We start from the raw sequence: 107,348 nt of genomic DNA on the forward strand, positions 1-107,348 counted from the left end.
GGAGCCTGGGCGTGCTGGCAGCTCCGCTTTTGCCTCTCAACCTCGGCTTTGGCCTGGGTGAAATCATCGATGAATTCGGCCGCAGCCTGTTCGAGGAAATCGACTACTGCTGCGAAGCCGACAATGCGGACCGTTTCGCGGCCCTGTTTGCCGACAACCCCGCTGTCACGATCCCCACGGTGGAGCGTGCGCTGTCGAGCAGGCGAGTGCTAACCACCAGTTGGATTCATGGAACCAAGCTGCGCGACCGCCAGGAACTCAAATCCCAGCGGCTTGATCCGGCTGCTCTCATCCGCACCGGCGTGATCAGTGGCTTGCAACAGCTTCTTGAATTTGGATATTTCCACGCCGACCCCCACCCGGGCAATCTGTTCGCGCTGAGCGGCCGAAGCGGAGACCTCGGCCATGTGGCCTACGTCGATTTCGGAATGATGGATTCCATCAGCGATAGCGACCGGCTCACCCTGACAGGCGCTGTGGTGCACTTGATCAACAAGGATTTCGAGGCTGTCGCCCGCGACTTTCAGCAGCTGGGATTTCTGGCTCCCAATGCCGATCTGACCCCGATCATTCCGGCTTTGGAGGAGGTTTTAGGGGGAAGTTTGGGTGATTCTGTGGGGTCGTTCAATTTCAAAGCGATCACCGATCGCTTTTCGGAACTGATGTACGACTATCCCTTCAGAGTGCCCGCCCGTTTTGCTCTGATCATCCGGGCGGTGGTGAGCCAAGAGGGCTTGGCTCTGCGTCTCGACCCACAGTTCAAGATCATTGCTGTGGCTTACCCCTATGTGGCCAAGCGATTGCTGGCTGGTGACACCAAGGAGATGAGGGAGAAATTGATGGAGGTGATCTTCGACGGTGATGGCAGCTTGAGGCTTGAACGCCTGCAAAGCCTCCTGGACGTTGTAGGGAAGGAGCAGACACAAGTGGGGACGGAATTGCTCCCCGTCGCAGGGGCAGGCCTGAAGCTGCTGCTGGGGCGCGATGGAGGCGACCTGCGACGGCGGCTTCTGCTCACCCTGATCAAGGACGATCGACTGGACACAACCGATCTGAAAAATCTCACAGGTCTGATGCGCAGGACCTTCGGACCCGCTCGCATCGCCAAGGGCATGCTCCAGAGCCTCAATCCCCTCGCGGCCTGAGTCCGCCTCGGACCCTCCGGCACCAGGTTCCAGCGGTGATAATGCCAACTTGATTCAGTCGTACGGCCCCCATGTCGATCGCACCAGACTTCGCACCGATCGATCTTGACCAAGCCGAGCTCGACGTTCTGACCGGCGCCTTCGGTGATCTGAGCGCTGATGAGATTCTCCTGGAATTCGCCCCACTCCAGCAACCTCCCTACCTCGTTGCCGGCCTTGGCTTGGCCATCGGTGTGCTCTGCGGTCTGACTTTCGCCAAGCTGGTGCAAAATCGCCTGGACGGCTGGAAAAACGACAGGCTGGCGATGCTTCCCCTGGGAACAGCGGAGACCAGCATCAGTTTTGCCGGAACCTTGATCGGCATCAGCCTGTTCATCGGCGGGTCCCTTCAGGTGTTCGGCTTCGCATCCGGCGCTGCTTATCTGATTGCCTTCTCGCTCTCGGTTCTCACCGGCGGAGCGTTGTGGGTGCAGCTGGAGAGGCTGATGACCCAGGTGGAATCCGGCAATTTTAAAGCTGTTGATTTCGACAACTTCGACGAATTCTTCTGATTAGCAGCACTCAGTCAGGCAGCCACGGTGTAGTCCCTGAGCTCAAGGGGTGCCTGACGCAGTGATTCCAGCCCCTCCCTTTCCAATCGGCGGGTGCGGTCGCGGCTCATCTTGAGCGTTTTGGCAATGCCGGTGAGGCTCATCGGGTCCTCACCGTCCATCCCGTAACGCATCCGCAGCACACGCTCCTGCAATTCCGGCAGCTGGCCCAGCAGATCGCGCAGATCACCCTTCAGGCACTCCCCTTCCACCTGCTCACTGGGCAGCTCGCCATCACCGGCCAATAAATCCAGCAGCTCCGTGTCATCGCCATCGCCCACCTTCATCTCCAGGCTCACCGGCTGACGCGCACGGCACATCAGCTCCTTCACCTCATCTTCCGGCAGCTCCACAAATGCCGCCAGCTCCGTTACCGAAGGCGTCCGCCCCAGATCCTGGCTCAGTTCACGCTGCCCTTTCTTGAGCTTGTTCAGCATCTCGGTGATGTGGATCGGCAGCCGGATCGTCCGGCTCTTCTCCGCGATTGCCCGCGTGATTCCCTGGCGAATCCACCAGTACGCATAGGTGCTGAATTTGTAGCCCCGTGTGGGGTCGAACTTCTCCACACCACGCACCAGGCCGATCGTTCCCTCCTGGATCAGGTCCAGAAGCTCCATGTTCCGCTTGGTGTATTTCTTGGCCACGCTCACCACCAGGCGCAGATTCGCCGCCACCATCCGCTCTTTGGCGCGACGGCCCGCCTGCAGCTTGCGCTTGAGCTGCACCGCACTTAATCCAGTTGCTTTGGCCAGCTCCGCTGCTGGCACCGCCTCACCACCACGCTTCTCCTGCAGCTCCGCCTCTGTGGCCTCCAGATCCATCAGCTCCTGCACCTGACGACCCAGGGTGATCTCCTGCTGATGGCTCAGCAGCGGCACCCGGCCGATGTCACGCAAGTAGGACCGCACCAGGTCTGCGTCTGGGAGCAGGGCCACGGGCGCCATTAGTTACGAAACCAGAATGTTTCTTAACCTAGCACCAATCATTGGATTCCTAGAGCTAAAAAGCCGTTCGAAGTCCAGAATGGTGAAGAACGGACTGATTTCTTGTGGTTGCTTCTGCAATGAGCACGGTGAGCACGGCGAAGCTGCTCGTGGTGGAAGACGATGATTCGATCAGAGAAACCGTGGAAGAAGCCCTTCGCGCCGAAGGCTTCGAGGTGAAGTCTTGCGGCAATGGTGCCGACGCCATGGCTTTGCTTTCCGCTCCAAACACTAAGCAAGTTGACCTGCTGGTGCTCGACCTGATGCTTCCTGGTCTGGGCGGGCTCGATCTCTGCCGACAACTGCGCAAACTCAACAACCACACCCCTGTGCTGGTGATCAGTGCGCGAGACAGCGAAACCGACAGGGTGCTCGGCCTTGAAGTGGGCGCTGACGACTATCTGGTCAAGCCCTTTGGCCTGCGAGAACTGGTCGCGCGCTGCCGGGCCTTGCTGCGACGCTCCCAACAGATCGCATCCGTCCCCAGTGAGGATCGCCAAGTGGTCCAGACGGGCAATCTCTGCCTTTACGCCCAGGAGTGCCGCGTCACCCGCGATGGGGAAGACCTCACGCTTTCACCGAAGGAGTACAAAATCCTCGAACTGCTGATCCGCAATCCCAAGAGGGTCTGGAGCAGAGACCAGTTGCTGGAGCGAATCTGGGGAATCGATTTTGTTGGAGACACCAAAACAGTGGATGTCCACATCCGTTGGTTGAGAGAAAAGATTGAGGAGGAGCCTTCCTCGCCGCAACACATCCGCACCGTCAGGGGATTCGGCTACCGCTTCGGCTAACAATCGTGAGTGCAGGAACTGGCGTTGTTCTCGGACTCCTCATCGGCCTCGTTGGAGGTTGGTTTCTCGCTGGCAGGCAACACGGCTCCACCACGAGAAGGTCCAAAGCCAATCTGACGCCATCGGTGCTGTCAGGCCATGCGCTGGCCACCCCGCAACTGCTGGCTTGGATCGATGCGGCCACCCAAGGATGGTTGATCCTCACGCCTGATCTGACGATCGGCTACATCAATTCCAAGGCTGAGCGTCTCCTTCAGGTCTCGAACAACCTGCTCGTCCGCGGCCAGGCGCTTGATGAGGTGCTCGCAGTGCCTGAGCTGGAAGAGGCAATCGTGAGTGTTCGCCATCAACAGCGACCACAACGCTGCGAATGGGAGCAGCAGCGCATTCCGCTCGAAGCAATCGTGCTGCCCGGATCAGATGAATGGCTGTTGGTCCTGCTTCAGAACAGGCAGTCCCTCGAAGCCCAGCAGCAGCAGCAGGAGCGATGGGTCAGCGACGTCGCCCACGAACTCAAAACGCCGCTGACGGCGTTAATGCTGGTGAGTGATCGGCTCGAAGGCGCTGTCAGCGAAGACGATGGCGTCCTCGTGGAACGCCTGCAGAGAGAGCTGCGCCGTTTGCAGTTAATGGTGGAAGATCTTCTCGAGCTTTCTCGCCTGGAGAACATCCTCCCTCGCGACAAAGTTGATTATTCGGCCCTGAATCTGGAGCAGCTTGTTGAAGGAGCTTGGAACAGCATTCGCCCGCTTGCTGATCAACGGGATGTGTCTCTAACGATCAACACCAACGAGCCGGGTCTGCTTCTCGGCGATCAACGCCGACTGCATCGAGCTGTTCTCAATCTTCTCGACAACGCACTGCGTTATTCACCCAATCACGGCTGCGTTGAAGTCGAGATTCTTCCAAGCGGCGGATGGTGGTTGCTTTGTGTCAGAGATCACGGGCCCGGACTGAGCGAAAGCGATCTCAGCAATATGTTCCAGCGGTTTTATCGGGGCGATCCCTCCAGGGCCCGATCGAATCGCAGTGGCAGTGGTCTCGGTCTGGCCATCGTTCAACAGATCGCGGTGAACCATGGCGGCCGCATCCAAGCCAGAAATCATCCCAATGGAGGGACATCCATGGAACTTCTACTTCCGAGAGGACAGGCATGAGCGGAGCGCAACGGTGACGCGCCAACGACTGCAGAAACTGATCGCTTCTGCGGGAGTCTGCTCCCGTCGCAAGGCCGAGGATCTGTTGCGAGACCGTCGCGTACGTGTGAATGGCCAGCTGGCAACCCTCGGAGACCAGGCCGATCTGGATATCGACACCATTGAGGTGGACGGCCGCCCGCTGCAAACAGCCCCTCAAGCACGCGTTCTTCTCTTGAACAAACCACCGGGAGTGATCTGTAGCTGCAGAGACCCGCAGCGACGGCGGACCGTGCTCGAGCTCCTGCCACCGGATCTGAGAGAAGGCCTCCACCCCGTTGGCAGGCTGGATGCCGAGAGCCGAGGTGCCCTGCTGCTAAGCAACCAGGGAGAGCTCACATTGCAACTCACCCACCCTCGATACAACCACCGCAAGACCTACCGGGTCACGGTGGCTGGCTTGCCGAGTGAGAAGCAGCTCGATCAATGGAGACGTGGCGTGGTCCTCGACGGAACGGTCACGCGCCCAGCCGAGGTCAACCTTGTCAAAAAAAGCCCTCAGGCCAGTGTGCTGGAGGTCATCCTGCGCGAAGGCCGCAACCGTCAGATTCGCAGAGTCGCCCTCTCCCTGGGCCATCGCGTTCTCGATCTCCAGCGCATCGCCATCGGCAGGCTCACCCTCGGATCGATGCGAGAAGGCTGCTGGAGAGAACTTTCCAGGCAAGAATGGTCAGGTCTGATCAGCACCGAAGGAGAGCGGTCGTAACCGAAGCATGGCTCTGATCAAACGCTTGCTCCCATGGGGCCGCCGCCAGTCCAGTGGAGACAGGCTCGATCGTTCGCCTGCGACCGCTGAAGCAGACCCCGCAGAAGCCGCCGGGCAGCTGTTGCGAGAGCAGCGAGAGCAACGTGGCCTGAGCCTGCGAGACCTGTCCAGACAAGTGCGCATCACCACTCCCGTTTTGGAGGCCCTGGAGCGGAACTGGCCAGAGCGCCTGCCGGAGCCTGCCTATCTGGTGGCGATGTTGCATCGCCTGGAAGAGAATCTCGACCTTGAGCCAGGCAGTCTCAGGGGCGCCCTACCGGAGCAGGCCCTGCCATTTCAGGGCTCGCAACACCCTCGGCGCACGCGCTTCACGGTGGGCAGCATCGACATCTTCACCACCTGGCAGGGGAGTGTTCTCTACGGCTTGGCGATTGTTGGATCGCTGTTTGCCCTCAATCAGCAACAGCGGCAGCTGGCCATCAACAACGCGATCACCCTCACGCCCATTCCCCTGGATCTCACAAGCGAGTCCGATGCCTTAGTGCAAGGGCTTCGCCCTCTCCAAGAGTTGCGCAAAGCGAGTGCTGCGCAAGCGATTCCCGACCTGTCGACCCCCCAACCGCTGCCTGGGGTGCTCGAGATCCAACTCAATCAGCCAAGCAGCATTGAACTGAGCAGCAAGGGAGGAGACCGAACCAAACTGCAAGGCGCAACCGGTTCATTCACACTCCAGCTCTTGCCGCCTGTGCAGATCAAGATCCAGCCAGCTCCGCAGGCAGGATCCGTCCTTTGGGACGGTGCCGCTCTCACGTCTGTGAAAGACAAACCCGGCCTTTACCGCCTCGACCAGACCTCAGCACGCACTCCATAACCTTCCAGTGCCCCATTGAGGGCGCCATCCAGAGCCGGCAATCTCCACATCCAGTTTCCACCCACGGTGCCGGGTGTGTTGAAACGGGCCGCATCATCCAGATGCAACAGATCCTGCAGAGGGGCCACGACCAAAGCAGCCGATGTCGATAGACCCAGCTCAAGAAGCTGCCATCCAGGAGCCTCAACGCTGCGCTCAAGCGTTGCTGCGACCTGATCTCTTGACGACTGTTCCAACCGCTCCCACCAACCGAGGCTCGTTGGATTGTCATGGGTTCCTGTGTACACAACCCAACCACTGCCTTTGATGTTGGCTGGCAGATAGGGATTGTCTGCATTCCCATCAAAAGCGAACTGCAGCACCTTCATGCCAGGGAGATGGAAGCGATCGCGCAGTCGCTCCACATCAGGGGTGATGACCCCGAGATCCTCAGCCACAATCGGCAGATACCCACCGGCATCACGCTTCAGACAAGCCAGAAGTTCGCCGCCGGGAGAGCGTTGCCAGCGGCCGTTCATGGCCGTGTCATCAGAGCCGGGAACCGACCAATAGGCGGCCAAAGCACGGAAATGATCAAGGCGAAGCCTGTCAGCAAGATCCCATTGACGCCGCAGGCGATCACGCCACCAGCGGAATCCTGTGCGGCGATGGCGCCCCCAGGTGTAGACGGGTGTTCCCCAGAGCTGGCCGGTGGCGGAAAAGTAATCCGGTGGAACACCACTCTGCTGATGGAGGCGTCCATCTCCGGCAATCGAAAACAGCGAGCGGTTGCTCCAAACATCAGCGCTGTCGCGGGCGACATAGAAAGGAAGATCACCAAGGATCTCCACGCCTAAGTCGCTTGCCAGAGCGCGGAGCCGGCGCCACTGACGATCCAGATGCCATTGAAGAAGATCCTGCTCCAGCAGATCACTCCGGTGCGTGCAACGCCAGTGCTCCAGTGCCGTCTCGCGGTGGACCGCCAGCTCATGCGCCCAATCCCACCAGGGCAAACCCGCATGCTCACGACGCAGCACCATGAAGGCGGCGTGATCACGCAACCAACGTGACTGGCCGATGCACCATCGCTGGAAGGCCTCGTGGCGATCAGCAGGCTGCCCCGCCCAACGCAGACGCATCGATCTGCCCAATGCATCGGCCCGTTGAGCGGCCAAAGCGAAATCAAGCTGTTCGCCTCCCGCTGCGTCCGCCGGAGCTGCCAGAGGAAGAGCCTGCAGATCATCGGGGGTGATGAACCCCTCATCGCTCAGATCCTGGGCATCGAGCAACCAGGGATTAATGGCGAAACTCGACGGCGAGCTGTAAGGAGATCCCGTTCCATCCGGTGGAGCGAGGGGCAGCACTTGCCACACCCTGATGCCCTGGCGAGCGAGCGCATGCAGCCAGTCTCGAGCCGCAGCACCGAACGTGCCGCACACCGGCGATCCTGGAAGCGCTGTGGGGTGCAGGAGCACACCAACCCTGCGACGCGATGCAGTCCCTCTTGGATGGGGCATAGACGCAATGGATTAGCGGGCGGGCAGGCGGTAACGCTCAACGATGCGCCGCGCGAAAGCGGGCAGATGACGCTCCACCACCTCAGGATGATGCCGGCGGAGCCAGAGCGCATTGCGGGTGAAGTGGGAATCGATCGAGAAGCGGCCGTATTCCAATCCTTTCGGCCCAACCCGCTGCACGATCCAGCCCACAACCTCCGCGAGCCACATGGGCAGTCGCAGGGCTTTGTCGTAGGCATCGATGCCCTGCTGAACAGCCTGGCGACGATCGCCTCGGCTCATCACCGGTGCCTGATCGAGCTCCGCTTCCACCAGCTTCAGCAAGTCCTCCCCGCGTGAATTACGCACAACCAACCACTGACGTCCGAATTCAGCACCCATGTAGCCAACGACCAGATCAGCGCCGGCATTGACGTAGTCGAAACAACTCAGACAGCTCGGAGCGAAGACATCCTTGAGAGCCGGCGTGTCAAGACCGAAGAAGGGGACCGTTTCAACACGACCATCGCTGTGTCTGAAATGAATCCTGAAATCCTGCATGAACTCGTAGTGCACCACCGTGTCCGGTGTGGCACTGGCGCTCTCCAGAAAAGTCTGAAGGCCCTCCCGGGAGACATTGTCCACACAGGGGAGCCCCAGCACGTAAAGCGCTTCGAGCGGGAGGGTGTCCTGCACGGCACGCAGCGCCTGAACCTGGCAGCCCACACCGATCGCCAGCAAGCGTTTGATCCCGCTGCCCGGCAGTTGCTCGAGAACGGAAAGGTTGTTGGACAGGGTGGGTTTGTTGACCCTTGCAGCCAGCACCTCCTCCGGCGTGCGTGCCAGAACGGGCATCGGCGTGAAGCGATCGTCTGGGCTTTGCTGAACGCAGAGCACGGCATCAACGAGCCCCGTCTCCAGGGCGCGAACCCCCAGGCGACTGACAATTCCCGTCCACTGGGCTCCAGCGATCGGCGTCTGCAGCCGCGCGGTGAGCATCCGCTGCTGAACCCCGAAATACAGCTCATCCTCTTGATCGAGATCGCGGGCGCGGCCATGGGCCTTGCGTTCCATCCCATCGAAGTCCTGATGAAGGAAGGCACAGGCCTGGCGCACGTAGGCAACCCAGCGCGAATCACAGAGGCCGCAGTCACTGCAGAGATCCTTGGCCGGACGGATCCGGTCGCGGGGAATCGGTCGCGCCTGGTCGTGGGGAAGCGGTGAAGCGGGGGAAGACGTCACAGACGGCTCAAGCCTGGAGAGAAGTCAACGCTAATCAGTGAGAGTTGAGCAAGACTGGGTCGCCTGAAGCAAGCAGAGCGGGTCATGGGGGGGTCGGCACCAGCGGGAGACGCAGCACAGACCCGTGTGAAGCGTTGGCTGGGAACCAAACCAAGCCGCACTGTGCTGCGAATCGTCGCTGCAGTGATCGGTGCCGGGCTGATTGGAGGAGGGCTGGCGTTGATCTGGCCAAAGCCGGATCCAATTGCCGCAGCGCCACCCTCCCCGGATGACCCCGCAAGCCTGGCCCCCTTACCGCAGCGGTCGGTGATGGTGCTGCTGATTGGCGTTGATTCAGACGCGATCAACGATCCCTCAAACCGCGCAGCCCCCAAGGGCCCAGCCAACGCAGACAGCCTGATGCTGATCCAGATCACGGCTGGAGAAGCACTGCAAGTGCTTCAGATGCCCACAGAGCTTGCCGTGCAACTCCCAGGTCTTGAAGGGCTACACCCCCTGGCCAGGGCCTACCGAGAAGGCGGAGTGGCACTCACAGCCGACGTCGTGGCTGAGGTCGTGGGGCTCCCCTCCGGCGAACCCGATCGCTATGTGGTGATGCCCCGTCAGGCCTTGCGCGCGCTTGTGGACAGTCTTGGCGAAGTGGAGGTGAGCCTCAATCAGTCGTACAACCGCCAAGACAAAGCGCAGAACTACAGCGTGAATCTGCAGGCCGGGCGCCAGACGCTCAATGGTCGTCAAGCGGAACAGCTGGCAAGACACCGCCCCAGTCCCAACGACGATGGTGCTCGCAGAGTGCGGCAACAAGCCCTCCTGCACGGTCTTCACGACCAGCTCAGGCAGCCCAATGCCATCGCCCTGCTCCCGGATGTGATCGGCGAGGTGTCAGCGCAGGTTTCAACCGATCTCACCCCGTCCGAAATGCTCAGCCTCACGGCAGCAGCGCTGAGCAGCACCGAGCCCCCCGTGATCAATCAGCTCAAGCTGGCTCCAAGAGCCGGCCAGCAGCAACTGCGGGAACTCAAGCCCGATCAGGCCCTTCCTCTTTGGCCACCTGCGCCCAACGCGACCGCAGGCAACTGATTAAGCCAGAGAGATCCTCATCAGGTCCCTGGAGACATCCACACCAAGGGAGGCCGTCGGCCCTGCGAGCCGAGCGACTCCAGGTTCCGCCCAATTGCACCAAGCCGAGAAGCTCAACCTGAAGCGCTCGCGACAGGGCCACCGCCCCAGGAACGACGCCGGCAAAGCGGCCGTCTTTCCGAGGTTCCGCCAACAGGAGAACGGGGACACGCCAGCAAGCCAGGGCCTCAAGCCAGCTGCCCTCCCCACATTCATCCACGGCCACATCTCCACTCACGCGCAGGAGCGTGGGCTGCGATGACCCACCAGCGGATGGGCTGGTGATTTGTTGCAAACAGGCGTGGGGTGAGGCCCCCGAGCCCCGTTCGATCAAGGTGGCGCCAAACGCGTCCGCCAGGCTGCGGCAGGCGGGAGCCATGGCCCCTTCGCCCAGCCGTCCGGCTCCGATCACCACAAGGAGGTTGTTCGCCATGGCGGCACCCTAGAAGCCATCGATGGGTGGAAGGGTGTGGTTGGGGTGTCCCATGCACCACTACCATCGGGATACCAAGTTTCTCGTTCGCGGGCATCGTGACCGGATTCCTGACTGCAGCCCGCGCCGAACAGGAGAAGATCCAGCACGACACGCGGCGACTCCGCTTGTTCAGCGGCACGTCCAATCCGGGCTTGGCTCGGGAAATTGCGGCGTATTTGGGCGTGCCTGACGGTCCGAGGGTCTGCAAACGCTTTGCCGACGGTGAGCTCTATGTGCAGATCCAGGAGTCCATTCGCGGCTGCGACGTCTTTCTGATCCAGCCCACCTGCGCTCCGGTGAACGATCACCTGATGGAGCTGCTGATCATGGTGGATGCCTGCCGTCGAGCTTCAGCGAGGCAGATCACTGCCGTTGTGCCTTACTACGGATACGCACGGGCCGATCGTAAGACCGCAGGCCGGGAGTCGATCACAGCCAAGCTCACCGCCAACCTGCTGGTCAAGTCTGGGGTGGACAGAGTTCTCGCCATGGATCTTCACTCGGCGCAGATCCAGGGTTACTTCGACATTCCCTGCGATCACATTTACGGCTCCCCAGTGCTCGTGGATTACCTCTCCGCCCAGGAGCTCGGCGAAGTTGTGGTTGTGTCGCCCGATGTGGGTGGTGTGGCACGGGCCAGAGCCTTTGCCAAACAGATGAACGATGCTCCGCTGGCCATCATTGATAAACGCCGCACGGGTCACAACATGGCCGAGAGCCTCACCGTGATCGGGGATGTCAACCAGCGCACCGCAATCCTCATCGACGACATGATCGATACCGGCGGCACCATTTGTGCCGGGGCCAGGCTGTTGCGCCAACAGGGAGCCAGCCGGGTGATCGCCTGTGCGACCCACGCTGTGTTCTCGCCACCGGCATCTGAACGCTTGTCCACGGATGGCCTGTTCGAGCAGGTTGTGGTGACCAACAGCATTCCGATCCCCTCGGATCGCATGTTCCCCCAACTCCAGGTGCTGTCGGTCGCCAACATGCTCGGAGAAGCGATCTGGCGCATTCATGAGGAGAGTTCAGTCAGCTCGATGTTCCGCTGAACTCGCGTGGTGATGCTTTCAGCGCAACTGTTGCGTCGCAGCGGCGCTGCTGCCATTGCTGCGATGGCCATGGTCATGCCCCCCTCAAGTGCTCTGGCCGGGCTTCCCTCCGTTCAGCCCAAACGCACCCTGGGTGTCTGGCTCACCAACAGCCCGAGCCCTCTGTACTACGACCGAACCACGCTGTTGAAGGCGATGGACGAACTTCAGCAGGCAGGGTTCACAGCGTTGTATCCGAATGTGTGGAGCCGAGGCACCACCTTCCATCGCAGTCGGTATGCACCGGTGGAGCCGGCTCTGCGCAAGGCGGGATTGAATCTTGACCCGATCTGCACCATCAGCAAGGAAGGCCGCAAGCGCGGCATGAAGGTGATCCCGTGGTTTGAATATGGCCTGATGGAGCCTGCGAGTGCCGCGGTGGTCACGCAACACCCTGAGTGGGTGTTGTCACGCCGGAACGGCGATCCCGTGATGACGATGCACGGAAAAGAGATGGTTTGGCTCAACCCCGCCCACCCTGAAGTGCGCGAGCGTTTTATCGGTCTGGTGGTGGAGGTGATGAAGCGCTGCAAGATGGACGGACTGCAGCTCGATGATCATTTCGCCTGGCCTGTGGAACTGGGCTATGACCCCTACACCGCGGCGCTCTATCAACAGGACACCGGCGTTCAACCGCCGAAGGACCACACCAATCGCTACTGGATGACCTGGCGACGGCGTCAGCTGACAGGACTGCTCCGCGAATTGCGCCAGCGCTTGGATGACGAATCGCTTCCGCAGAAAATCAGCCTTTCACCAGGCCCCTTTCGCTTCGCTTACAACCATTGGCTTCAGGACTGGGAGCTCTGGGCTGTCGGGGAATTGATCGATGATCTCGTCGTTCAGAATTACGCCTATTCCCTGAAAGGGTTTGCCAAAGACCTCAATCAGCCGGCACTGCGCAAAGCGCGGCAATGGGGATTGCCGGTGCAGATTGGCATCCTCGCGGGATTTGGAAAACGCACCACACCCATGGCTGTGCTGGCTGAGAAAAAACGGCTCAGCAACGAACAGGGCTACGGCGTGATCTATTTCTACTGGGAAGGCTTATGGGGGGCCTACAGCGGCAAGGAAGGGTCTGCGTATCGCTTTGATGCCTTCAAAAGCCTCGGCGTTCAGGATTGAGCGCCGAGGCGTTGGCCCTCTCAGGCCTGCATCAATGTGACCACTTCACGGGTGTTGGTTGAGAGATCAGCCTCCGCCAGCACAGCCAAGGCCTGTTGCACAGCAGCTTTGCGCTGTGGTCCGTAGGTCTGCCAACGGCTGAAGACCTTGGCCATCCTTGACGCGGTGATCGGATTTCTGCCGTCCACCGCGATGATCTGGCGGGCCATGAACAGATAGCCGCTGCCATCCAGCGCATGAAACACGCTGGGATTGCCCACAAGCCCGCCCAGCACGGCCCGCACGGAATTGGGCGCCATCGGATCGAATCGGGGGTGCTGCAGAAGAGCCTCGACACGCGCGAGGGCATCCGGTCGGGGGGTGGATGCTTCCAGGGCAAACCAGGTGTCGAAAATCACCGGGCGGTCCTGCCAGCGGTCATGGAACACCTGAAGTGCTTGCAGCCTCTGAGCGCAATCAATCGGCTGGAGGGCTCGCAGAGCCGCACGGGCGAGGGTCATCGATGGACCACTCACGGCCGCCAAGGCGGCATCGCGCACCTCTTCGTCGCCCGCCGCTGCCAGCCAACTCCAGATCAGGGCCGTGAGCTGACGCTCCCCCTGCCCCGCAGGCCAGGGCGCTTGCAGCGATCCGGCACTGGATGCCAGGCGCTGCCGCAGCGCATCGGCGAGTTGGGATCCAAACAGCTCCCGCAGCGCACAGGCGGCCTCGAACAGGGCCGGTGGATCGGCCTCATCCTGCAGAGCCTCCAACTCCGCCAATCCAGGAAAGGCCAACAGGGTGGCGAGAACGGCGGGGTCCTGCTCCCCAGCAGGAGACAACAACTGGCTCACGGCATCCAGCATCCGCGTTTCCAGAGAGGAAGCGTCAGCACCCGATGCCCGGGCGAGCAAAAGACGCTTCCAAAGCTGTTGCCCAGCATCCCAGCGGGCAAACGCATCGGTGTCCTCAGCGAACAGGGCAAAGAGGTCATCGTCGCCTTGATCAGCCGTCCAGGTCACCGGAGCTGAGAAGTTCCGAAACAGCGACAGCACTGGCGGTTGGGGCGTGCTGGCCAATCCCTCCAGAACGACGCTCTGCTGGGCTTGATCGAGAACCAGCAAACGCTCATCGCCAGCGCGGCCTTCTGCGTTCAGAACGCTCCAAAGAACGGGAATCACAACCGGCAGCTTGTCGGGCTGGCCAGGAGTGGGTGCTGTGGACTGGCGAAACGTGAGCGTTAACCGCCCCTCCGTTGGCTCCCACTGCCGTTCCACCGACACGTGGGGAGTACCAGCCTGGTGATACCAACGCTTGAACTGCTCCGGCTGGAAATTGAGCGAAGATCCATCCTCCGTGGCGCCCTCAAGAATCGCCGCGACGAAATCCTCCGTTGTGGCCGCTTCTCCGTCATGCCGCTGGAAATACAGACGCATCCCCCGCATGAAGCGCGCATCCCCAAGGAGGGTTTGCAGCATGCGGATCAGCTCAGCGCCTTTCTCATAGATCGTCGTTGTGTAGAAATTATCAATGGCCTGGTAGGCATCAGGTTTCACCGGGTGAGCTGTCGGCCCGGCATCCTCACGAAACTGGGTGTTGCGCAGCATCGCAGCATCCTCAATGCGCTTGAGCGCAGCGCAGTGCAGATCAGCGGTAAAGCACTGGTCGCGAAACACCGTGAGACCTTCTTTAAGCGACAGTTGGAACCAGTCGCGGCAGGTGATCCGATTGCCAGACCAGTTATGGAAATATTCATGGGCGACCACGCTTTCGATGCGTTCCAGTTCGCCGTCCGTGGCGGTTTCGGCATCGGCGAGAACCAGTTTTGAATTGAAAATATTCAGACTCTTGTTTTCCATGGCGCCCATGTTGAAGTGGCGCACCGCAACCGTATTGAACTCGTCGAGGTCGTACTCGAGCCCGTAAATCTGTTCATCCCAGGCCATCGAGCGCTTGAGGGACTCCATGGCATGAGCGGTGTAGGACTCATCCCCCGCCTCCACATGCAGCCGCAGGGTCACCCGACGCCCCGATGTGGTGGTGAAATGATCCCTGATTTCCTTGAGGTCTCCAGCCACCAACGCGAAGAGATAGGACGGCTTCGGAAACGGGTCTTCCCAGACCACAGCATGGCGAGTTGGGGACTCTGGTACGGGTCCTGCCGCGACGGCATTGCCGTTGGAGAGAAGCACCGGATAACGCTCACGATCCGCCTCGATGCGCACGCGGAAGCAACTGAGCACATCCGGACGATCGGGATGAAAGGTGATGCGCCGGAATCCCTCGGCCTCGCATTGCGTGGTGAGCATGCCCCCACTGGCGTACAGCCCCTCCAGCGAACCGTTCGCTGCCGGATCGAGCTTGCACACCGTGGTCACGGTGAAGGGTTGATGGGGTGTTGCGTGAATCTGGAGTGCATCGCCGCTCAGGCTGTAAGCATCAGCAGCAAGGGGCTGGCCATCCACAGCAAGGGAGATCAACGCCAGATCCACACCCTGAAGTCTGAGCGGTTCAGAAGAGTCCTGAACCGGTTCGAGGTGGAGATCAGCCGTCACCAGAACAGCATCGTCGTGAATCACGACATCCAGCTCGGTCTTGGGAATCCTGAAGGGAAACGGCCGGTAATCCTCAAGACGAACACTTTGCTGGGGGGAGGGGCTGGTGACCATGAACGTCTCACGCTCCTCAAATCCTGACGCCCCCAACACGGAGCTGACGAGGGTGAAAACCTCACCCCCGCATCCGTTTCTGACGCCTCGGTTGGCTACTAGCCGCCGGCCTGCTGCTTCTTGATCGCTTCCTCCACCTTGGTCTTCACATCGGCAGGCACCTTGTCGGGGCAGAACTGGAGCGCGCCAGTGATGATCTGGAACTCAGCACCTGCAAACAGCTGCTCATTGGTGAGCTTCTTGTTGCCGGTGGACGCCACCAGACCACCGTGACGGCCGTTGAGAAGTTGCACATAGGTCGCTGCAGCGATGCCGACCGCCTTTGGGAACTCAACGCCGGCAGTTCTGGCATTGCAGACATAGGAGGAGCCCATACCGCGGTACAGGAAGATATCGCTATCGGACGCGGGCTTGGTCTGGGGCTTGGCAGCACCCTGGGCCAAGACGGCAGGACCGGCCAAGAGGAGAGACAACGTGGCCAGTGGAGCGGCCATCACGGAACGGAATTGACGGAGTGAAGCCAAGAATCCTGACCAATTAACGCAGCCATGCTGCACCATTCAGCAGGATTCGCACCACACGGTGAGGCACTGAAGCTGAACCGTCCCTGATGACTTATCCAGGAATGGGGGCAGAGGCATCTTCCACCCGCGTTTCGTGATGATGTTCCACGATTTCCAGATCTCCCTTCTGCCAGCTGTAGATCGCTCTTGAGCGGAAACGATCCTGATCAATCAGGCGTGTGTATTCCTGCACATCCCAGTCGAGGTAATGGGACTCAAACACAACCTCATGTTCGTCAACCTGACGGATGCGCGTTTTGGATTCCACCTCTTCGAGATAGGCGCGGCTGCGTTGCAGCTGGTGACCCAGCAAGGTGGCCTCCATGACCCCTTCCCGCTGATAACGAGGTTTTTTATCAAAAAAGTCGGTGTCGTGCTCAGGCCACCAACTCATGCGATAACGCGGCTTACCGACGCGGGATTCCGCGAAGATTTCCACACGGATCATCATGTCGAGGAACATCACTTCCTCGTTCTTGAAAACGTATTGACGGCGCGAGCGCCAAAGTCCCAGGTTGCGAGCAAACCAACGACGCAGATTGCCGTCGAGGGGGACCCGCGGAGAGGCGGGGGGATCCCCGTCTGGCGGCTGGGCGCCGCGACGTTCGACAGGCAGAAGGGGCATGCTGTGTCCTGGGTGACAACAGTCTGTACAAAAAAGTCTTAGCGGGTCTGCCGCTTTTTGCAAAAACCCATAAGGTGAGGCTCAACTTTGGGAGCCTCGCCTGGTGGTCGGGATGGATCCCACGCCACGACAGCAACTCAGCCTTCTTCTTGTTGCCAGTCGTCACCACCTATCCAGCGGTGATCTGCGTTCCCTGATCCAGTTTCTGGAGAAAGAGGACTGCGGCTTCGACGTAACGCTTCAGGTCGCCGATCCCCTTCAGCAGCCTGAGTTGTTGGAACTCCATCGCTTGGTAGTGACACCAGCGTTGGTGAAGCTTCAGCCTGTTCCGAAGCAGGTGTTTGCCGGCAGCAGCATCTTTCAGCAGCTGCGGGGATGGTTGCCGCGGTGGCAACAAGACGAAGTCGTGAGTGGGCTGGGGCTCAGCCTTAAACCCACAGAACTGGATGGCAGCCGTACGCAGCGCGAGCTCCAACTCGAGGATCAACTGCTGGTTTTACGTCAGGAAAACGAAACACTGATCGACCGTCTGCAGTCGCAGGAACGCTTGCTGCGCATGGTGGCTCATGAGCTGCGCACGCCACTCACAGCCGCCACCCTCGCCCTGCAAAGTCAACAACGAGGTCAGATCGATCTCAATCGCTTCCGAGATGTTCTGAAGCGGCGCCTGGAAGAGATCGCATTGCTGTCGAAGGATCTGCTGGAGGTGGGAAGCACGCGCTGGGAAGCCCTGTTCAATCCCCAACGCCTTGATCTGGCCAGTGTGGCGGCAGAGGCAATCCTCGAGCTCGAAAAGCTTTGGTTCGGCAGAGATGTGACCATTCACACTGATATACCTGCCGACCTTCCCCTGGCTTACGCCGATCAACGGCGCATGCGTCAGGTGCTTCTCAACCTCCTGGAGAACGCCCTGAAATACACCCAGGACGGCGGAACCATTGCCGTGAGCATGCTTCACCGCACCAATCAGTGGATTCAGGTCAGCGTCAGCGACAGCGGCCCAGGTATTCCCGAACAAGAGCAGCAACGCATCTTTCTCGACAGGGTTCGACTGCCGCAAACGTCGGGGGGAACATCGGGATTCGGCGTCGGCCTATCGGTCTGTCGGCGCATCGTGGAGGTGCATGGCGGACGCATCTGGGTGATCTCTGAACCGGGCAAGGGAGCCTGTTTCACCTTCACTGTTCCGGTCTGGCAAGGACAGGGCCAGGAGAAGATGTCCACCGCCTTGACGGAGGGTCAGTCGGCCCCGTAATTTCATTTGGTGATCGGGAGCACACCCACGATCACGGCCTCGCCCCCATCGTCTAGAGGCCTAGGACACCTCCCTTTCACGGAGGCGACAGGGGTTCGAATCCCCTTGGGGGTATGAAGATCAATTATTCATCTGAATGAATGATTCGTGGTGACTTGATGGCGATCAATTCACTCATGGATGCGTCACACCAAACCACGTCGCAAGGCTTCCTTTTCAACAGCGAGCAAGTTTTCGCTGAGGTCATGGCGCAAACGCTGTTCAATCAAGGCCACTGGCATTCCCAGACAGCCCTGAACTGTGAGGTCATACAGAAGAAGGGTGGCGTCAGGAACAGCCTGAAGTCTCCAGCATCCTTCGAAACGACGGAAATCCCCTTTCAGCATGCGGAACTGGAGGAGACCTTCCGGACGGTGTTCGCTCAGTTCCAGCTGCACTGACGCGGAAAACCTCAGTCCAAGCAACTGCTGACTGCCGATCTGGGAGAGCCTCACCACATGGCCCTGCCTGCCCAGAAGCGTGCTGCGTGAAAGGTTCGGAATGAAATCACTCAGCGCCTCGTAATCGGTCAAGACCGACCAAAGGTCAGGGACCGGCACTGAAGTCCGCAACTGCACAGCCAAGCGACGCACGCCCTGGGGAAGGCGCTCCATGGTCTGCTCGATCGGCTGGTGCTGGCCCTGAGAGGCACGCTGGAGAGTCTTCAAGGAGACTTCGATGCTCAACCTGAGAAAGATAACAACGGAATCTTAATGAAAGTCAGCCCAGCGACCAGAGCGTTGCGTTCAGCCCAAACGAGTGCATCAAAACCCACGGTCACGCCTATGATCGCGCCGTCTTCAAAGGGAAGCGGGATCTCATGCGCGTCAGTTCTGCAGCGAACAACACTTACAACGAACGGGTCTTCACCCTGGTTGTTGTCGGTCTGCAGTCATCCAATCAGCGCCGGTCAGAGCAAACCTTCACAGTGTCTTACGACCGTCTGCAGTCCACTGTTCAGCGCATTAATGCTTGTGGTGGAAGAATTCTGTCGGTGACAGCCGGCAACGCTTCGGCCCCAGCGCACTCCCCTGGCTCCACAGCCTCCAACGTTTCCAAAGCCCCCGCCACCTCCACCGTGACCGACACCCCAAGCAAACCGGCACACAAAACTGTGCCTGTGAACCTTTACAAGCCGAAAGCTCCCTTCATCGGCACTGTCACGGAGAACTACAGCCTGCTGAAAGAGGGGGCCATCGGACGGGTGCAGCACATCACCTTCGACCTCAGCGGTGGCGATCCCCATCTCGACTACGTCGAAGGTCAATCCATCGGCATCATTCCCGAAGGCGAGGATGCCAAGGGAAAGCCTCACAAGCTGCGCTTGTACTCCATCGCCAGCACGCGCCATGGCGACAACATGGAAGGCAACACGGTGTCGCTCTGTGTTCGCCAACTGGAATACAAGAACGAAGCTGGCGAAGAGATCAAAGGGGTCTGCTCGACCTACCTCTGCGATATCGAGCCAGGCAGCAAAGTGAAGATCACCGGTCCTGTGGGCAAGGAGATGCTCCTTCCTGACGACGAGGACGCCAACGTGATCATGTTGGCTACAGGCACAGGGATCGCACCGATGCGCACCTACCTCCGCCGCATGTTCGAGCCGACAGAGCAGGAGAAGAACGGTTGGAACTTCCGCGGCAAAGCCTGGCTGTTTATGGGTGCGCCGAAGACTCCAAACCTTCTTTACGACGAAGACTTCGAGCATTACGAGCGTCAGTACCCCGACAATTTCCGCTACACGAAGGCCATCAGCCGCGAGCAGCAGAACACCAAGGGCGGACGCATGTACATCCAGGACCGTGTCCTCGAACATGCTGATGAAATCTTCTCCATGATCGAGAACCCCAAAACCCACGTCTACATGTGCGGATTGCGCGGTATGGAACCAGGTATTGATGAGGCCATGAGCGCTGCTGCTGCTGCCAAGGGTCTGGATTGGTCGGAGTTGCGCCCGCAGCTCAAGAAAGCTGAACGTTGGCATGTGGAAACCTATTGAGGTCGGCTAAACCGTCCCCAACCAAGGGAAGCCCGCCTGATGGCGGGCTTTTTTGTTGCCTTGCCACCTCAGACGGTCAGCAACAAAAAACATGGCGGGTTGTTCTAGAGCACTGTCAGGACGGAAATTCCTGGTTAAACCAGCGTCAGAACGAGCTGTGCCATGAGCGCAACGATGACGAACCCGCTGAGGGTCGGACTGCGTCAAGAGCGAGTGATCGCACCCCAGTGCCTGGTGATCTTCGGAGCGAGCGGTGACCTCACCCATCGCAAGCTCGTCCCAGCGTTGTTTGAGCTCTTCCTGCAGCGACGCTTGCCGAGCGAATTCGCTCTTCTTGGCTGCGCCCGTCGCCCCTGGAGCGACGAAGAGTTTCGCCAGAAAATGGCCGAGGCCATGACCAAGACGGTGAACGAGAACCGCGTGGCCTGGGACCAGTTCGCAGCTGGGATGTTCTACGAGCCTGTGGATCTGCAGCAGCCTGAGGATCTTGTGAAGCTGGGACACCGGCTCGACAGCATCGACCGCCTCCGGGCAACACGCAGCAACCGCACGTTTTATTTGTCGGTTTCGCCGAAGTTCTATGGCAGTGGTTGCCGGGCACTCGCCGATGCGGGCCTGCTGAAGGATCCCCAACGCAGTCGCGTGGTGATTGAAAAGCCCTTTGGACGGGACTACGGAAGCGCCCAGGCCCTCAACCGCATCGTTCAAAGCTGTGGCCAGGAGAATCAGATCTTCCGCATCGACCACTACCTCGGCAAGGAAACGGTGCAGAACATCATGGTTCTGCGCTTCGCTAACACCATTTTCGAACCGATCTGGAACCGGAATTACATCTCCAGCGTTCAGATCACAGCGGCAGAAACCGTTGGCGTTGAGGAGCGTGCCGGGTACTACGAAACCTCTGGTGCACTGCGCGACATGGTGCAAAATCACCTCACGCAGATGCTGGCGATCACGGCCATGGAGACGCCGGGGCGTTTCGACCCCGAAGCGATTCGCAGCGAAAAAGCCAAGGTGCTGCAGGCGGCCCGTCTGGCTGATGAAAACGAACCCTGGAATTGCTGCATCCGCGGTCAGTACGGCCCAGGTGGAACCCAGGAGACCCCCCTGGCCGGATACCGGCAGGAGCCTGGGGTCGATCCCAACAGCACCACGGAGACCTACGTGGCCATGAAGCTGTTCATCGACAATTGGCGATGGCAAGGGGTGCCGTTCTATGTGCGCACCGGCAAGCGCTTGCCGAAACGTCTCAGCGAAGTGGTCCTCACCTTCAGGGAAGCGCCGGTGCACTTGTTCGACGCCGCAGGCGGCGGCCCCACAGCAAACCAGCTGATCCTGCGCATCCAACCCGACGAAGGCGCTGAATTCCGTTTCGAGGTGAAATCCCCTGGATCCGGCATGCGCAGCCGTCCGGTGGAGATGGAGTTCTCTTACGACGAATCCTTCGGGGAACCCTCCGACGAGGGCTATGTGCGTCTGCTGGCGGACGCGATGCTCGGCGATCCCACCCTGTTCACCCGCAGCGATGAGGTGGAGGCCGCCTGGCGCCTCTACACCCCCTTGCTGGAGCTCATTGAAGACAGCCCATGGCAGCTGCCGATCCATCCCTATGAGTCACGAACCTGGGGGCCCGCAGCCTCTGACGCTCTGATGGCCCGCGATGGCCTGCTCTGGCGCCGTCCCTGATTGTTCTCGACAGACACCCACAGACACCCATCCCTTCCCCACCAGCTGAACCATGTCACCCCAGCTCACGCTTCAGACCCCCCTGGAACTCCCCCCTGCGGAAGTCCCCAGCTACCTGGAACAGCTCTGGTCACGCGACCAGCAGGGGGGCGTTGGCTCCCACACGTTCTGTCTGCTGATCTGGCAGCCGTCCTGGGTGGAACAGCAGCTGGTGCGGACCGGTCGCCTTGAGGGACCGATCACCGGGGTGCAGCGCGCCGAGCTGGTTCAGGCCGGTCGCCAGGTCGTGGTGGATGGAGATCTGCCTTTGAGCACTTCACCGCTCACTGCGCCGGTGGCAGCGTGCCTGAGCAGCATGGGCGGATCCCAGCAAGCTGATGACCTCAGGGGCCAGCATATCGATGCAGCCCTCAGCGCCCTCAGGCCCCGTCGGCTGATCACCCTGGCTCCAAGCCTGGATGATCACCAGGCCTTGGAAACCCTGGTTGCGGCCTACTGCCCACTGCCTGAGGAGGGGGGTGGAACCGTTGCTTGCGGTGATGTGGTGGTTCTGCGCGGAGGGCAACCTGCACTGAACGACGGTCTTTCCATCCTGCAGCCGCTCCTGCCTGAGGATCTGCCCTCCTGGGTGTGGTGGAACGGTGCCCTCGATGAGGCGCCCGAACTTCTGATGCAGCTCGCAGGATCTCCCCGACGGCTGATCATCGATTCAGCCCTGGGTGACCCTGGGTTCTGCCTGAATCTCCTCGCGACGAGGATCGAAAGCGGCCAGGCCGTCAACGACCTCAATTGGCTGAGACTCGGAAGCTGGCATCAAACCCTGGCCATGGTGTTTGATCCACCGAACCGCAGAAACGCCCTCAGCCATGTGGTGCAGCTGGACATCGACGTGGAAGGAGACCATCCGGTTCAAGGACTCCTGCTGGCCAGCTGGATCGCCGATCGCTTGGGCTGGCATCTGCAACGCACCCAGCATCACGACGACCACAGCATCAGTGCTGAATTCGCGCGCGCGGACGGAACGGCTGTGCAGATGCGTGTTTCACCAGTGCCCATGGGGCAACCGAGCATTCACCCCGGCCAGATCGTGGGATTGCGCCTGATCTGCAAGCCCGAGGACAAACCTGCGATCTGCGTGATCCTCTGTGCGGAGTCCGGGGGCTGCATGCGCCTGGAAGCCGGTGGGATGGCCAGCATGGAACTGATCGAGGAAGTGGTTGCCGTGCAGCCAATGCCCGTGGAGGCCGATGTGGCCAAGCTGCTGGAGGGTGGTCACGACTCCACCAATCCGCTGCTGGCCGCCGCGGCCCCCCTGGCTGCCAAGCTGATCAAGTGATGTCCCGCTGAGCGGGGCCCACGGTTCCACTGTCCCGCTCAGTTCATGGCCTGTGTGATCGCTGCTCCGGCCAGCGGCAGTGGCAAAACTCTGCTCACCCTCTGCCTGATTGCCTGGGCGCGGCATCAGGGGAAGAGCATTCAGCCCTTCAAGGTGGGGCCTGACTATCTCGATCCCCAGCTCCTCAGCCTCAGTGCTGGCAACGTCTGCCGGAATCTCGACCTCTCCCTCTGCGGCCAGGAGTGGGTGGATCTCAGCTTCCGCGGATTTGGCGGTCGGTGCGACATGGCCATAGTCGAAGGCGTGATGGGCCTGTACGACGGCATCGGAGCCAGCTCCGAAGGCAGCACGGCTGCTGTTGCCAGACATCTGAATCTGCCGGTGGTGCTGGTGGTGGATGCCGGCAGACAGGCCCGATCCCTGGCGGCCGTGGTGCGCGGGTTCCAAACCCTGGAGCCGCGCGTGAACCTGGCGGGGGTGGTGCTCAATCGCGTGTCCAGCCCGCGCCATCGCGAGCTGCTGGGCACCGTGCTCGAAGAGATCAACGTTCCCTGTCTGGGAAGTCTGCCGCGGGACGCGAGCCTGAATCTTCCCAGCCGACACCTTGGCCTGGCGCCAGCCCATGAGCTCGGAGCGATGCAGGAACGGATCACTCGCTGGGCCGCACTGGCCTCCTCCCATCTGGATCTGCAGAGGTTCGAACCGTTGCTGAAGGCACCTGCCGCCGGTCCGGATCCGATCCAAACCGTGCTGGCCCCGGTCTTGGAGCAGCAGCCCAAACCCATGGTCATGCCTGTGGCCGTCGCTCAGGACGAGGCCTTTCATTTTCGTTACCCGGAAATGCAGGAATGCCTGGAAGCCATGGCCATGCCCGTCATTCCCTGGAGCCCGCTCGCCGATGAACCGCCACCAGCGCAGGCTTCGGGACTGATCCTGCCGGGTGGCTTTCCCGAACTGCATGCAGAAGCGCTCAGCCACTGCCGCCGCAGCCTTTCGGCCCTTCAGCAGTGGATCACCCAGAAACCCCTCTACGCCGAGTGCGGCGGCATGCTGATGCTGGGTGAGTCACTTAGTGACGCTGAGGGAACGCACCATCCCATGGCAGGCGTGCTGCCCTTCCGCGCCGAGCGCGGAGCCCTGCAGGTGGGCTATCGCTCGCTGCGCGCGGCAGATGATGGATTACTGCTGCGCGCAGGGGAGTGCTTGAGAGGGCATGAATTCCACCGCTGGCAATTGAGCAAAGAATCCGGTGATTTCGTTGAAGGAGTGAAACCCCTGTGGCAGGTTGAGGGGTGGAAAATCTCGCGGAGACACGAGGGATGGAGCCTTCCGAGCCTGCACGCCAGCTGGGTACACCTCCACTGGGCCGGCTCCTCGACGATCTCATGCCGATGGCGCGCCGCTCTCGAAACCGCGGCAACGCGGAACGCGGCCGTTTCTTGAGCCGAGGCAAACACAAGCCCACCATCACGACGGAACGCTGGCGGTTTTTTGTGGAAGGAAAGGTTCAAGGTGTTGGGTTCAGGCAGGGGTGTTGCCGTCGCGCCATGGATCTCGGCCTGAGCGGTTGGGTTCGCAACCTCCCCGATGGCCGCGTGGAGGTGCAAGCGGAGGGAACACCCATGGCGCTGAGTGAATTGCGCCTCTGGTGCGAACGCGGTCCCGCCGATGCGCGCGTGAGCCAGGTGAGGCCCTCGCAGCTGCCCATCACAGGAGCGGACTGGTTCGAAATCCGCAACTAACCAAGCGCTGCGATGGCACCGGCAACACCGCCAGGGATCGCGCTGATGGTCACAATCCGATTACATCGTCACCAGTGACCTATGGCCGAACATCGTCAGCTCTGGCTGTTGCGCCATGGCGCTACGGAATGGGCCAAGAACGGACGGCATACCGGCAGCACCGATCTTCCCCTGCTTCCTGAGGGTGAGGAGGAAGCACGACTGCTGGCACCGGTGCTGACAAGCCAGACCTTTGCCGCCGTGTTCAGCTCCCCTCTGCAACGAGCGCGTCGGACCTGCGAGCTGGGCGGCCTCGGGGAGCAGGCCCAGGTGATGCCGGAATTGCTGGAATGGAATTACGGCGATTACGAAGGAGTGACCACGCCGGAGATCCGCAAGACGGTGCCGGGTTGGACGGTCTGGAGCCATGGTTGCCCCAACGGCGAAGATGCCGAAGCCGTGCAAAAGCGCTGCGAAATCGCCATCCAACGCGCCCTGGAGGTTCCCGAACCAGGGGATGTGGCCCTCTTCGCCCATGGACACTTGCTGCGATCGCTCGCGGGCACCTGGCTTGGTCTGGGTGCTGTGGGCGGCAGCCTGTTGAAGCTCAGTACAGGGAGCATCTGCGTGCTGGGATTCGAGCGCGAAAACCGTGCGATCGTTCGTTGGAACGCTCCGGCCAACGGCCGGTTCTGATGAGCGACACCACTCTCTGGGCCGAACTGCTGGCCTACGGCACGGGCATCGGCCTCTCACCAATTCACATTGCTGTTCTGCTGCTCCTGTTGTTGGGCCCCCAGCCCCTGCGCCGCGGTGGCTGGTTTGTTGCGGGCTGGGTGGTCACCACCCTGCTCACCGCAACCCTGCTGGTGACGGTGGGGCACACCCTTGTTCTCGACATGAGCCACGGCTCTCATCACCGCACGGGCCTTGATCTGCTGGCGGGTGGAGCCTTGGTGGCCATCGGCGGCAGGGAGCTGCTGCGTTCCTTCGCCGATGGAGCCGAGCCACCGGCCTGGACCACCAGCATCGATCGCTTTGTGGCCATGCCGTTGCCACTGCTGCTGCTCCTTGGCGCAGCGGGAGAGGTGATCAGCCCCGACGACCTCGTGCTCTTCGCCAAGTCGGCGGGTGTTGTTCTCGCAGCCCAGCTGCCCACCTGGCAGGAGATCGTGGGATTGGCAGCATTCACAATCGGAGCCAGCCTTTTTCTCTTGGCCCCACTGATCGCCGTGATCATCGGACGCGACAAGGTGATTCCAATCCTCGAGAAAGGCAAGCAAGTGCTGTTTGCCCGAGGCGGACTGGTGGTGGGGGGGGTCAGCCTGGGCCTGGGGGGCTATCTGGGGTGGCAGGGCATCAGCGGTCTCAGCCTGCTTTGAGGGCCTGAGCCCAACGTTGTCTGGCCCCTTCAGAACCGGCACGGCCTGCGATCCAAACCCCCTCACGGGCGCGGCTGACTGCCACATACGCAAGCTGCCGGCGCAGATCAAGGTCCTGGGGCCAGAACACATCGTCGGCGACAAACACCTCGCCAAAACTGCTGCCTTGGCTGCGGTGCACGGTGAGCACAGCCGCAGGTCCCAGCGACGCGAAGGCATCGCGCACCAGGAAATAGCGGCGCCAGAGCGGACGTCCCCCCTGCTTACCGGCGTCACGGGCCTGCGAGCGCAACTGCTGGAGCAGGGCGTCTAGTTGCTGCCTGGCGGAGGTGCCGGCAGGCGGTTGCAGGCGCAGGTTGAGTTCGAGCTCCCCGCTACGCACCCGTGCATTCAGGGTTTCAATCACAGGTGCACCCAAACCAGCCAATGCGAGCTGGGCCTCGCCGGCCACACCGAACTCCGCCAGGTCGCAACGTTCAGGGGACACGTCCTCCACCACAAGTTCACGATTGGAACCGAGCACCAGATCGGGCTCCTCTCCGGTCTCGCCACCATCCCGTGAGGCCGGGGCCATCACCGCGGTGCGGGTGATCAGCACCTCACCCGGCAACACCGCCATCTGATCGGCCATCTCGCCATGAATCGCCCGGCGTGCGTGGGGGACCAGCAGCTCAAGCCTGCGGTTGGTGTAGCAAAGAATCCTGGCTGCATCGGGGTTATCGCAGGCTGCCGCCTGCCGCAGAGCCTCCTGAGCGCGACTGAGCCAATCGGAGCGGTTCATCACCCCCACCTGGCCCAGATCCGTGCGCACCGGAGCCAGAAGCGGTGGCACCTCACAGGGCAGTCGGCCATCACGCAGACAACTGGCCAATTGCAGCACAGGGCCTTGATGGCGCACCACCTGCTTGAGGCAGGCATTCACGGCCCGCGTCATGGCAAAAACAGGGCTGTCGCTCTCTCCCACCGGCGGCAGCTGGGCCGGATCCCCAACAAACACCAGTCGGGTGCTGAAGGTGTGTGCGCACTGCAGGGCGATCGCCAGTAGGGCGCTGTCCACCATGGAGGCTTCATCGATCAGCACCAAACCGAGATGCTCAAGGGCTGCAGCCGTCTGCTCGGTGGATTCACACAGTTCACGATCCCCCTGTCGCTTGAGCTTGAGACGCAGCAGACGGTGGATGGTGGATGGATACCAGGTTGGGCGCAGCCCTTCAAGCGCCAGGGCCTGCCTGAGCACACCCACGGCCTTATGGGTCGGAGCGACGACAGTCCAGCAGAGGCCACTGGCCTCCACCTGCTGGAGAAGACGCATGGAGAGGAACGTCTTGCCGCTGCCAGCGAAGCCACTGAGCACGAACGGGACGGTGGCATCGGCTTGATGAAGCCAGTCGGCAAAGGCATCGGCGGCCTGTTGCTGATCACTGGTGAGAGCCAGCTCGGAATGGGCGGGCGAGCTCACCCGAACGCCTGAGACAGAACCTGGGCCAGATGCAGGGGAGAACCAACAAACACCAACCCTGGAAGAGCGATTGCTGGGCCGAGCAGGCTTCCAACCAGCACCTCGAGCCTGGAGTGACCCAAGCGTTCTTTCAGGGGTTTGTCAGGGGATGGATCCCAGAGATTGCTGGGCAGAGCATTCACTCTCTCGGCAGTGAACCCCGCCGCACGCCGCACGCCACTGGCGTCGTACATCACCACAAAAGCCACTGTGGAGGCCAAAGCGAAAGCGGGGGAGTCAAATCCATCGAGCCAACCCACGGCAGCGGCTGTACCGGTGACCAGTGCCGAATGGCTTGATGGCATTCCTCCGGTTTCGATCAACACCTGCGGGCGCCATCGGCGCTGGGTGACCAATTCGATGAACAGCTTCGAGAGCTGCGCGATCCCGCAGGCCGCGAGCCCCCAGGCCAGAGAGGCGTTATCGAGAAGCTGGAGCGGTGCGCTCAACGAGGCAAACAGCATGGTCAACGGTCCCGGCTCGCGACGTAGTCCGCGAGCGCCAGAAGCGGCTGCGCCTTGGCTTTCCACGGTTCGAGCACCGCTTTGGCCTGAGCCACCAACTCAAGGGCGCGAGCCCGAGACGGTTCGAGACCGAGAAGTTTCGGATAGGTGGTTTTATCAGCGATCAGGTCCTTGCCGGCTGTTTTACCGAGCACGTCGCTGCTGGCGGTGACGTCCAGGATGTCATCCACGATCTGGAAAGCAAGGCCGATGCCATTGGCGTACGTGCGCATGGCATCGACCTGACTGGCGTCGGCGCCGCCGATCAAAGCACCGGTGACGACACAGGCCCGAAGCAGAGCTGCGGTCTTGTGGAGATGGATGTATTCCAGTGTTTCCAGATCAACCTCACGACCCTCACTTTCCAGATCCACCACCTGGCCACCCACCAGTCCCGGGGCTCCAGACACAAGAGACAGCTCGGCCACCACCTTCAGCAAGCGTTCGGGTGGCACCCCCTCACTGCGCACGGCCACCATTTCAAAGGCTCGGCTGAGCAGGGCATCACCGGCGAGAATGGCCATGGCATCGCCGTACACCTTGTGATTGGTGGGGCGACCACGCCGCAGATCGTCGTTGTCCATGGCCGGCAGATCGTCGTGGATCAGCGACATGGTGTGGATCATCTCCAGAGCCACGGCCGTTGGCATCGCCAGGGAGGCATCACCGCCAACCAGCTCACAAGCTGCCAGGCAGAGGATCGGCCTGAGCCGCTTGCCTCCAGCCAGGAGTGAGTAGCGCATCGACTCGCGAAGAGACTCGGGCCGCTCAGGACCGAGAGCCGCATCCAGCGACTGCTCGACCAGCTCCCGGGTCTTGGCCAGATAGGAACTGAAATCGAATTCAGCCTGATCCTCACCCGACGGCGTGACACCTTCAGGGCTGCTCGCCGTGGCGGTCATGAAGAACAGGATGCTCGCCGGATTCTGTCAGGCCGCAGGTCCCACGAGCACGATCACGGCACGAGGTCAGCAAGATCATGATCGAGCTGATGGCGTCGGCTCCAGGCCAGCACTGTGTTCACCAGGAGCATGGTGACGGTCATCGGACCTACGCCGCCCGGAACGGGAGAGAGCGCTGCAGCCAGTGGCTCCAGTTCGGCAGCGTTCACATCACCGCACAATCCACCCTCAGGCCGGCGGTGAATGCCCACATCCACAACCACGGCACCGGGGGCCACATGCTCAGCACCGATCATCTCCGGCCGTCCCGCTGCGACCACAAGAATGTCGGCCTGACGGGTGAGGGCGGCGAGATCGCGGGTGCGGGAGTGCGCCACCGTGACCGTTGCGTTGGCCGCCTGAAGCATCAGGGCCATCGGCTGGCCCACAAGAATGCTGCGTCCCACCACTACAGCGCGTTTGCCGGAGGGATCAATGCCCTGACTGCGCAACATGGCCATCACGCCGGCAGGGGTGCAGCTGCGCGGGCCGGGTTCACCCTTCAAGAGGCGGCCAAGGTTGAGTGTGTGCAGACCATCCGCGTCCTTATCGGGATCGATCGCAGCCAACAGAGGGGTTTCATCAAGACCCGCCGGCAAGGGCAGCTGCAGCAAGATTCCATCCACCCGCTCATCGGCATTGAGCGCTTGGATGGTCTTCAGCAGGGTCTCCGGTTGCGAGGACGCCGGTAGATGGGCCCCGAAGCTCTCCACACCCACCCGGGCGCAGGCTTTCTCCTTGTTGGCCACGTACACCGCGCTGGCGGGATCATCACCCACCCGCAGAACAGCAAGGCCTGGCGGGCGGCCGGCCTTGGCACAGCCGCTGCGCACCTGCTGGGCGAGGCGCTGTTCCAGCTCCTTGGCCAGCGCTTTTCCATCCAATCTGAGGGCCATCGCCGACTGATGCATGTGAATCCAGCATGCCGCTCCAGCAGAGCTAGCGTTTCCTCTGGAAGCATCCACCAATCTTGCGTTCGCATTCCCTAGCAAGGTTCTGGAGATCCTGGCTCAGGAGTGAGTCTCCGCGGCGGCCGGTGCTGCGCTGGACCCGCCTGCAACGCAGCGTTCTCCTGGTGCTGTGCCTTTTGGTGGCGCTGATTTCCAGTTGGCCATGGCTGGTGGAGCCCGATGTGCGGCCGGGCCTGACAGCGCCGTTTGACGCAGTGGCACCGAAGGATGCCCGGGTGGTCGACAGCGAAGCGCTGAAGCAACGGCGATCGAGCTTGGTGCCGAGCACGCTGGTTCAGGTGATCGACAACAAGCAGGATCAGCAACTGCGCATGCGTCTCGAACGCTATCTGGGAGAACTGGAACGGGTCGCCAGCAGCGATGATGCCGATCGGATCGGCCCGGTGAACCTGAGCGCCGCAGAAGAGGACTGGCTTGAAGAGCGCTTACCGGACGAACGCCTGAGCTGGGATATGGCTGTGCGCAGGGCGCTCGAACGCATGCTCAGCCAGGGATTGGTCAACAACCTGGCCGAAGAACAGCTGCGTCAGGCCACATCCCTACAGCTGGAGGAGCTGGGAGCCGCCGACGCGCCAGCACGAACGCTTGGCTCCAAGCTGCTCACCACCACCCTGCAGGGTGCCAGCAATCTCAAAACCGATCCGCAACGCAGCCAAAGGTTGATCGAGAAACTGATCACCCAGCAGGGCATCCCCGTGATCGAAGTCAACCAAGGTGACTTGATCACGCAAAAGGGCGAACCAATCAGCTCCCAGGCCTACGACGTTCTCGATTTCTTCGGCCTGGTGAACCGCAGACCCAAATTGGGAATCTGGCTGATCCGATTTACAGAATCCCTCGCCGCCTGCGGGATTCTCCTGCTCGTGATGCGCCGCGAGCGCCCCTGCCTCGAAGCACCCCATGGACTGCTGGCCCTGGGATTGCTGCTGATCTCTCAAGCCTGCAAGGTTTGGTTTGGCGCGGCCGTCAGCCCGTTGGCGGTGATCGTGCCGCCCACCTTGCTCCTGGCCCAGGGCCTTGGAACCAGCAGCGCCCTGGCATGGATGGCCGTTGCCAGCCTGCTCTGGCCCACACCGGTGACGGGCCTTGGGGAGGGGCGGCTGCTGATTGCTGCGGCAACAGCCACCGTGGCCGCTCTTCAGGCGGGCCGGCTCAGAAGTCGTGCCCAGCTTCTGCAACTGGCGGTGCTGCTGCCGCTCGGAGCGTTGGTTCTGGAGCTGCTTCTCCTCAACAGATCGTCAGGATCCCTTGTGGATCAGGACTGGAGCCGACTGCTTCCCAACTCGGGAGATCTGGCATCGGAAGCCTTGTTGCTGGGCCTGCTGATGATGCTGACGATCCTGGTCATTCCCCTGCTCGAAAGTTCCTTCGGTCTGCTGACCCGGGCAAGGTTGATGGAACTGGCCGACCAGGAACGCCCCCTGCTGCGCCGGCTCTCCTCAGAGGCTCCAGGCACGTTCGAGCACACGCTGATGATCTGCAGCCTGGCCGAGGAGGGCGCGCGCGCCATCGGTGCCGATGTGGATCTGATCCGCACCGGGTCGCTGTATCACGACGTTGGCAAATTGCATGCGCCGGATTGGTTCATCGAGAACCAAACCACCGACCACAACCCGCACACGGCACTCAATGACCCGATCGCCAGCGCGGGGGTGTTACAGGCCCATGTGGATGAAGGTCTGAAATTGGCCAGGCGCCACCGGCTGCCCCGACCGATCGCCGACTTCATTCCCGAGCATCAGGGAACCTTGCGGATGGGGTATTTCCTGCACCAGGCACGGCTGAAGGATCCCGAGATTTCAGAGCAGCGCTTTCGCTATCACGGCCCTACGCCCCGCTCCAAGGAGACGGGAATCATGATGGTGGCGGACGGTTGCGAGGCCGCCCTGCGCTCGTTGCCGCCCGACACGAGCGATGCGGAAGCCCGGGCCACCGTGAAGCGCATTGTGGAAGCGCGGCTGAGCGATGGACAGTTGCGTCAAAGCAGCCTCAGTCGCGCGGAGCTCGAGCTAGTGATGCGGGCATTCGTGAAGGTGTGGCGCCGCATGCGCCATCGCCGCATTCCCTACCCGATTCCGGCCAAACGGCGATTCACGGCTTAGAGGTGAGCCCAGGCGGGCCATGGAGCGCGTACACGCACCTGACTGCCTGGTTGATCAGGGTCAGGGAAACGCAAGGCGATCGCCCTGAGCCGCAGCCCCCCCGCTGCGCAGCCTGGGTTGTAGATCGGGTCGCCGATGATCGGATGGTGAAGGGCCGCCAGATGGGCACGCAGCTGATGGGATCGGCCTGTCCTCGGGCAGAGCCAGAGACGCGTTCTGGTTTCCATCCGCTGCAAACGTCGCCAGAGCGTGAGGCACGCCTTGCCGTCGGGATGCACGCCATAGGTGGGCGGTTGACGATTCAAACGCGCCAGGGGGAGATCGATCCGTCCGCTGACCGCTCCCATCGATCCCTGAACATCAGCGAGATACAGCTTCCCGACCCTTCGCGCTGCAAACAGAGCGCCCAACACCCGTTGCGTGTCGGCATCCTTCGCCAGAAGCACGAGTCCTGAGGTGTCGCGATCGAGACGATGCACGAGGCGCAGATCAGGGCACGCATGCTGGAGGCGGCTGATCAGGGAATCGCGCTGGTGAGCACCCAGACCGGGCTGGCACAGCAGGCCTGCTGGTTTGTCCACCACCAGCAAACGGGGATGATCGAAAACGAGGGGCAGTCCAGCCAGTTGACGGGCGACCTGGCCCCCTGGCCTACAAGCGACCACCGCGCCGATGGGCTGGACGGCACCAGTAAATGAGAGCCAGCACGTTCACGAGCCCGAGCAACACCGAAGCGAAACCCAGGGGGCGCGCCTCAGGACCGAGCACCAGGCGCACGATCCCGTAAGGCAACGCACCTCCAAGGGCCATCGACAGGGCCACGATCGTGAGAATCACTCCCCAACGTCGCTGCGCCAGCAGTCCGGACGCTGCCACGATGCCCACGATCGCCGCAGGCCAGGCCAGAGAAAAAGCCAGGGTGATGTTGGTGATTTTCAGGCCTGCGGATTCATCCAACCCAAAAGCCCCCCAAGCGATCAACGGCAGGGCAAGGAGATTGGCCAGCAGGCCAATCCAGGTCATCAACCAGTACCCGCGCAGCCTGGGACCCATGGAGTCAGCGTGCAAACGTGCTCACCGTAGGGGGCCGCTGCCGTCGCTCTAGTCCTCATCAATGCGCAACGCTGTGTCCAGAGCGCTGAGCAGCATGGCAGCGGCTTCATCGCGATCCATCGCGTCCACAGCCATCCGTTCGATCCAGGCTTGGCAGAGCGCTTCGATTTGATTGAACAGTGGGCCTGAGGCTTGCAGCGCATCACGCACGCGCTGGGACGCTTCTTGATCAATCTCAAGCTGATCCAACAGTCGATAGCGCTGACCGTCGTCGCCGAGATAGGTCAGGTAACCCTCGTCATCCAGTTTCGGAGTGGTGATGGGCGTGACGGATGGATCATCCATGGTGACCTCAGCCTCAGGGAGTTTCAGGCGGTTCAGGGGAGACGCCTGGGGGGACTGGCACGGAGCCCCGAAGCAGACGATCGGCGCAGAAGCTGCGGAACAGTGCCTCAACCTCCTGGGGAGGGAGACCTTGCACCAAGCGCGCTTCAATCTCTTCACGATGCTGCGACTGGTGATAGAGACGCAGCTCCTGGAACGTTGTTCTGGAACGGGCCTCGATCGCTTCCAAGGCCTCGTCGACCTGATGGTCAGCGAGTAGGGCACCGCCGTGGCAGTACTGCATCACATGCGCGGATTCATGGGCAAGCACCACCCAGATCTGCTTGGGGTCGTTGTCCAGATTGTTGGCACAGAGAAGGAGAGCGTTGCGCTGCGAATGAAACGCTCCCAAAAGCGAGGGTGGGCAATCTTTGGCCACCATGGTTTCGGTGCCGGCACGCCGAATCAGCGAGGCATAGCGGCCGATGCGATCCCAGCTCTCCGCGCGCACTGGCCGGGAGGCCAGAGACGCAAGAGAGACCATCGCCAGCACTGCAGCAACGGAACGACCAAGCCGACAACCCATCCATCAATCCCACTCCTGTTCTCATTAGAGACAAAAGAGACATGAACAGGCTGAAGGTGCGGTTCTTCTACTGATTCAACCGCTGAACGCTGGCCACCTTGTCCCGGAAGGACTGCTCGCGATCAATGCGCGTGTTGACGCGCAATGTGGCATGGATCCTCGGAACCCCGCTGTGATGCAAGCGCTCATGACAAGCCTTGACGCAGGCAAAAACGGCATCCCAATCACCCTCAATCGCTGTCCCATCGGGCCCCAGCTGATGCTCAAGACCCGAAGCCTCAATCACCTCCTGGCAAACCGCTACGTAGGGCGCAAGGGACACCCCCACACCGAGTGGCACGAGGCAGAGATCAACGCTCACGCGCATCGGTGGCTCCAGTCATGTCCTGTCATGGTTAGTCAGGAGCTCAGACAGATGCAAGCCCATGCAACAGGCCAGACTTGTCCAAGCGGGGGCGGCAAGGCCGGCGAGAACCCCAGCGCTGCGGAGCTCCTTAGGGAGCTCCAGTTTTTTTCGACCAGTCACCGTGCCCGAGCAGGCAAGCGCTGGGATAGCTAAGCGTGCGCCAGTCACCGGAACTTGTCTGAACTTCAAGCCCGATCCCCTGCTCAAAAGCTGACGGGGAGCGTCCTTGCCCTTCACACCAACGGCTGGCGGCCGCCTCCGCAGCAGCAATCGATTCATACGGCGCATCCAGCACTGGATGGGGAGTGCCGTCCAGTGATACCAATCGATAGAGGGCGTGTTTGGAGTCGGGCACTATTCCACTTTCGCAACTGTCACCAGTGTTCCATGCTTCCGAAGGGTGCGCCATCCCGGGAGCCGAATCCATCCACCCCAACGCCATGACGAGCCACGTTCTCACCAACGCCTACGAGGCCCTGCTGAGCTGCGCCCCAGCCCCTCTCTTTCAGAAGGCCAGAGACCTCTACCTCAAGAAGTACGCCCTGGATGGCCGCGAGAGCGAAAGCCCCTTACGCCTGTTTGTGGCCCGCGAAAACCTCAACGAAACCATCAGCCCCGACCCAGAAGCCCCGCCCCATGGACGCATTGCCCGCCTCGAAGCCAGAACCGAGGAGCTCGCCTTGGTCCACTGGCAGAACCCAGAACCCGCCGATCACAACGCTGTTGAGCACTACCTACGCGAAACATGGGATCTCACCGACATTGCGCTCCACTCCTGCGACGACCCTTGGTTTCGAGATGGCGGCCACCAGCAACGCCTCACACTCCCGACGCCCCTGCTCTGGACGCGGGAAGCCCGTTACCAGGACGTCGAAAAAACTCTGAAGGAGGAAAACCCATAAAAAGCTGAAAGCCAGCGCACGGACGCGCGAGCCTGGCTAACCCGGAATTAAGTCTCAGTGGATCAAAGATGAGAACACCCCTCCAGGAGCGCTACGTTCTGCGCCACAGGGGCAGCGGCCAGTATCTGCGGGTCAATGACCAAAGCCAGCAGATCGAGGCGATCGAAAGCCCCGAATCCGCTTGGAATTTCCACAGCCATGAAGGGGCCATCACCCATGCCCTCTGGATCGGCGAGGTGCATGGACAAACCCCTGATGTGGTGAAGATGCGCTGAGCATCCAACGCGATCAGAGCTCGTCTTCGACCTCAGGCTTGATGGTGCAATCAGCCAGGGGGTAGCTGACGCAGAGCAGGGCGTAACCATTCCCCATCTGCTCATCATCCAGGAAGCTTTGATCCGCTTGATCAACGCTTCCGCTCAACACCTTGCCGGCACAGGTGCTGCAAGCACCGGCACGACAGGAATAGGGAAGATCGACACCCTGCTCTTCGGCAGCATCGAGAATGTATTGATCGTCTGAGCAGGAAAAGCTTTTTCCGCCTTCAAGGGTGATGGTGAAGGAAGCCATGGAATTTCAAGCGATCAGCTCTTTGCTAATCGGCAACCACAAAGCAGGCAGCACCGCGTGCGTAATCGCTGACGGAGCAACAATCAACGCTGGCCGACCAGATCTTCCCAGGTCAAAAACTGACGGCTGTCCACCTGATCCGAGGATGCAGCGCGTTGATCGCGATAGGGCACCAGCTCCTCGTCAAAGCACTCCAAAATCGCCTCGGCGCGGTATTGACCCGTCCACTCTTTCCAGAACGACATTTCGAACAATGAGCTCGAGACCAGCATTGAGTGTCTGCTGCGAAAGATCCGTATTCGGGGCTACCTCAGAGGGTGCACAGGGGCACAGCCTCAACCCTGAATGAAATGGCGCAATCGCCTGGAGTCGTCAGCCATCCTGCGTTGGAGCTCAGCCGAAGGAGCGTCAGCGTCTTCGCGGGCTTGCGCTGAGAACACATCCTCCTCGGTGATCTGGAATCCATGCCCCCGGGCGAGCTCGATCAGAGCCTCAATCGAGAGAGGCTCGGCCAGGCTGGCCGCGAGCGCCGCGTCGGTTTCACGCAAGCGCAGGAAGGCATCAAGATCCTGAAGCGTCATTCGCAGCTGAAGGGGATGGCCACCATTCCATCACCGCACGCTGCTAAGACTGCTTCATCCTCGCGAATGCGATGCATGGCGATCCAACGTCTGACCTCAGTGCTTCTCGGAGCGGCCAGCACTCTGTTGGTTCTCGATTCAAGTTTGGTCGCGAAGGCGGCCTGCACATTTCTGCCTCCCGTGGGCGGCGACGGCAGCAGCAAGATCGTTAAAAAGCGCGTTGGCAAAGGAAAACTTCTCGGGCGAACCAACTGGAATACCGATTTCGCCGTGAACAGGCCCTATCGGAGTTACAAGCTCTTCTTCACCGCCGATTCCACAGCCACAGGAACCTATCCGGTGGAGGCCTTTCTGAAATTCACCGACGGAAGCAATCTGCGCGTGGTGAAGGAATCACTGACGCCGCCGATCGGCCAAGGGCGGATGTTTGGCCCCTTCACGGTGCCCCAGGGCAAGCAGATGAAGCAGGTGAACTTCAAGATTGGTGCGGGCAGTGACCCGAACTCCAAGGGGTTCAGTTATCGAATTTCCGTTCAAGGCTGCAACTGAAGGCGGCTCAATACCGATGCGTGAGCGACTCCTGCTCTTGATTCCAGTTGCCGGATTCAGCTGTTTGCTGGTGTTATTCATGGTGTTCTGGCAAGCCATCCAACACCAGAACAACCGATTGCAGAACCTCACGAATCGCTTGAAAGATCTCGAACAACGCGAAGAAGTGAACAGCCGGCAGCTCCTTGAGCAACAACTCGGCGTGTTGAAGACCCGCCAAGAGAAGCTGCAAATCGAAATCAAAAGCCTGCAAACCCTTCAGAACGACTCCGCCAAACGCGAAGCACGCCTGCTGGACATGCTCAGGAAGAACGCCGCCCTGCCCTCCACGCCAGAGGGGGGCACGGGGGATGCGCCGGCCATCCCCACCCCAGTCACAACCGATCCATCAGCCCTTAACCCTTAACCGCGTCGCCACTGGCGCTTGGAAGGATGAAGCGCTGAAGAAGCACAAACAGGATCAACACCGGCAGGATCGACACCACCGAACCAGCTGCGACAACGCGCCAGTCGTTCGAGAAGCTGCTGGCGAGCTGCTGCAGCCCGAGGGGCAGGGTGAACAGCTGGGGATCGTCAAGGATCACCAGGGGCCAGAGGAAATCGCTCCACGTGCCGATGAACACAAACATCGCCAGGGTGATCAGATCGGCTCGGGCCGCAGGAATCATCACGTTCCACCATTCCCCAAGCTTGCTGCAGCCATCGATGCGAGCGGCTTCCTCCAGTTCCACCGGCACGCCGAGAAAACTTTGACGCAGAAGGTAAAGACCAAAGGCCGTTGCAGCCTGGGGAATCACAAGGGCCAGAAGGGTGTTTCTCAGGCCCAGCTGCACCATTAGCAGGTACAGAGGAATCATCACCACCTGGAAGGGGATCAGGATGGTGGCGACCACCAGGCCCAGCACCAGTCCCCGGCCGGCAAATTGCATGCGCGCCAGGGGGTAGGCCGCCAGGGAGCAGAACAGAAGATTGGCCACCACAGCCACCAGGCTCACGATGGTGCTGTTCAGCAGGTAGAGGCCCAGAGGGTTTGTCTGGAACAACCGCACGTAGGCGGCGAGGCTGGGTTGCGCGGGAAGCAACGCCGGGGGGCTTGTGAAGATGTCTTCAGCAGGGCCTTTGAGCGATGTGCTCACAAGCCAAAGCAGCGGCACCAAAACCACCAAAGCCAACAGGATCAGCAAAAGCAGCTGAAGCACTGAGCGCGGGGTGGTGCGGTCCTTCGCCAGGGCGGGGGGCTGGTGACGGGCCATCGAGTCAGAGGGTCGGGCTGGCGTCCAAAGGCGTGGCATCCCGCTGGGGATGAAGGGTTGGGTTCAAAGACCCGGCCACCAGGCGATTGAGGGCATTCACAAAGGCCTGAGCGGCGGCGACCACCACATCGGTGTCGGCAGCATGGCCGGAAAAGAGCTGACCGTCACGCCGCAGCCGGATCGTGACCTCGCCCATGGCATCGATGCCCTCGGTGACGGACTTCACCGAAAACTCCACCAGTTCGTTGGGCTCCCCGGCCAGGGCATTGAGGGCACGGCACACCGCATCCACAGGGCCTGTGCCGATCGCAGCCTCGCTCTGTTCTTGGCCCTCCTCATCGAGCAGGGTCACGGTGGCTGTGGGCTGCAGACTGCTGCCGCAGCTCACCTGCACCAACTTGAGCTGGTAGCGGGCATCGGGTTGTTGCACCTGCTCGCTCACGATCGCCTCAAGGTCGCGATCGGTGATGTCGCGCTTGCGATCGGCCAACTCCTTGAAGCGGGCGAAGGCATCATCGAGGTCTTCGCGGCTGAGGTCGTAGCCGAGTTCCTCGAGACGGGCACGTACCGCGCTGCGGCCGCTCAGCTTGCCAAGGGAGATGCGGTTATCGGTGAGACCAACCGTGCGGGCATCGACGATCTCGTAGGTGAGGCGGTTTTTGAGAACGCCGTCCTGGTGAATGCCTGATTCGTGGGCAAAGGCATTCGCACCCACAATCGCCTTGTTGGGCTGAACCACCATGCCGGTGAGGTTGGAAACCAGACGCGACGTTTTGGTGATCTCCTCGGTGCGCACACCTGTTAAGGGGGTGGGGGAGTCTTCCGCTCGGCCGAAAAAGGGATTGAAGTAGCGGCGGCGGACGTGCAACGCCATCACCAGCTCTTCGAGCGCTGCGTTACCGGCGCGTTCGCCGATGCCATTGATGGTGCACTCCAACTGGCGGGCCCCGTTCTTCACAGCCTCCAGGAAGTTGGCCACGGCCAGGCCTAGGTCGTTGTGGCCATGCACCGACAGCACCGCCTCGCTGATGTTGGGCACGTGCTGGTCGATCCCAGCGATCAAGGCGCCGAACTCGGCCGGTGTGGTGTACCCCACCGTGTCGGGGATGTTGATCGTGCTGGCACCTGCGTTGATGGCCGCTTCGATCACGGCGTAAAGGAACTCGGGATCACTGCGGCCGGCGTCCTCGCAGGAGAACTCCACGTCGTCGACCAGAGAGCGGGCGTAGGCCACCATCTCGGGCACGATCGCCAACACCTCCTGGCGGCTTTTGCGCAGTTTGTGCTCGAGGTGAATGTCGCTCGTGGCGATGAAGGTGTGAATGCGGCGGCGCGGTGCAGGGGCCACCGCATCAGCGCAGGCCTTGATATCCCCGCGGGAGGCGCGGGCCAGGCCGCAGATGATCGGCCCCTGCTCTCCACCCACCTGCTGGGCGATGCGCTGAACGGCATTGAAGTCGCCAGGGCTGGCAAAAGGAAAGCCCGCTTCGATCACATCGACGCCAAGGCGCGCCAGCTGCTGGGCAATGGCCAGCTTTTCTTCAAGGTTGAGGCTGGCGCCCGGCGACTGCTCACCATCCCTGAGGGTGGTGTCGAAGATCAGAACGCGGCCTGGATCATGGGCCATGGCAACAGCCTCGACGCGATTTAGTCGGAATGACTATGAGTTAGTCCAGTTTAGGGGAGCGGACCAGGGCCAACCCAGGGAAATGGACCAGATGCCGGGTACATTCGACCCACTTCGCAGGGGGATGGTGGCCAACGGTGCTCTAGCGCTCGTTCTCCACGCCCACCTGCCCTACGTGCGCGGAGCTGCACCGCAGTCGCTGGAAGAGGACTGGTTCTTTCAGGCCCTGGTCGAGTGCTACCTACCGCTCCTGGACACCCTGGAGGCAGCGGCTGCCGATCCTCTCCAGGAGGCCCGGCTCACCATGGGCCTGTCGCCCACCTTGCTCTCGCTCCTGGCCGACCGCACCCTGCAATCGCGGTTTCCCGCCTGGGTTGAGGCCCGGCTGACGCTGCTCAAGCAGGCACCTGACGATCGCGAGGAGGCCGCCAGCGACCTCGGACTCTCGTTTCAAAAGCACCTGCAAGCCTGGAAAGACTGCGACGGCGATCTGATCAGCCGCTTCGCGGCTTTGCAGCGGCAGGGAGTGCTGGATCTCCTCACCTGCGGCGCCACCCACGGCTACCTGCCCCTGCTGCGCGAGCATCCGGAAACCGTGCGCGCCCAACTGCGCACAGCCGTGCGCGAGCACCATCGCCTGATCGGCGAGCGACCGCTGGGGATCTGGCTGCCGGAATGCGCGTATTACGAGGGCCTCGACCGCTGGATGCGGGATGCCGGCCTGCGGTATGCGGTGCTGGATGGCCATGGCCTGCTCCATGCAGAGCCCCGTCCGCGTTACGGCGTCTACGCCCCGATCGTGAGCCAACAGGGTGTGGCCTTTTTCGGGCGCGACAGCGATGCCACCCTGCCGGTGTGGTCCGCAAGGGACGGCTATCCCGGTGATCCCCTGTACAGGGAATTCCACCGAGACCTGGGCTGGGATCTGCCCGCAGAACAAATCGAAGCCCATGGCTTGCCCACAGGGCGTCCGCTCGGCCTCAAACTGCATCGGGTGAGTGATCCAAGCGGGGGGCTTGATGGCAAGTGCCCCTATGAACCGGAGAGAGCCCGCCAGCGCACGCAGGACCATGCCAGGCACTTTCTGCAGGGCCGGCGCGAACAGCTCGAGCGCTTGCAGGCGGGCATGGCGATCGAGCCTCTCCTGGTGGCACCGTTCGATGCCGAACTGTTTGGCCACTGGTGGTTTGAGGGTCCGCACTTTCTGCGGGAGCTCTTCCGTCAGGGGCCTGCTGAAGGCGTGCGCTTCACAAGCCTGCGCGGGGTGCTGGCCAGCAGCCCGAACCTGCAGCTGTGCGCTCCCTGCCCGTCCAGCTGGGGACGGGGAGGATTCCACGATTACTGGCTCAATGAAACCAATGCCTGGATCATCCCGGAGTGGAGCCGGGCCGGGCGGGCGATGGTGGAACGCTGCAGCCGCGGCGTGGGCACTGAAGCCGATTTGCGTCTGCTCCATCAGGCGGGCCGAGAGCTGCTGCTGGCCCAGTCATCCGACTGGAGTTTCATCCTGCGGGCCGGCACCACCACCAAACTCGCCAAGGAAAGGATCGAGCGTCACCTCGCGCGCTTCTGGCGGTTGATGGCGGCCATCGACCGGCGCGAAGACCTGCCCGAGCATTGGCTGGAGGACGTGGAAGCCGAAGATGCTCTGTTTCCTCTGATTCAGCCGGCCGACTGGCGGAAGATCGGAGACTGAGCGGAAGAAACGCCCAGCACCAACCCCCGCCGCAACTCCCAGGGGGACAACGCAAACAAGCGCAGCATCACCGCCATCAAGCGCGGCAAAGGAAGCGTGTTGGTGAGGAAGCCAAACCACTCCTCCCGCGGCAGCGAAAAGAAGGTGGCGAAGTGGGTGCGCAACAAGGCTTCGTTGAACCCCATCAAGCGGCCCAAGCCGAATTGATAGAGCTGATGGCGCAGCACCAACTCGATCGGCCAGAGCGCCTGCCAGCCCCGACGCGCCAAGGCCGCTGAGCCCAGGCTTGGATTGGCAAGGGCTTCCGCTAACGCCTGAGCCAGATCAGGCCCGCGCCGCAACAGCGATCCCAGCATGTAGCCCGAAGCGGGGTGCACCATGCTCGACGCACCCCCAAAGGCCAGCACCGGCTGACTGCGATCCGGCAACGGCAGGTTCATCGGGAAGAGGCAGAACTCCTCATGGATCACCTCGGTAATCTCCACGCCGCGCAGATCCAAGCGCTGCTGCAGCCGTTGCTTGAGCACGTCGTAGGGCACACCCGGTGCCAAGGCGAGCGAGGTCTCCTCCACGAAGAACACCCCATCGCCCAGATCCATCGCGTACAAAAACGTGGGTGGTTCGCTGCGCTGCTGCTCACTGAGGTGATCGCAGCGGTAGTCCATCAGCACAAACCGGCCTGCCTCAATCGGATTCTTGGAGAAACGACCCACCACGCCGTAGGCCGCCTGGCCCGCCACCGGTCCCTGATCCGGACGGCGAATGTGAGGCGTGCGTGAACCGGAGGCATCGATCACCAAGCGCGCCTGCAAAGCCGTACCCGAAGCGCAGCTGACGCTGGTGGTGGCACCGGTTGCGTCAACCCGCTGGGCCTTGTCTTGGTGCCAGACCACACCGTCGGCCCGCTCCAGCCAATAGCGCTGCAGAGCCGCCCGATCGAACAAGCCGTAGTCGATTCCGTGGGCATGGCTCTGATCCTGAGCCGTTGAGCCGCCATTGCCGAAATAACTGACGGTGTCGCTCCAGCGGTGCTCCAGCAACTGCTCGAGCCCCACCATTTTCAATTCATCGGCCCAGATGCCGTAGGTGTTCGGCCAGGGATCGTCGACCGGATCAGGCGCGATGCCGGCAACCGCCACACCGCGTTGGTTCAGTTCCGAGGCGATGCAGAGGGCAGCAGGACCGCCCCCCAGCACCAGCACATCCACCGGCTCAGCCAAGGTCAGCTGTCCTGGGGCTCAGAACTGGCCACAGTGTCAGCAGCCTCGCCTTCCGTTTCGGCGTCGGTCACCGCATCCGACTCAGCATCCGATTCGGCTTCCGGCGGCACCAACACCACCTCGGAGAGACGATCGCCCTTGTCGAGCCGCTGCAGACGCACCCCCGTGGCCGCCCGTGACTGCTGGGGAATGGAATCGGCGCTGGTGCGCACAATCACGCCCTTCTCACTCACCAGCAACACCTCTTCGCCAGAGCCAAGCACGCGCAGACCCACCAAGGCATCGGCTTCAGTACGGAACTTCATCGCCCGTAGGCCCATGCCCGCCCGCTTCTGAAGACGGAACTGGGTGACGGGCACGCGCTTGCCCAAACCGGAGGCCGAAGCCACCAGCACCCAGGGACCATCGCTGACGTCCCCGGTTTCATCCTCACCGGAGTCTTCGTCGCTGCTCTGGGCCACCCGATCAGCCAGCTCCACCGGCAACACATCCATGCTCACCAGGGCATCACCGTCGCGCAGATTCATCGAGCGCACGCCGCGGGCCGTGCGCCCGAGGGGCCGGAGCTCATCGTCGCTGAGGCGGAAGTGAATGGTCATGCCAGCGCGAGAGCCGATCAGCACGCTGTCGCCGGGCACCGCCAGGCGCACCCAGGTGAGCGCATCGCCTTCCTCCAGGCCGATGGCGATCAAACCGTTGGAGCGGATGTTGCTGAAGGCCGACAGGCGCGTGCGCTTGATGAAGCCCCCTTGGGTGAGCATCAACAGATCGGTGTCGTCGTTGAACTCCGACACCGCCAGCAGCGAGGTGATCATCTCCTCGCGGGGAATCGGCAGCAGCTGCACCACCGGGGTGCCCTTGGCGGTGCGGCTGCACTGGGGCACCCGATAGGCCGGCAGGGCATAGGACACGCCCCGATCGCTGAACAACAACAAGGTGTCGTGGTCGTTGCAGCCGATGAACAGCTTCACGGCCTCCTCCCCCTGGCTGCGGGTGCCCGCCTTGCCGCGGGTGCCGCGGCTGGTGGCTTCAAATTCGCTCACCGGCATGCGCTTGAGGTAACCGGTTTCGGTGAGCAGCACCACGGAGCGCTCATTGGCGATCAGGTCGATGTCATCCAGACCACCCCCGAGATCAAGAATTTCAGTGCGCCTGGGAATGGCATGGCGATCGCGCAACTGGCCCAGTTCGTCCTGGATGATTCCGAACACCCGTTCGCGCCGGCCAAGGATGTCCTTGTAGTCGGCAATCTTGACGACCAGATCCTCATGCTCCAGCCGGATCTTGTCCGCCTCCAGAGCCGTAAGCCGGCGCAGCTGCATCTGCAGGATGGCGTCCGCCTGCACCTCCGAGAGGCCATGCCGCTCCTGCAGTTGAATGCGCGCCGTGGCTGTATCGGGAGCGGCTCGGATCAAGGCAATAATGGGGTCGAGCTGGTCGAGGGCCAGCAGCAAGCCCAGCAGGATGTGGTCCCGCTCTTCGGCCTTGCGCAGGAAATAGCGGGTGCGCCGTTCGATGGTCTCGACCCGGAAGTCGAGGAACACCTCGAGCATCTTGCGCAAGGTGAGCAGGATCGGCTCTCCGTTCACCAGCGCCAGCATGTGGGCGCTGAAATTGCTCTGCAGTGGGGTGAGTTTGTAGAGGTTGTTCAGCACCACCTGGGGGTAGGCATCCCTGCGCAACTCCACCACGATGCGCATGCCATCGCGGTCGCTCTCATCGCGGATGTCTGAAATCCCCTCGAGCTTCTTGTCGTTCACCATCTCGGCGATGCGCTCAATCATCGCCGCCTTGTTGGTCTGATAAGGCAGCGCTGTGATGATCACGGCGTCACGGTCCGGGCGACCAGGAACCTCAAGGGTCTCGATCGCCGCCACGCCGCGCATGGTCACCGAACCGCGCCCGCTCAGGTAGGTCTCCTTGATGCCTGTGCGGCCAAGAATCTGCCCTCCCGTGGGGAAGTCCGGTCCAGGGATCAGAGCCATCAACTCCTGATCACTGAGTTCGGGGTTCTCGATCAGTGCCAGCAGGCCGGCGATCAACTCACCGAGGTTGTGCGGAGGGATGTTGGTGGCCATCCCCACGGCAATGCCCGCTGAACCATTCAGCAGCAGCTGAGGAATCCGTGACGGCAACACCGTGGGTTCCTGCTGAGAGCCATCGAAGTTGTCGACGTAATCGACCGTCTCCGCTTCGATGTCTTCCAGCAGGCTGTCGGTGGTGAGTGCCTTCAGCCGCGATTCGGTGTAACGCATGGCCGCCGGCGGATCGTTGTCCACCGATCCGAAATTGCCATGGCCGTCGATCAGCGGCATCGACATGGAGAAGTCCTGGGCCATGCGCACCAGGGCGTCGTAAACCGCCGTGTCGCCGTGGGGGTGGTACTTACCGAGCACCTCACCCACCACACGGGCGCACTTCCGGTAAGGCCGGTCGCTGGTCAGACCGAGCTCGTACATCGCGTAAAGAATGCGCCGATGCACGGGTTTGAGGCCATCGCGAGCATCGGGCAACGCCCGGCCCACGATCACGCTCATCGCGTACTCGAGGTACGAGCGCGACATTTCATTGCGCAGATCCGTCTGGATGATCCGATCGTCGGAATCTCCGGGACCACCACTGCCGGGCCCCATTGGATCCGCCATACAAGACCTAAGCGCCGTAGACCACTTTATCGCGCCCTCGGCGAGCCACAACCACGCTGGTTTTCGTTTGCTTGCGCTGGGAAATCAGCGGCCAAGACGCCCTTACCATTTGCCGATCCCATAGATCCCGCAGTCGATGGCGTCTGAGACACCCTCTGAAGCAAAGCCTTCCCAAGCCGACATCACCGTGCTGGGCCAAGAGGAGGTTCAGAACGCCACTCCGGCTCCAGTTCCAGCTCCGGCTCCCGAGCTGACCTCGCCCTCGATCGCCGAACGCGTCAGCGTTCCGGCAACACCACCCAGCGGCGACACCTCCGAAGAAGGCGGTGAATGGGACCTGCTCAGCACCAAGGTTCGCCAGTGGTGGGGTGAGCACGATCTCGCCGACCAGTGGCAGCGGCTGCGCAGACCGCTTCTGCTCACGGCAGCGCTGATCGCCTTCATTCTCGCGCTCAGAATTTATGGAGGGGTCCTCGATGCCATTGCCACCATTCCGCTCGCGCCAAGGCTTTTCGAACTGGTGGGCGTGATTTACGCCACCTGGTTTGCCGCCACCCGTCTGGTTCGAAGCGAGGAGCGCCGCAAAATCAGCAGCGGGCTCGGCGATCTCTGGAGCAGCGTTCGCGGCAAGTCATCCAGCTGACGGCGGCGATCCTCCGCGCCACCGATTGGTAGCTTGATCACACTCTGTGACGACTGCGGTGGACATTCAGCTCGGACGCTCCAAGGTTGTACGTCGGGCCTATGGCATCGATGAGATTGCCCTGGTTCCGGGCGGTCGGACCGTGGATCCCGAGGTCACCGACACCCGCTGGACGCTTGGTGGAATCGAGCGGGAGATCCCGATCATCGCCAGCGCCATGGACGGCGTGGTGGACGTTGAGATGGCAGTGAAGCTCTCCAAACTCGGCGCCCTTGGCGTGCTCAACCTCGAAGGTGTTCAAACCCGTTACGACGACCCCAACGATGCCCTCGATCGCATCGCGTCCGTCGGCAAAGACGCTTTCGTGCCGCTCATGCAGGAGCTCTACAGCGAGCCCGTGCAGGAGCGTCTCATCCGCAAGCGCATCCAAGACATCAAGGCCCAGGGAGGAATCGCCGCCGTCAGCGGCACCCCGGTTGCCGCCATGCGCTTCGGCAAAGCCATTGCCGAGGCCGGTGCCGATCTGTTTTTTGTTCAGGCCACGGTGGTGTCCACGGAGCACATCGGTCCGGAAGGACGCGAAAGCCTGAACCTGGAAGCCCTCTGCCGGGACATGGGCGTGCCGGTTGTGATTGGAAACTGCGTCACCTATGACGTGGCCCTCCAGCTGATGCGTGCTGGTGCTGCAGGCGTGATGGTGGGCATTGGCCCAGGTGCAGCCTGCACATCGCGGGGCGTTCTCGGTGTTGGCATTCCCCAGGCCACCGCTGTTGCCGATTGCGCCGCTGCTCGTGCCGACTACGAACAGGAGAGCGGCCGCTACGTGCCGATCGTTGCCGATGGCGGAATCGTCACCGGAGGCGACATCTGCAAATGCATTGCCTGTGGCGCCGATGCCGTGATGATCGGCTCGCCCATCGCCCGGGCGGAGGAAGCCCCAGGGCGCGGATTCCACTGGGGCATGGCCACACCCAGCCCAGTTCTGCCGCGGGGCACCCGCATCAATGTGGGGAGCACGGGAAGCCTGGAGCGAATCCTGCGGGGGCCAGCCAAGCTCGATGACGGAACCCACAACCTGCTCGGCGCTCTGAAAACCTCCATGGGGACACTTGGTGCCCGCACCATCAAAGAAATGCAATCGGTGGAGGTGGTTGTTGCCCCGTCCCTGCTCACTGAGGGCAAGGTGTACCAGAAAGCCCAGCAACTGGGCATGGGCAAATAGTCACAAGTCTCACCACGAGACACATGACGCAAAAGCAAGACACGCGGTACTCTCGAGGTGTGCGGGCGTATGCCCACACACTCCTCACACCCCCCGGCCCGACGCGTTCGGGCTTTCTGTCTTCTTCAGTCATCCATCACAGTTCAAACGCTGAGAGATGACAATGAGCGGCAACCAAGAAAACGGTTGCTAAATTTCGCCCATCTCGACTGCCACGGAATGTCTAGCGCTGCTGCTGTTACCGACGCTTCATTCGAACAGGACGTCCTCCAAAGCGACGTTCCCGTGCTCGTTGATTTCTGGGCTCCTTGGTGTGGCCCTTGCCGGATGGTGGCTCCCATCGTTGATGAGATCTCCAAGGAATTCGAGGGCAAGATCAAGGTGTTCAAGCTGAACACCGATGAGAATCCCAACGTGGCCAGTCAGTTCGGGATCCGCAGCATCCCCACCCTGATGGTGTTCAAGGGTGGCCAGAAAGTGGACACGGTTGTGGGAGCTGTTCCCAAGGCGACCCTCTCTGGCACGATTGCCAAATATCTCTGAGTTCACCACTGGCTTCAACCACCGTTGGCCTCATCGATTACGGGATGGGGAACCTCCATTCCGTTACCAAGTGCTTTGAGCGGCTCGGACAGTCACTGACGCCAGTTCGCTGCTCAGACGACTTTGCCAACTGTGATGCGCTCATTCTTCCAGGCGTCGGATCTTTCGACCCGGCCATGGAGCAACTGCGCAGCACAGGGTTGATTCCTCACCTCCAAGAATGGGGCCAAGCTGACCGCCCGCTACTGGGTATCTGCCTTGGTTTGCAGCTTCTGTTCGAACGCAGCGAAGAGGGTGAGTCGCCGGGTTTGGGGCTCTTCAAGGGCAGCGTCTGCCGGCTGCCGAGCGGCCAGGGTGAACGCATCCCCCACATGGGCTGGGGGAAATTAGATCACCGCCATCCCTGCCCGCTCCTGCCTGCAGGAGCCGAGAATCCCTGGGTGTATTTCGTGCATTCCTTCGCAGCCCACCCCGCTCTGGAGCAGGATCGGGCCGCTGATGTGGGATTCGGCAACGGCGTTGCCACGGCCATGGTTTGGCATGGGAGGGTCGGCGCCTGTCAGTTCCACCCTGAAAAATCAGGGCGCGCCGGCGCTGAACTGCTGAAACGCTGGCTCCTGTGGCTTCAGGCAGGGGCGCCGTTGTCAGCGTGAGCAGCGCCCAGTTGCGGATGATCGGTGGTCGACGCCTGCGCAGTCCCCAGGGTCAGGGAACACGCCCCACCACAGCGAGGGTGAGGGAAGCCTTGATGAACATGCTCGCTGGTGTGTTGGAGGACGCGCACTGGCTTGATCTCTTCAGCGGCAGCGGCGTGATGGGCTGCGAAGCGATTCAACGGGGGGCCTCCAGAGTTTGGGCCGTTGAAAACAACGCACGCGTCGCAGCGATTTGCCGCCAGAACCTGGAACTGGTCGCAGCATCGAGGGAGGAGCCAATCGAGATTCGCGTGATTCGCAAAGATCTGATGCCCTGGCTCGAGGCTGGTCGCCCTGAGAACGTCGAGCCCTTCTCGCTCGTGTATGTCGATCCACCCTATGCAGCAGGCCAGTATCAAGCCACCCTCGATGGTCTACGCACGAGGAACTGGCTTAGCAACGATGCCCTTGTGATTTGCGAACACGCCAGTCACGACCGCTTGGATCCACCACCCGGCTGGACTGAAGTGGATCGCCGACGCTACGGAACCAGCGCGCTGCTATTGCTTAGCCCCCGAGAGCACTGCCGCGGCGGTACTGATTCCAAGCAGCCACAAACAGGCCCAGAAGGGTGACCGGGATCAGCCCGAGAACAATGCCGCAGAGAAGGGGTTCGATCATCAGGTCGCGCCCGGTTGATTGATTCAGCACAATTGTTCCATGCACTCATGGCCTCTGTGACGGTTCCGTCATCAACTGCTGCACCCGCAGATCGCAAACGCGGCTTGGTTTCGGCACTCGTTGCCGTAGCCGGGGTCACCGCTCTGGTGATGCTGGTGTGGTTGTTCGGGGTCAACCGTCTCGACCCCTACAGCAAGGCAACCCTGTCGCTGAGTGGTGAGGTATCCCATGGAGGTCAACTCTTCCGCATCAACTGCGCCGGTTGTCACGGCATTGCAGGCCAGGGTCTGGTGGGGCCAAACCTTCAGGGTGTCTCGGCGAAGCGATCGGATCGTTCGATCATTCATCAGATCGTGAGCGGAGAAACGCCACCGATGCCTCGCTTCGAGATCGAACCCCAGGGCATGGCCGATCTGCTCAGCTATCTCAAGACCGTTACCTAGAACTCTTGGGTCTCACCGTTGTTTTGGTAGAGCCAGCGGGCCCTCTCAACGTGGGCAGCGTGGCCAGGTTGTGCGCCAATTTCGGAATCAACGACCTAAGGCTTGTCGCCCCGCGCTGCAACCCCAACGATGCGCAGGCCCTGCGCATGGCCGTGCATGGGCAAACGGTGCTGCACCAGGCCAGCACCTTCACAACGCTCCTTGAGGCCCTCAGCGATTGCCAGCGCGTGGTGGCCAGCTGCGGGCGCATCGACCATGGCGACATCCCCCTGCAAACAACGGATCAGGTGATGCCCTGGGTTGGAGAAGGCCTGAGGAGCGGCGCTCAGGTGGCCCTGGTGTTCGGTCGTGAAGATCGCGGCTTGAGCAATGAGGAGTTACTGCTCAGCCATCGCGTGGTGCGCCTGCACACAGGCGATCACTACCCGTCGCTGAATCTCTCCCATGCTGTGGCGATCGTGCTGCACGACCTCCAGCGCAGCAGGATCGGTGCTGCAGCGGACGATCAACAGGCGCTGCAGGCATCAGAAGCAGCGGCACCACCCCAGCTGGAGGCTTGCCTGAGGGACGCCGAGGCGCTGCTTCTGGACGTGGGGTTTCTGCTGCCTCATACCGCCAAAGCGCGCATGGCGAAGATCAAAGGCCTCCTGCGGCGAGCCAGCATTCAGGCCCAGGAACTCGCCATGCTCCGCGGCATGGTGCGTCAACTGCGCTGGGCGATCCGTTGCCACCGCCCGTAATCTCTGGTTTTCCAGCGAAGCCCCTTGTCCTCCAGTCGATCCAGTCGCCAGTCCTCGGGCTGGGGTCGCCCGCTGCGGTTGCTGCTCAGACTCATCCTGATGGGCGTCGGACTCGGCGTGATCACTGGCTCTCTGCTCAAACTGGCGGGCCCGGCGGTGCAGAGGGGGGAGCTCACCCTGCCGAGGTGGATCAGCCTTCCAGGGTCCCCGCGCAGCCCTGAAACGAAAGCCGGATCGCCAACCCCAGCGCCCAAGCAAGCCAAGCGCACCCAATCGCTCGGACGATTTCAGACCAATAATGAGCTAAAGGCCCTGAGTGATCGCTGGAAACAACTGGCGGCAGGCCAGCCGGATCTCACGGTGAGCGCCTTCATGCTGGTGCTCGATGACGGCCGCTATGCCCAGCTGGCTCCTGACACGGCCTTGCCAGCAGCCAGCTCCATCAAGACACCGATCCTGCTGGTGACCCTTGAGGAACTGGATGCCGGAAAGCTCAGCTGGAACGAACCGCTGCAACTCAGCAAAGCCGTGGTGGGCGGCGGTGCGGGATGGATGGCCTCCAAGCCCCTCGGCACCCGCTTCCCAACCCATGAGGTGGCCACGGAAATGATCCGAGTGAGCGACAACACGGCCACCAACCTCCTGATTGAACGGCTTGGGGGCAAAGAGGCCCTCAACGCCCGCTTCAATGCCCTGGGCTTGAGTGCCACTGCAGTGAACAACTGGTTGCCCGACCTCAAGGGAACCAACACCACCAGCGCAAGGGATCTGGCACGCTCCATCGCCCTGGTCGACACCGGCGAAGCCCTGTCGATCCGCAGCCGCGATCTCTTCCGCGAGGTGATGGGCACCTCGGTGACCAACACGCTGCTGCCCAAGGGCCTGCTGCGAGGACTCGGCGGTCAACAGGGTGCACCCGACGACAGCCTGATGATCAAGGGATACCGGGTGCTCAACAAGACCGGCGACATCGGCATCGCCTACGCCGACGCGGGGCTGATTGAACTTCCTGATGGCAGCAGGGCCGTGGCCGCGTTTCTGGTGAAAGGCCCCTTCAATGATCCCCGTTCCACCGAACTGATCCGCAAGCTGGCTGCCGCCATGGCGCCGGTTCTCAAACCCAAACCCGCGGTGACCCGTAACACCGCCGCCGCCGCCAGCATCAACCCATGACCTGTTTTCACTCCCGGCGCGCTCTGACGGCCCTCACCCTGCTGGTGTTGCCCTGGCTCGGCGCACCGGCCGTGGCCGATGCCCCCCAGGCGGTGATCCGCAGCCAGCAGGTGCGGGCCCTGCCTGGCCAGCTGGATGAGGTGCTGGTGGTGAACGACAACAACCCGGAACTGATCACCGGTGAGGGCATCCTGGTGTCCACATTCCGCCAACCACCTGGCCTCGATCTGGCGTTGAACGGTCGCTTCGACCTCTTCAGCCATCACGTGTTTGCAGGCAAAGACGACGAAGAGACGTCCACCCTCTGGCTTGCAGTGCTGGCGCAACCGATCGGTGATGCAGCGGTCACCCTGGAGCTGCTGGGGGGCAGCACCTCCCTGTCGCAGGCCACCCGCAAGGGCCAAACGGCAGCTCCCTTCCTGCCCCTGCCTGCGCTGATGAGCGAAAGCGGAACCCCCATCGCTGCCGGGCCTGGAAGCCGCGTTGCGGGCGACATCCTGCGCGGTGAGAGCGCGCCGGAATTGCCGGAGTCTTGGCGCATCGCCCCTGGGTCGGCCAGTGCCCTCGTGGTGCTGCCGATCCCGGTGGCAGGGCTTGACCCGCTCCTGAACGGCCGCAACCTGCAAATGCGCCTGCAGAGTTCCGGCCCCGTGCATCTGGCCACGGTGGCCGCCTATGGCGAAGGGGAGCGAGCACCAACGCTCAGCCGTTTGCAGAACCTGCTGGCCTCAGGCCAACAGAGCCCGAAGGAGCACAGCCCCACCCCTCGCGGCAGCAAGGGAAAAATCATCTACTCACGGGTGAGCGGCGTTCAGATCGGCTCCACTTGGACGGCCACGCTCACCGATCCAGGATCCACGGATCTGGCCTTGAGCGGCAAGCCAGTGTCCTGGCCGATCAGCAGCCTGGAGAGGGGCGACCTGCAAACGGGCCAGGTGCAAACCGCCGAACTCAAGGTGTTTGATGACGGCACCGCCTGGGCCGCCCATGGCAACTACGGAGTGGAATACGACCTCACCCTTCCCCTGAAGAATCGAGGCGCCACGCCCCGCACGGTGGCTTTAGCCCTGGAATCACCCGATAAGAACGGAAGCAACAGCAAGCAGCTGCGTTTTGGTGGCGGCAACAGCAGCCCAGTGATGTTCCGCGGACCGATTGAAGTGCGCGGCCTGGACGATGCGCAGGGGCAGGCGCAAGGCAGGCGGCGATTCCACCTGGTGTTGCGCCGCGGTCAGCAGGGCCCGGAACTCGGTCGGGTCACCCTGGCGCCTGGCGAACGACGCAAGGTGCGAATCCGGCTGGTGTACCCAGCGGATGCAACCCCACCACAGGTCTTGACCCTCCTGCCTGTGAAACAATCCTCAACAGCTTTAAACAGTCGTCCGTGAGTTCACCGCGCAAGCGCAGAGTCTTCCCGTTCACCGCCGTGATCGGCCAGGAGGAGATGAAGCTTGCTCTGCTCCTCAATGTGATCGATCCCCGCATCGGCGGCGTGATGATCATGGGCGACCGTGGCACGGGAAAATCCACCACGATCCGTGCCCTGGCCGATCTTTTGCCGGGCATCGAGGTGGTCGCCGGCGACCCTTACAACAGCTCCCCCAGCGATCCCGATTTGCAAAGCAGTGATGTGCGCCAGCGCCTGGAGCATGGTGAAGCCCTCAGCACCGAGGAGCGTCAGGTGCCCATGGTGGATCTGCCTTTGGGCGCCACCGAAGACAGGCTCTGCGGCACGATCGACATTGAGAAAGCGCTCAGTGAAGGGGTTCGCGCTTTTGAACCCGGTCTGCTGGCCAAAGCGAACCGAGGCCTGCTGTACGTCGATGAGGTGAATCTCCTCGATGATCATCTGGTAGACGTGCTGCTCGATTCAGCGGCCTCGGGCTGGAACACCGTGGAACGGGAAGGTGTTTCGGTACGTCACCCGGCCCGCTTTGTTCTGATCGGATCCGGCAACCCGGAAGAAGGTGAACTGCGTCCCCAGCTGCTCGACCGCTTCGGCATGAGCGTGGAGGTGCGCACCGTTCGCGATCCTGAGCTGCGTGTTCAGGTGGTCGACCAACGAACGGCCTTCGACACGGATCCCGACGGGTTCTCCACCGCCGTCGAGGAAGGACAGCAAGCCCTGCAGCAACGCGTTATCGAGGCGCAGCAGCGCCTCGACCAGGTTGAGATCGACGACGACCTGCGGCTGCGGATCTCCGCCGTTTGCGGCGAGCTGGATGTGGATGGCCTGCGCGGCGACATTGTCACCAACCGCGCCGCCCGAGCCCTTGCAGCCTTCGAAGGCCGCACGGAAGTCAGCGAAGACGATGTGGCCCGCGTGGCGTCCTGCTGCCTGCGTCACCGTTTGCGCAAGGACCCCCTCGAGCAGATCGATTCTGGCGATCGGGTGGTGAAGGTGTTCTGCAAGGTGTTCGAGCGCAGCGAAAGCGACGATCGCAACGCGTTCGAGCTGGCTCTAGCAGCCTGAGCGCACCGGAGAGCTGTCCCCGTGCGCATTCTCGGCATCGACCCCGGGCTCGCACGGGTGGGCTACGGCGTGATCGAGACCGCAGGGAGGGAGCAAACCATGCTCGATTGCGGAATCATCCGAACCGATTCAGGGCGTCCGGAGGGTGAGCGCATGGTGGAAATCGCCCGGGATCTGCGCCAGCTCATCCGAGCCTGGAAGCCGGAGCTGGCCGCTGTCGAAAAATTCTTCTTCTACCGCTCCAGCAACACGATTGCCGTTGTTCAGGCCCGCGGCGTGGTGATCATGACCCTCAGCCGATTCGGGCTGCCGATCGTGGAATTTCCGCCGATGCAGATCAAGCAAGCCCTGACGGGCCACGGGCATGCAGACAAAGATGAGGTGCTCGAGGCGGTGATGCGCGAACTGTCGCTGGAGACCCCGCCAAGACCGGATGATGCGGCTGACGCCCTGGCCGTTGCCCTCACGGGTTGGTTTCAACGCTGACCGGTGATGCCGATGAACACCTGCAAGCGGGAGTTGCGCCGCCTGTACCGGCAGCGGCGCTCGCAGGCTCTGCGCGACAACCCCAATCTGCAGGCAGGGGTCGCCCAACAGGTTCTTGGAGCAATCCGCGCCCGGCATGCCCTCAGTTCACTCCAGGGATACATCGGTCTGTACTGGCCTCTGCCGGGGGAGGTGGACTTAACGGTGCTGCGGCCCTGCTTGGTGGAGGAGCTGAGGCTGACCCTGGCCCTGCCGGCTGCCGATGGCCAGGGGCATCTCAGTTACCACCCCTGGGGTACTGAACCGTTGATCGACGACGGATGTGGCATTCCGGCTCCTCTGAATCAGCCTCCTTTGACGGCGGATCAACTGGATCTGCTGCTGGTTCCGGCCCTGGCTGTGGATCGCGATGGTGTTCGTCTCGGCTACGGCGGGGGGTACTACGACCGCCTCAGAGCCCAACCTCTCTGGTGCGAGGTGCCAGCCCTGGTGGTGCTTCCCGACGCCTGCATCAGCCCAGAGCGGTTGCCACGCGATCCCTGGGATCGCCCATTCGATGGATGGGCGACTGAACAGGGCGTTTGTAAGGTCGAAGAGTGAGATCCCAAGGCAATCCGGTGAATCCAAACCCTTCGGTCAGCCCGGCATTGCGCCAGCAGAACTGCTCGGATCCGCATCAGCTCACCCTTGCCCAGAGAGTGATTGCCCGTGAACTGAGCGAGCGAGGCCAGAGTCAGCCGCAGGCGGTAGAACTGATGCTGAATGCCATGGGGCGCATGTTCCGCGCCGTGGCGCGCCAATCCTGAGGCCCCCTCTGGCCTGAGGCCCTGATCAGCCGCAGGATGGGGACTCCAGACCCGGATGCCCATGCCCCTGTGGCCCCGCCTTTGCGCCCTGTCTGCCGTTGCCGTGATCTCCGGCCTGATTCAGCCGCCATCGGCTGATGCCCACGGCGTGGAAAGCAGTTTGCGCTACCTCGATGGACAGCTCGAGCTGACCAGCAGCTTCTCAACAGGTGAGCCCGTGGAAGGGGCAGTTGTGAGGCTGCTTCAAGCGGACGGCAGTGCTGGCGAAGAGCTCGGCACGATCGACGCCGACGGACGCCTCCAGCTGCAGCTCCCGGCCGTGGAGGATGGGCTGGTGGACCTTCAGGTGGACGGGGGCCCTGGCCACCGCGACTACCTCACGCTTCCATTGCAGCGAGGGGTGGTGAACCTCGACGAGGTGGTGGAGGGCCCACAGCCTCTGCCCTGGATCGCCTGGCTGTCCGCGCCGGCCTTGGTCGGCTTGGTGTGCACGATCGCTAAGGTTCGAGGCCACGACCGCCACCACTGAATCGGCTATGGCAGACCAAGGCAACGCGTCGACCCGCTATGGCAGCGCTGCCCTGGATCAGCTCACCGATCGCCTAAGTGGCACGCCAGACCCACGCAAACGTTACGAATACGTGCTGTGGCTGGCCAAAAAACTGCCGGCGATGCCCGTTGAACTTCAAACCGAAGAGCGCAAGGTGAAGGGATGTGTGTCCCAGGTGTTCATCGCCTCCGACCTGGTGGATGGACGCCTGCGCTGGCAGGGAGACTCGGACGCCCTGATCACCAAAGGACTGCTGGCGCTTCTGATCAAAGGATTGACAGATCTCACTCCAACGGAGGTGATGGCTGTGGACCCAGGGGTGATCGCTGCGACCGGCCTGCAGGCCAGCCTGACGCCGTCACGCGCCAACGGTTTCCTGAACATCCTGCGCACCATGCAGGCCCAGGCCGAAGCGCTCACGTCCAATTCTGGATCCACCGCTGCCTAAAGTAGGGAGTTCACCGCAGTTAACGGACCCGCCCCATGGCGACAAGGATCGGCATTGGCCTGCTCGGCCTCGGAACCGTCGGCGCCGGTGTCGCCACCATTCTCACGAGTCCTGAGGGTCGTCACCCCCTGATCGCCGAGCTGGACCTCGTGCGTGTCGCCGTGCGCGACCTCAACCGTTCCCGTCCGGTCGCCATCCCCCAGGAAAAGCTCACCACCGACCCGGAGGCCGTGGTGGACGACCCCGAGGTTCAGGTGGTGGTCGAGGTGATGGGCGGGATTGAGCCGGCTCGCACCCTGATCATGCGCGCGATCGCTGCCGGCAAGTCGGTGGTGACCGCCAATAAAGCAGTGATCGCCCGCCATGGCGAGGAGATCGCATCGGCCGCCGCTGCCGCCGGGGTGTATGTGCTGATCGAAGCCGCCGTTGGCGGCGGCATTCCCATCATCGAACCGCTCAAGCAGTCTCTGGGCAGCAACAGGATCAACCGGGTGAGCGGGATCATCAACGGCACGACCAACTACATCCTCAGCCGCATGGCTGATGAGGGGGCTGATTACTACGCCGTTCTCAAGGACGCTAAGGATCTCGGCTACGCCGAAGCCGATCCTGCCGCGGACGTCGAAGGCCACGATGCCGCAGACAAGATTGCCATTCTCTCGGGCCTGGCCTTCGGTGGACCGATCGATCGCGACGCCATCCCAACCAGCGGGATCAGCAACCTGCAGAGCAAGGATGTGGATTACGCCACGCAGCTCGGATACGGCGTCAAGCTCCTGGCCATTGCTGAGCGGATTGAAACCACGAGCGATGCTTCACCGGCGCTGCCTCTAGCCGTACGCGTGCAACCCACTCTGGTCCCGAAAGACCATCCCCTGGCAGGGGTTCACGGGGTCAACAACGCCATTCTCGTCGAGGGAGACCCGGTGGGTCGGGTGATGTTCTACGGACCTGGCGCCGGATCAGGGCCAACCGCATCGGCGGTGGTGGCCGACATTCTCAACATCGCTGGAATCCGCCAACTCAATGCCGCGCCTGGCGGCCTCGACCCGCTTCTGGCAGCCAGCAGTTGGCGTGCATGCCGCCTGGTGCAGGGAGGCGAGATCCGCCAGCGGAATTATGTGCGATTCAACACGGATGACGCCCCCGGGGTGATCGGCCGAATCGGCAGCTGCTTTGGAGACCAGGAGGTCTCCATCCAGTCGATCGTGCAGTTCGATGCCTGCGATGAAGGCGCTGAGATCGTTGTCATCACCCATGAAGTGAGCAGCGGTGCAATGCAGAAGGCATTGAGCGCGATCACGGCCCTGCCGGAAGTTCGCCTCCTGGCCTCCCACCTGGGTTGCCTCTGAGCCCTGGCGAACACCCCCCGGCATAGGGCAGAGTCGTAAGAACCATCACAGAGCAGGTCTGCATTCGCAGATCTGTGCTGCAAACCGTTCATGCCGAACGAAACCTCCGTCCTGCTCGGGCAACGCTGCGACCAGCTCGTATCAAGATCCGTCATGAGCCTTCACCAGGGCGATTGCATCCGGCTTCACAGCAATAACGGGTTGTTTCAGGTGATTGGCATCGATGGCGATCACGATCGCTGCTGGGTGCGCCAATGGCCTCTGGAACCAAAAGGGTCGCCCGTGTTCGAGGTGCCTCTCGATCAGATTCACAGTGAATCCCGTGCCGATTGAGGCCTCAGGGCTTTTGAATGGCTGGGTCTGAACACCCAGGCGTGAGCGAATCGAGCACGACAGGCCGCGGCCCCACCGCGTTTCCTTGGATCAAGGGCTCTCTGACCCTCCTTGGGACCCTGGCGCTCTGTTTCGGTCAGACGGCCTGTCAGCCCAGCCGCACCAGCGACCGCCTCATCGTGGCCAGCGCGGGGCGGATCAGTGCCCTGGATCCAGCTCGTGCCAACACCTTCGGAGCTCTGCAGCTGCTGAGTGCCATCGGAGACACCCTCTACAAGCGCTCAGCCAGCGGTGATCTGCAACCATCCCTGGCCTCAGCCCTGCCTGACATCAGCGCTGACGGACGCACCATCACGATTCCGCTGCGTGAGGATGTTCTCTTCCACGACGGCACCCGCTTCGACGCTGAAGCGATGGCCTTCAGCCTGCGCCGGTTTCTGCGCATCGGACGTCTGAATTACATCGTGGGCGGACGCATCACCGCAGTCGAGACCCCGAAACCCTTCCAACTCCGCCTTCAGCTCAGCCGCCCGTCCACCTCCCTGGTGAACCTGCTGACCTCCACAAATCTCACGCCGGTGTCCCCCACCGCCTACAGGGATTACGAGAATCGCGCTCTCAACGACCGCTTTATCGGCACCGGGCCGTACCGCCTGACCCATTTCAGAGCGGTTGAGCAGCGCCTGGAGCCCTTCGACCAGTACTGGGGAGAGCCACCGCGCAATGCGGGGCTCGAAATGATCTACCTGAGCAATTCCACGGCACTGTTCGGCGCCATGAGCAGCGGTGAGGTCGATGTGCTTCTCTCCGATGCCATCGACGAAGATCAGCGCCTGGCCTTGAATCGCCTGGCCGACAAGGGGATGCTGCGCGAGGGCAAAGGTCCGGCCTTGGTGATCGGATACGTCACCCTGCTGAGCAACGCCCCACCGTTCCAGGATCCTCGGGTGCGTAGGGCCATGGCCCTCAGCCTCGACCGCGACCTCATCAGCCAAAGGGTGAGCCACGGCCTGCGACCACCTTTGCGCTCGCTCGTTCCGCCCGGTCTGGAAGGGGGGGAGGGTGATCCTTGGCCCAGCCTCAACATCGCCAAGGCTCGAACCTTGCTGCAGAACGCCGGCTACTGCAACGGACGGGTGCTCTCAGTTCCCTTCACCTATCGCTCCAATGTGCCGGCGGACCGCCTGATGGCCCTGATCTGGCAAGCGCAGCTGCAGCGCGACCTCCCCGACTGCCTGACTCTGGACCTCAACGGCATGGAATCAACCACCGTGTATCGCCAACTGGGGGATGGAACCTTTGCAGCAGTGATGCTCGATTGGCGAGGGCCTTATCCGGATCCTGAGGCCTACCTATCCCCGCTGCTGAGCTGCAAGGCCTCGAAAGGATTCATCTGCGAACGCGGTGAAGCGGCGAAGAGCGGCAGTTTCTGGACCACACCGGGACTCAATCGCGCCTTGCAGCAGTCCGATCGCAACCGGGGCCGCAAGCGTTTGGATGAGCTCGAAGCCATCGAAGCGATGGCCGCTCAAGGCTCGGCCTACATCCCCGTTTGGCTGGTCACAGCCCGGGCCTGGAGCCAGACCAGCCTCGCCACCCCGGAATTCGACGGCAACGGTCAGGTCAAGCTGGCCCAACTCAAGGAGGTGCGCCGATGAGTCGCGGACGCGAACTGCTGCGTTACGTCAGCACGCGCCTGGCCCTGGCGCCAGTAATGCTTTGGCTGATCTCCACCCTCGTGTTCCTGCTCCTGAGGGTCGCCCCTGGCGATCCTGTGGATGCGGTTCTGGGCAGCCGCGCACCTGAGGAGGTCAAAGCTGAACTGCGCGCCCAACTCGGCCTCGATCAATCCCTGGGCAAGCAGTACCTCAATTTCCTCTGGGACCTTGTGCATGGCGATCTGGGCTTGTCGCTGATCGATGAAAACCCAGTCACCGGGATCATCGGCCGGGCCCTCCCCGCCAGCTTGGAGCTCAGTGTCACCGCCTTGGTGGTGGCGGCGGTGGTCGGACTCGCCGTGGGATTCACCGCCATCGCCCGATCGGAAGGACGCCTGGATCTTGCTGGCCGTTTTTACGGGATCGGCACCTACGCCCTGCCGCCGTTTTGGGTGGCGATGCTGGCCCAGCTTCTGTTTGCCGTGATGCTCGGCTGGTTACCGGTGGGTGGGCGTTTTCCACCGGGGATGGTTCCGCCAGAAGGAAGCGGCTTTTTGATTGCCGACAGCCTGCTCAGCGGTGATTGGCGAGCTCTGCAAGGAAGCTTGCGCCACCTGGTGCTTCCCGCCTGCACGTTGGGGCTGCTCTTGAGCGGTGTGTTCACCAATGCCTTGCGCCTGAATCTCAATCGCAGCCTGCGTTCCGATTACGTGGAAGCGGCTCGCAGCCGCGGACTGAATGAGACGCAGGTGGTGCTGCGGCACGCGCTGCCCAATGCCCTACTCCCCGTGCTCACCATCGCTGGCATCACCGTGGCGTCGTTGATCGGTGGAGCGCTGTTGATCGAAGTGACGTTCTCCTGGCCAGGGATCGCCTTGCGTCTTCAGGAAAGCATCAACCAACGCGACTACCCCGTTGTGCAAGGAATCGTGGTGGTGGTGGCCTCCTTGGTGGTGTTGGTGAGTGTGGCGGTGGATCTGTTGGTGGCCCTTCTGGATCCTCGGGTGCGGTACTGACTCAATCAGCTTTGGTTCAATCCAGCAAGCGTGCTGCTCCCGCTTGATTCAGGCGATAGAGATGCAGGGCCCCCACCTGAAGATGTTCGGCGTCTGCTTCTGCACGCTTCACCCGACGACCGCTTTCCAAAGCTTCGAGAAAGCGCAGAATTTCCTGTTTCAGCAGAGCCTGAACCTGAAGCGGCTGCACGCCAACGAACTCCTCGCCGAGCTGGAAGAGATCCTCCCCCTCGCCACCGCGTTGTCCCTCGACACGCACCGGTGAAAAATGACTAGCACCCTCCACCAGCACAGCGCGCGTGCCCGGATTGGACGGCAATGCCCGCAGCAGACCCAGCTGTTCGCTGAGTGGAGGTGTGATCAAATCCAAAGAGCCACCGCTGAGCAACACGGGAATATCGCTGGCAACAGGCAAGCGCCGCGGCCAGAGCAGGCTGCCGAAGCTGTTGAGGCCCACCACCCCCGCCAGTGACGCTGGCGGCGGAAAGCCTGGCAGCGCCACATCCTGGATCTGGCACTGCAACAGCCGGGAGAGATTGCTGAGCGGCAGGTCATCCATCACCGTTCGGCAGCGTCGTCCCAGCCCTTGCTCAGGCTGGGCTCCACTGGCGAGAAAAGCCGTCAATGCACCGAGGGAGTGCCCCACAAGCACCAGTTGATCCCCCGAAAGCGGCAGATCTCCCCTCCCCTGCGCCGACAGCACCTCCTGCAAATCGCGCAAACGCTCTGGAAGCACTTCCGCTCCCGGCGGCGGACGCCTGCCCTCCAGAAGGGCCTGCACAGCCACCGCATCACTGCCCGGGTGTTCCAGCACAACCACAGGCCAGCCGTTGCGGCTGAGCGCTCGCCCCAACCAAGCGAAGTGGTCAGGGCTTCCGCCCAGCCCCGGCATCAGCACCAGCCAGGAGCGGCGTTGGCCTTCCAGCGCTGCATCGGGAAGCCAGAGCTGCAGTTGAAGATCACGCTCGCGATGGGGCACCGGCAGAGCCAAGCGTTCGAGCCGGCCATCAGCGGCCGCAGGCCATTCCCTGGCTTGCGGCAGGGATTGCGGGGACAGCGGCTGGCGTCCCAGACGCTCCACCAACAGCTGCTGACGCTCGAGCTGCAGCCGCCAACTGGCCGCCACCTCCAGCAGCGCATCAAGATCGAGGCGCACCTTCTTGGCTGGGAGTGCCTCCAGCAACTCGAGCGTGGTCACCTCCGGACGCTGCGCAAGAAGCTCTTCGAGCGTGGTCTGAACCGTCAGGCCCGTGGTTTCATCATCCACCTGCACCAGATCACCCACCTGATCCAACAACTGCCGCCCCGCCCAGCTGTTGAGGATCTGCCTGGCCATGCTGCTGTCGTTGATCAAGGGCGCCTGCAGCAGATCGATCACCCCTTTCCTGCTTTCGGCCTCAAACAGGTTGAACCAAACGCCCAACTCAGACGAACGGGCCCCACCACTGCGCACCCAGGCACCGAGATCGTCGATGGAAATCGGCAACGCCATTCCGTCCAGCCGAACCTCCAGCTCACCAGCTGCCTGGACGAGTCGCGGAGAGGCAGCCCAGAGCAGCAGACTGCTGAACAGTCCAACAGCCATCCTTCGTCCTGTTAAGCGTCCTCCCAAGGCCAAGGCCAGTGCACTGGTGGAACCAGTTTCCCGCATCTCTGCAGGAAGTGGCATCCATCCGTTTGCTGGCATCCCTCGGCGCAGGGGGAGTCATCTACATGACGCCGATGGTTTTTCATCAGGCCAGCTTCACCGCCATTCAAGTCGGCCAGGGACTTGCGGCTTCTGCGCTGATCGGTACTGCGGCAAGGCTGATGAGTGGGGTGCTGCTCGATCGGGGCCTGTCTTGTTCCTGGCCAGTGCGCGCCGCCGCCATTCTCGCGTTTCTGGCTGATCTGGTGCTGTTCCAAGCCCAGGGTTTCAACGGCTACCTCGCGGGCCAGTTGCTGATTGGCGTTGCCGCTGGGTTGTATTTCCCAGCGATTGAACTGGCCGTTCCCCTCAGCTGCACAGGGTTCAACTCCAGCCGCGGCTATGCCCTTGCACGCAGTGCCGACGCCCTCGGCGTCGCCGTCGGAGCCTTGATTGGTGCGCTGGTCACCGCCTTGGGGCTCATCCGTGCGGTGTATCTGGTGGAGGCGGCAGCTGTGGTTCTGATGTTGGTGGTGCTCAGCCTGCGCCCCCTTCCAGATGGCCGTGCCGCTCTGCTGCATCCCGCCGAAGACGACCCAGCCGACAGGGATTCCGCTTCAGATGGCTGGCAATGGCTGCCTCCTTTGATGCCGGTGCTTGCGGTGAGCATTGTGGCTACCGGGATCATTGCGCTCATGCAGAGCGCCCTCCCCCTCGATCTGGTGCGCGGCGGCATGGCCAGAGCACCCCTGAGCGAAGCCTGGAGCGGCGCACTGATCGCGCTGCAGCTGGCACTGCTCGTGACGCTGCAATGGCCCGTTGGCAACTGGGTGGCCCGTCGCAGCCTGCGTTTTGGGCTTGGAATGGGGCTTGGTGGGTTTGTGCTGGGGTGCCTCTTGTTGGCCGCTTCCGCTCTCTGGAGTGGCGGCATCGCCCTCATTGCATTGGCGATGCTGCCGATTGCCTTCGGGGAAGCTGCCTTCCTTCCCACCGCCGCCGAAGCGATGGTGGAAGAAACGCCCCTTCAACATCGCGGGCTGGCCATGGCGCTGTTTTCCCAGTGTTTTGCCATTAGTGCCACTGGAGCTCCACTGATGGCAGGGTTCCTGCTCGATCGCCAGGGCCATGGCTTGCTGCTCTGGGTCCTGATGGCGTCGGTGTGCCTGCTAATGGTGCCGCTGCTCAAAGCCGTGAGGCCCCGCTATACACCAGGGTTGAGCGCCATCCCCCTGGAGAAGTCCAACGATGTCTCGAGCCCGAGAACTGCTTCGCTCCGTTAGGAATCTTTCAATCATCCGTGAGATGGCCGCCAGTGAAGGTGGCCTTCAGAGCGTCGGCGATTTGGTCGACAACTTCATCGACAGCGAGGCGATGGTGGTGTGCGTGGAGCGCTTCAAGGCTTTGCCGGGAGGTGCGGAGATGATCGAGCAGCGCTATCCACCCTTCCAGCCCGATCTTGCTGCGCTGGAAGCGCTCCCAGAGGGAAGCCTGGGCCGGGCCTACGCGGGCATGATCCGCAAGCTCAACTACGACCCCGACTTTTTCCGCCCTCGGGACACCAGCAGTGAAGCGCTCTGGCTGACCCAGCGCATCGCCACCACCCACGACCTCCATCACGTGATCGGCGGCTTCAACACGCAAAGCGCTGGTGAGTCGGGCGTGTTGGCGATCACAGCGACGCAGATCGGCTTTCCCGCCTACGTGCTCATCAATACCCTGGCGTGCTTCCGCGCCTTCCGCTTCGCCCCAGCCAACCTGGCCGGCGTGAGCCGGAGCATTGCCTTCGGCAACCGCATCGGACTGGAAGCCAAGCCCCTGGTGCTGCAGCGCTGGGAAGAAGCCTGGGAGAAGCCTCTGCACCAGTGGCGGCAGGAACTGGGTGTTCACAGCGCAGAAGGGGAAGCCTTCGGGGCGGTGTACTAACGCTCGCCGCGCAGGAGGCGATGGCGGATCTTCTTCTGCAGCACGAAGGCTGCCGGAATGAAGGTGAGGCCATTGGCCACGATCAAAGGACCATTCCCCGTGAGGCAGCCGAACACCCCCCAGATCGCCACACTGGTGGTGAACAGGCCGTACATCGAGAGCGAAATCGAGCGCGTGTCATCCAGTCGCAGGGTTTTGATCGCCTGAGGGAAGAAACTGATGGTGGTGAGGGCTGCAGCGGTGTAACCGATCGCATCCACGTCCATGACCTGAGGGATCGGCGAGATCCATAAACTGCCGCCAGTCTTGCCGCAGCCATGGCGTTCTCTCGCTCAACAGTGCAAATCCTGGCGGGGGCTTCGAGCGCACTCGCGCTGCTGGCCAGCAGCATCGGGGAGCTTGCTCAACCCGTTCAGGCTGCCGACAGCGACACCCGCCAGGCTCTGGTGGGACTGGCTGCCTATGCCGAATGCAAGGTGCTGCACGCTGGCTACAGCCGGGAGAGGGCGCAGGCGATCGTGCAGAGCGGCATCCAAAGCAACGGTTGGCAGCAGCAGGCTGACTGGTTGAAATCGCCGCAAGCGATCCGAGTGGTGGCCCTCACCAGCGAAGCGATGAACAAAACCTGCGACGACTTCGATCAGAACAGCCCTGACTTCATCCCAGCGATGAAAGCCCTCGATGCGCTGCGACGGAAGGATTGAACGTGATCACACGTTGAAGAGGAATTCCATCACATCCCCCTCCTCCACCACGTACTCCTTCCCTTCACTGCGCAGCCAACCCTTATTTCGCGCCTCAACGAGAGAACCGGCCTCCAGCAGTTTGTCGGTGCTGATCGTCTGCGCTCGGATGAAGCCCCTTTCAAAATCGGTATGAATCACACCTGCAGCCTGCGGTGCGGTCATGCCGGCCTTGAAGGTCCAGGCGCGGGTTTCCTTCTCCCCGGTGGTGAAGTAGGTGCGCAGCCCCAGAAGCTGATAGGTCGCCCGGATCAGGCTTTGCAATCCCCCCTCGTTCACCCCCAGGCCATCGAGGTAGTCCTGACGCTCCTCATCCCCGAGCTCGATCAGTTCTGCTTCCACCTGGGCTGAGATGCGCACGGTTTCGGCGCCTTCCTTGGCCGCCAGCGCCACGATCTCCTCACAGAACCCATTGCCGCCCGCCAGATCGTCTTCGCTCACGTTGGTGGCATAGATGATCGGCTTGGCCGTGAGCAAGCCCAGGGGTTTCAGCATCAGCGCCTCCTCCTCGCTGAGTTCCACACTGCGGGCGGCACCACCTTGTTCAAGCACCGCTTGGATGCGTTCGAGAGCCGCATCTTCAACCTGGGCTTCCTTGCTGGTGCGCATCTGTTTCTTGAGGCGCTCCCGCCGCTTCTCAAGCTGCGCCAGGTCGGCCAGGCCCAATTCAAGGTTGATCACTTCCGCATCCCGGGCTGGGCCAACCGCCCCGGACACATGAATGACGTCGTCGTCTTCAAAACAGCGGATCACGTGCACGATCGCGTCCACCTCGCGGATGTTGGCGAGGAATTTGTTACCGAGTCCCTCGCCCTGGCTGGCGCCCTTCACGAGCCCAGCGATGTCCACGAACTCCATCCGCGTGGGGATGGTCTCCGCACTGCTGCTGAGATCAGACAGCAACTCCAACCTGGAATCCGGGACGGCCACCGTGCCGACATTGGGCTCGATGGTGCAGAACGGAAAGTTGGCCGCCTGCGCCTGCGCGTTGGCCACCAAGGCATTGAACAGAGTGGATTTGCCCACGTTGGGCAGTCCGACGATTCCGGCTTTAAGCATGCCGGCGAATCTATCGGCAGGGCCGCGGCTTACACGGTTGCGCCGCCTACGCGCGAGACTGCGTAACGAAACATGTTCAGGGGCCATGGGCAGCCAGAAGAGCGAGACCTCCGCCGGGGCCACGCACGCAGCCCTCAGGCCGCTCACCCGCCTCAGCGGCATCAAACGGCGACGACAACGCCTGATCGCTGCTGCAGCTGTGGTTCTGGTGGTGGGTGGCGGGGCCCTGATCTGGAGCCGTGGAGCCGGCACTGGACGGGGACGCCAACTGGCCGATTACACCGCCACCGCTGAACGGGGGACCCTTCCGGGCGTGATTACTGCCAGTGGTGAATTGGAGCCCATCCGGCGCGTGAATGTGAGCCCCAAGCGTCAAGGCCTACTGGATGCCCTGTATGTGGATGAAGGCGATGCGGTCACCAAGGGGCAGGTGCTGGCCCGCATGGACAGCGGAGACTTCACCGATCGCATGGATGAGCTCTCGGCCCTTGAACGTCAAGCCCGGGCGGACTTCGAGGCGAAACGGGCCGACTACATCCGTTATCAAAAACTCGAAAACAGCGGGGCCATCAGTGCCTCGGATCTGGATGGCTACCGCGCAGCCTTCCTGAGCAGCAAGGAAGCGCTCACGGCAGCCAGAGAACGCATTCAGCAGCGCGATGTGGAAGGGAACGAACTCCTGATCAGAGCACCCTTCAGCGGTGTGATCACCGAACGGTTCGCTGAACCGGGTGCTTTCGTGACTCCCACCACCACCGCTTCAGCGAATGCCGGAGCCACCAGTTCCTCCATCGTTGAGCTCTCCGAAGGTTTGGAAGTGGCAGCGAAAGTGCCTGAAAGCGACATCGGCCGCATCCGGATCGGCCAAGACGCCACGGTGCGTGTGGATGCCTTCCCCGATCAACGCTTCCCTGCCCGGGTGAGGGATATCGCTCCGCGGGCCGAGAAAACCGACAACGTGATTTCCTTCGAGGTGGAGCTCACCCTGATCGATCCACCCCCAACCCTGCGCATCGGCATGACGGTGGACGTGGATTTCCAGACGGGTCGGACCGCTGAGAGCACCCTGGTTCCCAACGTGGCGATCGTGACCGAAAACGGCCAACCCGGCGTTCTGCTCGTTGGCAAGGATGACCAGCCCCGCTTCCAAGCGGTGGAACTGGGCTCCAGCAGCGGCGGCCAGAGTGCGATTCTCTCGGGGGTGAAACCTGGCTCCAAGGTGTTCATCGACCTTCCGCCCTGGGCGAAGAAGCGCGACTGATCGAGATCCGACCTGCCCAAATCCATGCCTGAAACCCTCGAGAAACCCCTGCTGTTGCTTGTGGATGGCCACTCCTTGGCCTTTCGCAGTTTCTATGCCTTCAGCAAAGGCGGTGAGGGTGGACTGGCCACAAAAGATGGCCGGCCCACCAGCGTGACCTACGGCTTTCTCAAAGCCCTGCTCGACAACAGCAAGGGACTGAAACCGGAAGGGGTGGCGATCGCCTTCGACACCGCTGAACCCACCTTTCGCCACCAAGCCGATGCCAACTACAAAGCCCATCGGGATGTGGCCCCCGAGGTGTTCTTCCAAGACTTGGATCAACTGCAGACGATCCTGCGCGAACGTCTGAAACTTCCCCTCTGCCTGGCGCCTGGCTACGAAGCCGATGACGTGCTGGGAACCCTGGCCAACCGGGCTGCCGGCTCAGGCTGGCGCGTGCGCATTCTCAGCGGAGATCGGGATCTGTTCCAGCTGGTGGATGACCAGCGGGACATTGCCGTGCTCTACATGGGCGGCGGTCCGTATGCCAAGAGCAGCGGGCCCACCCTGATCAACGAAGCCGGCGTGGTGGCCAAGCTGGGCGTGATGCCCAACAAGGTGGTGGACCTCAAAGCCCTCACCGGCGACAGCTCCGACAACATCCCTGGCGTGAAGGGGGTGGGCCCCAAGACCGCCATCAATCTGCTTAAGGAAAACAACGACCTCGACGGCGTGTATCGCGTGCTGGAGGAAGTGGAAGCCGAGGGGCCCAAGGCCAGCCGCGGTGCCGTGAAAGGTGCACTCAAGGGAAAGCTCAGCGCCGACCGCGACAACGCCTATCTCTCCCGCAATCTCGCTGAAATCCTCGTCGACATCCCCCTGCCTGAGGAGCCTGTCCTGGAGCTGGGACCGGTGGATGGTGAAGGTCTTAAGGAGCAGCTTCAAGACCTGGAGCTCAACAGCCTGGTCCGTCAGATCCCGAGCTTCGTGGCCACCTTCTCCAGCGGCGGACTGACGGCGAACGCCCATCTGCTGGAGGAAGCAACCGCCAAAAAAGCAAAAGGAGCACCATCCAAGGCTGGCGTTGCGGAATCTGGAGAAGCGGGCACGGATCCAGCCGCAACTGTGGTGACCAGCCCCTCCACCCGACCCGAGCTCGCGCCGCAGGTGGTGAGCACCCAGGAGCAACTGCAGAGCTTGATGCAGCAGCTGATGGGATGCACCAACCCCTCGGAGCCGGTGGCTGTGGACACCGAAACCACGGATCTGAACCCCTTCAAAGCCCAACTGGTGGGCATCGGCGTGTGCTGGGGGGCCGGCCTCAACGATCTGGCCTACATCCCCGTGGGACACACAGATCCCGCGCTAACCCAGCTGCCGCTGGAGGTGGTGTTGGAGCAACTCGCCCCCTGGTTGAGCAGCCCCAGCCATCCCAAAGCGCTGCAGAACGCCAAATACGACCGCCTGATCCTGCTGCGTCACGGCCTGGTTCTCGGCGGCGTGGTGATGGACACGCTGCTGGCGGATTACCTGCGCGATGCCGCGGCCAAACACAGCCTCGATGGGATGGCCGAGCGGGATTACGGCATCACGCCCACCCTCTTCAGTGACCTGGTGGGCAAGGCCAAAGACGGCAAGGCCAGCTGCTTTGCCGAGGTTCCCAGCGATCAGGCAGCGCTCTACTGCGCCATGGATGTGCACCTCACCCGCAGGCTGGCGATTGATCTGCGCCAGCAGCTCCAGGCCAGCGGCGAGCAGCTCACCAACTTGCTCGATCAGGTGGAACTGCCGTTGGAGCCGGTGTTGGCCTTGATGGAGGCCACCGGCATCCGCATTGATCTCTCCTATCTCGACACCCTCTCCAAGGAGATGGGCGAGACCCTGACGCGGCTTGAGGCCGATGCCAAGCAAGCGGCCGGCGTGGACTTCAACCTGGCATCTCCCAAACAACTGGGAGAGCTGCTCTTCGAGACGCTGGGGCTTGACCGCAAGAAATCACGCCGCACCAAAACGGGCTACAGCACCGATGCCACGGTGCTGGACAAGCTTGCGGACGACCATCCGGTGGTGCCTCTGGTGTTGGAGCACCGGGTGCTGAGCAAGCTGAAAAGCACCTACGTGGATGCGCTGCCCCAATTGGTGGAGGCCGAAACCGGCCGCGTGCATACGGATTTCAACCAGGCCGTGACGGCCACAGGCCGGCTCAGCAGCAGCAATCCCAACCTCCAGAACATTCCCGTTCGCACCGAGTACAGCCGCCGGATCCGCAAAGCCTTCCTGCCCCAGGAGCACTGGACCCTGCTCAGTGCGGACTACTCCCAGATCGAGCTGCGCATCCTCACCCACCTCTCCGGGGAGGATGTGCTGCAGCAGGCCTACCGCGATGGCGACGACGTGCATGCCCTCACTGCACGGCTCCTGCTTGAGAAAGACGACGTGAGCGCCGATGAGCGCCGGCTGGGCAAGACGATCAATTTCGGGGTGATCTACGGCATGGGCGCCCAGCGCTTCGCCCGCGAAACCGGGGTGAGCCAAGCGGAGGCCAAGGAGTTCCTCAGCAAATACCGGGAGCGGTATCCCAAGGTGTTCGCCTTCCTCGAACTGCAGGAACGCCTGGCCTTGAGCCGTGGCTATGTGGAGACAATCATGGGCCGGCGGCGACCCTTCCACTTCGACCGCAACGGTCTTGGCCGTCTTCTTGGCAAGGATCCGTTCGAGATTGATCTCGATGTGGCTCGCCGCGGCGGCATGGAAGCCCAGCAGCTGCGCGCCGCGGCCAACGCACCGATTCAAGGCTCGAGTGCCGACATCATCAAGCTGGCCATGATTCAGCTGCAGGCTGCCCTGCAACAGCACTCCCTACCCGCACGCATGCTGCTGCAGGTGCACGATGAACTGGTGCTGGAGGTAGAGCCCTCTGCTCTCGACACCGTGAAAGCTCTGGTGGTCTCCACCATGGAGAAGGCCGTGGAACTGAGCGTGCCCCTGGTGGCCGAAACCGGCTGCGGCAGCAATTGGATGGAAGCGAAATAGCCGTGAGGCAGCGGTTCATCGGTTAGGCCGTAGCCTCGCCAGAAGTTCCCGTATGCCTGTGTCCCTGCGGTTCACCAACACGCTCACCCGCCGCACGGAACCGTTTCAGCCCTTGAAGGATGGGCAGGTGAGCATCTACTGCTGCGGCGTAACGGTCTACGACCTGTGCCACCTGGGCCATGCCCGCAGCTACATCAATTGGGACGTGCTGCGCCGGTATCTGATCTGGAGTGGCTACGCCGTTACTTTCGTGCAGAACTTCACCGACATCGACGACAAAATCCTCAAGCGTGCTGCGGAGGAGGGTTCGTCGATGGAGGCCGTGAGTGAGCGCAATATCGACGCGTTCCATGCCGACATGGATGCCCTGGGCATCCTGCGTCCCGATCGCATGCCCCGAGCCACCCGCTGCCTTGAGGGGATCCGCACCCTGATCGCTGAGCTCGAGGCCAAGGGTGCGGCCTACTCCGCCGATGGCGATGTGTATTTCGCAGTGATGAAACACGCCGGCTACGGCAAGCTCAGCGGCCGCGACCTCGCCGACCAGCAGACCAACGCGGACGGACGCGTGGCTGATGCTGAAGAAGCACGCAAGCAACACCCCTTCGACTTCGCCCTCTGGAAGGGAGCCAAGGCCGGTGAACCCAGCTTCCCCTCGCCTTGGGGCAATGGCCGGCCTGGCTGGCATATCGAGTGCTCCGCCATGGTGCGCGAGGAGCTCGGCGACACCATTGACATCCACCTCGGGGGTGCCGATCTCGTGTTCCCCCATCACGAAAATGAAATCGCCCAATCCGAGGCCGCAACCGGCCAGGAGCTGGCGCGCGTGTGGCTGCATAACGGCATGGTGAATGTGGGCGGGGAAAAAATGAGCAAATCACTCGGCAACTTCACCACCATCCGTGCCCTGTTGGAGAGTGGCCTGTCGGCCATGACGCTGCGGCTCTTTGTGCTCCAAGCCCACTACCGCAAGCCGCTCGACTTCACCGCCGAGGCCCTGGAGGCCGCAACAACCGGTTGGAAAGGGCTGAACGCAGCACTCAGCCTTGGGGATTTCCATGCTGAAGCGCTGGGATGGACGGCTGCAGAGCCGATGGGCAACGACGCCGTTGTCGCCTCGGAGCCTTCTGCCATCGACACGCTGCTCAGCGCCCGGCAGCGCTTCAGCGCGGCCATGGACGATGACCTCAACAGCTCCGGTGCGCTTGCGGTGCTCTTCGACCTGGCCCGTCCCTTGAGGGCACTGGCCAATCGCCTCGACCGCGGCGACGCTCCGAACCACAACGACGATGACGGCCAGGAGCTTCTGCAGCGCTGGTTGCTGCTCAGGGAGCTTGCAGCTGTTCTAGGGCTAAGGCTGGAGCGCCCCTCAGCCCCCGAAGAAGAGTCCGACCTCGACAGCCAGGCCATCGAAGCCGCGATTGATGCGCGCCGGCTGGCCAAACAGTCGAAGGACTTTGCGGAAGCGGATCGGATCAGAGCGGAGCTCAGCGCCCAGGGCATCGAAGTGATCGACAAACCCGGCGGCATCACCGAATGGCGACGGGGCTGACGGGCCAAACTCAGGGCTTGCGCTGCTGATTGGCCATCATCGCTTCGATCTTGCGGATTCTCGTGAGAGTGGTGGTCCAAACCTCAAGCCGTAAGCGTTGATCGCCAAGCGTGGGATCGGCGGGATCGGCAGCATCGATCCAGGCCTGCAGTGCCTTGATCTTGGCTTCCGGGTTTTCCCTGGCTTCGAAGGCATCCCACAACTCCCGTTCCAGCCGAGCACGCTCGATGAAGTTCCAGCGTTTGAGCCAGAGCATGGGAAAACCTGCATCAGGGCACCTGTCTACCGGATTCAAGCCACGATCAGACTTAGGTTCTGGGGAAAGGAAGGTTGTTGATCGCCCATGCAGCCGGAAAGTCTCTCCAAAGCAATCCAGCTGTCTGTTGCCCCGGTGTTCCTGCTGGCGGGAATTGGAGCACTCATGAATGTTCTCTCCGGACGCTTGGCGAGGATCGTTGATAACGCCAAGCAGTTGCGCCTCACCGCCGATGCCGGAGGTGACGTGGATGAACTGGAGCGACGACTGGCCAGGCGCCGCATGCAACTGGTGATCCGCTCGATCGAGCTGCTCACCGCCGCCACGCTGCTGATCGCCGCGATGGTGGCCGCCATGTTCATGAGTGTGATTTCGAGGGTGAACCTCACCTTGGTGGTGGTGCCTCTGTTCATCGCCTCGATGGGGCTGGTGATGCTTGCAGCGATGTTCTTTCTCAGGGAGGTGCGCCTGGCCTCTGCGCTGCTCAACCGGCTGCTTTAAACTCGCGGATTGCCCACCGCTCAGGCTGCGTAGGACCAGTTGCGCAGCAGATCCACCGTGCTGATCAGCAAGCCGGCGGCGATCACCACCGGTGAGATCCATCGCAAGCAGAACATCAGCACCCGTCTGAGCAGAGGTGAAGCGGCGGCGCTCTGCTGGAGATCCTCCAGAAAGAGATTGGGCACGACCCAGCCCATCAGCACAGCAATCAGCAAGCCACCAGCGATCAACAACACACCGCCGAAGAGGGCATCCATTGTTTCCAGCACCTCCAGGCTCATGCTGGCCGGGATGCCAACGACAAAAATCACAGCGGCACTCACCCAGGTGGCCTTGCCGCGGCTCCAGCTCAAGCGATCCATCAGGGACGACACCGGCACCTCCAGCAGGGACACCGCGGAGGTGATCGCCGCCAGATAGGCCAAGGCAAAAAACAGCACAGCCACCACCCGGCCTGTCTCCCCGATCGATGACAGTCCCGTGGGTAAAGCGATGAAGATGGCTCCAATCGTGGAGTCGCTCACCACTTCGCTGAGGTTGAAGCTGATCACCACAGGGAAGGTGAGCATGCCGGCCAGCAACCCCACGGCTGTGTCCAGACCCACCACAGCCACGGCTTCCTGAGGCAGGGGCGCCTTGCGATTGAGATAAACCGAATAGGCAAGAATCGAACCAATGCCCGTACCGATCGAGAAGAAGGCCTGACTGAAGGCATTGCGAATGGTGCTGATGTTCATCAGCTCCTCCCCATCCCAGCGCAGCAGAAAGGTGCGGTAGCCCTCACCAGCGCCTGGAAGCGTGCTGGCCCAGATCGCCAGACCGATCAGCAGAAGCAACAGCAGCGGCAGGGCCCAACGCGAGAGCCGTTCGATTCCCGCCTGAACACCAGCAGCCACCACAAGGGCCGTGAGCAGGAGGCTGATTCCCTGACCGGCCAGCGCACTGTTGCCCCCGCTGATGGACGCGAAGAACGCATCAGCAGCCTGCTTGTTCTCAGGCAGACCAACCAGAAGGGCGTGCACGAGGGTGTGCCCCGTCCATCCCATCAAGACGGCATAGAAGGCCAGGATTCCGCAGGATGCCGCGATGAACATCCAGCCCATCGGCCACCAAGCCTTGCCAGCCGCTTTGCTGGGAGCCAGCAAAGGACTGCTGCCTGTACTGCGGCCCAACGCCATCTCCGCCACCAACACGGGCAGGCAGATCAGCCCCACGATCAGCAGATAAAGCAGCACGAAACTGCCACCGCCTCCCTGGGATGCGCGGTAAGCGAACCCCCAGAGATTGCCCAGACCCACGGCACTGCCGGCAGCCGCCAGCACGAACCCGAAACCGGACTTCCACTGCTCTTTTCTCACCGCCGCCATGAACGTGCTGTCCAGCCCTCTCGGCGGAAGTTTGCCAGCTTCCGGAATCAAAGTGGGAGGATGGCTCCACTTGCCGGGATCCGTGTGAAAGCCATCAGCGTGCTGGGCTCCACCGGCTCAATCGGTACCCAGACCCTCGACATCGTCGAAGACTTCCCTGAGCAGTTCAGGGTTGTGGCCCTGTCAGCCGGCCGCAATCTCTCCCTGCTCGTGGAGCAGATCCAACGCCACAACCCCGAGCTGGTCGCTCTGGCTGACGAAGCCTTGCTCCCTGAATTGGAGCAGCGCCTCCGGGCCCTGCCAGCTGAACACCAGCCGCGGTGCAAGCCTCAGCTCGTGGGAGGTCCCAGCGGGCTGAACGTGGCGGCCTCCTGGGACACAGCCGACCTTGTGGTGACTGGGATTGTGGGCTGCGCAGGGCTGTTGCCCACCCTGGCCGCCATCCGCGCTGGCAAGGATCTGGCCCTGGCCAACAAGGAAACCCTGATCGCAGCAGGCCCGGTGGTGCTGCCGGAGCTCAAAAAGAGCGGCAGCAGGCTGCTGCCGGCGGATTCCGAACATTCGGCCATCTTCCAGTGCCTGCAGGGAACCCCCTGGGCTGAAAACGCCCGCCTCTCCACCGGTGTGCCCACGCCAGGTCTGCGGCGCATCCAGCTCACGGCCTCCGGTGGTGCCTTCCGCGACTGGGCCGCAGCCGACCTTGAGAACGCCACTGTGGCCGATGCCACCTCCCATCCCAACTGGAGCATGGGCCGCAAGATCACCGTGGACTCCGCCTCCTTGATGAACAAGGGACTGGAGGTGATCGAAGCCCATTACCTCTTCGGGCTGGATTACGACCACATCGAAATCGTGATCCACCCCCAGAGCATCATCCACTCGATGATCGAGCTGGCGGATTCTTCAGTGCTGGCCCAGTTGGGCTGGCCCGATATGAAGCTGCCGATTCTTTACTGCATGAGCTGGCCATCCAGGCTGGAAACCCCGTGGAAACGCCTCGATCTCACCCAGGTGGGACAGCTCACGTTCCGAAGCCCCGATCCCGCCAAATATCCCTGCATGGAACTGGCCTACGCAGCGGGCCGTGCCGGTGGCACCATGCCAGCCGTGCTGAATGCGGCCAATGAGGAGGCTGTGGCTCAGTTCCTCGAGGAACGCATCCATTTCCTCGACATTCCCGATCTGATCGAAGCAGCCTGCGAGCGCCACAAGGTCGATCGCATCGACCACCCCCAGCTCGACGATGTGCTGGCCGTGGATCAATGGGCGCGCCTGGCCGTGCGTGAGCAGGTGGCCCGGGGCACCCAGCGGATGTCGATGGCGGCGGTGGCTGCTTGATCAGCCATCACCTGCTGCTCTGCGCCACAGCCTCCAAAGCGAAATGCTGCGATCCAGCCACAGGACTGGAAACCTGGAATGCGCTGAAGCGCCTCGTGCGGGAGATGGGGCTCGAGGATCAACAGCGCCCAGAAGGAATCGTTCTCCGCAGCAAAGTTGACTGTCTGAGGGTGTGCGAACGCGGGCCAATTCTGGTGGTTTGGCCTGAAGGCATTTGGTACGCAGACGTCACCGCAGACAAGATGGAGGCGATTCTTCATAGGCATATCATTAACAATCAACCCATTGAGGAGTGGATTTATAAAACCACCCCATTCCAAAACCATTCACTCCAATCTGCTTCACAAGTAAGCGCAACAAACATCGCGACCGTCAACACAGAACACTAACGATTAATCCGCCCGGACAATCAATCCGTACCAGCACACGAATCAACGACTCCCAAACCCGAAACCAGAAAACAGCTCGCCCAACCACTAGAGTCTTGAGCGAATCTAAAGCGCCTTCTTCCGGTGCTTTTTGGCAGGCATTCTTTTGGCATTGGCATCCAGCGCGACCTCCACCACGCGCCCATCAACACCTTTTTTCAATCGCAATACCTCAAGAACGGCCTACCCAAGCAAGGCCGAGCTCCTCAATGCCTTGCCAGCAGAGCTGACTCGATTCAACCCCACCAAAGCGTGGGGGAGCCTCATCATGTCGGCAGGCCTGTCTCTCGCTGCTTTGGGGATCGGCAGCCAAATCCCTCTCACCCTCCTGGCCACTCCGCTGTGGGTGCTTTACGGCATTGGTTGCGGCACCATCGCCATGGGCTGTTGGGTTTTAGCGCACGAATGTGGCCACAATGCATTCCACCCAAACCGACGCATTGAGGGAGTCGTTGGTTTCCTGCTTCACAGCGCACTGCTGGTGCCTTATTACAGCTGGGCGCGGAGCCACAGCGTTCACCACGCTCACTGCAATCACCTAGAGCAAGGAGAAACCCACGTCCCTCCGCGGGCCTCATCGGGTCTTGGGCAAATCACAGAACAACTCAAAAAAACGCTGAACCCAACCTTGTTTGGGATCATTTCCCTGTTTAATCATCTGGTGATCGGTTGGCCGCTTTACCTCCTTTTTGGAGCGACAGGTGGAGAGGATTACGGCTTTCCCACGTCTCATTTCTGGACCGGTCATCCATTCGCGAACGGCCAACGAAACCTGTTCCCCGAAGCATTTCGCAAGTTGATGGTTCGCTCCAACATCGGCTGCCTGGCGATGCTCATCTTTCTGATCATCGCCGCAATGCACTCATCTGCACTACGTGTGATGTGCGTGTATGGGTTACCTTATCTTGTGATCAATCTTTGGCTCACCACATACACCTGGTTGCAGCACACTGACCAGAACATTCCTCACTTTTCCAATACAACATGGTGTTGGGCAATGGGAGCACTGCAAACGATTGACCGCCCCTATGGCCCCGTACTCAATCTGCTGCACCATGGCATCGGTTCAACCCATGTTTGCCACCATGTGAACTCCGCCATTCCTCACTACAACGCCTGGAGGGGTACCGCTTTACTCAGACAACGATTCCCTGAGCTGGTGCTCTACGACGCCACACCAATCCGCGAAGCTCTCTGGAGAATCGCAACGAAATGCGGCGGTGCTGTGCATGAAAACCCTCAGGACAAAGCCTATTACTATTAAAAAAAATTTGATTCGAAATACTTTAAGGAAGCGAATCAAATGGAGCTCATTCAAGCTCTGCGGGATTAATCCCATGCTTGAACCAGGCACAAGCCAAGCGATCAGACCAACAGCCTTTGCGAACACTGTCACCAGGTGCATGAAAACCGTTGTGTCCGCCCTTGGGCGTCAACAACACCTCAAGCTGTCCTCGACGTGACGGCAGGCCATCAGTGGCCAAAGCGGTTTGGAGTTGAATCGCAGCGCTCGCCGGCACCCAAGGATCATCCAGGGCCTGCAAGATCAACGTTGGCGGGAGTGGCACCGACGCCGAGAGAAGACGCGGCAAGGGTGAAGCACCCGCGTAGTAATCATCAACTGACGCGAAGCCCCAACGCGGTGCGGTGACCGCCTCGTCAAAGGCACGGATCGACTGGGGCGGCTCAATGGTGAGTCGCTGCTGCTCCTGGGCACTAACGCCAAAGGGATCCGCCAACGTTTGGCGCACAAGGCGCTTCAGAAGCCAACGCTGATACACCCGATTGCGCGGACGCTCGATTGAGGCACTGCAGGCGGAAAGATCCAGGGGACTGCTGGCGCAGAACAGACCATCCAGCAGCAGGGCATGACCGTCCCAGCCATGGGTGGCTCTCTCCTCCAGGCTGGCCATGCAGGCATTGAGAAGCATGGTGCCCCCCAGGGACACTCCAGCACCCAACAGGGGCAAAGGCCTGGCTGATGGGGCCAGCGCAGCACACAACTGGCGCGCGCATTGAATCACTGGAAGAAGATCACTGTTGCAGCGAGCTGCGTAGGTGCCTCCAGCAAGATGGCGGCCGGGATCGGCTCCGCGCAGATTCAACCTGAGCACCGCGAAGCCGCTGTTCTGCAGCGTGATGCCAAGCCGCCTCAACCCCTCACGGCGACTGGAGCCGCCAAGACCGTGCAACAGCAGCACCAGCCCTCGAGGAGGTGCGCCCTGCAGGTCGACGCTGGGATCAGGGCGATCCAGGAACGCCAGCACTTCACCAGCGGCTGCGGCACCACTGGCCAAAGCAGGGACAGCGATCGCAATCGGTTCCCCACAGTCGGAGGGAAGCGCGACAGGGCGAAGCGTATCGCGCAGGGTCTGAAGGTCTCCACCGATCCAGGGAAAACGCTGCTGATAGGGAACAACCCCCAGCTGCCGCAGCAGCTGGGGGTTGTTTGGATGATTCGCGTGCGCTGCCTTCAAAAGCCGAATGGGTTCGCGCTGATCACTTCTTGCCGACACCGAGCTCCTTGAGCTCGCCCAGCAAATCGCCCAGCACCTTCTTGGCATCACCAAACACCATGGAGGTGTTGCCCAGGTCGAACAGGTCGTTCTTGATGCCGGAGTAACCGGCGCTCATCCCCCGCTTGACAACAAACACGGTGCGGGCCTGCTGCACATCAAGCACGGGCATGCCGTAGAGGGGCGAATTGGGATCGTTCTTCGCCTGGGGATTGACCACATCATTGGCACCCAGCACCAACACCACATCGGTGGCAGGGAACTCGGGATTGATCACATCCATCTCCTTGAGCTGCTCATAGGGCACATCGGCCTCAGCAAGCAACACATTCATGTGACCCGGCATGCGACCAGCCACTGGGTGAATGGCGTAATCCACCTGGATACCGGCAGCCTCCAGTGAGCGCGTGACCTCCCGCAGGGTGTGCTGGGCCTGAGCCACGGCAAGGCCGTAACCGGGCACGATCACCACCCGCTCAGCAGCCTCCAGGGTGAGCGCACATTCCTCCACGCTGCAGCTGGTGATGTTGGTGTATTCACCACCACCGCCACCAGACGCCGCACTGGCACCCAGAGCACCACCGAAGAGCACCGACACGAGCGAGCGGTTCATGCCGTTGCACATCACCTGGGTGAGGATCAGGCCAGCGGCACCAACCATGGCGCCCGCCACGATCAGCAACTGGCTGCCCACCACGAAACCGGCAGCGGCAGCGGCCACACCGGAATAGCTGTTCAGCAGCGAAATCACCACGGGCATATCGGCACCGCCGATGGGCAGGGTGACGCCAATGCCCAGCAAACCGGAGGCCACCACCAGAAGCCACAGCCCCTGGGTGCCATTTCCATCCGTGATCAGCTTGATAGCGGCCACAAGAGAGGCCACAGCAAGAGCGATGTTGACCACGTGACGGGCCTTGCTCTGCATCCAGGCGGGCGTCGACAGCCAGCCCTGGAGCTTGGCCATGGCCACGATCGAGCCCGTGAAGGTGATCGCACCAACGAACACGGAAATCACGATGGACACCACGGCCACCAGTCCCGCGGCCTCGAGCTGCAGCGGGAAGAAGGCGGCGGCGAGGGCCACCAGCAGCGACGACATGCCGCCGCAGCCGTTGAACAGCGCCACGGTTTCCGGCATGGACGTCATCGGAACCCGCTGCGCCGTGATGGCACCGAGAACGCCACCGATCAGCGTGCCGATGATGATCCACGTCCAGGCAGCAGCAGAAATCCCTGATGTGCCCAGGTAGTTGATCAGAAGGCCAAGAACAGCCAGGGCCATCGCCACAGCGGCCAGCTGGTTGGCACTGCGGGCCGAGCGCACTTTCGACAGGCCCTTAATGCCCAGGGCGAGCAGCAAAACGGCAACCAGTTCAACGGCGTACTTGAGAAAATCCATCAGCGGTTCTCCTTGCGGGCGGGCTTACGGCTGAACATGGCCAGCATGCGATCGGTGACCAGGAAGCCCCCGATGACGTTGAAAAGGGCAAAACCCAAGGACACGGCGCCGAGAATCAGCAGCACCAGGTTGTCCCCGGAGCGGATGATCGCCGTGAGGGCGGCCAGCACGGTGATGCCTGAAATGGCATTGGCCCCACTCATCAGCGGGGTGTGCAGGGTGGGTGGCACCTTGCCGATCAGTTCCAATCCCAGAAGGCTGCCGAGCAGCAGCACCCAGAGGAACTCCACAAAGCTTGTTTCCATCAGTTGGCTCCTGGGGTGAGAACGTCGCTGCGGCGGATGGTGCCGTCCTGACTGATCAGGCAGCCGGCAATGAGCTCATCCTCGAGGTCGAGGCTGAGCTGACCATCCTTGAGGGTTGGCTGGAGCAGCGCCAGCAGATTTTTGGAGTAGAGGAAGCTGGCGTGGTTGGGTACAGAGCAGGGGAGGTCATTGGCACCGATCAACTTCACGCCCTTGCGATCCACGGTTTGGGAGGGCAGGGTGTCGGCGCAGTTGCCGCCCTGGGCAACAGCCAGATCCACCACCACAGCCCCAGGACGCATGCGATCGAGCATGTCTTCACTGATCAGCCGTGGTGCACGCCGACCAGGGACCTGGGCGGTGCAGATGGCCACATCGGCCTCGGAGAGTTGGTCGGACAGCTGCTGACGCTGGGCCGCGAGAAAGGCATCGGAGGCCTGTTTCGCATAACCACCCGACTCGGCAGGTTTGTCCTCCATCTCGGGAGGATCGATAAAGCGGGCGCCGAGAGATTCCACCTGCTCCTTCACCGCAGGACGGATATCGCTGACGTAGACCACAGCGCCCAGCCGGCGCGCTGTGGCGACGGCCTGGAGGCCGGCCACCCCTGCACCAAGCACGACAACGCGGGCGGGCTGAACCGTGCCCGCTGCGGTCATCAGCATCGGGAAATAGCGATCCAGCGCTGCAGACGCGAGCAACACCGACTTGTAACCAGCGATGTTGGCCTGTGACGACAAGGCATCGGCAGACTGAGCACGGCTGATGCGCGGCAACAGCTCAAGGGCCATGGCCGAGAGACCACAACGCTTCAGCGCTGCGTCGAGCTCGATATTGGCGTAAGGAGCCAGCAAGCCCACCACCAGCGCGCCGCGGCGCAAGCGGCCGAGATCGACAGGGGAAGGGGACTGGACGCACAGCAGCACATCGGCTTCTCCCCAGGCCTGACTGTCTCCTGGAGTCACCAACTGTGCGCCGGCCTCGGCGTAGGCCTCATCGAGAAAGCCGGACGTCTGTCCAGCTCCTCGCTCGAGCACCACCCGACAACCGAGAGCGATGAACTTCTTGACGGTTTCCGGTGAGGCCGCGACGCGGGTTTCCCCCACCGCTGTCTCCACCGGGATCAAAAGTATGGGCAAGATCGTGATGCCGCCGACCCAGGCGAGGTTAGGCCGTCGCCGGATTCCGCCTGGATCTTTTCTGAAGATGCTGATCAGCAGGGGCTGAGGATGGCTATGGAGAGGATCCTGCTTGCAACACCATGGGACTCACCGCGATCGAATGCCCAGACGGCGTCTGTCACAGCCATCACGGCGGGCATGCTGTTGAGCGCAACACCATGGAGAGGCTGCTGGCCGAGCATGGCCGTGAATGGTGCGAACGGCTGGCTGAACGCATCTACGAGATGTCTGTGGACACCTTTTCCCAGACCGTGATGCCCAGCCTGCATGCCGCCGGCTGGCAGCGACGCCACCTGGACTGGGAATTCAAGCTGAGCGAGCAGGATTCAGAACCTGACCGCACCCTCGTGGACGGGATCATCAACGCCACGGAAAGCTTTTTGCGCAGCAGTGAGGTGCACCGCCTGTTCATCCAGGAGCTGGTTCAGGGCACGTTTGATGAAGCCTCCGACGACCACCTGCGCAGCCAGGCCGTGCGCCAGCTGATCGATGAAGAGATTCTTGGCCTGCTGGAATCGCAACGAGAGCAGCTTCTTCAACGGCTGACCAGCCGTTTGCTGGAGCCCGCAGGAGGACGGACAGACCGTGCCCAACAAGCCGCAGAAGAAGGGCTTATGGAAGTGGAGCGGCTGCTCTGCAACCACACCGAATCGCTCTGAATCCAGAGGAATCGCACGAACGAGCGACAACGCAGGATCAGGAACTGAATGCCGTCAGAACAATGGCATCAGTTCCTGCTCAACCGACTGCGCCATGGGACGGCGGCCCTGTTGATGCAGCAGCCGGGCGCGAAGGATCAGTGGATCCAGATCGCAATCAAGGGGCCAGCAGCGCTCGAGAGTGCGCCTGGATTCAGGACCGGACATGGGCTTGTAGCGACGTCGGGCCATAGCGGAGAAGGGCGAAAACCCGAGGGCTGATGGTCGGAAGGTAAGGGTGGCGAAAGCGATTGGAATGGTTAGAAAGACCTATCTTTCAAATCCGCCATCACGACGCCGTCCTTTGCTCTCGGTGGCCTTGCACCCGGCCCCACGATCCGGCCCCGCCAGTGGCAGCAGCAACTGATCCAGCTGCTGCGCCGACGCCTGGATCCGGTTGCTTCAGGATCGCGGGATGTCCTGATCCATGCGGGGCCGGGTGCGGGGAAGACCCTCGGCGCCCTGCTGGCCTTCCAGGCGATGCAGGGGGAGGAACGTCTGCGCCGGGTGCTCGTGTTCTGTCACCGCACCTCAATCCTTGAGCAGTGGCAACGGGCCGCGCAACGCCTGGGACTGCGTCTGGAGCCCTGGAACGGCCCTGGCAGCGCCCCGCTCGAGGCCGATGGTTGGCTGGTGAGCTATCAGGGCGCTGGGCGGCAGGCTGAAGCGCTCAAGGCCGAGCTGGCCCTTTGGAGCGAAGGCGCCTATCTGGCAATCGCCGACGAAGCCCACCATCTCGGTGTGGAGCCGGAAGAACCGGATGGGCCGGTGTGGGGGCGCACATTTCTGGACCTGAGCCAGAGCGCACGGCTGCGGCTGGGGCTGACTGGAACCCCCTTCCGGGCCGACAACCTGGCGTTCTGCGCCGCCCGGAAAGTGCCAGTGGAAGAAGCCGGTGAGCGGATGGAGCAGATCCAACCGGATCTGAGTGTGGAGCCGCGGGAACTGATCGCTGCCGGCGATGTGCGACCGCTTGAATTTCGCTTCCAGGACGGATGGGTGGAACACAGCCAGGAGGGCCAACCCGATCGCGAGGTGTCGCCCTTGTCGTCTGAGCAGCGGGAGAGCTGGCGGGCACGCAACCTGCGCCGGGCCATCCGCCTGGCAGACAGCAGCAGCATCGCTTTGCAGCTGCTGCTGCGCGCCCGAACCCAGCTCGAGCGGGTTCGCCAGCACCATCCCCGGGCAGCGGGCCTTGTGATCGCTCGGGACATCGACCATGCCCGAACCATCACCACCCTTCTCGAGGAGCAGGGTGATCGGGTGGATCTGGTGCATTCCCAGGATCCAAGCGCCTCGGATCGACTCAACGGCTTTGAACGCGGGACTGCGGATTGGCTGGTGAGCATCGACATGTGCGCCGAAGGATTTGATGCTCCCCGCCTGAGGGTCGTGGCCTATCTGACGACCGTGGCCACCCGCAGCCGTTTCATCCAGGGCATCACCCGGGCCGTACGCCTCTGCGGGGAACGGGCCAGCCAAGAAGCGATTCCCCGCGACCCCTCATTCGTCTTCGCGCCTGCTGACCCCCTGTTGATGCAGTACGCACGCAACTGGTCGCTGTCTGAGCCCTATCGCATTGCGGCACCCACCCAATCAGATGCTTCTGAAGAGAGCGCGACCGGAGGGGCGTGGCGAGGGCCGAGCCTGCCCCTGGAAGCCGTTGGCGACGGCGCTGGTGCGGTGATCCGAATGCGAACCCCGGAATTGCCGAAGTTTTTGCAGCGCTGAAAACATCTTCTCGTAAAAAAAAATGCGACGGTCTGCAAATCCAGGCCTGATGGAGCCCCATCAGCATTCAGCCTGGGCACCATCTGGGAGACAGTTATGGACGCAGCTCTTGAACGTCGCGTCAGCGTTGCCACCTGCTGGGCAACAACCCGGATCGCAGTGCTCGACAGCGCTGAGCGCTACGAAGACAGCTATGCATTGACCCAGGAATTCCGGGAATGGATCCTCTGCATCGGCGAGCATCCGGAATTGCTTGAAGACTCGGTGATGAGCCTGAAGCAAACCAATGGAAAGCGTCGACTCCAGCGCGAAGACAACCCAGCAGAAGACACGCTCGAAATCTGAAGAAATCCTTAAATTAATGGCTTGCGTATCAACGGATTCCACCAATTACCGCTCCCATCGTTGAAACCACAGCCCAGGGGCACCCTCCAAGCGCGTACACTTAACTCATAGTCATTCCGCATTAGCCATGGCGGTCGAAAACCTGGTGATCGTGGGGTCAGGCCCTGCTGGGTACACCGCAGCGATTTATGCCGCCCGCGCCAACCTCAATCCGTTGCTGATCACGGGATTCCAGCGCGGTGGCATTCCCGGTGGACAGTTGATGACCACCACCCATGTGGAGAATTTCCCCGGGTTTCCCGATGGTGTGCTGGGCCCCGATCTGATGGATCTGATGAAGGCTCAGGCCGAACGCTGGGGAACGCGCCTGCTTGAGGCTGACGCAGACCAAATCGATCTGAGCCAGAGGCCTTACCGAATCGAAGCCGACGGAGACACGATCGAAACCCAGGCTCTGATCATCGCCACCGGCGCGAGCGCCAACCGCCTGAGTCTCCCCAACGAAGAACGCTTCTGGAGCCAGGGAATCAGCGCCTGCGCCATCTGCGATGGCGCCACCCCCCAGTTCCGCAACGAACAGTTGGCTGTGGTGGGCGGCGGTGATTCCGCCTGTGAAGAAGCTGTCTATCTCACGAAGTACGGCAGCCACGTGCACCTGCTCGTGCGCTCCGACCGTTTGCGCGCCAGCGCGGCCATGGCCGACCGCGTGCAGGCCAACCCCCAGATCACCGTGCACTGGCACACCCAGGTGGCCGACGCTGAGGGCGACGAATGGCTCAGTGGGCTGAGGCTCCATCGCCGGGACAGCGGCCTGGAAGAGCATCTTCCGGTGAGGGGGATGTTCTACGCCATCGGTCACACGCCGAACACCGAGTTGGTGCGTGATCAGCTGCAGTGCGATGGCACCGGTTATTTGATCACCCAACCCGGGCGCCCAGAAACGTCAAAAGAGGGCGTGTTCGCGGCAGGGGATGTGGCGGATGCGGAGTGGCGCCAAGGCATCACCGCTGCCGGCAGCGGTTGCCAGGCGGCCCTGGCTGCCGAGCGCTGGCTCAGCCACAACGACCTCGCCCAATTGGTGAAGCGTGATCAAGCCGAGCCGGCCAAGGCGGACACACCCACAGCCACAGCCGAAACGACGGAATCCAGCTACGACCCCGATGCGCTCTGGCAGAAGGGAAGTTACGCCCTCAGGAAGCTCTACCACGACAGCGAGCGACCGCTTCTGGTGGTTTACACATCCCCGAGCTGCGGCCCCTGCCACGTGCTGAAGCCCCAGCTCAAGCGTGTGCTCAACGAACTGGGAGGCCGCGCCCAAGGCATTGAAATCGACATCGAAGCCGACCAGGCCATTGCCGAGCAAGCCGGCGTCAATGGCACGCCAACCGTGCAGCTCTTCTACAACAAAGAGCTCAAGCAGCAATGGCGGGGAGTGAAACAACGCAGCGAGTTCATGGCCACGATTCGCTCACTGCTGCCTGAGAGCTGAGGCTCAACGGCGGCGAGGGCCCCCGGGGCGATTGCCACCGGGACGACCACCGGGTGCGCCGGCATTGCGTTCCCGGTAAGTGATCCGACCTCGGGTGAGGTCGTAGGGACTGATCTCCACCAACACCTTGTCACCGGCGAGCAGTTTGATTCTGAATTTGGTGAGCTTGCCGGCTGCACGGCAAAGGCATTGGTGACCTGCGGGCTGCTCGAGGGTGACCAGGTAGAACCCGTTGCCCTGCTCTTTTTCAATCACTCCCGAGGTTTCAATCATGCGCCGGACTACATCTGAATCAAGAATGACTTGATTTTAGAAGGCCATCGGCGCTGGCTTCAGTCACAGCAGCACACCCCCGTCCCTAGGGTCAGCCTCTCCGCATCAAGGCCCATGATCCTGCCCCCGCTGTCGATGGACCTGGGCCTGCTGATGATTTCGATCGGAGCTGTCAATCTGTGGCGGGCACGACAAAAATCCACCTAACCTTCGAGAAAAGCGCTCAAGTCCGTGTCCGAGTCAGCCCTGATTGCCTTTGCATCCCTGGTGCAGTCTGATTCCCAGGTGAGAGAGCAGGTGAGACAAGCCCCAAGCCCTCAGCACGTGGTGGATCTGGCCAAGGAGCAGGGTCACGAGTTCACCCAGGCCACCATGATGAAAATGCAGGCTGAAAAGATGAAGCACCTGCACGACGACCATCTGAACGACGCGTCCAGCTGGGGAGAGGCCCTGCTTCTCTGCTTTGGAGGTCATTCCTGACCCTGCTGCTGCACAAGCCGTTCGGGGTTCTCAGCCAATTCACCCGGGAGCCAGGAAGCCGCTGTGGCTGCTTGGCCGACTGGGTTGACGTGCCGAGTGTGTACGCAGCCGGCCGGCTGGATGCCGACAGTGAAGGGTTGCTGATCCTCACCGAGAACGGGCGCCTGCAACAACGGCTGACCGATCCCCGTTTCGGCCACTGGCGAACCTATTGGGTGCAGGTTGAAGGAGTTGCGGACCAAGGTCACCTGGCTGCGCTGGAACAGGGGGTGGTGATCAAAGGCCAACGCACCCGGCCGGCCCGTGCGACCAGCCTTGATTCCAGCTTCTGGTGTGATCTACCGGAGCGGACACCCCCCATCCGCGAGCGACGCACCATCCCCACCTCCTGGCTGAGCATCAGCCTCCGCGAGGGCCGCAACCGTCAAATCAGACGGATGACGGCGGCCGTGGGCCTGCCGACCCTGCGTTTGATACGCCGCAGTATCGATTTAATGGACGGGGGCCCGCCTCTCAGCCTTGAGGGCCTGGCTCCCGGTCAATGGAGACCCGTCAACTCCGCGGAAGAGGAGCGGCTGAAGGCTCTGCTCAAGACCCAGGGAGCACGCCGGTGAGGGTGACCGCCCGGAACTCAATCCCCTCCACCACCCGCCAGGGCGTGTCGGATCGATCGGCGTAGCCAACCTGCTCAAAACCGAGGGCACGGAAGTCGGCCAGGAAAGCTTCTTCCAGCCAGGCACCACTGATGCAACCGCTCCAGAGCTCAGGATCCTGCTGAAGGCTCAGCGGCACAGGGCGATCACACACGATGTCACTGATGGCCACACGCCCCCCCGGACGCAACACCCGGCGAATGTTGTCCATCAGCGTGACCCGGGCCGAGGGGTTCACCAGATTGAGCACACAGTTGCTCAACACCACATCCACACTGGCGGATGCAATCAAAGGTGAGCCTGATGCCGTTGCAGCATCCAAGGCTTCGATCGCACCTTTCACAAAGCGCACGTTCGCGAATCCGATGCGGTTGGCCACCACCGGCGCTGCCGCACGGGAGAGGGCCAGCATGTCGTCGTTGCGATCCACGCCGATCACCGAGCCGTTTTCACCCACCACCTGGGAGCAGATGAACGCGTTCTTGCCGCTGCCGCTTCCAAGATCCAGCACATCGTCGCCGATCTGCACCCATCGGGTGGGGTCGCCGCAGCCATAGTCGCGCTCCACGACATCGGCAGGGATCACCTTCAACAGCGAAGCATCAAAGGCGACCGGGGTGCAGAGGCAGGCTTCCTGTTGATGGGCTGCGGCTCCGTAGCGCGATTCAACAGCCTGGGTCTGATCCAAAGACGGTCCACAACATTGGTCAGCCATCAACCCAGGACCTCCTGCAGCTCTCGTGCGGTCATCCATTGACCGTAGTAGTAATTGGCGCTAGCTCGGCGGTCGCTGTCTTCAAGGCCATCAAAGGCATCGAACCCCAAGGTGCGCCAGAGCTCATGACCGCACGTGCGCGTGAGCTCGGTTTCTGCCTCACGGCAGAGATTGTCGAGCCGTCGCTGCAGATTCTTGACTTGGGCAACCGACATAAACCAAAAACAGAGCGGGCGGGACCCGACATTAACGAAAACCAGTACAAATCAACCACTCGCCAACAACGGTGATCATCAGAACGGCAGCTTTTTCTTGGCGTCTTTGTCAAGATCTGCCTCCATGGCACGCAAACGCTTGAGGATCGTGTCGTAGTACTCCCGGATGTACGCCTCCAAACCGGTGACCTCCGAAGCATCGATGCCGAAATGGGAATAGGTGGACTCCATTGGTGCGTCGAGGGCTCCGCCGCCACCGGTGACTTCAGCAAACGCCAAACGCTCTGCCACGTTCACCGCAGGCTCGAAGAAGGAACAGGCACCTTCGGTCAATCGCATCAACACGGGGGGCACCCGAAACACCCGGGCCGACTTCCCTGAAGCCAGCTCGCAGAGCTGAACCACCTCGCCTGTATTCCAGGCTTTCGGACCAACCACCGGAAAACTGCCGCGCACCGTTTCCGGATGATCCAGAGCAGCAACCGCAAAGCGGGCCATGTCCTGGGTGTTCATGTAGGCAATCGGCGTGGGACTACCGCTCACCCACACGGTCTGGCTTTCCAGCACCGGAATGGCGAACTGGCTGATCACCCCCTGCATGAAGGCAGCACCCTGGAGGATGGTGTAGTCGAGGTCTGATTCCTTCAGCAGCGTCTCGGTGCAGTACTTGATGTCCATCAAGGGAACATCACGATGCTTCTCCGCGCCCAGCAGGGAGAGGAACACAAACCGCTTCACACCTGCACGTTCGCAAGCTCTGAGCAGGTTGAGCTTGCCCTCCCAGTCGGTGACGTAAATGCTCTGGGGATCGTTGGGGCGGCTGGTGGCCGCATCGATCACCGCATCGACGCCTTCGAGGGCGTAATCGAGGCTGGCCGGCTCGAGCAGATCACCGCGGGTGAGCTCACACCCCCACTCCTGCAGAAACGGGGCTTTGCGCGGCGATCGCACCATGCAGCGCACATCGTGCCCTTCATCCAAGGCCCGACGGGCAATCTGCCTGCCCAGAGTTCCCGTTCCACCAACCACCAGAACCTGCATGGGGCTCGCTCTTCCAAGGCAGGAGCCTAAGGGGCGTCCAACCTTGTTTGAGGATCAGTCCTTCTGAAGCTTCAAGAGCAGGGCACCACCGGCCAGTCCTACAGGAATCAGCACCCAGAACACCGCTGCAATACCGAAGATCTCCGAAGCCATGGGGGTGTGTTCACGATCAGCACCCATTAAAAGCTGCTCTCAGGCCAGATCGGCACACCGTTGTAACAACACCTTCCATGGCGCATCGGTGCGCAGCTGCCCGGCCATCACGCCACTGGCAACGGCGCTGTAGCCATCCCCCCGCAACGCCTGCACAAGCCTGCGCAAGGACGGGGGACCGGCGAGACCCAGGCGTTGCGCCAGCTCATCGGTGGACCAGCAACACACCGGTAACCCCGGATCCGCCTGCAAGCGCTCTAGCAGCCGCCGGCCTTGGGGCACCAGGGTTTGCGGCATGGCTTCACTCAGGGTGAGCAGCTCCTGCACGAGCGAGGGCGACTGCAATGGACCCAGCCAGAGTGGCCCCGACACCGCCCAGCGCCCCTCCTGTGGATTGCAGGCACAGGCGCGCCAACCGCTGAGCTTCAGCAGAGGTTGAACCGCTTGATCACCGCACTGCTCACAGCGAGCAAGGAGGCCGAGTTGCGCTTCTGCATCAGCGCGAACGCGCCGCTGCAGGCGCACGGCCAAGCGGAAGGTTCGCCCATCGCTGAAGCAAGCCAGGGGTTCAAGCCCGCGGCCCAACATCCAGGCCTCCCGGGCCAACGCTGCCAGTTGCAGCCGCAACGCCAGCTCCCAGCTGGATGGATGGGCCCGAGCCGCCGCGGCAAACCGGCGCACTGCGGACGCCCGGTCATGACCAGTGGGCGAGCGGCCATCGGTGCTTGCCAGGATCAACACCCCGCCGAAGCGCAGCACCGCCAGCGCCGACTGCAGCAATCCGTTCGGACAACCAAAGGCATCGAGGTCGATCAGATCGAAGCGGCGCTGATCGAGATAGGCCTGTCGCAACAAGCGTTCGGCAGGCTGCTGAGTGAGCGTGAGGTCCACCCCGTCATGGCCAGAGAGCGGATTGAGATTGGCCTGGAGGGAGACCCTGCGCTCGGGATCGGCGTCATTCAGCCAGAGCGCAAGGGGATGCGGCGACTGGGGCGCGCTTTCCAGCCCCCAGCGCAGGCCACGGATGCCGCAACCGGCCATGAGGTCGAGCCAGTGCTGGGGCCCCTGAGCATGGGTGGCCTGATGGGCAGCCAGCAACACGGACAGGTCTCTGGATGGACGGGACTGCGCCCGGAAGAAGCCCGACCCCGTCTGCACACAGGCCGCACCTTCGCGATAGTGAGGATCCAGGGAGTCCAGCCGCGTGCCTGCAACCACCCACCAGCCTGCCTCCACCGGTGCTGACTGGGGCGACGCCGGCACCTGGACATGGCAGGGATTTCGGTGCCACTGGCGCGTTCTTGGTGCCAGCAGCGCCCCTGCGCTGGTGCTGCTGCATGGCTTTGGCGCCAGCAGCAGCCACTGGCGCCACAACGCCGGCCCACTGGCCAACGCTGGGTACCGCGTGTATGGCTTGGATCTGATCGGTTTCGGCCGCTCCGACCAGCCCGGTCTTCAGCGCCGGATGGCCCTCGACAACCGCTTGTGGGGCCGGCAACTGGCCGCTTTTCTCGAACAGGTGGTGCAGTCACCGGCAGTGCTGGTGGGCAACTCCCTGGGCGGCCTGACCGCTCTCACCACCGCCGTGCTGGCCCCCCGACTGGTGGCGGCTGTGGCCGCTGCCCCCCTGCCGGACCCAGCCCTGATCAAGCCGATTGCCCTGCGCCAGAAGCGAAGGACGAGGCAGCTCAGGCGCGCCACCGTGACGGTGCTGTGCAGGTTGCTGCCGCTGGAGCTGGTGGTGCCGCTGATCAGTCGCACGCCATTGCTGAAGGCAGGACTGCAGGGGGCTTACCGGCGGCCCATCGGCATGGACAAGGAACTGCTGCGCCTGATTGCGCAGCCGGCGCGCAGGATCACAGCAGCGCGCGCGCTGCGGGGGATGAGCGTGGGCATGGCCCTGCGCCCGAGAGGCGCCACAGCACCGGCTCTACTGCAGCGGCTGCGCCAGAGCCCGCAACCCCCGCCCATGTTGTTGCTCTGGGGCCGTGACGATCGCTTCGTGCCGTTGCTCATTGGTGAGCGTGTGCAGAGCGAACACCCTTGGATTGAGCTCAAAGTGGTGGAGAACAGCGGCCATTGCCCCCACGACGAAACCCCCGAACGGTTTCATCAGGAGCTGCTGCACTGGCTGGACCGTAATTTGGGACACGAACACGCATCCGGGATCGAGCACCAGGCATGAAGCACACCCTGTCGGTTCTGGTGGAAGACGAATCCGGTGCCCTCAGCCGCATTGCCGGTTTGTTTGCCCGGCGAGGCTTCAATATCGACAGCCTGGCCGTTGGGCCAGCGGAAGCCGATGGTCGTTCACGCTTGACGATGGTGGTGGAGGGTGATCAGCAGACGCTCCAGCAGATGACCAAACAGCTGGACAAGTTGGTGAATGTTTTGCAAGTGCTCGATTTGTCTCAACGCCCCGCAGTGGAACGGGAACTGATGCTGATGAAGGTGTCGGCACCCGCCAGTCAGCGCAGCGCCATTCTCGAGCTGGTGCAGGTCTTCCGGGCCAAGGTGGTGGATGTGGCCGACGACGCCCTCACCCTGGAGGTTGTGGGCGATCCAGGGAAATTGGTGGCGCTTGAACGCTTGATGGCTCCCTATGGCATTCAGGAAATCGCGCGCACAGGCAAGGTCGCCCTGGAGCGGGCCTCAGGTGTGAACACCGAATTGCTCAAAGCCTCGATCTCAGGCGGGCGTGTTCCCGCCTGAGATACCCAGGATTTGGGTCAAAGCCCAGGGGTGAGCAGGGTGGCTTTGATGATCTTGTCGTCCATACGGATGGCATCCACCACGTCCATGCCTTCGCTGACACGGCCGAAGACGGCATAGCGACCATCCAGTTCCGGCAGGGGCTTCAAGGCGATGTAGAACTGCGCGCTGGCGGAATCCGGTGACTGGGATCGGGCCATGGCCAAGGCGCCGCGGGCGTGGCTGAGCTTCAACTGCAGCAATTCGCTGGGATTGCTCACCACGCGCCCGTAACGGGGTTGATCCTCACCTTCAAACGCCACCTCCAGAGGGATGAAGCGGGCCTGGCCGCTCTCAGGATCGATGAAGCTGCCGGTGCCGTATTGGGCCTTGGGCGTTTGGGGATTACTCGAAGCGGGATCGCCTCCCTGCACCACAAAGGGAACAGGCTCCCTCACAACGCGGTGAAACACGGTGCCGTTGTAAGTGCCGCGCTTCACCAGATCCACGAAGTTGCCGGCTGTGACCGGAGCCGCATCGCCATCCAGCTCGAGGGTGATCGTGCCGCGGCTGGTTTCCATAGCAACGCTGGCCTTGCCCTGAAGGCAGGGGCTCGAGGCCTGCTCACAGCCATCCGGAACAGAGGCAGGGGTGGTGGTGGCACAACTCACCAGCAGTGGAACGCAGAGCGCCAGGGTGATCAGAGCGCGAAATGAACGGTGGAGCATGGTGCGATCAGAGTCCCTCGAGATTCACGCCCAGAAACCGGGCGAGTTCGGCTCCATCCTGCTCCAGCTGAGCGAGGGGAAGGGGTTCACCCACGCGGGTGAGCGGCATGTCGCGCCGGCCTTGCACGCGCAGGGACACGCGCCTGCGTGTGTTGAAGCCATCGCGCACTTCCACCTTCACAGCCTGAACATCCTTCAAGGGAATTTCAACGCTGATCGGCTTGCGGAATCCACGGCGGGAGATCGTGATCACCCCGGCCTGCTTGTCGAAGCGGTTGGAGCCCGATCCCACATCGATGGCGATCACCGCCCAGAGGTATGTGGCCAGAAGGGCTGCAGCAATGCTGTAGAGGCCCATCACCAGCCCTTGCGGGACAAACACCAACCCGGCCGGGTGTCCCAGGGGCAGCAGGTCCCGGCCGAGATAACTGGACAGGGAGGCGAACAGGAAACCCACGCCGCCGATGGTGACCATGGCAGCAACCAGGATGTTGGACAGGCGGCGCGATCCCAGCACCGGCTGTTCGAGCAGTTCAGCGGCCATCGAAGCCTGGAAACAGCGCACATTGTGAACGCTGATGCCGTTGCGCGGACGGCACGTGCAAGACCTGCCACAAAAGGGCCCGGAAAAACGAAAGAAAGAGGAAAGAAACGCTCCGATACAACGGATTTCAGCTGTGGGCGATCAGCCCCGCAGACCCCGTTGAGATTGTTAAGGTCGCCAGGTATCCCACAGCCTGCGGGTAACCGCACCGTTCTCCTCTCATGACGATCGCTGTAGGACGCGCGCCACAGCGGGGATGGTTTGACGTCCTCGATGACTGGCTCAAGCGCGACCGCTTCGTATTTGTCGGCTGGTCCGGCATTCTTCTCTTTCCAACGGCCTATCTGGCCATCGGTGGTTGGCTCACTGGCACCACCTTTGTCACCTCCTGGTACACCCACGGCATCGCCTCGTCGTACCTGGAAGGTTGCAACTTCCTCACCGCTGCTGTGTCCACCCCCGCTGATGCGATGGGTCACAGCCTGCTTCTTCTCTGGGGCCCTGAGGCCCAGGGCGACTTCGTTCGATGGTGTCAGCTCGGCGGCCTCTGGGCCTTCGTGGCACTCCACGGCGCTTTCGCTCTGATCGGCTTCATGCTCCGTCAGTTCGAGATTGCTCGTCTGGTGGGCATCCGTCCTTACAACGCCATCGCCTTCTCCGGTCCGATTGCGGTGTTCGTCAGCGTCTTCCTGATGTACCCCCTCGGCCAGAGCAGCTGGTTCTTCGCGCCCTCCTTCGGTGTGGCTGCGATCTTCCGCTTCCTCCTCTTCCTCCAGGGCTTCCATAACTGGACCTTGAACCCCTTCCACATGATGGGCGTGGCCGGCATCCTCGGCGGCGCACTGCTGTGTGCCATTCACGGCGCCACCGTGGAAAACACCCTGTTTGAGGACGGCGAGCAGGCCAACACCTTCAAGGCGTTCGAGCCCACTCAGGAAGAAGAGACCTATTCGATGGTCACCGCCAACCGCTTCTGGAGCCAAATCTTCGGAATTGCGTTCTCTAACAAGCGCTGGCTGCACTTCTTCATGCTGTTCGTGCCTGTGATGGGCCTGTGGACCAGCTCCATCGGCATCATCGGCCTGGCCCTCAACCTGCGCGCCTACGACTTCGTGTCGCAGGAGATCCGCGCTGCAGAAGATCCCGAATTCGAGACCTTCTACACCAAGAACATCCTTCTCAATGAAGGTCTGCGTGCCTGGATGGCACCGGCTGACCAGCCGCACGAAAACTTCGTCTTCCCTGAAGAGGTTCTGCCCCGTGGAAACGCCCTTTAATTCCGGTCTTATCGCCACTGGCGGTAAAGACCTCGACTCCACCGGCTACGCCTGGTGGTCTGGAAATGCCCGCCTGATCAACCTGTCCGGCCGTCTGCTGGGTGCCCACGTGGCCCACGCTGGTCTGATGGTGTTCTGGGCCGGCGCCATGATGCTGTTCGAGGTGAGCCACTTCACCTTCGACAAGCCCATGTATGAGCAGGGTCTGATCCTGTTCCCCCACGTCGCCACCCTCGGGTACGGCGTTGGACCTGGTGGTGAGGTCACCGATCTCTACCCCTTCTTCGTGGTCGGTGTGCTGCACCTGATCAGCTCCGCCGTGCTCGGCCTCGGCGGCCTTTATCACGCCCTGCGTGGTCCTGAAATTCTCGAGAATTACTCCACGTTCTTCTCTCAGGACTGGCGTGACAAGAACCAGATGACCAACATCATTGGTTATCACCTGATCCTTCTGGGCGTCGGCTGCCTGCTGCTGGTCTTCAAGGCCATGTTCTTCGGCGGCGTCTACGACACCTGGGCCCCCGGCGGTGGTGATGTGCGTCTGATCACCAACCCCACCCTGGATCCTGGCGTGATCTTCGGTTATCTGTTCCGCGCCCCCTTCGGCGGCGAGGGCTGGATTATCGGTGTGAACTCCATGGAGGACATCATCGGTGGCCACATCTGGTTGGGTCTGACCCTGATCTTCGGTGGCATCTGGCACGTGATCACCAAACCTTTCGGCTGGGTGCGTCGCGCCTTCATCTGGAACGGTGAGGCCTACCTGAGCTACAGCCTCGGCGCCCTGAGCTTCATGAGCTTCATCGCCTCGGCTTACATCTGGTTCAACAACACCGCCTACCCCTCGGAGTTCTACGGCCCCACCAACGCCGAAGCCTCCCAGGCCCAGAGCTTCACCTTCCTGGTGCGTGACCAGCGTCTCGGCGCCAACATCGGTTCCGCCATGGGCCCCACCGGCCTGGGCAAGTACCTGATGCGTTCACCCACCGGTGAAATCATCTTCGGTGGCGAAACCATGCGCTTCTGGGACTTCCGTGGTCCCTGGCTGGAGCCCCTACGTGGCCCCAATGGTCTGAGCCTCGACAAGCTGCAGAACGACATCCAGCCCTGGCAGGTGCGTCGCGCCGCTGAGTACATGACCCACGCTCCCAACGCGTCGATCAACTCCGTGGGCGGCATCATCACCGAGCCCAACTCAGTGAACTTCGTGAACATCCGCCAATGGCTGGCTGCCACGCAGTTCATCCTGGCCTTCTTCTTCCTGATCGGTCACCTCTGGCATGCGGGCCGCGCCCGTGCTGCTGCTGCCGGTTTTGAAAAAGGCATCGACCGTCAGGCCGAGCCCACTCTGGCCATGCCCGACCTCGACTGATCCACGGATTCATTCCCAACGATCGTCATTTCACCCTCGCCGCAAGGCGGGGGTTTTTTATTGGATTGGCTCATTGCCGACGGGTGGTGTCACCCCCCGTCGCCGGTTGGGCCGGTTCAAAATTCTGAACGGCATGCCGGTAGGCAAGGCTGAGGGCAATAGCGGCGCCGATCACTACAACAGCACCAACCCCTGCGAGCGCCGCCAAGCGGCCAACGATGGTGCGGAGTGTCATCGAATCAAGGAAGAGCGAAACGTTGACTCAACTGTTAGCAAAATTTTGCTAACAGTTGAGTCAACGGCTCTGTCCTGATGACCAAAGCTGAAAAGCATGCCTTGGTGAAAAGTGCTCTACTCGCCTTCGGTTGGCCACTGGCCTTGAATCATTTTTACGAGGGCGATTCGGGCACAGGCATTGTTGCCGTGCTTTTAACGTGGATTGCCTGGGCATCGATTGTGGGCATCATCTTCTGGATGATCCCTTTTTTCACAAAGCTCTTCCAATATCTCAAAGAGTTTGAAGGCAACAATGGATTTTGAGAATCAGTTCTCGAGAGCGGAATCGAGATAGCGATCGGCTGCAAAGACGTCACCGGTGATCACTCCCAGCCCAAAAACGACCTGCACTCAAGAGGACAAACAAAAGAAACACGATGATGAAGAGGATGTGTCACCAATCAAATCCATGCGGATGCAAGTTCTGATCCTTCGGGAAGGCGACCTGTTGGCTCAGCCGGCACGATCACGCCATGCCAGTGGAAACAGGACCTTGCCGTTTCAGCCAACGCCAGGGAAACGTGGATGTGCTTTTCAACCATTGGGCCTTCCATTTCCCGAGTGCAGAACAGGGGAAGACTTACCGACGCACGAACACAGCCAGCGGCATTCGCTTTAACAGGGAAGGCGCCTACACCCTGCAAGTGCTGTGGGCAGCAAAGGATCAATCAAACAATAAAAAACCTGAGAACTGGGTTGCAGACAACATTGACCTGGGCCGCTAGCGAGCGAACAGCACGGCAGAACGCGCCCTCCTTGATGTGCTCACAGTGGGCCCCAATCGTGTGAACTGGGGACGTGCGTTGAATGGAATCTGCGAAAGTGATTACAGCATGGTCAGGCTGACGCTCCAGCTCGGGCATTGCCGCCACGGCACTGGGTGAACGAGCCACTGCTTCGGGCCTTATAGCCATGGCGCTGGGATCAGAGGCCATTGCTTCGGGCGTTGCCGCCACGGCGCTGGGTTTTCGAGCCAATGCTTCGGGCGATTCTTCCGCCATGGCGCTGGGATCAGATGCCACTGCTTCGGGCACTTTTGCCACGGCGCTGGGTCGTAGAGCCAGTGCTTCGGGCACTTTTGCCACGGCGCTGGGTCGTAGAGCCAGTGCTTCGGGCGACTCTTCCACGGCGCTGGGGGCTGCTGCCACTGCTTCGGGCACTTTTGCCACGGCGCTGGGTCGCTTAGCCACGGCTTCGGACACACGCGCAATGGCGTTGGGTGATGGAACACTCAGTTCAAACAAGAATTCCCTGGCAATCGGCACTGACTCCCGATCGGATATCGCTAATGCCACAGCCATTGGCGCCGGTGCCGTAGCCCTACAGAAATCAGGGTCCACCGCCACCAGTTCCATCACCCTTGGCACCGACGGCAATGGAACGACAGACATTTTCTTACCGGGCCTTGCCAACAAACCATCGTCCGGCACTGAATACCTCGTCATCGATCAGCAAGGTCGGGTGACTGCTGGCACGGCCACATTGGCCCCCAGTTACACAATTGCCGTTCAAAACGCCTTCAATTGCACCCATCAAGGCGTTGATTCTGTTTGCTTCGGGAACAATTCAAGAGCTGATGGTGATTACACCTCCGCCTTAGGTGCCAACAGCACGGCCATCGGCTTTGAGGCCACTGCCGTTGGTGCTGATTCCGATGCCACCAACGGATCCGTTGCTGTCGGTGCTTATGCAGAAGCCACGGGTAAGAACAGTGTGGCCATTGGTGTCGCCTCCAATGCCACTGGCGCGGCCACGGTTGCCATTGGCGAAAATTCTCGCGCTGCAGGCAACCGCACCATCGTGATGGGCTTCCAGGCTGTGGCCAACGCCAACGATGCCATCGCCCTCGGTTATCAGGCCAATGCCAGTTACGACAACTCCATTGCCTTCGGTGATGGCGCTGCATCCACACGCAACGATCAAATTGCCATCGGTAAATCCGACAGCGAGGTCACCATTGCCAACCTTTCCGGTACAGGCAATGAGATGGTCTTCGCCAACGGCGATGGAACTCTTAAGCGTGCAGCTGGAATTTCCGTTAACAACGGATCCCTCACAACAGCCAACAACCTGAATGTGGGTGGTGCCACCACCCTCAACACCCTCACCGCCACGGGTGCCGCCAACTTCCAGAGCACACTCGACGTTCAAGGTGTCACCACACTCAATGGCGCCACCACCGTCAACAATTCACTCACGGTCACAGGAACATCCAACCTCAGAGACACCAACGTCGTTGGCACACTCGCTGTCACTGGTAATCAGACCGTATCTGGCAATTCCGCCATCTCTGGCAATCAAACCATTGGTGGAACCCTTGGTGTCACAGGTGCCACCACACTCTCCGGTGGTGCCACCATCAGCAATGGCCTCACTGTCACCGGCGGCACCAACACCGACACCCTCGGCGTCTCCGGTGCCACCACCCTCAACACCCTCACCGCCACGGGTGCCGCCAACTTCCAGAGCACACTCGACGTTCAAGGTGCCACCACACTCAATGGCGCCACCACGGTCAATAACTCGCTCACTGTTAACGGCACACAAACCGTCAACGGCAACCAGACGGTTTCCGGTTCACAAACAATCGCTGGCAATCAGTCCGTCGCAGGCAACTCCGCCATCACCGGTAACCAATCCATCGGCGGAACCCTCGCCGTGACTGGGGCCTCCACCCTCTCCGGCGGCGCCACCATCAACAACGGTCTCGCCGTCTCCGGTGGCACCAGCACCGACAGCCTCAATGTTTCCGGGGCTTCCACTCTCAATGGCGCCACCACGGTGAACAACTCACTCACCGTCAACGGCACACAAACCGTCAACGGCAACCAGTCGATCTCCGGTTCACAAACCATCGGTGGCACCCTCGCCGTCACCGGGGCCACCACACTCTCCGGTGGCGCCACCATCAACAACGGTCTTGCCGTCTCCGGTGGCACCAGTACCGACAGCCTCAAAGTTGAATCACTGTCCGGGAAAGGGACCGCCTTGGTCGCCGCCGAAAGCGATGGAACGTTGCAGCGGTCGTCCTCGGTCTCCCTCCAGCAGGTGGATCAAGCGGTCAATAGCGCCATCCCTCAGCTTCAATCCACCACCAACAGGCTGGAATCCGCCGCTCGCGGACTGGGCCAAGCCGTTGAGTCTTCCGGAGCAGTTGCTGCTGCACTATCGGCGATCCCTGAGGTTTCGCTTCAGGACGATGAACCCGTGCGCTGCGGTGTCGGCACCGGTGGATACGGCAGTCAGTACGCCTTGTCTGCAGGCTGTGCTGTACGTGTCGGCGATCGTCTCCACCTCAATGGAGCACTCGCCTATACCCCCTCGGTCGATTACGAATACGGATCAACGCCCTCGGTGGCCGGCCGACTCGGCTTCTCCTTCCCCCTTGGACGCATCGCCAAAGCATCCACCGCGTCAAATGACATCTCCGAATACCGCTCGGAGGTGAACAGCAACATCGCCAAGCTTCAAAGCGACGTGGCGTCCCGTGATCAGCAGATCGACGAGCTCAAGCAGCAACTGGACCAACTGCTCAACAATCAGACGCTTCCAGAAAACGATGACGCTGCGGCGGAATCGGAGGCCACCACCAACCTGATCGCCCTGCTCAAGTCACGAATCGAGCAACTTGAAACAGAAAAACGTCAATCAGAAGCAGAAAATGCTCGACAGGATCAGAAGATCCAAGACCTGGAGGACAAACTCGAAGCACAGGAGTCGATGTTCAAGCGGATGATGAATCAGCTCAAATCATTGATGCCTGGACAAGCCCCAGCCAACCTCGGCAACACCAGCCAGGCCAGCTCGACCAGCGAGCGCTGATTGCTTCGCTCCCCGCAACTGAAATCACCCAAATGTGCAAAGGTCTCAGGCTCATTCATCCTCTCTAAGGTTCTGATGTCGCTTCGTTTCGTCAAGCCACTGCTCACAGCGACCGCTCTGTTAATCGCAGCATTTTCATGGCCTGTGCATGCGCAACAGAAGCCGAGCAATGCGCAGCTCACCAAGCAGTTTCGCGATGGTTTTCTTAAAGGTTGCTTGCAGGGCAAGACGCCAGGCGTGAAAAACCAAAGCAAATACTGCACCTGCATGGCCAACAGCTATCAATCCCGATACGACGGCCGCACCCTGGCCGCCATCACCCAAGTCGCCGGCAGTCTTGGTGACAAGGGGCCCGCTCTGGTGAATCTGATGGTGGCTCCTGAGGCCAAGACCTGCACCGCACGCAACTGACCCCCCTCACCCGTCGAGCTCTTTCCCCTCCGTTAATCCGAGGTCATGGCAGCCCTCTCCAACAATTTGTCCACTGCGGAGAGAGACGGTGAACGCTGTGCAGCTCCAGTTCTGCTGGCCGGTTTTGTCATCGGTCTAGGCATGGTGGATCTGTCGGTCACTGCCCTGGGACAGACCAGCCGCTTCAGCCTGCAATTGCTGGTGCTCCTCGTCATTCAACTCATCGGCCCGGTGCTGGTGAGTGTGCTCGCGATGGCACTCCTGATGCCACGCTGGCTTGAGCGGGTTGCAAGGGAAGGGCCGAGCGCCTGGCGCGCCTCTGTACCAGCCGCTGCCCTCGTGGGTCTGCTCTTAATGCTGATGTTTGTTCTCAGCGCCATTGTTGGGGGAATCCTGATCACACCACGGGCCGATTCGCTGCGAGAGCTCAGCGATTTGCTCTCTGGGATTCGCCTGCGCGACTTGCTGCAAACATTGGTCCGCAGCAGTCTGTTTCTCGGCTCGATCTGCGCCTGGTGTCAATGGCGTTCCTTGCGCGCTCTGCGCAGCGGCCGCAGCGAAGCCTTGATCGTCAGCAATCTGCTGGTTGAAGGATTGATCGTGGCACTAGCGCTCAAACTGCTGTGGGTTTTGGCATTCGATGGCCTCCTCAGACCCGTTGCTTCGGCATGAACCACCCCGAACCCACCCATCCTCGCGAGCGCTTGCTGTTCCTTGGATCCGGCGTGCTGCTGCTGCTGATGGTGGTCGTTGGTCTCGCCAGAGAACAACGCTGGGGAACCCATTTCATTCACGTTTACCTCGAAGCCAACAACACCAACGGCCTGCACTCAGGGGAAGAGGTTCGAATCTCCGGGGTTCCAGTGGGCCAGGTGAGAGGGCTCAAGCTCATGCCCGACGCCAAAGTGCGCGTGCAACTCAAAGTGGAGCACAGCAAAGCCCAACTGATTGGCCCAGCCAGCACAGCAAGGCTGGGGCAGGAGGGCTTGGTCGGTGAACGCTTCATCGAGATCAGTGCCGATCCTCAGGCCACCGCGCAAACGATCGATGGCACAACCATTCCATTCCGCTCTCCGATCAGCCTGGAGAGCACCTTGGAAGAGCTCAGCAGAACACAACGCGCGCTGCAGGCAACGTTGAACAACACCACAACCCTCACCGGAGAGGACGGAGCCATCAACACCACCCTTACCGATCTGCGCAAGACGCTTCAGAACACCAACACGCTCACGGCCACGATCGAACGCGAGGCAGCTGCCACAGCACCGGTGGTGCGTGACTCTCTCCAAGGCGTGAGTCGCAACGTCAGTGAAGTCAGCGCAGACACGCGAGCCGCTGAGAGAGAAGCCCAGCAGCTCCTCAAAGACTCACGCCCACTGATCACCAGCACCCTCCAGGAGGTTCGTGAGCTGGCTCAGACCAGCCGGACATTGCTCAATAGACTGCTCGGGGTGATGGGCCCGCTTCTTGAGCCCGCCAACCAGAGCAGCAACGAACCGACTGCAGACAAAGGAGAAGACCCCTAAGTTTGGTTTTTAGGGGATTGGCAATGGGTCAGCTCAGTCGACTTGCCGCAGCAGGGTTGGCCTGTTCTTGGCTGACAGCTGTTCCTGCTTTCGCCCAAAACAAGGGAATTTCCTATCCCAAGGCTGGCATCGTCTGCGATCAGGTCGGCCAGGTCTGCTACGACAGCTATGGCCCGTCGATCGGGATCACGAAGATTTACTTCGGCGAGTTCGCCGCTGACCGGCTCAGCCAGAACCGCCGTGGGTCGACCAGCAACGACTTCCGCCTCAGCTCCGGTCAGGCCTGCAGCATCCAGAAACGCAAGTGCTGGGACGACGGCTGGAGCCAGTCGAACGTGGCCAAGGGCCTCACCAAGCAGCTCTTCGGCAACAGCAACAACAACACCAGTGCCAGCAGCGGCAATCGCCAGGTCGCCACAGACACGGGCTACTGCAGCCTCAGCCAGAGAGGTCAGCGGGTGTTCGATGGCCCCTGCCAGCTCAAGCAGGTGTCGAAGGGTGATCGCAACCGCTACAAGATTCAGCTGGAGAACGGCAGCAAGTACGTGTTCAAAGACAACGGCAGCGGCACCTACACCATCACTGATTCCTTTGGTGGGAGCTGGCCGGTGACCTTTGTGGATCACGGCAACACCGGCGTGTTCCGCTTTGCTGATTACAAGCTTGTGGCCACCCAGAACAGCGGCAGCACAAACCAAGAAGCAGCAGGAGCCGCTTTGGGTGCGGCCGTGGGCAGCATGCTGAACAACCTGTTCAAGTAAGCCGCGTCAACTCCAATCCATCGGCGAGCACCACGCCTTCCGCTTCAAAGCGGCGCAGCACGCGCAGCTGGAATTCGCGCTAGCTTACCCATTGGCCACCCGATTTGGTGATCAGCAGCACCTCCAGATGGGTGCCGAGCGGAGTGATCCGGCGCACTCCCCGCAACACGGGTTCACCAAGCAAGCGGTGATTCCAATCGCTGTCATTCACGAACCGATCGATCTCCTCGCGAATGAGAGCAATGGCCTGGTCAATGGAGCTCTGGCGATGCGACACCACAAAGGTGACCAAACTGCCTGATCGCAATTTCGTGTGGTTCCGCAGCTGCCGGATCGTGCTGTTGTCGAGCGTGTCGACCCGCTGATCCAGGCAGCGGATCTGGGTGCTGAACAAGCCCACATCCACCACCTCACCTTCCACGCCATCGATCTCAATCCAGTCGCCGATGGCATAGCGATCCTCAATCAGCACCAGCATGCCGGCGACAAAGTCGCGCAAGAGCCCCTGGAACACAAAGGCCAGGGCACCCAACAACGCACCACCAGCCAGCAGGATCGAAATCGACGCCGTGCGCACGCCGGGAACATCAAGCAACACCCACAGACCAACCACCAGCAGGCAAGACACATCGATCAGGCGATGAATCACACGCAGCAGGCTGCGGTAACGCTGGTCGCGTCGCGCCCGCTCCTGGGCCATCACATCGACGTTGTCGGCCCATTGGTGCAGCAGAAACGTGCTTAGCGCCCGGCCCAGCAAGCCCACCATCGTCACCACCCCCACCTTGATCAAGGCAAACGACGGTTGCAGCAACAGCTCGAGCGCCAGGGGGATCTGCCCGGGAACGGCCATCACGCCGAGGCCAACCATCATCACCAGCAGGAACAGCACCCACACCATCAGCACCCGGGTGATGGTGTGGGTGAGATGCAGGCGCACTTCGAAAGAGCGAGGGCGATGCTCCTCCTTGAAGCGCTGGCGTTGCAGACGCGACACCTTGCGCCGCAAGCGACTCCAGGCCAACAGCGACACCGCAATCAACCCGAGCAGGAGAAGCTCCACCACCAAGGTGATCCGCCAGCGCAGGGCTAGCTGCTGCGGCCGCAGGGTCGAGCGCGCATGGTTGATCCGGCTCTCCAGGATCGTGCGCCAGCGCTTGGCCAACTGCTCGGTGGTGACGCCGTTGATCTCTGCGTCCGCTTCCGTCACCGACAACAGCGGGAAAGCGCGCTGGCGATCAGCAAGGAGTGCCTCGAGCGTCTGGTTGCCTTTGCCGTCGGAGACGATCTCAAGCCTGACCGGACGGTCACTCAAGGCCATGCCAGGGCCGAGACCCGCGGTGCAGACGTTGGTCTCGCCGCCCAACACACTGTCGAGCAGCCATTCACTCAAGCGTTCCCCTTGACTGCACAGCTGGCTGGGGTCGTAGAGGAGGCGCAGGTTGCCTTCGATCACGGCAGCGCGTTGCCGGGCCGCAGGCGATCCACCATCGCTGTTCAGCACCGAACTCGACACGGAGATGGCCGGAACACCGAGGATGTTCACCTTCGCCAGTTCGTACTTGCCAACGGAAAGCCCCCGTTCCGGCTGGGTGCGATTCAGGAGATCGACATTGAAACCAGGAACCCCGAAGCCTGATGGTCCGCTGGAGGGTGCGGCCAGAGAAGGAATGGCCATGGACAACACCACAGCCAGCAACGCCAGCAACGCTGCTCTGAAGGATCGGCGAAAGCAGCGCAACAAGGGTGCGTAATCAGAAACTCATGTCCAGCAGGGTATGGCCGCTCGGCGGCTGATGCTTCTGGTCCCCACCGGCTGGCAGACGGAAGCCCTGCACGGAACGGCTCCAGTCGTCACTGGATTCAGCGAAGTAAGCCTGCTCAGCGCTGAGAACCAGAGACGAGTCGGCCTGATCTGTGGCGCTGATGGCGAGAGGCTCCATGGCGGAAGCACTGAGGGCAAGGGTTCCGGAAAGAAGCAAAGCGCCGAGTCCGGGAAGCAGAAAACGATGCATGGCCAAGGGTGTGAGAAGGGCCTGCTTTCGCTTTAGCTACGGCAAAAGAAAAATGGCATCGCAACCCATTGACGCTCAAGAGTTCTGCGGTAACCAACGGCGCAGCAAGGGCAGGCTGAGCCCGATCACGTTGGAATAACAGCCGTTAAGGCGCTCAACGACGCACCCGCCCCGCCCTTCCAACGCAAATCCTCCGGCGCATTGCAACGGCTCACCACTGCTCACGTAGGCGTCGATCTCCGCATCACTCAGATCAGCAAACAACACCCGCGTGGTGACGCATTGGCATTGGCTGGAGATCGCGGTCGCTGGCGACGTCGCGATCAAACAGTGCCCGGTATGCAAGTCGCCCCAATGGCCCCGCATCCGTTGCCACCGCGCTTTGGCTTCCTCGGCATCAGCGGGTTTGCCGAACACCTCGCCTTCAAACGCCAGCACGGAGTCACACCCCAACACGGCATGGATGGTTGGATCCATGAGCTGAGCATGCACCGCTTTGGCCTTGGCCTCAGCCAGCAGGCACACGAGGTGTGCTGGTTGGGGATGGTGAATGCCGTCTTCATCCACCCCACTCACCTGAACCCGATGGGGGATGCAGGCCTGCTCCAACAGACGACGGCGAGCCGGGGATGCGGAAGCCAGCAGAAGCATGGGGCCTCAGAGAACGCTGCAGACCCCGAGAATGACAGCGTCAGCAGCATGCGCGTGATCGCCCAGGACCCCAGCGAACTCACCCAGCACGCCCTGCGGCGGGCCCGCCAGGCCGTGCGCTGCCTGCCGTTCCGGCGCAGCTTCTACCGGCTCCTGGACGAGAGTGCCCAAAGCAGCAAGGAGCTGGCCAAACGCCCTGACTGGCGCGACAACACCACCCAGCGGCTGGGAGCAGGAGACACCGAAACGTTGCTCATCTGGCTGATCCAACTGGGGGTTCTGCGGCGCGAAGTGGATGGTCAGGGGCTCACCGAGCGGGTGCGAATCACGCCTCTGGGCCGGGATGTTCTGGCTGACTGGCCCGAAGAGATTCCTGCTGCCGGCCTCCTGAGTCGAGTGATGCACTGGTGCCGGCGTCGCCGCCCGCGCTGGTGAACGTCGCTCGATTCCCAGACGCGCTGCGATGCTTCGCTGCAGCACCCTCCGCAAGGCAGCCGTGAGCCAGGCGCGAACCCACACCCCGCTCATGGTGCTCGGCACCAGCAGTGGAGCGGGGAAATCGCTGATGACCGCAGCCCTGTGCCGGGTGCTGAAACGGCGGGGAGAGACCCCCCTCCCCTTCAAGGGCCAGAACATGAGCAACAACGCCTGGGTGGACCCAGGTGGCGGGGAAATGGCCTACTCCCAGGCACTCCAGGCCTGGGCCGCAGGACGGGAACCCGAATGCGCCATGAATCCGGTGTTGCTCAAACCCCAGGGCGACAGCACGAGCGAGGTGATCCACCTGGGCCGTTCGGTGGGCACCTGCCGCGCTGAGCACTATTACCGCGACTGGTTCCGGCCCGGCTGGGCCGCCATCCGCCAGGGCCTGCACACCTTGGAGGTCCAGCACCCCGAGGGGCTGCTCGTGCTCGAGGGAGCGGGCAGTCCCGTGGAAGTGAACCTTCAGGCGCGCGACCTCACCAACCTGCGTCTGGCCCAATACCTGCGGGCCCGTTGCCTTCTGGTGGCCGACATCGAACGCGGCGGTGTGTTCGCCCAGATCGTGGGCACCCTGGCTCTGCTTAGGCCCGTGGAGCGTCCCTTGATTGGCGGTTTGCTGATCAACCGCTTCCGCGGTCGCCGCGAACTGTTCGATGAAGGTCGGCACTGGCTCGAGCAACACACCGGCATCCCCGTGCTGGGGGTGATGCCTTGGCTGGATGAACTGTTTCCACCAGAAGACTCCCTCGACCTGCTCGAGCGCCGCGGCCGTAAACGCGGCGCCGATCTGGAGATCGCTGTGCTGAAGCTGCCATCGCTCAGCAATTTTTCCGACCTCGATCCTCTGGAAGCAGAGCCAACGGTGCAGCTTCGCTGGGTGGAACCTGGCGAACCCCTAGGGACACCCGATGCGGTGGTGATTCCCGGCAGCAAGCAGACCCTGCGCGATCTGGACCGCTTGCACAGCAGTGGATTGGGCAGCGCCGTGCAGCGCTTTGCCCGTTCAGGCGGTGCCGTCTTCGGCGTCTGCGGCGGCCTGCAGATGCTCGGCCAGGAACTGGAGGATCCAGACGGCCTGGAAGGCCAGGCTCCCGCCGGCAGCAACGGCGCCATGGCCGGCCTCGGACTCCTGCCCCTGCGCACACGCTTCGGTGGTGAGAAAGCCCTGCGCCACCGGCAGAGCAGCGTGCACTGGCCTGAACACCAACCCACACTCAGCGTGGAGGGATTCGAGCTTCATCGCGGCCACACGCATGCACTCGAACCCTGCAGCAACCTCTGCGAGGACCCATCGCTGGGTTGGGTGGCCCGCTGCGGAGACCAGGGAGGCATCGCCGCTGGCACCTATCTCCATGGCATTTTCGACAACGGACCCTGGCGGCGCCGCTGGCTCAATCAGCTGCGCGTCCGGCGGGGCCTGGAGCTGCTCAGTGAACAGCAGCCGCATCACAGCCGCCAACGGGATGCCCTGCTCGATCGCCTGGCCGATGCCTTTGAAACCCATGTGAACCTGGAGCCGCTGCTGTGAAACCCGGTATGCCTTCGGAGTCGGTGACGGTGTCCATCCAGTGGCCGGATGGCCGGCGCAGCCGCTGCCCCAAGGGGCAGGACTGGCTGGTCGCCAGCCGGGAGGCGGGAGTACACATTCCCACCGGATGCCTGGGTGGCAGTTGCGGCGCCTGCGAAATCGAGGTGAACGGCACCGTGGTGAGAGCCTGCATCAGCACCGTGCCTGCGCCAGCATCCGGTCAATTGACGGTGGAACTGGCCACCGATCCTCACTGGTGACCGTCCCTCCACCCTCACCCCGCCACTCCCTGCTGCGGGGC

120 protein-coding genes, 1 tRNA gene and 1 pseudogene (2 of these 122 cut by a window edge) are annotated in these 107,348 nt (G+C 61.8%); 74 read left to right on the top strand and 48 right to left on the bottom strand.

Annotated elements, in window-relative coordinates; translation table 11 throughout:
• Window positions 1–1,145, top strand: partial view of an AarF/ABC1/UbiB kinase family protein gene (locus SynBMKMC1_RS08455; RefSeq protein ID WP_186473392.1) — the 3' portion only. The gene continues 502 nt to the left of window position 1, outside the view; 1,145 of the gene's 1,647 nt are visible here — the last part of the coding sequence; its start codon lies off the left edge, out of view; the stop codon is at window positions 1,143–1,145.
• A gap of 71 nt (window positions 1,146–1,216) precedes the next feature.
• Window positions 1,217–1,696: a hypothetical protein gene (locus SynBMKMC1_RS08460; protein ID WP_011933446.1), complete on the top strand. Its 480-nt coding sequence runs from the start codon at window positions 1,217–1,219 to the stop codon at window positions 1,694–1,696.
• A 14-nt stretch (window positions 1,697–1,710) separates the two neighbouring features.
• Here the strand turns inward: SynBMKMC1_RS08460 and SynBMKMC1_RS08465 are convergent, their stop codons facing one another.
• Window positions 1,711–2,679 carry an RpoD/SigA family RNA polymerase sigma factor gene (locus SynBMKMC1_RS08465; RefSeq protein WP_186471410.1) on the bottom strand — a complete coding sequence of 323 codons (969 nt, stop codon included), beginning with the start codon at window positions 2,677–2,679 and terminating at the stop codon, window positions 1,711–1,713.
• A gap of 119 nt (window positions 2,680–2,798) precedes the next feature.
• On the opposite strand from SynBMKMC1_RS08465, the gene SynBMKMC1_RS08470 reads away from it, so the two are divergent.
• Genes SynBMKMC1_RS08470 through SynBMKMC1_RS08485 form a run of 4 tightly spaced genes read left to right on the top strand, consistent with a single transcriptional unit; the run spans window position 2,799 to window position 6,285 of the window.
• Window positions 2,799–3,512: a response regulator transcription factor gene (locus SynBMKMC1_RS08470; RefSeq protein WP_186471411.1), complete on the top strand. Its 714-nt coding sequence runs from the start codon at window positions 2,799–2,801 to the stop codon at window positions 3,510–3,512.
• A gap of 5 nt (window positions 3,513–3,517) precedes the next feature.
• Window positions 3,518–4,669 carry a cell wall metabolism sensor histidine kinase WalK gene (locus SynBMKMC1_RS08475; RefSeq protein ID WP_186471412.1) on the top strand — a complete coding sequence of 384 codons (1,152 nt, stop codon included), beginning with the start codon at window positions 3,518–3,520 and terminating at the stop codon, window positions 4,667–4,669.
• Between the two features lie 13 nt (window positions 4,670–4,682).
• Window positions 4,683–5,414, top strand: a complete 732-nt coding sequence (locus SynBMKMC1_RS08480; RefSeq protein ID WP_186471413.1) for a pseudouridine synthase — start codon at window positions 4,683–4,685, stop codon at window positions 5,412–5,414.
• A 7-nt stretch (window positions 5,415–5,421) separates the two neighbouring features.
• On the top strand, window positions 5,422–6,285 hold the full coding sequence (locus tag SynBMKMC1_RS08485; RefSeq protein ID WP_186471414.1) for a RodZ family helix-turn-helix domain-containing protein: 864 nt from the start codon (window positions 5,422–5,424) through the stop codon (window positions 6,283–6,285).
• On the opposite strand, the gene malQ is transcribed toward SynBMKMC1_RS08485, so the two are convergent.
• Together malQ and SynBMKMC1_RS08495 are read right to left on the bottom strand one after the other, a co-directional pair.
• Window positions 6,249–7,781, bottom strand: a complete 1,533-nt coding sequence (gene malQ, locus SynBMKMC1_RS08490; protein WP_186471415.1) for a 4-alpha-glucanotransferase — start codon at window positions 7,779–7,781, stop codon at window positions 6,249–6,251. The genes SynBMKMC1_RS08485 and malQ overlap by 37 nt on opposite strands.
• Before the next feature lie 12 nt (window positions 7,782–7,793).
• Window positions 7,794–9,002 carry a Coenzyme F420 hydrogenase/dehydrogenase, beta subunit C-terminal domain gene (locus tag SynBMKMC1_RS08495; protein ID WP_011933453.1) on the bottom strand — a complete coding sequence of 403 codons (1,209 nt, stop codon included), beginning with the start codon at window positions 9,000–9,002 and terminating at the stop codon, window positions 7,794–7,796.
• 84 nt (window positions 9,003–9,086) lie between these two features.
• On the opposite strand from SynBMKMC1_RS08495, the gene SynBMKMC1_RS08500 reads away from it, so the two are divergent.
• On the top strand, window positions 9,087–10,082 hold the full coding sequence (locus SynBMKMC1_RS08500; protein ID WP_186471416.1) for an LCP family protein: 996 nt from the start codon (window positions 9,087–9,089) through the stop codon (window positions 10,080–10,082).
• On the opposite strand, the gene SynBMKMC1_RS08505 is transcribed toward SynBMKMC1_RS08500, so the two are convergent.
• On the bottom strand, window positions 10,021–10,554 hold the full coding sequence (locus tag SynBMKMC1_RS08505; protein WP_186471417.1) for a hypothetical protein: 534 nt from the start codon (window positions 10,552–10,554) through the stop codon (window positions 10,021–10,023). The two genes, SynBMKMC1_RS08500 and SynBMKMC1_RS08505, sit on opposite strands and share 62 nt — an antisense overlap.
• A gap of 98 nt (window positions 10,555–10,652) precedes the next feature.
• Here SynBMKMC1_RS08505 and SynBMKMC1_RS08510 point away from each other — a divergent pair, with 98 nt between their 5' ends.
• Window positions 10,653–11,648 carry a ribose-phosphate pyrophosphokinase gene (locus SynBMKMC1_RS08510; RefSeq protein WP_011933456.1) on the top strand — a complete coding sequence of 332 codons (996 nt, stop codon included), beginning with the start codon at window positions 10,653–10,655 and terminating at the stop codon, window positions 11,646–11,648.
• A gap of 63 nt (window positions 11,649–11,711) precedes the next feature.
• A complete protein-coding gene (locus SynBMKMC1_RS08515; RefSeq protein ID WP_186473393.1) occupies window positions 11,712–12,812 on the top strand; it encodes a glycoside hydrolase family 10 protein in 1,101 nt (366 codons plus the stop codon).
• Window positions 12,813–12,832: 20 nt separating this feature from the next.
• Here the strand turns inward: SynBMKMC1_RS08515 and pepN are convergent, their stop codons facing one another.
• The 3 genes from pepN to SynBMKMC1_RS08530 all read right to left on the bottom strand — a co-directional run bounded on the left by pepN (window position 12,833) and on the right by SynBMKMC1_RS08530 (window position 16,648).
• Complete coding sequence (gene pepN / locus SynBMKMC1_RS08520; protein ID WP_186471418.1) at window positions 12,833–15,460, bottom strand: aminopeptidase N; 2,628 nt, start codon at window positions 15,458–15,460, stop codon at window positions 12,833–12,835.
• Window positions 15,461–15,558: 98 nt separating this feature from the next.
• Window positions 15,559–16,020, bottom strand: a complete 462-nt coding sequence (locus SynBMKMC1_RS08525) for a cAMP phosphodiesterase (RefSeq protein WP_186471419.1) — start codon at window positions 16,018–16,020, stop codon at window positions 15,559–15,561.
• 55 nt (window positions 16,021–16,075) lie between these two features.
• Window positions 16,076–16,648, bottom strand: coding sequence for a hypothetical protein (locus tag SynBMKMC1_RS08530; protein WP_011933460.1), 573 nt, complete (start codon window positions 16,646–16,648; stop codon window positions 16,076–16,078).
• Between the two features lie 112 nt (window positions 16,649–16,760).
• Here SynBMKMC1_RS08530 and SynBMKMC1_RS08535 point away from each other — a divergent pair, with 112 nt between their 5' ends.
• A complete protein-coding gene (locus SynBMKMC1_RS08535; RefSeq protein ID WP_186471420.1) occupies window positions 16,761–17,903 on the top strand; it encodes a histidine kinase in 1,143 nt (380 codons plus the stop codon).
• 41 nt (window positions 17,904–17,944) lie between these two features.
• Window positions 17,945–18,017, top strand: a tRNA-Glu gene (locus SynBMKMC1_RS08540).
• 71 nt (window positions 18,018–18,088) lie between these two features.
• Here SynBMKMC1_RS08540 and SynBMKMC1_RS08545 read toward each other — a convergent pair.
• Window positions 18,089–18,556 carry an SRPBCC family protein gene (locus tag SynBMKMC1_RS08545; protein WP_255486389.1) on the bottom strand — a complete coding sequence of 156 codons (468 nt, stop codon included), beginning with the start codon at window positions 18,554–18,556 and terminating at the stop codon, window positions 18,089–18,091.
• Between the two features lie 206 nt (window positions 18,557–18,762).
• On the opposite strand from SynBMKMC1_RS08545, the gene petH reads away from it, so the two are divergent.
• The 7 genes from petH to SynBMKMC1_RS08580 all read left to right on the top strand — a co-directional run bounded on the left by petH (window position 18,763) and on the right by SynBMKMC1_RS08580 (window position 26,066).
• Window positions 18,763–19,941, top strand: a complete 1,179-nt coding sequence (gene petH, locus SynBMKMC1_RS08550; protein WP_186471422.1) for a ferredoxin--NADP reductase — start codon at window positions 18,763–18,765, stop codon at window positions 19,939–19,941.
• Between the two features lie 162 nt (window positions 19,942–20,103).
• Window positions 20,104–21,627 carry a glucose-6-phosphate dehydrogenase gene (gene zwf / locus SynBMKMC1_RS08555; protein ID WP_186471423.1) on the top strand — a complete coding sequence of 508 codons (1,524 nt, stop codon included), beginning with the start codon at window positions 20,104–20,106 and terminating at the stop codon, window positions 21,625–21,627.
• A gap of 52 nt (window positions 21,628–21,679) precedes the next feature.
• Complete coding sequence (locus tag SynBMKMC1_RS08560) at window positions 21,680–22,963, top strand: glucose-6-phosphate dehydrogenase assembly protein OpcA (protein WP_186471424.1); 1,284 nt, start codon at window positions 21,680–21,682, stop codon at window positions 22,961–22,963.
• 45 nt (window positions 22,964–23,008) lie between these two features.
• Window positions 23,009–24,406: a cobyrinate a,c-diamide synthase gene (locus tag SynBMKMC1_RS08565; RefSeq protein WP_186471425.1), complete on the top strand. Its 1,398-nt coding sequence runs from the start codon at window positions 23,009–23,011 to the stop codon at window positions 24,404–24,406.
• The gene (locus tag SynBMKMC1_RS08570; RefSeq protein WP_186471426.1) at window positions 24,355–24,705 is read left to right on the top strand and encodes an acylphosphatase; all 351 of its coding nucleotides are present in this window, start codon (window positions 24,355–24,357) and stop codon (window positions 24,703–24,705) included. The genes SynBMKMC1_RS08565 and SynBMKMC1_RS08570 overlap by 52 nt, the downstream gene beginning before the upstream one ends.
• A gap of 81 nt (window positions 24,706–24,786) precedes the next feature.
• Entirely contained in the window at window positions 24,787–25,380 is a 594-nt protein-coding gene (locus SynBMKMC1_RS08575) for a histidine phosphatase family protein (RefSeq protein ID WP_011933468.1), read from the top strand.
• Window positions 25,380–26,066: a GAP family protein gene (locus SynBMKMC1_RS08580; protein WP_186471427.1), complete on the top strand. Its 687-nt coding sequence runs from the start codon at window positions 25,380–25,382 to the stop codon at window positions 26,064–26,066. Before SynBMKMC1_RS08575 ends, SynBMKMC1_RS08580 begins: the two co-directional genes overlap by 1 nt.
• Here the strand turns inward: SynBMKMC1_RS08580 and SynBMKMC1_RS08585 are convergent.
• The 4 genes from SynBMKMC1_RS08585 to folD are packed head-to-tail and all read right to left on the bottom strand — an operon-like array spanning window position 26,053 to window position 29,904.
• Window positions 26,053–27,525 (bottom strand): AAA family ATPase, encoded by a 1,473-nt coding sequence (locus tag SynBMKMC1_RS08585; protein WP_186471428.1) that lies wholly within the window; start codon window positions 27,523–27,525, stop codon window positions 26,053–26,055. The genes SynBMKMC1_RS08580 and SynBMKMC1_RS08585 overlap by 14 nt on opposite strands.
• Window positions 27,522–28,028: a divergent PAP2 family protein gene (locus SynBMKMC1_RS08590; protein WP_011933471.1), complete on the bottom strand. Its 507-nt coding sequence runs from the start codon at window positions 28,026–28,028 to the stop codon at window positions 27,522–27,524. Before SynBMKMC1_RS08590 ends, SynBMKMC1_RS08585 begins: the two co-directional genes overlap by 4 nt.
• Window positions 28,029–28,030: 2 nt before the next feature.
• On the bottom strand, window positions 28,031–28,969 hold the full coding sequence (crtE, locus tag SynBMKMC1_RS08595; RefSeq protein ID WP_186471429.1) for a geranylgeranyl diphosphate synthase CrtE: 939 nt from the start codon (window positions 28,967–28,969) through the stop codon (window positions 28,031–28,033).
• Between the two features lie 53 nt (window positions 28,970–29,022).
• Complete coding sequence (gene folD / locus SynBMKMC1_RS08600) at window positions 29,023–29,904, bottom strand: bifunctional methylenetetrahydrofolate dehydrogenase/methenyltetrahydrofolate cyclohydrolase FolD (RefSeq protein WP_186471430.1); 882 nt, start codon at window positions 29,902–29,904, stop codon at window positions 29,023–29,025.
• A 71-nt stretch (window positions 29,905–29,975) separates the two neighbouring features.
• Between folD and SynBMKMC1_RS08605 the strand changes: the two genes are divergently transcribed.
• Window positions 29,976–32,081 (top strand): HDIG domain-containing metalloprotein, encoded by a 2,106-nt coding sequence (locus SynBMKMC1_RS08605; RefSeq protein ID WP_186473394.1) that lies wholly within the window; start codon window positions 29,976–29,978, stop codon window positions 32,079–32,081.
• Here SynBMKMC1_RS08605 and SynBMKMC1_RS08610 read toward each other — a convergent pair.
• The 6 genes from SynBMKMC1_RS08610 to SynBMKMC1_RS08635 form a co-directional block, all read right to left on the bottom strand.
• Window positions 32,078–32,671, bottom strand: coding sequence for an RluA family pseudouridine synthase (locus tag SynBMKMC1_RS08610; RefSeq protein ID WP_186473395.1), 594 nt, complete (start codon window positions 32,669–32,671; stop codon window positions 32,078–32,080). The two genes, SynBMKMC1_RS08605 and SynBMKMC1_RS08610, sit on opposite strands and share 4 nt — an antisense overlap.
• A gap of 61 nt (window positions 32,672–32,732) precedes the next feature.
• Complete coding sequence (locus SynBMKMC1_RS08615; protein WP_011933476.1) at window positions 32,733–33,134, bottom strand: hypothetical protein; 402 nt, start codon at window positions 33,132–33,134, stop codon at window positions 32,733–32,735.
• 48 nt (window positions 33,135–33,182) lie between these two features.
• Window positions 33,183–33,479 (bottom strand): hypothetical protein, encoded by a 297-nt coding sequence (locus tag SynBMKMC1_RS08620; RefSeq protein ID WP_041428569.1) that lies wholly within the window; start codon window positions 33,477–33,479, stop codon window positions 33,183–33,185.
• A gap of 13 nt (window positions 33,480–33,492) precedes the next feature.
• Window positions 33,493–34,044, bottom strand: coding sequence for a hypothetical protein (locus SynBMKMC1_RS08625; protein ID WP_186471431.1), 552 nt, complete (start codon window positions 34,042–34,044; stop codon window positions 33,493–33,495).
• Between the two features lie 67 nt (window positions 34,045–34,111).
• Window positions 34,112–34,411 carry an MTH1187 family thiamine-binding protein gene (locus tag SynBMKMC1_RS08630; protein ID WP_186471432.1) on the bottom strand — a complete coding sequence of 100 codons (300 nt, stop codon included), beginning with the start codon at window positions 34,409–34,411 and terminating at the stop codon, window positions 34,112–34,114.
• Window positions 34,412–34,538: 127 nt separating this feature from the next.
• Window positions 34,539–34,805 carry a hypothetical protein gene (locus tag SynBMKMC1_RS08635; RefSeq protein WP_186471433.1) on the bottom strand — a complete coding sequence of 89 codons (267 nt, stop codon included), beginning with the start codon at window positions 34,803–34,805 and terminating at the stop codon, window positions 34,539–34,541.
• An 85-nt stretch (window positions 34,806–34,890) separates the two neighbouring features.
• On the opposite strand from SynBMKMC1_RS08635, the gene SynBMKMC1_RS08640 reads away from it, so the two are divergent.
• Both SynBMKMC1_RS08640 and SynBMKMC1_RS08645 read left to right on the top strand, forming a co-directional pair.
• The gene (locus SynBMKMC1_RS08640; RefSeq protein ID WP_186471434.1) at window positions 34,891–35,352 is read left to right on the top strand and encodes a hypothetical protein; all 462 of its coding nucleotides are present in this window, start codon (window positions 34,891–34,893) and stop codon (window positions 35,350–35,352) included.
• Between the two features lie 68 nt (window positions 35,353–35,420).
• Window positions 35,421–35,627 (top strand): hypothetical protein, encoded by a 207-nt coding sequence (locus SynBMKMC1_RS08645; protein WP_186471435.1) that lies wholly within the window; start codon window positions 35,421–35,423, stop codon window positions 35,625–35,627.
• A 13-nt stretch (window positions 35,628–35,640) separates the two neighbouring features.
• Here SynBMKMC1_RS08645 and SynBMKMC1_RS08650 read toward each other — a convergent pair whose 3' ends face one another.
• The 3 genes from SynBMKMC1_RS08650 to SynBMKMC1_RS08660 form a co-directional block, all read right to left on the bottom strand.
• On the bottom strand, window positions 35,641–35,922 hold the full coding sequence (locus SynBMKMC1_RS08650; RefSeq protein WP_186471436.1) for a 2Fe-2S iron-sulfur cluster-binding protein: 282 nt from the start codon (window positions 35,920–35,922) through the stop codon (window positions 35,641–35,643).
• 83 nt (window positions 35,923–36,005) lie between these two features.
• The gene (locus SynBMKMC1_RS08655; RefSeq protein WP_186471437.1) at window positions 36,006–36,167 is read right to left on the bottom strand and encodes a hypothetical protein; all 162 of its coding nucleotides are present in this window, start codon (window positions 36,165–36,167) and stop codon (window positions 36,006–36,008) included.
• 90 nt (window positions 36,168–36,257) lie between these two features.
• Entirely contained in the window at window positions 36,258–36,503 is a 246-nt protein-coding gene (locus SynBMKMC1_RS08660; RefSeq protein WP_011933485.1) for a Nif11-like leader peptide family natural product precursor, read from the bottom strand.
• A 75-nt stretch (window positions 36,504–36,578) separates the two neighbouring features.
• On the opposite strand from SynBMKMC1_RS08660, the gene SynBMKMC1_RS08665 reads away from it, so the two are divergent.
• The gene (locus tag SynBMKMC1_RS08665; RefSeq protein WP_186471438.1) at window positions 36,579–37,052 is read left to right on the top strand and encodes a hypothetical protein; all 474 of its coding nucleotides are present in this window, start codon (window positions 36,579–36,581) and stop codon (window positions 37,050–37,052) included.
• A 16-nt stretch (window positions 37,053–37,068) separates the two neighbouring features.
• Window positions 37,069–37,458, top strand: a complete 390-nt coding sequence (locus tag SynBMKMC1_RS08670) for a signal protein (protein WP_186471439.1) — start codon at window positions 37,069–37,071, stop codon at window positions 37,456–37,458.
• Here the strand turns inward: SynBMKMC1_RS08670 and SynBMKMC1_RS08675 are convergent.
• Together SynBMKMC1_RS08675 and SynBMKMC1_RS08680 are read right to left on the bottom strand one after the other, a co-directional pair.
• The gene (locus tag SynBMKMC1_RS08675; protein WP_186471440.1) at window positions 37,448–38,305 is read right to left on the bottom strand and encodes a carbohydrate ABC transporter permease; all 858 of its coding nucleotides are present in this window, start codon (window positions 38,303–38,305) and stop codon (window positions 37,448–37,450) included. The genes SynBMKMC1_RS08670 and SynBMKMC1_RS08675 overlap by 11 nt on opposite strands.
• A gap of 4 nt (window positions 38,306–38,309) precedes the next feature.
• Entirely contained in the window at window positions 38,310–39,932 is a 1,623-nt protein-coding gene (locus SynBMKMC1_RS08680) for a 2-isopropylmalate synthase (RefSeq protein WP_011933489.1), read from the bottom strand.
• A 124-nt stretch (window positions 39,933–40,056) separates the two neighbouring features.
• On the opposite strand from SynBMKMC1_RS08680, the gene SynBMKMC1_RS08685 reads away from it, so the two are divergent.
• Window positions 40,057–41,628, top strand: coding sequence for a glycoside hydrolase family 57 protein (locus SynBMKMC1_RS08685; protein ID WP_186473396.1), 1,572 nt, complete (start codon window positions 40,057–40,059; stop codon window positions 41,626–41,628).
• On the opposite strand, the gene crtL is transcribed toward SynBMKMC1_RS08685, so the two are convergent.
• Entirely contained in the window at window positions 41,595–42,848 is a 1,254-nt protein-coding gene (gene crtL, locus SynBMKMC1_RS08690) for a lycopene beta cyclase (RefSeq protein ID WP_186471441.1), read from the bottom strand. The two genes, SynBMKMC1_RS08685 and crtL, sit on opposite strands and share 34 nt — an antisense overlap.
• 2 nt (window positions 42,849–42,850) lie before the next feature.
• Window positions 42,851–45,493 carry a DNA gyrase subunit A gene (gene gyrA, locus SynBMKMC1_RS08695; RefSeq protein WP_186471442.1) on the bottom strand — a complete coding sequence of 881 codons (2,643 nt, stop codon included), beginning with the start codon at window positions 45,491–45,493 and terminating at the stop codon, window positions 42,851–42,853.
• Between the two features lie 136 nt (window positions 45,494–45,629).
• Here gyrA and SynBMKMC1_RS08700 point away from each other — a divergent pair, with 136 nt between their 5' ends.
• From SynBMKMC1_RS08700 to rsmD, 5 genes and pseudogenes are all read left to right on the top strand, one after another.
• Window positions 45,630–46,136 (top strand): CAAD domain-containing protein, encoded by a 507-nt coding sequence (locus SynBMKMC1_RS08700; protein WP_186471443.1) that lies wholly within the window; start codon window positions 45,630–45,632, stop codon window positions 46,134–46,136.
• Window positions 46,137–46,194: 58 nt separating this feature from the next.
• Complete coding sequence (locus SynBMKMC1_RS08705; protein ID WP_011933494.1) at window positions 46,195–47,358, top strand: GuaB3 family IMP dehydrogenase-related protein; 1,164 nt, start codon at window positions 46,195–46,197, stop codon at window positions 47,356–47,358.
• A gap of 219 nt (window positions 47,359–47,577) precedes the next feature.
• Complete coding sequence (gene trxA, locus SynBMKMC1_RS08710) at window positions 47,578–47,901, top strand: thioredoxin (protein ID WP_006041767.1); 324 nt, start codon at window positions 47,578–47,580, stop codon at window positions 47,899–47,901.
• 44 nt (window positions 47,902–47,945) lie between these two features.
• Window positions 47,946–48,554, top strand: coding sequence for an imidazole glycerol phosphate synthase subunit HisH (gene hisH, locus SynBMKMC1_RS08715; RefSeq protein ID WP_370593912.1), 609 nt, complete (start codon window positions 47,946–47,948; stop codon window positions 48,552–48,554).
• Window positions 48,555–48,571: 17 nt separating this feature from the next.
• Window positions 48,572–49,093, top strand: a pseudogene (rsmD, locus tag SynBMKMC1_RS08720) (16S rRNA (guanine(966)-N(2))-methyltransferase RsmD); the annotation flags it as partial.
• A 10-nt stretch (window positions 49,094–49,103) separates the two neighbouring features.
• On the opposite strand, the gene petG reads toward rsmD, so the two are convergent.
• Entirely contained in the window at window positions 49,104–49,217 is a 114-nt protein-coding gene (petG, locus tag SynBMKMC1_RS14700) for a cytochrome b6-f complex subunit V (RefSeq protein WP_006041770.1), read from the bottom strand.
• 47 nt (window positions 49,218–49,264) lie between these two features.
• On the opposite strand from petG, the gene SynBMKMC1_RS08725 reads away from it, so the two are divergent.
• The 14 genes from SynBMKMC1_RS08725 to SynBMKMC1_RS08790 all read left to right on the top strand — a co-directional run bounded on the left by SynBMKMC1_RS08725 (window position 49,265) and on the right by SynBMKMC1_RS08790 (window position 60,695).
• Window positions 49,265–49,660, top strand: a complete 396-nt coding sequence (locus SynBMKMC1_RS08725; protein WP_011933497.1) for a cytochrome c — start codon at window positions 49,265–49,267, stop codon at window positions 49,658–49,660.
• A gap of 5 nt (window positions 49,661–49,665) precedes the next feature.
• Window positions 49,666–50,400: an RNA methyltransferase gene (locus tag SynBMKMC1_RS08730; RefSeq protein WP_186471444.1), complete on the top strand. Its 735-nt coding sequence runs from the start codon at window positions 49,666–49,668 to the stop codon at window positions 50,398–50,400.
• 24 nt (window positions 50,401–50,424) lie between these two features.
• Window positions 50,425–51,573, top strand: coding sequence for a serine hydrolase (locus SynBMKMC1_RS08735; protein WP_186471445.1), 1,149 nt, complete (start codon window positions 50,425–50,427; stop codon window positions 51,571–51,573).
• Window positions 51,570–52,961, top strand: coding sequence for a DUF3370 domain-containing protein (locus SynBMKMC1_RS08740; protein ID WP_186471446.1), 1,392 nt, complete (start codon window positions 51,570–51,572; stop codon window positions 52,959–52,961). Before SynBMKMC1_RS08735 ends, SynBMKMC1_RS08740 begins: the two co-directional genes overlap by 4 nt.
• On the top strand, window positions 52,958–54,046 hold the full coding sequence (gene bchI / locus SynBMKMC1_RS08745; protein WP_186471447.1) for a magnesium chelatase ATPase subunit I: 1,089 nt from the start codon (window positions 52,958–52,960) through the stop codon (window positions 54,044–54,046). The genes SynBMKMC1_RS08740 and bchI overlap by 4 nt, the downstream gene beginning before the upstream one ends.
• Before the next feature lie 21 nt (window positions 54,047–54,067).
• Window positions 54,068–54,532 carry a crossover junction endodeoxyribonuclease RuvC gene (ruvC, locus tag SynBMKMC1_RS08750; RefSeq protein ID WP_011933502.1) on the top strand — a complete coding sequence of 155 codons (465 nt, stop codon included), beginning with the start codon at window positions 54,068–54,070 and terminating at the stop codon, window positions 54,530–54,532.
• A 6-nt stretch (window positions 54,533–54,538) separates the two neighbouring features.
• The gene (locus SynBMKMC1_RS08755; protein WP_186471448.1) at window positions 54,539–55,132 is read left to right on the top strand and encodes a 5-formyltetrahydrofolate cyclo-ligase; all 594 of its coding nucleotides are present in this window, start codon (window positions 54,539–54,541) and stop codon (window positions 55,130–55,132) included.
• 17 nt (window positions 55,133–55,149) lie between these two features.
• Window positions 55,150–55,338, top strand: a complete 189-nt coding sequence (locus SynBMKMC1_RS08760) for a hypothetical protein (protein WP_255486118.1) — start codon at window positions 55,150–55,152, stop codon at window positions 55,336–55,338.
• Window positions 55,339–55,393: 55 nt separating this feature from the next.
• Window positions 55,394–55,867, top strand: coding sequence for a hypothetical protein (locus SynBMKMC1_RS08765; RefSeq protein WP_186471449.1), 474 nt, complete (start codon window positions 55,394–55,396; stop codon window positions 55,865–55,867).
• Between the two features lie 7 nt (window positions 55,868–55,874).
• The gene (locus SynBMKMC1_RS08770; RefSeq protein ID WP_186471450.1) at window positions 55,875–56,336 is read left to right on the top strand and encodes a SufE family protein; all 462 of its coding nucleotides are present in this window, start codon (window positions 55,875–55,877) and stop codon (window positions 56,334–56,336) included.
• 35 nt (window positions 56,337–56,371) lie between these two features.
• A complete protein-coding gene (locus SynBMKMC1_RS08775) occupies window positions 56,372–57,688 on the top strand; it encodes a homoserine dehydrogenase (RefSeq protein ID WP_186471451.1) in 1,317 nt (438 codons plus the stop codon).
• Between the two features lie 90 nt (window positions 57,689–57,778).
• Entirely contained in the window at window positions 57,779–58,021 is a 243-nt protein-coding gene (locus tag SynBMKMC1_RS08780) for a hypothetical protein (RefSeq protein ID WP_186471452.1), read from the top strand.
• A 41-nt stretch (window positions 58,022–58,062) separates the two neighbouring features.
• The gene (locus SynBMKMC1_RS08785) at window positions 58,063–59,679 is read left to right on the top strand and encodes an ABC transporter substrate-binding protein (protein ID WP_186471453.1); all 1,617 of its coding nucleotides are present in this window, start codon (window positions 58,063–58,065) and stop codon (window positions 59,677–59,679) included.
• On the top strand, window positions 59,676–60,695 hold the full coding sequence (locus SynBMKMC1_RS08790) for an ABC transporter permease (protein ID WP_186471454.1): 1,020 nt from the start codon (window positions 59,676–59,678) through the stop codon (window positions 60,693–60,695). Before SynBMKMC1_RS08785 ends, SynBMKMC1_RS08790 begins: the two co-directional genes overlap by 4 nt.
• Window positions 60,696–60,711: 16 nt before the next feature.
• Here the strand turns inward: SynBMKMC1_RS08790 and SynBMKMC1_RS08795 are convergent, their stop codons facing one another.
• Window positions 60,712–62,280 (bottom strand): alpha/beta hydrolase, encoded by a 1,569-nt coding sequence (locus SynBMKMC1_RS08795; RefSeq protein WP_186473399.1) that lies wholly within the window; start codon window positions 62,278–62,280, stop codon window positions 60,712–60,714.
• A gap of 77 nt (window positions 62,281–62,357) precedes the next feature.
• Here SynBMKMC1_RS08795 and SynBMKMC1_RS08800 point away from each other — a divergent pair, with 77 nt between their 5' ends.
• Both SynBMKMC1_RS08800 and SynBMKMC1_RS08805 read left to right on the top strand, forming a co-directional pair.
• Window positions 62,358–63,602, top strand: a complete 1,245-nt coding sequence (locus SynBMKMC1_RS08800; protein WP_186471455.1) for an MFS transporter — start codon at window positions 62,358–62,360, stop codon at window positions 63,600–63,602.
• Window positions 63,603–63,624: 22 nt separating this feature from the next.
• On the top strand, window positions 63,625–64,245 hold the full coding sequence (locus SynBMKMC1_RS08805) for a Coq4 family protein (RefSeq protein ID WP_011933513.1): 621 nt from the start codon (window positions 63,625–63,627) through the stop codon (window positions 64,243–64,245).
• Here the strand turns inward: SynBMKMC1_RS08805 and SynBMKMC1_RS08810 are convergent.
• Window positions 64,242–64,511 carry a SemiSWEET family sugar transporter gene (locus tag SynBMKMC1_RS08810; protein WP_186471456.1) on the bottom strand — a complete coding sequence of 90 codons (270 nt, stop codon included), beginning with the start codon at window positions 64,509–64,511 and terminating at the stop codon, window positions 64,242–64,244. The genes SynBMKMC1_RS08805 and SynBMKMC1_RS08810 overlap by 4 nt on opposite strands.
• A gap of 51 nt (window positions 64,512–64,562) precedes the next feature.
• Here SynBMKMC1_RS08810 and SynBMKMC1_RS08815 point away from each other — a divergent pair, with 51 nt between their 5' ends.
• Window positions 64,563–64,949: a hypothetical protein gene (locus SynBMKMC1_RS08815; protein ID WP_186471457.1), complete on the top strand. Its 387-nt coding sequence runs from the start codon at window positions 64,563–64,565 to the stop codon at window positions 64,947–64,949.
• A gap of 6 nt (window positions 64,950–64,955) precedes the next feature.
• On the opposite strand, the gene ychF is transcribed toward SynBMKMC1_RS08815, so the two are convergent.
• A complete protein-coding gene (gene ychF, locus SynBMKMC1_RS08820; protein ID WP_186471458.1) occupies window positions 64,956–66,047 on the bottom strand; it encodes a redox-regulated ATPase YchF in 1,092 nt (363 codons plus the stop codon).
• Between the two features lie 85 nt (window positions 66,048–66,132).
• Between ychF and SynBMKMC1_RS08825 the strand changes: the two genes are divergently transcribed.
• Genes SynBMKMC1_RS08825 through cysS form a run of 3 tightly spaced genes read left to right on the top strand, consistent with a single transcriptional unit; the run spans window position 66,133 to window position 71,875 of the window.
• Window positions 66,133–67,308, top strand: coding sequence for an efflux RND transporter periplasmic adaptor subunit (locus SynBMKMC1_RS08825; protein WP_186471459.1), 1,176 nt, complete (start codon window positions 66,133–66,135; stop codon window positions 67,306–67,308).
• Window positions 67,309–67,332: 24 nt separating this feature from the next.
• Window positions 67,333–70,323: a DNA polymerase I gene (polA, locus tag SynBMKMC1_RS08830; RefSeq protein ID WP_186471460.1), complete on the top strand. Its 2,991-nt coding sequence runs from the start codon at window positions 67,333–67,335 to the stop codon at window positions 70,321–70,323.
• A 52-nt stretch (window positions 70,324–70,375) separates the two neighbouring features.
• Entirely contained in the window at window positions 70,376–71,875 is a 1,500-nt protein-coding gene (gene cysS / locus SynBMKMC1_RS08835) for a cysteine--tRNA ligase (protein ID WP_186471461.1), read from the top strand.
• Between the two features lie 10 nt (window positions 71,876–71,885).
• On the opposite strand, the gene SynBMKMC1_RS08840 is transcribed toward cysS, so the two are convergent.
• A complete protein-coding gene (locus SynBMKMC1_RS08840; protein WP_186471462.1) occupies window positions 71,886–72,131 on the bottom strand; it encodes a hypothetical protein in 246 nt (81 codons plus the stop codon).
• A gap of 87 nt (window positions 72,132–72,218) precedes the next feature.
• Between SynBMKMC1_RS08840 and SynBMKMC1_RS08845 the strand changes: the two genes are divergently transcribed.
• On the top strand, window positions 72,219–72,632 hold the full coding sequence (locus SynBMKMC1_RS08845) for a DUF2721 domain-containing protein (RefSeq protein ID WP_186471463.1): 414 nt from the start codon (window positions 72,219–72,221) through the stop codon (window positions 72,630–72,632).
• A gap of 20 nt (window positions 72,633–72,652) precedes the next feature.
• On the opposite strand, the gene SynBMKMC1_RS08850 is transcribed toward SynBMKMC1_RS08845, so the two are convergent.
• Window positions 72,653–73,999, bottom strand: coding sequence for a sodium-dependent transporter (locus SynBMKMC1_RS08850; protein WP_186471464.1), 1,347 nt, complete (start codon window positions 73,997–73,999; stop codon window positions 72,653–72,655).
• An 84-nt stretch (window positions 74,000–74,083) separates the two neighbouring features.
• Between SynBMKMC1_RS08850 and SynBMKMC1_RS08855 the strand changes: the two genes are divergently transcribed.
• The 3 genes from SynBMKMC1_RS08855 (at window position 74,084) to SynBMKMC1_RS08865 (ending at window position 77,029) form a co-directional block, all read left to right on the top strand.
• Window positions 74,084–75,337 (top strand): 1-deoxy-D-xylulose-5-phosphate reductoisomerase, encoded by a 1,254-nt coding sequence (locus tag SynBMKMC1_RS08855; protein ID WP_186473400.1) that lies wholly within the window; start codon window positions 74,084–74,086, stop codon window positions 75,335–75,337.
• Between the two features lie 11 nt (window positions 75,338–75,348).
• A complete protein-coding gene (locus SynBMKMC1_RS08860) occupies window positions 75,349–75,726 on the top strand; it encodes a ferredoxin (RefSeq protein WP_186473401.1) in 378 nt (125 codons plus the stop codon).
• A gap of 334 nt (window positions 75,727–76,060) precedes the next feature.
• Entirely contained in the window at window positions 76,061–77,029 is a 969-nt protein-coding gene (locus SynBMKMC1_RS08865) for a fatty acid desaturase (RefSeq protein WP_255486126.1), read from the top strand.
• A 46-nt stretch (window positions 77,030–77,075) separates the two neighbouring features.
• Here SynBMKMC1_RS08865 and SynBMKMC1_RS08870 read toward each other — a convergent pair whose 3' ends face one another.
• From SynBMKMC1_RS08870 to SynBMKMC1_RS08885, 4 genes are read right to left on the bottom strand one after another with little or no spacing between them, the layout of a single operon-like run.
• On the bottom strand, window positions 77,076–78,242 hold the full coding sequence (locus SynBMKMC1_RS08870) for an alpha/beta hydrolase (RefSeq protein ID WP_186473402.1): 1,167 nt from the start codon (window positions 78,240–78,242) through the stop codon (window positions 77,076–77,078).
• A 22-nt stretch (window positions 78,243–78,264) separates the two neighbouring features.
• Entirely contained in the window at window positions 78,265–79,683 is a 1,419-nt protein-coding gene (locus SynBMKMC1_RS08875) for an NAD(P)(+) transhydrogenase (Re/Si-specific) subunit beta (protein ID WP_011933528.1), read from the bottom strand.
• Window positions 79,683–79,988, bottom strand: a complete 306-nt coding sequence (locus SynBMKMC1_RS08880) for an NAD(P) transhydrogenase subunit alpha (RefSeq protein ID WP_006041802.1) — start codon at window positions 79,986–79,988, stop codon at window positions 79,683–79,685. The genes SynBMKMC1_RS08875 and SynBMKMC1_RS08880 overlap by 1 nt, the downstream gene beginning before the upstream one ends.
• Window positions 79,988–81,127, bottom strand: a complete 1,140-nt coding sequence (locus SynBMKMC1_RS08885) for a Re/Si-specific NAD(P)(+) transhydrogenase subunit alpha (RefSeq protein ID WP_186471466.1) — start codon at window positions 81,125–81,127, stop codon at window positions 79,988–79,990. The genes SynBMKMC1_RS08880 and SynBMKMC1_RS08885 overlap by 1 nt, the downstream gene beginning before the upstream one ends.
• A gap of 122 nt (window positions 81,128–81,249) precedes the next feature.
• Between SynBMKMC1_RS08885 and SynBMKMC1_RS08890 the strand changes: the two genes are divergently transcribed.
• Window positions 81,250–81,828, top strand: a complete 579-nt coding sequence (locus SynBMKMC1_RS08890; protein ID WP_186471467.1) for an EF-1 guanine nucleotide exchange domain-containing protein — start codon at window positions 81,250–81,252, stop codon at window positions 81,826–81,828.
• Between the two features lie 54 nt (window positions 81,829–81,882).
• On the opposite strand, the gene SynBMKMC1_RS08895 is transcribed toward SynBMKMC1_RS08890, so the two are convergent.
• Window positions 81,883–82,059, bottom strand: a complete 177-nt coding sequence (locus SynBMKMC1_RS08895; protein ID WP_186471468.1) for a hypothetical protein — start codon at window positions 82,057–82,059, stop codon at window positions 81,883–81,885.
• A 180-nt stretch (window positions 82,060–82,239) separates the two neighbouring features.
• Here SynBMKMC1_RS08895 and SynBMKMC1_RS08900 point away from each other — a divergent pair, with 180 nt between their 5' ends.
• From SynBMKMC1_RS08900 to trxB, 3 genes are all read left to right on the top strand, one after another.
• Window positions 82,240–83,598: a DEAD/DEAH box helicase gene (locus SynBMKMC1_RS08900; protein ID WP_255486392.1), complete on the top strand. Its 1,359-nt coding sequence runs from the start codon at window positions 82,240–82,242 to the stop codon at window positions 83,596–83,598.
• 96 nt (window positions 83,599–83,694) lie between these two features.
• Window positions 83,695–83,943: a hypothetical protein gene (locus tag SynBMKMC1_RS08905; protein ID WP_186471469.1), complete on the top strand. Its 249-nt coding sequence runs from the start codon at window positions 83,695–83,697 to the stop codon at window positions 83,941–83,943.
• A gap of 127 nt (window positions 83,944–84,070) precedes the next feature.
• Window positions 84,071–85,432: a thioredoxin-disulfide reductase gene (trxB, locus tag SynBMKMC1_RS08910; protein ID WP_186471470.1), complete on the top strand. Its 1,362-nt coding sequence runs from the start codon at window positions 84,071–84,073 to the stop codon at window positions 85,430–85,432.
• Window positions 85,433–85,435: 3 nt separating this feature from the next.
• Here trxB and infA read toward each other — a convergent pair whose 3' ends face one another.
• Window positions 85,436–85,705, bottom strand: coding sequence for a translation initiation factor IF-1 (gene infA / locus SynBMKMC1_RS08915; RefSeq protein ID WP_006041809.1), 270 nt, complete (start codon window positions 85,703–85,705; stop codon window positions 85,436–85,438).
• A gap of 231 nt (window positions 85,706–85,936) precedes the next feature.
• Here infA and SynBMKMC1_RS08920 point away from each other — a divergent pair, with 231 nt between their 5' ends.
• Together SynBMKMC1_RS08920 and SynBMKMC1_RS08925 are read left to right on the top strand one after the other, a co-directional pair.
• Window positions 85,937–86,185 (top strand): Nif11-like leader peptide family natural product precursor, encoded by a 249-nt coding sequence (locus tag SynBMKMC1_RS08920; protein WP_011933535.1) that lies wholly within the window; start codon window positions 85,937–85,939, stop codon window positions 86,183–86,185.
• On the top strand, window positions 86,143–86,799 hold the full coding sequence (locus SynBMKMC1_RS08925; protein ID WP_370593954.1) for a pseudouridine synthase: 657 nt from the start codon (window positions 86,143–86,145) through the stop codon (window positions 86,797–86,799). The genes SynBMKMC1_RS08920 and SynBMKMC1_RS08925 overlap by 43 nt, the downstream gene beginning before the upstream one ends.
• Here the strand turns inward: SynBMKMC1_RS08925 and SynBMKMC1_RS08930 are convergent.
• The 5 genes from SynBMKMC1_RS08930 to SynBMKMC1_RS08950 all read right to left on the bottom strand — a co-directional run bounded on the left by SynBMKMC1_RS08930 (window position 86,774) and on the right by SynBMKMC1_RS08950 (window position 90,180).
• A complete protein-coding gene (locus tag SynBMKMC1_RS08930; RefSeq protein ID WP_186471471.1) occupies window positions 86,774–87,553 on the bottom strand; it encodes a methyltransferase domain-containing protein in 780 nt (259 codons plus the stop codon). The two genes, SynBMKMC1_RS08925 and SynBMKMC1_RS08930, sit on opposite strands and share 26 nt — an antisense overlap.
• Window positions 87,553–87,768, bottom strand: coding sequence for a hypothetical protein (locus SynBMKMC1_RS08935; RefSeq protein WP_011933538.1), 216 nt, complete (start codon window positions 87,766–87,768; stop codon window positions 87,553–87,555). Before SynBMKMC1_RS08935 ends, SynBMKMC1_RS08930 begins: the two co-directional genes overlap by 1 nt.
• A gap of 78 nt (window positions 87,769–87,846) precedes the next feature.
• The gene (locus SynBMKMC1_RS08940) at window positions 87,847–88,809 is read right to left on the bottom strand and encodes an NAD(P)H-binding protein (RefSeq protein WP_011933539.1); all 963 of its coding nucleotides are present in this window, start codon (window positions 88,807–88,809) and stop codon (window positions 87,847–87,849) included.
• Window positions 88,810–88,863: 54 nt separating this feature from the next.
• Complete coding sequence (petM, locus tag SynBMKMC1_RS08945) at window positions 88,864–88,962, bottom strand: cytochrome b6-f complex subunit PetM (RefSeq protein WP_011933540.1); 99 nt, start codon at window positions 88,960–88,962, stop codon at window positions 88,864–88,866.
• A 39-nt stretch (window positions 88,963–89,001) separates the two neighbouring features.
• Window positions 89,002–90,180 (bottom strand): N2,N2-dimethylguanosine tRNA methyltransferase, encoded by a 1,179-nt coding sequence (locus SynBMKMC1_RS08950; protein WP_255486127.1) that lies wholly within the window; start codon window positions 90,178–90,180, stop codon window positions 89,002–89,004.
• Between SynBMKMC1_RS08950 and SynBMKMC1_RS08955 the strand changes: the two genes are divergently transcribed.
• Entirely contained in the window at window positions 90,167–91,147 is a 981-nt protein-coding gene (locus SynBMKMC1_RS08955) for an alpha/beta fold hydrolase (protein ID WP_255486129.1), read from the top strand. The genes SynBMKMC1_RS08950 and SynBMKMC1_RS08955 overlap by 14 nt on opposite strands.
• A complete protein-coding gene (gene ilvN, locus SynBMKMC1_RS08960; protein WP_011933543.1) occupies window positions 91,144–91,674 on the top strand; it encodes an acetolactate synthase small subunit in 531 nt (176 codons plus the stop codon). Before SynBMKMC1_RS08955 ends, ilvN begins: the two co-directional genes overlap by 4 nt.
• Before the next feature lie 17 nt (window positions 91,675–91,691).
• Here the strand turns inward: ilvN and SynBMKMC1_RS08965 are convergent, their stop codons facing one another.
• Together SynBMKMC1_RS08965 and SynBMKMC1_RS08970 are read right to left on the bottom strand one after the other, a co-directional pair.
• A complete protein-coding gene (locus SynBMKMC1_RS08965) occupies window positions 91,692–92,381 on the bottom strand; it encodes a peptidylprolyl isomerase (protein ID WP_186471473.1) in 690 nt (229 codons plus the stop codon).
• A gap of 7 nt (window positions 92,382–92,388) precedes the next feature.
• Window positions 92,389–92,925 carry a photosystem I assembly protein Ycf4 gene (locus SynBMKMC1_RS08970; protein WP_011933545.1) on the bottom strand — a complete coding sequence of 179 codons (537 nt, stop codon included), beginning with the start codon at window positions 92,923–92,925 and terminating at the stop codon, window positions 92,389–92,391.
• A 221-nt stretch (window positions 92,926–93,146) separates the two neighbouring features.
• Here SynBMKMC1_RS08970 and psbD point away from each other — a divergent pair, with 221 nt between their 5' ends.
• Entirely contained in the window at window positions 93,147–94,202 is a 1,056-nt protein-coding gene (gene psbD / locus SynBMKMC1_RS08975; protein WP_006041823.1) for a photosystem II D2 protein (photosystem q(a) protein), read from the top strand.
• On the top strand, window positions 94,186–95,574 hold the full coding sequence (gene psbC / locus SynBMKMC1_RS08980) for a photosystem II reaction center protein CP43 (RefSeq protein WP_011933546.1): 1,389 nt from the start codon (window positions 94,186–94,188) through the stop codon (window positions 95,572–95,574). The genes psbD and psbC overlap by 17 nt, the downstream gene beginning before the upstream one ends.
• Before the next feature lie 70 nt (window positions 95,575–95,644).
• On the opposite strand, the gene SynBMKMC1_RS08985 is transcribed toward psbC, so the two are convergent.
• Window positions 95,645–95,809: a hypothetical protein gene (locus tag SynBMKMC1_RS08985; RefSeq protein WP_011933547.1), complete on the bottom strand. Its 165-nt coding sequence runs from the start codon at window positions 95,807–95,809 to the stop codon at window positions 95,645–95,647.
• A gap of 77 nt (window positions 95,810–95,886) precedes the next feature.
• Here SynBMKMC1_RS08985 and SynBMKMC1_RS08990 point away from each other — a divergent pair, with 77 nt between their 5' ends.
• The 7 genes from SynBMKMC1_RS08990 (at window position 95,887) to SynBMKMC1_RS09020 (ending at window position 102,370) form a co-directional block, all read left to right on the top strand.
• On the top strand, window positions 95,887–96,114 hold the full coding sequence (locus SynBMKMC1_RS08990; protein WP_011933548.1) for a hypothetical protein: 228 nt from the start codon (window positions 95,887–95,889) through the stop codon (window positions 96,112–96,114).
• Window positions 96,115–96,323: 209 nt separating this feature from the next.
• The gene (locus tag SynBMKMC1_RS08995; protein ID WP_186471474.1) at window positions 96,324–96,575 is read left to right on the top strand and encodes a hypothetical protein; all 252 of its coding nucleotides are present in this window, start codon (window positions 96,324–96,326) and stop codon (window positions 96,573–96,575) included.
• A gap of 136 nt (window positions 96,576–96,711) precedes the next feature.
• Window positions 96,712–99,672 carry a YadA-like family protein gene (locus SynBMKMC1_RS09000; RefSeq protein WP_370593955.1) on the top strand — a complete coding sequence of 987 codons (2,961 nt, stop codon included), beginning with the start codon at window positions 96,712–96,714 and terminating at the stop codon, window positions 99,670–99,672.
• 75 nt (window positions 99,673–99,747) lie between these two features.
• Window positions 99,748–100,083, top strand: a complete 336-nt coding sequence (locus SynBMKMC1_RS09005) for a hypothetical protein (RefSeq protein WP_186471476.1) — start codon at window positions 99,748–99,750, stop codon at window positions 100,081–100,083.
• A 45-nt stretch (window positions 100,084–100,128) separates the two neighbouring features.
• Window positions 100,129–100,755: a hypothetical protein gene (locus tag SynBMKMC1_RS09010; protein ID WP_186471477.1), complete on the top strand. Its 627-nt coding sequence runs from the start codon at window positions 100,129–100,131 to the stop codon at window positions 100,753–100,755.
• Window positions 100,752–101,609 carry an MlaD family protein gene (locus SynBMKMC1_RS09015; protein ID WP_186471478.1) on the top strand — a complete coding sequence of 286 codons (858 nt, stop codon included), beginning with the start codon at window positions 100,752–100,754 and terminating at the stop codon, window positions 101,607–101,609. Before SynBMKMC1_RS09010 ends, SynBMKMC1_RS09015 begins: the two co-directional genes overlap by 4 nt.
• Before the next feature lie 56 nt (window positions 101,610–101,665).
• Window positions 101,666–102,370, top strand: coding sequence for a YcgJ family protein (locus SynBMKMC1_RS09020; RefSeq protein ID WP_255486132.1), 705 nt, complete (start codon window positions 101,666–101,668; stop codon window positions 102,368–102,370).
• Window positions 102,371–102,449: 79 nt separating this feature from the next.
• Here SynBMKMC1_RS09020 and SynBMKMC1_RS09025 read toward each other — a convergent pair whose 3' ends face one another.
• The 3 genes from SynBMKMC1_RS09025 to SynBMKMC1_RS09035 form a co-directional block, all read right to left on the bottom strand.
• Entirely contained in the window at window positions 102,450–104,114 is a 1,665-nt protein-coding gene (locus SynBMKMC1_RS09025) for a mechanosensitive ion channel family protein (protein WP_255486133.1), read from the bottom strand.
• A 10-nt stretch (window positions 104,115–104,124) separates the two neighbouring features.
• Window positions 104,125–104,385, bottom strand: coding sequence for a hypothetical protein (locus SynBMKMC1_RS09030; RefSeq protein WP_186471480.1), 261 nt, complete (start codon window positions 104,383–104,385; stop codon window positions 104,125–104,127).
• 75 nt (window positions 104,386–104,460) lie between these two features.
• Complete coding sequence (locus tag SynBMKMC1_RS09035; RefSeq protein ID WP_186471481.1) at window positions 104,461–105,036, bottom strand: nucleoside triphosphate pyrophosphatase; 576 nt, start codon at window positions 105,034–105,036, stop codon at window positions 104,461–104,463.
• Window positions 105,037–105,084: 48 nt separating this feature from the next.
• Here SynBMKMC1_RS09035 and SynBMKMC1_RS09040 point away from each other — a divergent pair, with 48 nt between their 5' ends.
• From SynBMKMC1_RS09040 to SynBMKMC1_RS09055, 4 genes are all read left to right on the top strand, one after another.
• The gene (locus SynBMKMC1_RS09040; protein ID WP_186471482.1) at window positions 105,085–105,471 is read left to right on the top strand and encodes an Npun_F0494 family protein; all 387 of its coding nucleotides are present in this window, start codon (window positions 105,085–105,087) and stop codon (window positions 105,469–105,471) included.
• Window positions 105,472–105,562: 91 nt separating this feature from the next.
• A complete protein-coding gene (locus tag SynBMKMC1_RS09045; RefSeq protein ID WP_186473406.1) occupies window positions 105,563–107,047 on the top strand; it encodes a cobyric acid synthase in 1,485 nt (494 codons plus the stop codon).
• 8 nt (window positions 107,048–107,055) lie between these two features.
• A complete protein-coding gene (locus tag SynBMKMC1_RS09050; protein ID WP_186471483.1) occupies window positions 107,056–107,307 on the top strand; it encodes a 2Fe-2S iron-sulfur cluster-binding protein in 252 nt (83 codons plus the stop codon).
• A protein-coding gene (locus tag SynBMKMC1_RS09055) for a chloride channel protein (RefSeq protein ID WP_186471484.1) crosses the window boundary here: on the top strand, window positions 107,304–107,348 show its start. 1,158 nt of this gene lie beyond the right edge of the window; 45 of the gene's 1,203 nt are visible here — the first part of the coding sequence; its start codon is at window positions 107,304–107,306; the stop codon falls past the right edge of the window. Before SynBMKMC1_RS09050 ends, SynBMKMC1_RS09055 begins: the two co-directional genes overlap by 4 nt.

Origin of the sequence: Synechococcus sp. BMK-MC-1 (assembly GCF_014279955.1) — a bacterium.
Taxonomy (GTDB): Bacteria; Cyanobacteriota; Cyanobacteriia; order PCC-6307; family Cyanobiaceae; genus Synechococcus_C.

What these genes read in the sequence shown, in the direction of transcription:
- folD (WP_186471430.1), bottom strand. Translation starts at nt 29,904, where the DNA reads ATGGCCCTCAGATTGGATGGAAAAGCGCTGGCCAAGGAGCTGGAACAG.
- polA (WP_186471460.1), top strand. Translation starts at nt 67,333, where the DNA reads ATGCCTGAAACCCTCGAGAAACCCCTGCTGTTGCTTGTGGATGGCCAC.
- SynBMKMC1_RS08755 (WP_186471448.1), top strand. Translation starts at nt 54,539, where the DNA reads ATGCCGATGAACACCTGCAAGCGGGAGTTGCGCCGCCTGTACCGGCAG.
- SynBMKMC1_RS08650 (WP_186471436.1), bottom strand. Translation starts at nt 35,922, where the DNA reads ATGGCTTCCTTCACCATCACCCTTGAAGGCGGAAAAAGCTTTTCCTGC.
- hisH (WP_370593912.1), top strand. Translation starts at nt 47,946, where the DNA reads ATGGGGAACCTCCATTCCGTTACCAAGTGCTTTGAGCGGCTCGGACAG.
- SynBMKMC1_RS09015 (WP_186471478.1), top strand. Translation starts at nt 100,752, where the DNA reads ATGAACCACCCCGAACCCACCCATCCTCGCGAGCGCTTGCTGTTCCTT.
- trxB (WP_186471470.1), top strand. Translation starts at nt 84,071, where the DNA reads ATGGCGGTCGAAAACCTGGTGATCGTGGGGTCAGGCCCTGCTGGGTAC.
- SynBMKMC1_RS08740 (WP_186471446.1), top strand. Translation starts at nt 51,570, where the DNA reads ATGACCTGTTTTCACTCCCGGCGCGCTCTGACGGCCCTCACCCTGCTG.
- SynBMKMC1_RS09030 (WP_186471480.1), bottom strand. Translation starts at nt 104,385, where the DNA reads ATGCATCGTTTTCTGCTTCCCGGACTCGGCGCTTTGCTTCTTTCCGGA.
- SynBMKMC1_RS08575 (WP_011933468.1), top strand. Translation starts at nt 24,787, where the DNA reads ATGGCCGAACATCGTCAGCTCTGGCTGTTGCGCCATGGCGCTACGGAA.
- SynBMKMC1_RS08470 (WP_186471411.1), top strand. Translation starts at nt 2,799, where the DNA reads ATGAGCACGGTGAGCACGGCGAAGCTGCTCGTGGTGGAAGACGATGAT.
- SynBMKMC1_RS08465 (WP_186471410.1), bottom strand. Translation starts at nt 2,679, where the DNA reads ATGGCGCCCGTGGCCCTGCTCCCAGACGCAGACCTGGTGCGGTCCTAC.
- SynBMKMC1_RS08545 (WP_255486389.1), bottom strand. Translation starts at nt 18,556, where the DNA reads ATGGAGCGCCTTCCCCAGGGCGTGCGTCGCTTGGCTGTGCAGTTGCGG.
- SynBMKMC1_RS08790 (WP_186471454.1), top strand. Translation starts at nt 59,676, where the DNA reads ATGAGTCGCGGACGCGAACTGCTGCGTTACGTCAGCACGCGCCTGGCC.
- SynBMKMC1_RS08680 (WP_011933489.1), bottom strand. Translation starts at nt 39,932, where the DNA reads ATGGCCCATGATCCAGGCCGCGTTCTGATCTTCGACACCACCCTCAGG.
- SynBMKMC1_RS09040 (WP_186471482.1), top strand. Translation starts at nt 105,085, where the DNA reads ATGCGCGTGATCGCCCAGGACCCCAGCGAACTCACCCAGCACGCCCTG.
- SynBMKMC1_RS08500 (WP_186471416.1), top strand. Translation starts at nt 9,087, where the DNA reads ATGGGGGGGTCGGCACCAGCGGGAGACGCAGCACAGACCCGTGTGAAG.
- SynBMKMC1_RS08535 (WP_186471420.1), top strand. Translation starts at nt 16,761, where the DNA reads ATGGATCCCACGCCACGACAGCAACTCAGCCTTCTTCTTGTTGCCAGT.
- SynBMKMC1_RS09010 (WP_186471477.1), top strand. Translation starts at nt 100,129, where the DNA reads ATGGCAGCCCTCTCCAACAATTTGTCCACTGCGGAGAGAGACGGTGAA.
- SynBMKMC1_RS08995 (WP_186471474.1), top strand. Translation starts at nt 96,324, where the DNA reads ATGCCAGTGGAAACAGGACCTTGCCGTTTCAGCCAACGCCAGGGAAAC.
- zwf (WP_186471423.1), top strand. Translation starts at nt 20,104, where the DNA reads ATGAGCGCAACGATGACGAACCCGCTGAGGGTCGGACTGCGTCAAGAG.
- SynBMKMC1_RS08670 (WP_186471439.1), top strand. Translation starts at nt 37,069, where the DNA reads ATGCGTGAGCGACTCCTGCTCTTGATTCCAGTTGCCGGATTCAGCTGT.
- SynBMKMC1_RS08880 (WP_006041802.1), bottom strand. Translation starts at nt 79,988, where the DNA reads ATGGAAACAAGCTTTGTGGAGTTCCTCTGGGTGCTGCTGCTCGGCAGC.
- SynBMKMC1_RS08645 (WP_186471435.1), top strand. Translation starts at nt 35,421, where the DNA reads ATGAGAACACCCCTCCAGGAGCGCTACGTTCTGCGCCACAGGGGCAGC.
- SynBMKMC1_RS08815 (WP_186471457.1), top strand. Translation starts at nt 64,563, where the DNA reads ATGGCGTTCTCTCGCTCAACAGTGCAAATCCTGGCGGGGGCTTCGAGC.
- SynBMKMC1_RS08630 (WP_186471432.1), bottom strand. Translation starts at nt 34,411, where the DNA reads ATGCGCGTGAGCGTTGATCTCTGCCTCGTGCCACTCGGTGTGGGGGTG.
- SynBMKMC1_RS08505 (WP_186471417.1), bottom strand. Translation starts at nt 10,554, where the DNA reads ATGGCGAACAACCTCCTTGTGGTGATCGGAGCCGGACGGCTGGGCGAA.
- pepN (WP_186471418.1), bottom strand. Translation starts at nt 15,460, where the DNA reads ATGGTCACCAGCCCCTCCCCCCAGCAAAGTGTTCGTCTTGAGGATTAC.
- ilvN (WP_011933543.1), top strand. Translation starts at nt 91,144, where the DNA reads ATGAAGCACACCCTGTCGGTTCTGGTGGAAGACGAATCCGGTGCCCTC.
- SynBMKMC1_RS08515 (WP_186473393.1), top strand. Translation starts at nt 11,712, where the DNA reads ATGGCCATGGTCATGCCCCCCTCAAGTGCTCTGGCCGGGCTTCCCTCC.
- SynBMKMC1_RS08940 (WP_011933539.1), bottom strand. Translation starts at nt 88,809, where the DNA reads ATGCAGGTTCTGGTGGTTGGTGGAACGGGAACTCTGGGCAGGCAGATT.
- SynBMKMC1_RS08905 (WP_186471469.1), top strand. Translation starts at nt 83,695, where the DNA reads ATGGACGCAGCTCTTGAACGTCGCGTCAGCGTTGCCACCTGCTGGGCA.
- SynBMKMC1_RS08725 (WP_011933497.1), top strand. Translation starts at nt 49,265, where the DNA reads ATGGCCTCTGTGACGGTTCCGTCATCAACTGCTGCACCCGCAGATCGC.
- crtE (WP_186471429.1), bottom strand. Translation starts at nt 28,969, where the DNA reads ATGACCGCCACGGCGAGCAGCCCTGAAGGTGTCACGCCGTCGGGTGAG.
- SynBMKMC1_RS08935 (WP_011933538.1), bottom strand. Translation starts at nt 87,768, where the DNA reads ATGTCGGTTGCCCAAGTCAAGAATCTGCAGCGACGGCTCGACAATCTC.
- cysS (WP_186471461.1), top strand. Translation starts at nt 70,376, where the DNA reads ATGCCTGTGTCCCTGCGGTTCACCAACACGCTCACCCGCCGCACGGAA.
- SynBMKMC1_RS08460 (WP_011933446.1), top strand. Translation starts at nt 1,217, where the DNA reads ATGTCGATCGCACCAGACTTCGCACCGATCGATCTTGACCAAGCCGAG.
- SynBMKMC1_RS08780 (WP_186471452.1), top strand. Translation starts at nt 57,779, where the DNA reads ATGCCGAACGAAACCTCCGTCCTGCTCGGGCAACGCTGCGACCAGCTC.
- SynBMKMC1_RS08970 (WP_011933545.1), bottom strand. Translation starts at nt 92,925, where the DNA reads ATGGCCGCTGAACTGCTCGAACAGCCGGTGCTGGGATCGCGCCGCCTG.
- SynBMKMC1_RS08770 (WP_186471450.1), top strand. Translation starts at nt 55,875, where the DNA reads ATGGCAGACCAAGGCAACGCGTCGACCCGCTATGGCAGCGCTGCCCTG.
- SynBMKMC1_RS08845 (WP_186471463.1), top strand. Translation starts at nt 72,219, where the DNA reads ATGCAGCCGGAAAGTCTCTCCAAAGCAATCCAGCTGTCTGTTGCCCCG.
- SynBMKMC1_RS09005 (WP_186471476.1), top strand. Translation starts at nt 99,748, where the DNA reads ATGTCGCTTCGTTTCGTCAAGCCACTGCTCACAGCGACCGCTCTGTTA.
- SynBMKMC1_RS08810 (WP_186471456.1), bottom strand. Translation starts at nt 64,511, where the DNA reads ATGGACGTGGATGCGATCGGTTACACCGCTGCAGCCCTCACCACCATC.
- SynBMKMC1_RS08965 (WP_186471473.1), bottom strand. Translation starts at nt 92,381, where the DNA reads ATGCTCCACCGTTCATTTCGCGCTCTGATCACCCTGGCGCTCTGCGTT.
- SynBMKMC1_RS08560 (WP_186471424.1), top strand. Translation starts at nt 21,680, where the DNA reads ATGTCACCCCAGCTCACGCTTCAGACCCCCCTGGAACTCCCCCCTGCG.
- SynBMKMC1_RS08990 (WP_011933548.1), top strand. Translation starts at nt 95,887, where the DNA reads ATGACCAAAGCTGAAAAGCATGCCTTGGTGAAAAGTGCTCTACTCGCC.
- SynBMKMC1_RS08660 (WP_011933485.1), bottom strand. Translation starts at nt 36,503, where the DNA reads ATGACGCTTCAGGATCTTGATGCCTTCCTGCGCTTGCGTGAAACCGAC.
- SynBMKMC1_RS08665 (WP_186471438.1), top strand. Translation starts at nt 36,579, where the DNA reads ATGGCGATCCAACGTCTGACCTCAGTGCTTCTCGGAGCGGCCAGCACT.
- SynBMKMC1_RS08620 (WP_041428569.1), bottom strand. Translation starts at nt 33,479, where the DNA reads ATGGATGATCCATCCGTCACGCCCATCACCACTCCGAAACTGGATGAC.
- SynBMKMC1_RS08700 (WP_186471443.1), top strand. Translation starts at nt 45,630, where the DNA reads ATGGCGTCTGAGACACCCTCTGAAGCAAAGCCTTCCCAAGCCGACATC.
- petM (WP_011933540.1), bottom strand. Translation starts at nt 88,962, where the DNA reads ATGGCTTCGGAGATCTTCGGTATTGCAGCGGTGTTCTGGGTGCTGATT.
- SynBMKMC1_RS08485 (WP_186471414.1), top strand. Translation starts at nt 5,422, where the DNA reads ATGGCTCTGATCAAACGCTTGCTCCCATGGGGCCGCCGCCAGTCCAGT.
- SynBMKMC1_RS08615 (WP_011933476.1), bottom strand. Translation starts at nt 33,134, where the DNA reads ATGGGTCCCAGGCTGCGCGGGTACTGGTTGATGACCTGGATTGGCCTG.
- SynBMKMC1_RS08895 (WP_186471468.1), bottom strand. Translation starts at nt 82,059, where the DNA reads ATGGCCCGACGTCGCTACAAGCCCATGTCCGGTCCTGAATCCAGGCGC.
- malQ (WP_186471415.1), bottom strand. Translation starts at nt 7,781, where the DNA reads ATGCCCCATCCAAGAGGGACTGCATCGCGTCGCAGGGTTGGTGTGCTC.
- SynBMKMC1_RS08640 (WP_186471434.1), top strand. Translation starts at nt 34,891, where the DNA reads ATGACGAGCCACGTTCTCACCAACGCCTACGAGGCCCTGCTGAGCTGC.
- infA (WP_006041809.1), bottom strand. Translation starts at nt 85,705, where the DNA reads ATGATTGAAACCTCGGGAGTGATTGAAAAAGAGCAGGGCAACGGGTTC.
- SynBMKMC1_RS08805 (WP_011933513.1), top strand. Translation starts at nt 63,625, where the DNA reads ATGGCCGCCAGTGAAGGTGGCCTTCAGAGCGTCGGCGATTTGGTCGAC.
- SynBMKMC1_RS08765 (WP_186471449.1), top strand. Translation starts at nt 55,394, where the DNA reads ATGCCCATGCCCCTGTGGCCCCGCCTTTGCGCCCTGTCTGCCGTTGCC.
- SynBMKMC1_RS08685 (WP_186473396.1), top strand. Translation starts at nt 40,057, where the DNA reads ATGGTGGCCAACGGTGCTCTAGCGCTCGTTCTCCACGCCCACCTGCCC.
- SynBMKMC1_RS08655 (WP_186471437.1), bottom strand. Translation starts at nt 36,167, where the DNA reads ATGTCGTTCTGGAAAGAGTGGACGGGTCAATACCGCGCCGAGGCGATT.
- SynBMKMC1_RS08890 (WP_186471467.1), top strand. Translation starts at nt 81,250, where the DNA reads ATGGGACTCACCGCGATCGAATGCCCAGACGGCGTCTGTCACAGCCAT.
- SynBMKMC1_RS09050 (WP_186471483.1), top strand. Translation starts at nt 107,056, where the DNA reads ATGCCTTCGGAGTCGGTGACGGTGTCCATCCAGTGGCCGGATGGCCGG.
- psbD (WP_006041823.1), top strand. Translation starts at nt 93,147, where the DNA reads ATGACGATCGCTGTAGGACGCGCGCCACAGCGGGGATGGTTTGACGTC.
- SynBMKMC1_RS08580 (WP_186471427.1), top strand. Translation starts at nt 25,380, where the DNA reads ATGAGCGACACCACTCTCTGGGCCGAACTGCTGGCCTACGGCACGGGC.
- SynBMKMC1_RS08565 (WP_186471425.1), top strand. Translation starts at nt 23,009, where the DNA reads ATGGCCTGTGTGATCGCTGCTCCGGCCAGCGGCAGTGGCAAAACTCTG.
- SynBMKMC1_RS08825 (WP_186471459.1), top strand. Translation starts at nt 66,133, where the DNA reads ATGGGCAGCCAGAAGAGCGAGACCTCCGCCGGGGCCACGCACGCAGCC.
- petH (WP_186471422.1), top strand. Translation starts at nt 18,763, where the DNA reads ATGCGCGTCAGTTCTGCAGCGAACAACACTTACAACGAACGGGTCTTC.
- SynBMKMC1_RS08525 (WP_186471419.1), bottom strand. Translation starts at nt 16,020, where the DNA reads ATGGTGCAGCATGGCTGCGTTAATTGGTCAGGATTCTTGGCTTCACTC.
- SynBMKMC1_RS08840 (WP_186471462.1), bottom strand. Translation starts at nt 72,131, where the DNA reads ATGCTCTGGCTCAAACGCTGGAACTTCATCGAGCGTGCTCGGCTGGAA.
- SynBMKMC1_RS08985 (WP_011933547.1), bottom strand. Translation starts at nt 95,809, where the DNA reads ATGACACTCCGCACCATCGTTGGCCGCTTGGCGGCGCTCGCAGGGGTT.
- SynBMKMC1_RS08675 (WP_186471440.1), bottom strand. Translation starts at nt 38,305, where the DNA reads ATGGCCCGTCACCAGCCCCCCGCCCTGGCGAAGGACCGCACCACCCCG.
- SynBMKMC1_RS08775 (WP_186471451.1), top strand. Translation starts at nt 56,372, where the DNA reads ATGGCGACAAGGATCGGCATTGGCCTGCTCGGCCTCGGAACCGTCGGC.
- SynBMKMC1_RS08625 (WP_186471431.1), bottom strand. Translation starts at nt 34,044, where the DNA reads ATGGGTTGTCGGCTTGGTCGTTCCGTTGCTGCAGTGCTGGCGATGGTC.
- SynBMKMC1_RS08930 (WP_186471471.1), bottom strand. Translation starts at nt 87,553, where the DNA reads ATGGCTGACCAATGTTGTGGACCGTCTTTGGATCAGACCCAGGCTGTT.
- SynBMKMC1_RS09035 (WP_186471481.1), bottom strand. Translation starts at nt 105,036, where the DNA reads ATGCTTCTGCTGGCTTCCGCATCCCCGGCTCGCCGTCGTCTGTTGGAG.
- trxA (WP_006041767.1), top strand. Translation starts at nt 47,578, where the DNA reads ATGTCTAGCGCTGCTGCTGTTACCGACGCTTCATTCGAACAGGACGTC.
- SynBMKMC1_RS08875 (WP_011933528.1), bottom strand. Translation starts at nt 79,683, where the DNA reads ATGGATTTTCTCAAGTACGCCGTTGAACTGGTTGCCGTTTTGCTGCTC.
- gyrA (WP_186471442.1), bottom strand. Translation starts at nt 45,493, where the DNA reads ATGGCGGATCCAATGGGGCCCGGCAGTGGTGGTCCCGGAGATTCCGAC.
- SynBMKMC1_RS08530 (WP_011933460.1), bottom strand. Translation starts at nt 16,648, where the DNA reads ATGCCCCTTCTGCCTGTCGAACGTCGCGGCGCCCAGCCGCCAGACGGG.
- SynBMKMC1_RS08850 (WP_186471464.1), bottom strand. Translation starts at nt 73,999, where the DNA reads ATGGCGGCGGTGAGAAAAGAGCAGTGGAAGTCCGGTTTCGGGTTCGTG.
- SynBMKMC1_RS08795 (WP_186473399.1), bottom strand. Translation starts at nt 62,280, where the DNA reads ATGGCTGTTGGACTGTTCAGCAGTCTGCTGCTCTGGGCTGCCTCTCCG.
- SynBMKMC1_RS09045 (WP_186473406.1), top strand. Translation starts at nt 105,563, where the DNA reads ATGGTGCTCGGCACCAGCAGTGGAGCGGGGAAATCGCTGATGACCGCA.
- ychF (WP_186471458.1), bottom strand. Translation starts at nt 66,047, where the DNA reads ATGCTTAAAGCCGGAATCGTCGGACTGCCCAACGTGGGCAAATCCACT.
- SynBMKMC1_RS08570 (WP_186471426.1), top strand. Translation starts at nt 24,355, where the DNA reads ATGGCGCGCCGCTCTCGAAACCGCGGCAACGCGGAACGCGGCCGTTTC.
- SynBMKMC1_RS08590 (WP_011933471.1), bottom strand. Translation starts at nt 28,028, where the DNA reads ATGCTGTTTGCCTCGTTGAGCGCACCGCTCCAGCTTCTCGATAACGCC.
- petG (WP_006041770.1), bottom strand. Translation starts at nt 49,217, where the DNA reads ATGATCGAACCCCTTCTCTGCGGCATTGTTCTCGGGCTGATCCCGGTC.